We start from the raw sequence: 115,343 nt of genomic DNA, 5'->3' as shown, positions 1-115,343 counted from the left end.
AGGACCAGACCCGACTCATTTTTGAGACAAACACGCTTGGTGCCGATTCAGGACTCCAGGTGGACGACATCATCGAGACGGTAAACCATTTTCGCGGCATCGACTTTGTCATTGACCGGGCAGAACAACCCTTGAACGAAGAAATCATTAAGGAGTTGCATCGCATACTAAAACAGGGCACCACAGAATCCTCTTTGGAATGGTTCGCTGTCGGGGACTACAAAAGACGCCCCAATGTGGTGGGCGGGCGCGAGACTGCCAAACCGCAAGACGTTGCCAGCCAAATGAAACAGTTGCTGTCACGTTACGAGTCCCTGAACAGGGTCGAATTCGATGACATAGTAGAGTTTCACTACCAGTTTGAGCTCATACACCCTTTCCAGGATGGTAACGGACGAGTAGGCCGTCTCATTGCCCTGAAAGAATGCCTGCGTCACGGACTCATCCCGTTCATTATCGAGGACTCAAAGAAACTGTTTTACTATCGTGGCCTTTCGCAGTGGGAAAACGAAAAAGGCTACCTACGGGAGACTTGCCTCGATGGGCAAGACACTTTTATCAAACTTATGTCCCAGTTCGGTATGCAACCCTAAACCAACCCTATTCGGCATCTGCTATGACTTTGATTTTGTAGACCTGGCCGAGCTGAGCCAGGGAGGACATTTCGGGTTCGGTGCCGCTGATGGTGCCATCAAACCAGACCGTGACGGTTTTCCCCGTGAGGCCCGTGCCGTCTACGGTTTTCCCGTCTTTCGTGTAATCCAAGTTATCGACCGGCAAAGCAATCGGTTTGAGACTGTTCACGTCCAACTCGGGCGGGTTTTGTCCCTTCGTAAAGATCCAGGCATATTCAGGCGGCACTTGAGTTACCTGCACCATGAGCCTATCTGTATAGCTTTCCTTTACTTCAGCGCGGAAGTTGGCGACACCTTTGGGCATAAGTGTCGAATTCATGGCGATGTCTTGGAAAAGAATCCAGCGTTCGCCCCTCTTTACGCTCAGGTAGCCGGGTTCCCAAGTTTGATATTCAAATCCCGTCCCGAAGTTTGATTCATCGTTTTTGCTGGGGGTTTTCGTCACGTCGACACTGGTACGTATCGTGCCGTCAGCAGTTCCGCACGTCACCCCGCTGTTGACGTAGCCGGTGTCTTGATAAACGTCGCCCCGAACCTTGACCATCGGTGGCAAAGCGCCGGGGGTGTCTGCAGTGTTGGTAGGCGTATCTGTGGCTTTCGTGACGCCCGTGGCTGTTGTGACATCCCTACTGCCGGTGCACGCCCCCAGCAGACCCACGCTTAACAGCAAGATTACCGCGAAAATAAAGTGTTTCATGGGTGCCCCTTCCCGCCCCAAATTTTACCAAAAACTCAACCCGTACAATGCTCCAGCGCGAGTGTTCGGGGCGGCGTTGGCGTATAATCGCTGGAACGCGATTTCGGGCATTTGGAGGATTCAATGGAAAAAGCGCAGCTAGCAGCCATGGTTGATCACACTTTGTTAAAGCCGGAGGCAACCCGCGCCCAAGTCGAAGCACTGGTGGCGCAGGCTGTTGAGTTAGGGACTTATTCCGTGTGCGTTTCCCCCAGCCAGGTGCCACTCAAGGTCCCGGAATCCCTCAAACTGTGCGTAGTTTGCGGTTTCCCCTCCGGTGCTCATGCGACAGCTACCAAGGCAGTCGAGGCTCGTGAAGCCGTGGCAGCAGGTGTAGATGAAGTTGACATGGTTGTCAACCTGTCGTGGGTGAAGGACGGGCTGTGGGACCGGGTTAGCTCCGACATAGCGGCGGTAAAGAAAGAAGTTCCCGCCCCGAAACTTTTGAAAGTCATTATCGAGTCTGCGGCACTGACTGACGAGGAAATCGTGAAATGCTGCCAGGCTGCTCAGGCTGCCGGAGCTGACTTTGTGAAAACCTCCACCGGATTCCACCCCGGCGGCGGGGCATCCACCCACGCGGTAGCATTGATGCGCCAAACCGTGTCAGACACGATGGGAGTGAAAGCCTCGGGAGGAATCCACACCGGAGCAGAAGCCCTCGCGATGGTAGAGGCCGGGGCCTCACGCTTGGGACTGTCGGGAACCCGCAAAGTCCTAGAGACGCTCTAAAGCGACCATAAAACCTTTTGAAACCGCCCTTGTCGGACCCGCGAAAACGTGGCTCAGGGCGCATCAAACCCTAAAACTTCGCTCAAATCCGTTTTGATGGCCGCCAAACGTTGGCGGGCCTGGGCTTTTGCCGTCACAAGGGTCTGGGTGGTGACTTCGGGTATCACCACTTGTAGGTAGCACTTTAACTTTGGTTCGGTCCCGGAGGGGCGTACCACCACGCGCGACCCGGAAGCCGTGCCAAAGAACAGCGCGTCCGTAGGCGGCAACTCCTGCAGATGATCCCACCCTGACGGCACGGAGGTGTGCAGCTCATCAGGCATCGAATTGGTGGACAAGTCATGGCTAAACACGATGGGTTCCCCACCGAAATCCGTCAAACCGCGAGCCCGCAGACGGCGCATTCCCTCACTAATCAAGTTCACATCCGCCACCCGGAATGTCAGCGGTGTGGTGACATAATGTCCGTGAGCGAGATAAAGCTCATTGAGCTTATCGTCAATAGTTTGGCCCTGCGCCTTCAACATGGCGGCGATTTCGCACAGTTTCACCGTGGCGCTGATCCCGTCCTTGTCGCGCACGCTGTCAGGATCGCAGCAATTGCCGATGGCTTCCTCATATCCGAAAATCAGCCCCGGGGTGCGGGCAATCCACTTAAAACCTGTCAGGGACACCATCGGAGTGACTCCGGCGGCCGCGGCCACCCGGTCCAACAGTTCCCCCGAAACGAGAGAGCGAGCCACCGTGGCTGACGACCCCCGGCGGCCTTGACATTGGTAATACCCCAGCAAAACCCCCGTTTCGTCCCCGCTCAACTGGCGCCAACCCCCTGGTGAGTCCGGGTCAGGAATCGCCGCCGCGCAACGATCCGCGTCCGGATCATTGGCGACAATCAAATCCGCGTGTTTTTCGCGAGCCAACGCCATAGCCATCTCGAGGGCCCCGGCCTCTTCCGGGTTGGGGAACGAAATAGTCGGGAAATCCGGGTCGGGTTCACGCTGCGAGGCGACGGGAAACACCTCGCTAAATCCGGCTTGAGCTAACACGGCTTCGCAAACGTCAGCCCCGACCCCGTGCATCGAAGTCAGCACCAGCCGTAAATCTCGCGGGGAATCGGCGCTAACCAGGCTCGCCGTGCGCTGAATGTAGCTGGTAAACAAATCCTCGTCAATGAAACCCCACCCCGACTCGGCGCAGGGCACGTCCCGCGCCGGTGGAGCAGCCTGAATCTGGGCAAAAATCCGCGAATCCCAAGGGGGCACGAGTTGTGCCCGACAACCCGAATCGGTGACGACCCGCCCGCCCAGGTACACCTTGTAACCGTTGTCTTTCGCGGGATTGTGCGAGGCCGTCACCATCACCCCGGCGTCAGCGTGATACTGCCCCATTGCGTAGGCCAGCAGGGGGGTGGGGCAAATATGGGGCATCAGCAGGGCTTTTCCGCCGGCTGCCGTAATCACTCCCGCCGTCGTGCGGGCGAAGTCGGCGGAACGGTGCCGAGCGTCGAAACCAATCACCACCAGGAAGTAATCCCCGACGGCTGCTCGCAGGGCCGCGGCCAGCCCCCAAGTGGCGCGGCGAATCACCGCCGTGTTCATCCGGGCTGGTCCGGGACCCATTTCCCCGCGCAGACCGGCAGTGCCGAACGCGATTTCTGACTCGAAAGCCGCGGCAAGTTCAGCTTTTGCCGCGGGAGTATCCGTGTCGAGCAGGCGTTGCAGGGCTTCCCGGTCGCGGGGATCGGGGTCATTTTCCAGCCAGTCTTGATACATCTGCCGGTCCCCCTCCGAGCGAGCTTTTTCCATGTTATGTTCTGAAATCCAAGAATATCCCCGAAATGCAGAAATTAACTCGTGGTACGTGTTCGCTAAATCCGGTCGAGGAACAGAATCCCTCCCCCGAAACGCCTCCGAAAACACCGGAATCTGGGTAAATTACTAGCCGATGAATCTGGCTGGTCTGGGCAGCTGGCGCTGTTCATACTCGGTCATTGGGGGCGTGTTCAGGATAACTTGGCTGGATTCTTTGGGTCGGAATTTTGAGCCAAAGCCCCGGAAAGGGAAAATCATGGTGGAACCCTTTGACACCGTCGATGTGATTCGGACCAAACGCGATGGTCAGGAGCTGTCTACCGCCCAGATTCAGTGGGTCATCGATGCCTACACCCGCGACTGGGTCACCAGCGAACAGATGGCGGCCCTGGCGATGGCGGTGTTCCTCAAGGGCATGAACCAGCGCGAAATTTTCGACTGGACCCAAGCGATGATTGACTCCGGGCAACGCCTGGATTTTGGCTCTCTGCCGCGTCCCACCGCGGATAAACATTCCACCGGCGGGGTAGGGGACAAGATTACCTTGCCGCTAGCGCCGCTGGTGGCAAGTTTCGGGGTGGCCGTACCGCAGCTTTCCGGGCGCGGCTTGGGACACACGGGCGGCACTCTGGACAAGCTGGAGGCAATCCCTGGCTGGCAGGCCGAGCTGAGCAATGAGCGGATTACCGAGATTCTGGCAACCGGCTGCGGGGCGGTCGTGTGTGCGGCCGGGGCGGGGCTGGCTCCGGCCGACCGGAAACTTTATGCGTTGCGGGACGTGACCAGCACAGTTGATTGTGTCCCGCTGATTGCTTCCTCGATTATGTCAAAGAAGATTGCGGAAGGCTCCGCCGCCCTGGTGTTGGATGTCAAGGTCGGTTCCGGGGCTTTCATGAAAGAGCTGTCTCAAGCCCGCGAGCTGGCGCAAACCATGGTGGCTTTGGGGAAAGATGCCGGTACCCACACGGTGGCTCTGCTCACCGATATGTCCACTCCACTAGGCCGGGAAGTCGGTAACGCGGGGGAAGTCGCCGAAGCGGTGGAAGTCCTGGCAGGCGGGGGTCCCGCCGACGTGGTGGAGCTCACGGTCGCTTTGGCGCGGGAAATGTTGACGGCCGCGGGGCGGCCTGATGCCGATCCGGGCTCGGCTTTGGCTTCGGGTGCCGCGATGGACACTTGGCGGGAAATGATTCGTTCCCAGGGCGGGGACCCTGATGCGCCCCTGGCTTCGGCTCGGGAACATTGCGAAGTAAAGGCGGAGCGCAGCGGGGTGCTGAGCCGCCTGGACGCGCTGGCGGTCGGGGTTGCTTCGTGGCGTACTGGTGCCGGGCGAGCCCGTCCGGGCGAGGCGGTGTCCTTGGGAGCGGGAATAACCCTGCATGCCAAACCGGGCGACCGGGTACAGGCAGGTCAAACCCTGTTTACTTTGCACGCAGATGAGCCGCAGCGTTTTGAGCGGGCTCTGGCAGCGCTACAGGGCTGCTGGGAGATTTCCGACACCTTTGCCGGGGTGGGGCCTTTGATTATTGACCGGATTGCCTAGGGCGTTCCGTTAGTTTTAGAAAGTTCCGCCAGTTCAGAAGGCCGTCAGCGCGGCGGGTCTTTAGCACAAGGCGGCCGCGGTGGCTAGGGTCAGGGCGTTAGCGAACTTCGTTTCGCGTTGCTCCGGAGTCATGTCCTGAGAATGGTCTAGCAGACTATCCGAGACGGTCAGCACCGTTAGGGCCTCACGACCGAACTCGGCAGCAACTCCATAGAGAGCGGCGGTTTCCATCTCGAGGGCGAGGGTGCCGTAGGCACGCAAGCGTTCCAGCAAACCCGGAACCTTGAAATAGAAATGGTCTTCAGAGAACACGGTCCCGACATGAACCCGGTCGCGGTCAGCCTCGGGCAGTTCTTCAACCGCCTTCATGGCGGCCGATAGCAAGGACCACGAGGCACACGGAGCAAAGGCAATCTCGGGGAAACGCGCCACGTTGATGTGAGAGTCAGTGTGGGCGCTCATGGCCACCACCGTGTCCCCGACCCCAGCCAAGGGAGAGATAGAACCGCAGGTACCCACCCGAATAATGCGCTTCACATCAAAAAACTTGAACAGTTCTGTGGCATAGATAGTCAGAGAGGGCTGACCCATTCCCGACCCCATCACCGACAGCGGTTTGCCCTGATAAGTGCCGGTGAAGCCCAGCATGGAACGCACGTCGGTGACCAATTTGGCGTCACTCATCAGGGTGTGGGCGATTTTTTCGGCTCGTTTCGGGTCTCCTGGCATCAATACGGCGGGAGCGAAATCCCCGGGCTCGGCAGCGATATGAGGGGTAGACATGGAACCTCCTGGCTTGGAATCAAAACGCTGTCAAAATTTTATTAGCTTCGGGCTTCCCTCAGGGCGGTTTGAAACCGTTAGGGGGTACCTGCGGGGTTTCTAGCGTTTGAGTGAGCTCACTTTCGACTCGGATACTGCGATAGGGTGGAATCGTGAGTGACGCCGAAATACCCAAAAGTGAGACGAAAGATGAACCCGTAGTCTATGGTCATTGGCTACCTGAAGTTCCTCGCTGGAACTGGTGGGATCAATTTTGGACGCGATTTTGGGCGATTCCCCTGGCTCTCAGTGTCGCGGCAATAGTGGCTGGCTTGGTCATTCCCCAAATCGATAGGGTGGTGGGTCAGTCCCTACCGTTCCTGTTCGAAGGTGGTCCCGATGGGGCTCGTAGCGTGCTCACCACTATCAGTAGCGCCATGATTTCGGTCACTGGCCTGGTGTTTTCCGTCACTATGGTGATTTTGCAACTGGCGTCCAATCAGTTCACCCCGCGTATTCTGGAATCGTTCCTGGAAGAACGCATTACACAGACCACCCTCGGGGTTTTTGCCGGAACGTTCCTTTATGCGCTGACGGTGTTGCGCTGTGTGCGCAGTGAAACTGATACGGATGCCGGGTTCGTTCCCCAGATTGCCACCAGCTTGGCTTTCCTGTTGGTTATTGTCAGCGTGGGATTTTTCCTCGCTTTCATTCACCACATCACCACCTCTATCCGGGTCACAAACGTAATCCGAGATCTGTCGCGACGCACTATTGACACCATGGACTGCATGATTCCGGGAGGCTCAACGATCCAGCCTCGCCAGGGCGCTCGGGAATGGAACCCCCCGCGCGACGGTGCGGTCACCCCGATTGTGTTGGACCAGGCTGATGACCGTCTCAGCGACATCGACTACCCCTACCTGGTGAAACTGGCGGAAACGCTTGACACCACCATTGAACTAACCACGCAAGTTGGTTCCTATCTCGGAGCGGGCACCCAGGTCGGCGTGGTTTACGCCAAAGTTGATGAGGCTGCCCTGACGAAAATCCAAAAAGGCCTGATTCTCTCCCCGCAACGTTCCCTGCGCCAAGACATCGGCTTTGGTATCCGCCAGCTTGTCGACATTGCCAGCCGGGCCCTCTCTCCGGGCATCAACGACCCCCTGACCGCGGTGGAAGCCATCAACGCCCTGCACACCATCTTGATAAGGGCGGTAACCCGACAGACTCCGGTACCTTACGTGACTGACAAAGCGGGTACGATCCGTCTGGTTTACCGCCCACAAACCGCCGATGAGCTGGTAGAACTGGCGGTCACTGAGATTGCGGTGTGGGGAGCGGGAGCGGTCATCGTTCCCGAGCAGCTGCGCCGCATGCTGGAAATCCTGCACAGCGTGGCTCGTGAGGAATATCGGGACACCCTCAACCGGATGACGGAACTGGTCAATGAACTTGACGAAACCCCAGGTCATGCCCGTGCCACCAATCCGGCAGAGAAATAGATACTTTTCGACCAAAAGCTGTGGGTCGGGTAGGGTGGAACCATGACTGTGAAAATTGTTCCTAAACTGTTCCTCCTCACCGGCGCTGCGGCGCTGACCCTGAGCTTGAGCGCCTGCTCGACCCAGGCCAAAGACCAGGCCGCCAGCCAGAGCCCGGCCGCGTCCAACTCCGCCACCCCCACTCCTGAAGAACCCAAGTCCACCCCTGCTGCCGTCGTCGAGGGCGACCGCCCCCAGGTGGTCGGTTCCGGAGCCGAGACCGCGGTAGGGTTCCCCAAGGATATGCCCGCCCCGGACCAAAACACGGCGTGGGTCGTCCAAGAGGGGACGGGCGCGGTGGTCAGTGAGACCGACACCGTCACCGCTAACTACGTGGGTCAAGTGTGGGGCCAAGGGGCCATCTTCGATTCTTCTTTTGCTCGTGGGGAAGCTGCATCTTTCAGCTTGCAGCATGTGATTGCCGGCTGGACTCAGGGGTTAGCCGGGCAAAAGGTCGGGGCGAAAGTTATCCTCGGGATTCCTTCTGAGATGGCTTATGGTCAGGAAGGCCGTCCGCCGGCAATTCCGCCAAACTCGCCCTTGGCTTTTTATGTGGAAATCGTTGACGCCCAACCCGCTTCTTAGAGGCGATAGCATGGTGCCATGCTGATTTCTGACCGTGATATTCGTGCTCTGGTAGCCCAAGGCAAAGTCGTGCTGGATCCCTGGGATCCTGATGCGGTGCAGCCCGCCTCGGTGGACATTCGTCTGGACCGATACTTTCGCCTGTTCGATAACCACAAATATGGCTTGATTGATCCGTCGAAAGAGCAAACTGAGCTGACTCGCCTGGTGGATACCGGTGACAAACCGCTCATCTTGCACCCGGGCGAGTTCGTGTTGGGCTCCACTTTTGAACACGTGACCCTGCCCGATGACGTCGCGGCGCGCTTGGAAGGGAAATCCTCGCTGGGACGCTTGGGCCTGCTGACTCACTCGACCGCGGGATTCATCGACCCGGGCTTTACCGGGCATATCACCCTAGAACTGTCCAACACGGCGACCATGCCGATCGCCCTGTACCCGGGCATGAAAATCGGTCAGCTGTGTTTCTTCCAGATGTCCTCCCCGTCCGAGGCTCCCTACGGCTCTGGCGCGAAAGGCTCCCGCTACCAGGGTCAGCGCGGCCCTACCGCCTCGCGTTCTTACCTGAACTTCAGTCGGGTGGAGGTCCCGGAAGGGCGCGGGATTGTGGCTGTACCACACCCCGACACGGGGCTGTGAACCGCTTTCTCCCGTCGCGGGCGCGGTGGACAAACGCCGCGAACGCGCTTGCAACCCGCGATTTAGACGTGCCACCCCGGCAGCGCAGCCTCGGTAACGTCCCCCAGATCAGACTTAGGAAGGAAGAAAATCATGTTGTCACCGGCCAATCGCCACGATTCTCTGGATTTGCACGCCGCCGAGCCTTTTCACCTGCTGGCGGTCGCCGACGACGTGCAGCCCGAAGAAATCGACATTCTGGCCGGACAAATCTGGACCGGGTGTTCCCGCCTGGGGCCGGGGCTTTTAGAGCTTGAGAAAGAGGCGTATCTGACCGGTCCGTGGGATTTGACGCCGGAGGCGATTGTAGGATTGGGGCTGCCCAGCCGCCTGAAGTTCGCGTATTTGGCGGGGGTTCCTGCTTTGCGCGGGAAACCGGTGCCGCAGTGGCTGCAGGACCGCGACCCCTTGTGGGACGCGTTTCGAGAAGGTGGCCCAGAAGGGTTGGAACTCGAAGTTTTGCAAGGGCTGCGGCGCATGGCGCGGCGTTTGGCTGGCGCCTTGCGGTTCTCGACCGGGCCCATCATCGTGCCGGATCCGGATTCCGCGGTGAGCTTGCGGGTCTTGTCTGAAATTTGGTTGGAGCCCGCGGCCTGCCTCCAGGTGGTGCAGCGAGCCTTGCCTATCGCGACCCTGCTGATGGGAAACGAAACCGAACAGACACAGCGCAGCTCGGGACCTAAAACACCTCAACTGACCACCCCCGAGGAGCGCGCCAACTATGACCCCGACGGCTTGCGCTCCCGCATCCAATCTGGAGTCAGCCCGGACGAACGGGCTTGGCTACACGCGGAAGCGGAAGCCTACGACGAGGCTGCCATGTCCATGCCCATGATGGTCGACGCTTACGCCATCGCTGCTGACGTGACCCAAAAATCAGCTGTTCACGTGGTGGTGCAGGGGGAAACCGCTATCCCCCCGGCCTTGGGACACGCCGAAGATGGCTGCGTGAGCTACGCCATTTCCTGGATAGCCCCGGAAATCAGCATCACGGAGGAAAGTAAACTGAAACGGGCGATGCGCCTGGACCGGCTGACCGTCATTGATGCCATCGAAGCCGTAGCCAGGGAGCTGGCAGAAGCCACAAACGGGGTCATTATTGACCAGGACGATTTTGTCGTTTCCCTCTAAGCCCGAACTCGAACTGACACCCCTAGACGCGTTCGATGCCGGCTTCGCTGTGCTTGTTTATCCACCACTGACTGGCGGTACGCACGGTAAAACGCCTGATAATGGCTAACAAAACCCCGGAAAGAACCGCGAAAACGATGGCTTGAGCCAACCCGACCTCGACGTCATCCTCTTTGGGAGGATTGGCTCCGGTGGCAATCCTCCATCCCAACCTGACGATGTTGTCGCTGACCAGACCGGCCGCAGCCACAGCCGCCACATTCACAACTTTTTGTCCGATGTCCACGTTTTCTCCTTAAATCTCTGTCAGGTTTACGCCAAACAACAGTGTCCCCTCCATGTTATCGGGTCAGGCCTCGGTTCGGTCGAGAGTACCGCCGCGGGTTTCGCCGATGCGCTCGCGCGGGGCGAGCTATTCCCCCAAGGGATTTTTCGGCAGACGATATTCGTTGCCCAGCCGCAGCGAGGGCGCGATGAGGCCTTGTTCGCGTTTTTTCTCAAGCAGCGTCACCATTTCGTCACGCAGCGTCCACGGGTCGACCGAGTTGAGGTAAATCCGGGTGGAACCTTCAAAGCCCGCCAAGGTCGAGGTGCGTTGTTTTAGCAGGATGCGGAACCGCAGCGGGACATCTAGGTCAACAGGTCGGTGATACCACTCTTCGTTGGTGGGCACCGTGGGTCCTACCGCGCAGTGCAGCGCGTGCAACACGTCAGAAATCCCATCGACCTCTTCACGCGAGTATTCCCACGGTAGCAGCGCCGGTCCCAGCGGCCAGACCGCGATGGTCTGATAGCGGTGACCGAAGTCGGCGAACCCTACCGCGTAGTCGTTGCCCAGAATCATCATTTGCCGGTGACCCACATAGTGCAGGATTTGGCGGTAAATCGCCGGATTCGCTGCCACGCGCGCCGCTTCGGCTTCAATCTGGACCCCGTATTCGTCCACCGCTACCAGCTGTTTATGCAGGTGGTCGAATGACGCTCCGGCTGGTTTCAACCAATTTTGGAACGCGGTGACGTATTTCACGGCGGGATTCAAGTTGTATAAATCTTTCAGGGCGGCGATGGTGTAGCCGATATACGCACGGTGTTCCGCAACACTCAAGGTCCCGGCTGAAGCGTTTTGATCCGTCCGGGTCGCCCCGTCCACGTAGTGACGCCGTGCCACGATTACGTCATGTCCCCCCGCGAACAGGCCGTTGGCGTATTGCAGCAGGGCATCATCGGGAATAGTTTCCAGGTGGTCCTCACCGGAAGCCTCCAGGCGCATTTTTACCACGTGCAAAACGTGGTCGTACCCCGCGGCGGAGGCCAGGTAGTCGGCCATGCGCCGGTTTTGGGCCTCGGTGGGGTAGTGGTTGTGGTTTTCATGCCAGTAATCGTAGGAAACAATCTCAAAAAGATTGGGAATCCGCCGAAATTCCGCCACCATGTCGTGCATGGAGGCGGCGGGCAGGCCCTCGATTGTGTGGAACTTCGAGTCCAAGCCTTTGACCAATCGGGATTTTTCCGGCGGGGTGTCGAAGTATCGGTCCGTGCAAAAGGCGCAGGTGTTGGTGAACTCGGAAGGAAGCAGCAGTCGTGGCCGATCGAGCAGAACGCGCCGGTGGGAGTGGGGACGGTTCCCGCGGCCCGTCACCGTCCACACTTGGGTCCCGGTCAGGGGATTGCGCTGTTTGATGGTGCCATCTGCCATTCGATCCATCGGGTCAGGATTCAGCAGGAGAGGGTTTCTATCCTTCATTGTGAACAGTATTCCTTTTGGGGTTGGCGCCCGGGCTTACATATTGAGCCAGGCTTTGGCTTGGCCGGACACATCTTCGAGTACGGCTTTAGCCTCGGCCGCCAGTTTTGACGGCACAAAAATATGGGTGTGATAGATACCTGAAAAAATGTTTGCCGGAATGGAGCGGGAGGACAGTACTTGGGCAATCCCCGAGTTTAACCCCACCACGTCCAAAGATCCCGGCGCTGACAGGGTAATAATCGTGTAGGGGTCTGCAGTGCTGAGACCGGCGCGGGCGGCTTCTTCCAAAGTCACCCCGATAGTGATGCCTTCCGGTTCGCGAATCAACGCGACCGGCTCCACGTCGGGTGGTAGCTCGGTGACGCTGGCGAACACGTACTCCACCCCAATCCGGGGGTCAATCTGGGCCAGCATTTGTTCGTATGTGGCGTTCTCGCTCATAAAATCCTATTCAATCGTTTCTCGGGGGTCTTCCCCGGTGACGTGACCTTTTCATTCTAACCGTCCGGGGGTGCTCTTGCCCGAAGCCTCGGGAAATGTACGCCAGTTTCAGCGAAAAAGCGAAGTTATGCGTCCCTTAAGAATTTGTGCCAAACTGACTACTGGTTTTTAAAATATTTAACTAATCTCGGAGGTCCTGATGCTGTTTAAGCTGTGGCGAGAGCATATGCCGCGGCGTTGGATCTTCCTGGTAATAGTGATTATTGCCCAGGTCGTGCAATGTTTAGCCAGCCTGTGGTTGCCGACTTTGAACGCGGACATCATCAACGACGGCATCGTGGGCGAAAACCTCACCCTGATCTGGAAACTTGGCGGCATCATGCTGGTGGCTACCGTCATTCAGACCCTCGGGATGGTCGTCTCGGCGTATTTCAGCGGTCGAATTGCCATGTGGATTGGTCGCGATGTGCGCCAAAAGGTCTATGACCAGGTATTGACTTTCAGCTCGTCCCAAATGCACCGCTTCGGTTCCGCCTCGCTGATTACCCGTGCCACCAACGACATCAACCAGGTACAAAGCGTGATTCTGATGACTTTCATCATCATGATTCAAGCCCCCATAATGGGCGTGGGTGCGGTCATCATGGCGGTGTCTCTAGACGCCCCGCTGTCCTTGCTGTTCCTGGTGGCGGTGCCGGTGCTGCTGGTCGTGGTGGGCATCTTGATGCACTTCATGTCGCCTTTGTTCAAAGTTCAGCAGGAACGTATCGACGCGGTGGCGGCGCGTATCCGCGAGGCGCTCTCCGGGGTGCGTATCGTGCGGGCTTTTGGCCGCAAAACGTTCATGAACGAACGTTTCGATACCGCTAATCGGGATTTGCGTGATGTCGCTTTGCGCCTGGGTAACCTGTTCGCACTGATGATTCCCGCGGTGCAGCTCATCGTGATGCTCTCCTCGATAGGGGTTATCTGGTTCGGGGCGGGACGCTACTCTTCGGGCCAGATGGAAATAGGGGATATTGTCGCTTTCCTGACCTACCTGATGCAGCTGCTCGGAGCGGTCATGATGGCTTCGTTCATGTTCGTGATGGTGCCTCGTGCCGAGGTGTGTGCCAAACGTCTGACTGAAGTCATCTCGACCCCTCCCGAAATCAGCACGCCCCGCACTCCTGCGGCTTTCCCCGCAGAGCCGTTTACCTTGGCTTTCGAGGGAGTTTCGGTGGGTTTTGCGGGTGCCAGCCGGTCTTTGCTGCAGGACCTGAACTTCCGTATCGAGCCGGGCCAGAGCACCGCCATCATCGGCTCCACCGGCAGCGGCAAAACCTCCCTTTTGCGCCTGATGATGCGGTCCTTGGACCCTACCGCCGGACAGATCACGGTCAACGGAGTGGACTTGCGAGACCTCGACCTGCACCAGTGGCACCGCCACATCGCTTACGTTCCCCAAAACAGTTACCTGTTCTCGGGCACTATTGCCTCCACTGTTTCCGGTTTGGAGCCGACGCAAATCACGGATGAGGTACGTGAGAAGGTCTGGGTGGCGTTGCGTCGGGCACAAGCCGGGGACTTTGTGTCCGCTTTGGACGGCGGCCTGGACGCCGAGGTCAGTGCGGGGGGCAAGAATTTTTCCGGTGGGCAGCGTCAGCGGCTTTCGGTGGCACGAGCCCTGTTCCGGGGCTCTGCGCTGGTGTTTCTCGATGATCCGTTCTCGGCTCTGGATTTTGCTACCGAAGCGAGGCTGCGTGGCGAGCTCAAAAGTTTGGAGGGGCCGGTCAGCCTGATTTTCGTGGCGCAGCGTATAGCTTCGGTGCGTCACGCGGATCAAATCATCGTGTTGGATGAGGGTCGGATGGTGGGTCTGGGGACCCATGAGCAGCTGTTGGCTGACTGCGGAGCCTACCAAGAAATCGTGGAGTCCCAGCTGTCTTTGGAGGAGGTGCCATAATGCCTCCAAATCAGAGACGCTCTGTTCGGCGGGGCCCGCACGGGGCACCCAACCCGCACGATAAGCCCCGCAACGCCCGCGCGGCTTGGCGCCGGCTATTCGTTGAGCTCAAGCCTTTCCTGGGATTAATCGGGCTGGAATTCTTCATGATTCTGGCGGGAACCATCTCGATGAGCCTAGTTCCCGCGATTCTCGGTTTCGCCACGGATAACATTTTGGCCGGAAAAGTGGACCGGCTGGTACAAAACCTTGTGGTGGCGTTGAGCCTCAGTGTGGTCGCCGCAATGTTGGGCTACCTGGGGCAACGTATCAACCGACTGGTGGTGCAGCGTTTGGGCTATCGGCTGCGAAACGCCGCCAACGATAAGGTCAACCGGCTGTCCGTGTCTTACCTGGAGTCTCACGACCGGGGCGACCTGGTGTCTCGCGCCACTAACGATGTCGATAACATCACCCAGACCCTGCAGCAGGTTCTGGGGCGAGCCCTGGATTCGCTCATTTCCATTGTGGCGGTCACGGTGATGATGTTCGTGATTTCCCCGTGGCTGGCGCTACTGACCCTGCTGATTTTGCCCATCGTCGGGGCGGGAGCCGGGTTCATCATGAAGAAGTCCCAGCCCTACTTTAAGCAGCAATGGGACCAAACCGGGGTGGTCTCGACCCTGGTCGAGGAATCCTTCTCCGGGCAACAAATCCTCACCTTGCACGGTTTGGCACCGACCTATTCCCAACGCTTCGCGGGGGAAAATGAGGCGTTCACCCAAGCCAGTTTCAAAGCCCAGTTCATCTCCATGCTGATGCAGCCAATGCTGATATTGGTGTCTAATTTGTCCTTTGTTTTGGTTGCGGTAATCGGTGCCTGGTTTGTGCTGTCCGGCATGATGACCATCGGAGGAGTCCAGGCGTTTATCCAATACTCGCGCAACTTTTCTATGCCGCTGGCTGCGGTCATGCAGATTTTGAACCTGATGCAAAGCGCGCTGGCCAGCGCCGAGCGTCTGTTCGGATTCATTGACGAAACCGATTCCGAAATCGAAACCGATCGGGTGGCCCCGCTCATCTGCGGACCCGACCCCACTTCTGACCGTGGCGAGGGAACGGTCGACTGTGGCGCGGCGCTACAGGACGGTCGCATCGTGTTCGACAACGTGACGTTCTCTTACGTGTCCGGCAAACCCGTCATCCGAGACCTGAACCTGACCGTAGAAAAGGGTCAATCCATCGCTATCGTGGGTCCCACCGGAGCGGGCAAAACCACCCTAGTGAACCTGTTGGAACGCTACGTTGACCCTGATAGCGGCACCATCACCCTGGGCGGCCTCGACATCCGCCGAATTCCCATTGAGCGGCTGCGGGCCGAAATCGGCATGGTGGCGCAAGACCCGTGGCTCATAGACGACACGATTCGCGCCAACATTGCTTTCGGCCAGCCCACGCCCGACCCGACCGCGGTGCAGCTGGCAGCGACTCAATCCGGACTGGACTCCCTGGTGAAAGCCCTGCCGGCCGGATACGACACGTTGATTGACAACGATTCCACGGCACTGTCGGCTGGGGAAAAACAGCTCCTCACCATAGCGCGGGCGTTTTACGCCGACCGGTCCATCCTCATCCTGGACGAGGCGACTTCCGCGGTTGATACCCGCACTGAACTGCAGCTGGCCAAGGCGATGTCGCGGCTGGGCCGCGGCAAGACGACTTTCACCATCGCGCATCGGCTCTCCACGATTCGCGGCGCGGACATTATCCTGGTCATCGACGAGGGCCGCTTGGTGGAATCTGGCAATCATGAACAATTGCTGACCCAACGCGGCGCATACTACCAGCTGTATCACAGCCAGTTTAAGCACGCGTGAGTGGTGCGACCCCGCGAGGACCCACGCTTCAGAAATCGCGCAATTTTGCGAATCAGTGACCGGTATTGACCGCGGCACTGGAACTGCCCGGCGTCACGTCACGGGACTGAGCCACCAGTGATTCCGCTGGTGAGGCATAGTCCAAGCCAATCAAGGTGGCGTTATCGAAATAAAACGAGGTCACGGAGGCCAGGGCACACTCGCGTTTCCGCGGATCGTGAACTAAGGATTTTCCCTCCACAAAACGCCGCAGAGTCCAAATCGGCAACTGGTGGGAAACGACCAGCGATTCCCGGCCTGGGGGAGTCAGGGCTCTCGCGTGAGCGACCGCGCGAAACATGCGTTGGGCGATATCCCGGTAGTGTTCCCCCCAGGACGGCAGCCAGGGTGCCACATACAGCGGCCAGTATCGCGGGTGGGCCAAGGTCAGCGAGGAACGGTGAATCTTTTGCCCGCGCAGCTTGTTGCCCGCCTCGGTCAGACGCGAATCGGTGAAAACGGGCAGCTGGAAAATTTCGGCCGCGGGGGCGGCGCTTTCCCGCGCGCGCTGCAGCGGGGAGGACATAATCATGGCAATATCGCGGTTTTCCTCTGCCAGCCAGCGAGCCGTCAGCGCCGTCATTTCCCGGCCCCGCTCGGTCAGTCCAAAGCCGTCAAGCCGTTCGTACAGCACTCCTTCGGGATTATCGACTTCGCCGTGGCGCATCAGGTGGACGGTGGTCAGGGCCATGGTTCCTCACTTTTCAGGGTTGACGGTCAGCGGTTATCAGATTTTAGGCCGTTAGCGGCGCCAGGGAAACAGGAAATGCAATACCCGCCCCAAGGTGCGCAAAATCCTGCGAATCACGTATCTCCAGAGAACCCGCAGGGTCCACAGGACACCAATCGTGATGGCGGGCAGGTAGCGGCTACGCACCTTGATGGCAATATCCAGGCGGCGGTGCGCGAAATCATAAACCGGCCAGTGCCGACGTTTGGCAATCCGGCGTAACTTCGGTTCAGGATTGACCACGCGGGGGTGTCCGACCAGGTTAAAGAGTTTTTCGTCGGACATGGAGTCGGAATAGGCATAGCACTGTTTCAGGTCATAGTCGTGTTCCCAAGACAGTTCCAGTACCGCTTTGGCTTTCATGGTGCCGTGCATCAGAGACTGCGGCATCTTTCCGGTGTAGCGTCCCCACTCATCGACTTCCACTACCGTGCCCAAAGCCCCGGTCAGGCCCAAGCGGTGCGCCATAGATTGGGCGATTTCTCGGGGGGTGGCGGAAACCAGCCAGACATCGTGCCCGGCATCGAGGTGCTTTTGGATAATGTCCAAGGCTCCTGGAAAAAGCCGTTCCTGCAGGAAACGGTCGTAGAGTTCCTCGCCGACCAGTACCAAATCCGATTCCAGTTTGCCTTCGATAATCTGCAGGGACCGTTTTTTCACCTGCTCGACGCGGTGGATGTTTTCCCCGAAAATGACATAAAGTAAGGCCTGGCGAGCCGCAAACACAAAAAAATCCAGCCCGAAGTAGCCGCGGGAGTATAAGTCCCGGGCCAGGTACCAGGTCGAGGCGCCGCGAATCAAGGTGCCGTCGACATCAAAAAAAGCTGCGATTTTCGCCACGAATCAATCTTACTGAAGTGTTGATGAGACGCCCAGAAAAACGTGCGCGGGCCCGGAGTAAAATCCGAGCCCGCCGACGTCTACTTCTTGTTACGACGCTGATGACGCGTCTTACGAAGCAACTTGCGGTGCTTCTTTTTCGCCATCCGCTTGCGACGCTTCTTAATAACGGAACCCACGCCGACCTCCTAAAATAACTGCTGCCGCCTGTCGCGCAGCAAATAACCCCACAAGTTTACCTTTTTCAGACACCCTAGCCAAAACGAAAGAGCCCAGACTCGCGGTGACGTCACAAACTATTGCGCGACAGCTTCGTCCTCGTTGCCAACCATCCAGTTTTCCAGGTTTGACGCGGAAAGCTCTTCGACCGCCTTCAACGGCACCCGAAACGAACGCTTGACACGAACGGCGGGAAGGTCGCCAGCATGAACCATGCGATAAACAGTCATCTTTGAGACCCTCAACAAATCCGCAACTTCCGCTACGGTGAGGAACCGTGGTGCCTGGTTCTGAGTCATTCCCGTCATCCTAAAATTACCTAGACGCGTTACTGGAGCCACTTTAGTCCCACACTTAACACGCGTTACATACAAAAATATAGCGGCAATTTGCCTCAAAGTGTTAGTTCTCAGCTCACAATTTTCTCTAAACCCAGGAATTTCCTCGAAATTACTCATTTTTGAGGGGCTACTATTCCGGTTTTACCCTGCCAGAGGGTAACGTTGTAACCGAGTTTTCCTCACGTGGATTCCGTCAGGACTCCACCGGGGCAGCGAAAGCTCCGCCAGAAAACCAGCCGGAAAATCTCTGTCGGGAAAAAGGAACGGGCGAACTTGAAGTTTTTTGCGAACCTGCGCGAGAAAAGCGGGAAGTGGTTTGATGATCTCGCCCGCCGCGCCCCCGCTCGCCTGACTCTGGCGGTGTTCCTCTCAATCATCGCCATCCACACCGCAATCTTGTGCCTGCCGATTTCCACCCGCGATCCGAGTCACGCCCGCTTCGTCGACGCGCTGTTTACCAGTACTTCAGCAGTGTGTGTGACCGGTTTGACCGTGGTACCTTCCGACACCTACTGGTCGCCGTTTGGGCTGGTGGTCATCATGCTCGGTGTCGAAATCGGGGGACTCGGGGTCATGACCTTAGCCTCTATGCTGTCCCTGGCTGTTTCGCGCCACATTGGCTTGACCGCCCGCATCCTGGCTGCGGGGGAAAAGAAATCCTCTCTCGGGGAAGTCGGTTCGCTGGGGAAAATGGCTCTCTTGGTGTCGGTTTCGGTTGAATCGGTCATTGCCCTGATGCTTTTTCCCGAGTTCATCCGGCAAGACTACGGTGTCGGCATGTCGGCCTGGTATGCGGTATTCATGGCGGTCAGCGTGTTCAACAACGCCGGCTTCGTCATAGTGCCGGGCGGGGTGGAACAGTTCGTCTCCGACGTCGGCATCATCGGCCCGATGTGTCTGGGGGTTTTCATCGGTGCCATCGGTTTCCCGGTTTCCTTGGACCTAGCCCGCAACTGGCGGCGGCCAAAACACTTGAGTTTGCACTCGAAACTGACCATCACCACCTACCTGGCACTGTCCGTGGTTGGCGGCGGAATCACCGCGGCTATCGAGTGGAACAATCCGCGAACTATGGGAGTCCTGGACCTGCCGGGTAAATTCCTGGCGGCTTTGCTGGGCGCGTTCAACGCGAGGTCACTAGGGATTTCCACGGTTGATGTGGGTTCTATGCACGAGGCGACCTGGTTCGTTTCTTCCATCATGATGTTCATCGGTGGTGGCTCGGCTTCCACCGCCGGTGGCATCAAGGTCACGACTTTCGCGGTGATGGTTCTGGCGATTTTGGCCGAGGTGCGCGGCAATCGTGACATCGAGGCGTTCGGGAGGCGTATCGGTCCCTCAACGGTGCGTCTGGCAGTGGCGGTTGTCGCCATGAGTTCCCTGGTCATAGGCTTGTCTACCGCCATTCTGATGCTGCTGACGGACTTGCCGTTGTCGAAAGCCCTGTTCGAAGTCAACAGCGCGTTTGGTACCGTCGGTCTGTCCACCGGCATCACCGGTTCCTTGCCGGATTCAGGGAAAATTTTGCTCTCCCTGCTGATGTTTACCGGCCGGGTGGGTTCCATGACTTTCGGAGCCGCCCTCGCCATGCGTAACCGCCGTCGGGTGATACGGTTTCCCGAAGAGGCCCCCAGTATTGGATAGGGCATAGCGGGAGTTCAACGATGACGGTAACGAATTGGGCGTTCCCTAACCTGGAGGCGAAGCCGGGGGCGTGGCGCCGATACTGGGTGGTGCTGGTGGCTTTTCCCAATCTGTATCGGGAAATTTTCGCGGGTTCGACTCTGGAAGCGTTTTGCTTGGGAATGGCCGACGACCCTTTGCACCGCAAACTGCTTGACTCCTATATGCGGGCGCGGGCGCGCAAGGAAAAGCACGCCCTCAAAGCGCTGCAAAACGGCACTGATGTGCGCGACATTCCCGGTGCCGACACAGCGATTCAAGCGTTTAAAACCCGGTTCGATGAGCTCAGCCAGGAAAATGCTCAGGGTCTTTCAGAGCAAAAGCTGCCACTGCTGGTCGAACGGCTCTCCTCGGCTGTGTGTGACTACACTTTTTGCGAAGATATGCAGCCGCGGATTGCGGATCGGGTCATCGGGCCGAGCGGTCGAAACAACGCGGACGCCCTAGCCCAGCAGTGGCTGGAGTTTCCCCTGTTAAAGTACCTCAAGCAGCGTTTTCATCCGCGGGCACATCATCTGCGGTTTGATTCTTTGGACGCCGTGACGCTGCACCAGCCCTCCGACCCCAGCGCTGTGCAGCGCCCTCCCGGGCAGCTGCCGCGCTACGGGGCACCTCACGGGGGCACGAATCCCCACACTTTCCCCTTTGTGACGAGTTTCATCGGTCCGGTTCCTCCCATCCCCGATCCGACTTCTGGCTTGCACTTCCCACAAGCGCCGCTGCTCCAGTTCGCCTGTACGCGCGACCTGTTTGACCCGGTGTGGGCAGCCAGTCCAGAACAGGCGCGTGAGATTCCGTTCCACTTTGATCAGATTCCGCCCCTCAGCTTTAACCGGGTCTATCAAGTGAATACTCTGGAAAACTGGCGTGAGCTGGTCAGGCGCTATCCGCTGGAGTTCACCAACCTGGAAGTGCGCCAGGAGTTCCAACGTTTGAGCGGCAAAGACGCGGTGTTTCTGGGGGTCGATTGGGAGCGGGTTCGCCAAGACTACGACGTGGTGTTTTTCGGGTTCACGGCGGTTTTGGACTGCGCCGACGTGGGCGTAGACATCGAGGCGAGTGAGTTAGGTGAGCTGGCGCAATCGTGTTCGGGAGCGCGCCTCACCGCAGTCATGTATAGGGTGGTGCCCGGTTCGACCTATTGGCTGAACCTCTAAAGTTCCCCTAGGGGCGGTTCGCGAAATCTTCGAGCAGTTTTCCGTCGCCCGACACGATAATCAGGTCGTTGGCTGCCACTACGGTGTCCGGCCCGGCGTATTCAAAGTGCTGTCCAGGCGAGATGACACCCAGGATATTGACCCCGTAGCGGCGGCGCACATCGGATTCCAGCAGGGTGAATCCTTGGATCTCTGCCGGGGGGCGCATCTTAACAATCGAGAACCCTTCCCGATCCATCTCTACGTAGTCCAGCATCCTGCCGTCAACCAGGTGCGCGGTACGCCGTCCAGCATCGAATTCGGGGTAAATGACATGGTGGGCACCGATACGACGCAGGATTTTGCCCTGTTCGCGACTGATGGCTTTGGCCCAGATTTGTTCCATCCCCAAATCTACTAAGTTGGCCGTAATCAGCACCGACGCTTCCAAGGCGCCGACCCCCACCACGGTGGACGAAAAATCTTTGGCACCCAGCTGTTCCATCGCGTCCAGGCGGGTCGCGTCCGCTTCCACTACGGGAAAGAGTGGGGAAAACCGCTCGACTTGCGCCGGGTCGCTTTCGACCGCCAGAATTTCGCGGTCCAGTGAATTCAGCGTCATCGCCACCGCGGACCCGAAACGGCCCAAGCCGATTACTAATGTTCCCGAGGACTTTTCCTTTTCAGCCACCCTCAAAGTTTACCTGTTTCATGCCCTCCAGTTGGCTTTCTGGCGGGATTGTGGCGGTTTTCGAGGGATTTTTGACATCGCGCGGCCCAGGCGGGGAATCACCCCGAAACAATCCTTTGTCCTGACAAAGTCCCCCTTTTGAACATTGATTGCCTGCTCAAACCCCCTTTGGCTAGAAAAATCCGTAAAGAACCTAATGAAGTCCAAAACCGGCCGATAGTTACGGTTGTCACCAAGGTCATCGGCAACGGGGTCTTGGAGTCAGAGACTATGACGATCCAAGGATGGGATGAAAATGAGCGAGCAACTTAGCGGTTCAGACAAGCTGCAGACACCTCAGATGTTTGCGGTGGCTGTGGCCTCCACGGCTGGCCGCAGCGCCTACGATAACGTTCCTGTTTTTCCCAAGGTTGTCGCTCCCAGCAACGTGAATCGGGCCGATGGCGACGCGCGGGCTTTCAAGTCTGGCACGCTGGCTGACGCGGTAAACAAGCTGGTGGGTCGTCCCTCCTTCAACGTTCCCGCTTCGGGAATCGTGGGGATTCTCAGTTCCCGCACGGTGGCTAACCAGGGCTTTGCCGCCTAGTCTGCGGGGTTTGGACAACATTCTTTTTTCTTCATGATGTTCTCCTTTGGGGCAAGGCGTCCGGAGTTTTTCCGGGCGCTTTGCCCTTTCTGGATTTGAGTTCACAAGGGCGTTTCATCGTTTTTCGTTTTGGCCGGAGTTTTCCGGGAATAAAACTGCCCTTTGAGAAGTTGAGTTAAATAGACTCAAGTTTTACAGTTTCGGGTAGACAACGAAAATCACCTGAGCTAAACTTGAGTCTTTAGAACTCAAGATTCCTATTCTTGGGTTTGAAATGTAAAGAATACGAACACACACAACGAAAAAGGGGAGAAACACAATGGCAAAAGCAGTAGGCATCGACTTAGGAACCACAAACTCGGCTCTGGCGGTTTTGGAAGGTGGTGAACCCACGATTATCGCCAACGCAGAAGGGATGCGCACCACGCCTTCCGTGGTGGCGTTCTCAAAGACGGGCGAAGTCCTGGTGGGAGAGGTCGCCAAGCGTCAGGCGGTCACGAACGTAGACCGCACCATATCATCTGTGAAACGTCACATGGGCACCGACTGGAAGGTTGCCATCGACGACAAGGAATACACTCCGCAGGAAATCTCGGCTCGTATCCTGGGCAAACTCAAGCAGGACGCCGAAGCCTACCTCGGTGAGAGCGTGGATTCCGCGGTCATCACCGTTCCGGCATACTTCAATGACTCGCAGCGCACCGCGACCCAGGAAGCTGGCCAGATTGCGGGCTTAAAGGTGCTGCGTATCATCAACGAGCCGACCGCCGCGGCGCTGGCTTACGGCCTGGAAAAGGGCCGGGAGGACGAGCTAATCCTGGTATTCGACCTGGGCGGCGGTACGTTCGACGTGTCCCTGCTGGAAGTCGGCAAGGACGATGACGGGTTTTCCACCATTCAGGTGCGCGCCACCAATGGTGATAACAAACTGGGCGGTGACGACTGGGATCAGCGCATCGTAGATTGGCTGGTTGACCAGGTTAAGACTAAGGACGGCGTGGATTTGTCCAAGGATAAAATCGCGTTGCAGCGTCTGCGTGACGCCGCTGAGCAGGCCAAGAAAGAACTGTCCAGCGCGATGAGCACGAACATCAACCTGCAGTACCTGTCTATGAGCGAAAACGGCCCGATTCACCTCGACGAAAAACTCACGCGAGCCAAGTTTGAGGAAATGACGGAAGACCTGCTCAATCGCTGCAAGACTCCGTTCAACGCGGTCATCAAAGACGCCGGCATTAAGCTCAGCGAAATCGACCACGTGGTGATGGTTGGCGGTTCCACCCGGATGCCTGCCGTAACCGAGTTGGTCAAGGAGCTGACCGGGGGTCGTGAGCCGAATAAGGGCGTGAACCCCGACGAGGTCGTGGCGGTGGGAGCTGCACTCCAGGCGGGCGTGATTGAAGGCGACCGCAAGGACGTTCTGCTCATCGACGTGACCCCCTTGAGCTTGGGTATCGAAACCAAGGGCGGCATTATGACCCCGCTGATTGAGCGCAACACGGCTATTCCGACCAAGCACTCCGAGGTCTTTTCGACCGCTGAGGACAATCAGCCTTCCGTGCTGATTCAGGTCTACCAAGGGGAACGTCAGTTCGCCCGCGACAACAAGCCGCTGGGTACTTTTGAACTTACCGGGATTGCTCCCGCGCCGCGCGGACTGCCGCAAATCGAGGTCACCTTCGACATTGACGCCAACGGTATCGTGCACGTCTCGGCAAAGGATCGCGGCACCGGTCAGGAGCAGTCCATGACCATTACCGGTGGATCGTCCCTTCCGAAGGACGAAATCGACCGCATGATTAAGGAAGCCGAAGCTCACGCTGCCGAAGATAAGCAGCGCCGTGACGAGGCCGAGGTGCGCAACGGCGCTGAACAGGCCGTTTACCGCATTGAGAAACTGCTGAAGGACAACGCTGAAAAGCTGCCTGAAGACGTGGTGGCTCCGGTGAAGGAATCTTTGGAACACCTTAAGAAGGCCAACGAAGGTGAGGACATCGAGGCTATCAAGTCGGCGATGAGCGAACTGGAAGAAAAGGCCCAGGCCATCGGTCAGGCTCTCTACGCCCACGCGCAGGAAAGCGAATCGGCGCCGACGGACGGAGCCTCGGGTGACACCAACACCGCCTCCAGCGATGATGACGACGTGATTGACGCCGAAGTCATCGATGAAGACGATGAGGGTGGTAACAAGTGAGCGAAGACAAACACAGCCAAGAAGCCCGCAAGGCGTACGCCGAAGCTCAAAAAGATTTCGATAAAGCCGCTGCTCACGAGGCTGAAAAGGCCAGCGAGGCACAGAATTCTGCTGAGACTGAGGCCAAAGCCAAGTCGGGCTCCAAGAAAGGCAAGAAAGCGAAATCCGCGGCGGGTCATTCCGCACCAGGCCACGCTTCCCCCGGTGACTCTGCTGGTCACGAGGCCGGGGGGGCGGCTCAGGCGGGCGACAAACCCGCCTCGGGCGAAGCGGATGAACTGACCACCGAGTTGGCACAGGCACAAGAGGACCGTATCGCGGCTATGAACCAGGAACTGGATCAGGCCAAGGACGACTTGGCGCGGGCGCGGGCGGATCTGTATAACCTCCAACAGGAGTACAGCAACTACGCCAAACGTACCAAGGCGGAAATCCCCCAGCAGCAGGAAGCGGGGGTTGCCTCGGTGGTCGATGCCCTGATGGGTGTGTTGGACGATATCGATTTGGCTCGCCAGCACGGAGATCTGGAAGGTCCGTTCGGCGCGGTGGCGACGAAATTGGAATCCACTTTACAGACCCGGTTTAAAGTCAAGCGCTACGGAAAGGTCGGGGACACTTTCAACCCGCATCTGCACCAGGCCATTCAAATGGCTCCGGGCTCAGACGACGACGGGGAACACATCATCGACGCGGTGGCGCAGCCGGGCTACCTGATGGGAGAACGGGTCCTGCGTGCTGCCATGGTGGTGGTGGGAGTAGAGAAAAATCCCTCTACCGACCAACCTTCTGAGGCGTAAATCGTGAACAAAGAAAATGGAAAGGGGGTAAGCGATGGGCACCAATGATTGGATTGATAAGGATTATTACGCAGTCCTGGGAGTATCGAAGGGCGTGACGGATAAAGACCTGAAAAAGGCCTATCGCAAGCTCGCGCGTCAATATCACCCAGACCAGAATCCCGGCGATAAAGCTGCGGAGGAAAAGTTTAAAGAAATCGGTGAGGCTTACTCGGTTCTCTCCGATTCCGAACAGCGTCAGAAGTACGATGCCTTGCGGGCTATGGCCTCTGGCGGTCCCCGGTTTCGGGCCGGAGGTTCCCGCCACGGTTCCGCCTCAGATTTTGAGGACGTGTTTTCGGCGATGTTTTCCGGCGGATACGGCGGGGGCGGTACCACTTATGGTGGCGCAACCGGGCCGGATTTGAGCGATATCCTCAACACGTTTACCCGCTATGCGGATAGTGCTGACGGAACGGGTCCGGGTGCGTCCTATACTGGCTTTGGTCAGGGTTTTTCCGGTTATCCGGGAGGAGCCCGGCCCACGGCTGAGCCAGGTTATGGTGCCGGGGCGCCCAATGCGGGGGCACGTAAGTTCGCATTCCGCGCCCAAGACGGCGCTGACCTTACGGCTTCCACGAAGCTGACCTTTAAACAGGCATATAACGGCGCCACCATCCGGCTCAAGCTGCACGGTGATGTCATTAGCGTGCGGATCCCTCCGGGGGTCCGGGATGGACAAAAGATTCGGCTGAAAGGCAAGGGCAAGCCGGGCGTCAACGGTGGTAAACCGGGGAACCTGGTGGTGACCTGCAGCGTTTCCCCGCATCCTTTCCTGCAGTTGGACGGGACGGATTTGCTGTTTACCCTGCCGATTACCTTTGCGGAGGCCGTCAACGGGGCACTCATTGAAGTGCCGCTGCCGGACGGCACGACCGTCAAAGTTAATGTACCGAGCGGTACACAATCTGGTGAGGAAATCCGTATTCCCGGATATGGCCTGCACACGAAGAAAGGCCGGGGGAGTCTGCGCCTGACGGTGCAGGTAGCCGTCCCCCAGAAGCTCTCCAGGGCTGCCAAGAAAGCCGTTGATGATTTCGCGGCGGCGACCAGCAGCGCTGATCCGCGTGCCGAGTTGGATCGGAAGGTCGCGCTCTAGGAGGTGTCATGAGCCTAATCGATGAGATGAACGCGGCTCTGTCGCTGCTGTACTCCAACAATCGGCGACTGGTCGAAACGATTCTGGCCAAAGAATTCGGCGGGGCTCAGGGCGCTGGAGGGCTCAGCGAGGTCGAGGCTCAGCAGGTTTGGGCCAAGCCCCGATTTCGGGTATCTCAGGCCGCCGAACTGATGAGCATCCACCCCCAGACCCTGCGGCAATACGACCGAATGGGTCTGGTGGTGCCGGGGCGCACCGGCGGGGGCGGACGGCGCTATTCTCTGCGGGACTTGGCGCGGCTGCACCAGGTGCAAAGCCTGTCTCAAGGGGAGGGCGTGAACCTGGAGGGGATTCGGCGCATCATGGCTCTGCAGCGCCGCGTGGACGAACTCGAAGCGGAAAACGCGGCGCTCACTCTGGCGGCGAACCGGCAAAACCGGGTCTTTGCCGCCTCCTCCAGCGGTGAAGTCACCAAACTGAACCGCGGGCAGCGTCCCGAAAAAACCCAATCGCTGGGTTTCCCCCTGGGGATGTCTTCCCAGTCCGGTGCCCTGGTGGTGTGGGGTCAATAGGGTGTGGGGGTGCATGGTGTTGCTTGGTGGACCCACACTTTCGGTTAAATACCGCGGGGACGCTGGTATTCCCAGCGTCCCCCGGAAAAATCCGCTTAATCAGGGATTACGAAGCCATCATTCGATGTCTTACTTATCGCCCAGCTTGTCGTCAGCGGCATCTCGGGCAGCGTCAATCTTGTCCTTGAACTTGCCGCCGGTCACCTTATTGGCAGCGCCGGCAACGTCGTCCAAAACCTTGTCGGTCTTGTCCTCGGAAGTCACCGCGTCCTTGGCGGAGTCCACCGCATCTTTGGCCTTATCGCCCAAATCCTTGGCGGCATCCTTAGCCTTGTCGCCCAAATCCTCAGCAATACCCTTGGCCTTGTCTCCCAAATCCTTAGCTTTACCAGCCAAATCTTCCAAACCCATGAAAACTCCTTCGTACTCGAAAAGTGAAATTGGTAATTCCTTTCTATCAGACATCACCGGAGAGCGGCGGGGAATTTACCAAATTACGCAGAGAGTGAAAACCCAGATTTTACTTAACTATCGCGGAATGCGCCGCCCGCAAATACTGTTTATTTAAGTGCCGAAAAGGCGAAAGGGAATGATAATTATGGACCAAAAATTTACGACCAAGTCTCAGGAGGCTCTGGCAACGGCGCTGCGTACCGCGGGGGCGGCCGGCAATGCCATGCTGGAACCGATACACCTGTTGTCTGCGTTACTGGAGGACCGCGAGGGGATTGCTTTCGAGGTGCTCAGCAGTGTGGCTGATGCTGACGCTATCGGCCGGGAAGTACGCCGTGAACTTGCGTCTTTGCCGGGAGCGTCCGGCGAATCCGTGGCGGAGCCCCAGCCCTCCCAGGCCATGTTAAAGGTCATCAGTGCGGCTGGTGCGAAAGCTGAGGAACGGGGCGACGAATACGTTTCTACCGAACATTTGCTGCTGGGGTTGGCTGACAATGAGGGCAAAGCCGGCAAGATTCTGCGCGACGCGGGAGCGAGCGACAAAAAACTGCGCCAAGCCATTCAAAAGGTTCGTGGAGACACCAAAGTGACCTCCCCGAATCCTGAAGCCACGTTTAAAGCGCTGGAAAAATACGGCGACGACCTGACTCAGCGGGCGATGGACGGCAAACTTGACCCGGTCATTGGGCGCGACGCCGAAATTCGGCGCGTTATCCAGGTACTGAGCCGGCGCACTAAGAACAACCCGGTGCTCATCGGGGAACCCGGCGTGGGCAAAACCGCCGTGGTGGAGGGCTTAGCGCAGCGTATCGTGGCGGGAGACGTGCCGGATTCCTTGAAGCACAAGCACCTCATCGCTCTCGATTTGGCGGCGATGGTGGCGGGGGCGCAATACCGCGGCCAGTTTGAGGAACGCCTTAAGGCGGTGCTGGAAGAAATCAAGAACGCCGAGGGTGAAGTCGTGACTTTCATTGACGAGCTTCACACCGTGGTCGGGGCGGGAGCCAGCGGAGGGTCGATGGACGCCTCGAATATGCTCAAACCCATGTTGGCGCGCGGCGAGTTGCGCCTCGTGGGGGCCACAACTTTGGACGAATACCGCGAACACATCGAAAAGGATCCGGCTTTGGAACGCCGGTTCCAAACCGTGTTCGTGGGTGAGCCCAGCGTGGAGGACACCGTCGCGATTTTGCGCGGCATTGCCCCGAAGTATGAGGCCCATCACAAGGTGACTATCTCGGACGGGGCTTTGGTGGCGGCCGCGCAGCTCTCCAATCGCTATATTTCTGGGCGTCAGCTGCCCGATAAGGCTATCGACTTGATTGACGAGGCGGCATCGAGGTTGCGGATGGAGCTGGATTCCTCCCCGGAGGAAATCGATTCTCTGCGCCGCGAAGTCGAGCGGGTCAATATGGAGCTGTCCTATCTGAATGCCTCCGACCCGGATCGGACAGACCCGGCGACCGAGGGGCGGGTGGCTCAATTGCAGGCCAGCCTGGACGAAAAGCAGGCTCATCTGAACCGTCTGAACCGGCGGTGGGAAGCTGAAAAGGCCGGTCATAACCGGGTCGGCGAACTGCGCGTGAAGTTGGACGAACTGAATACGGCTTTGGAACAAGCCATGCGCGAGGGCCGTTGGGAGGACGCAGGACGTCTGCAAAACGGCGAAATTCCAGCGATTCAAGCCCAGATTGCGGCCGCGGAAGGCGACTCGGCGAGCGGGGGCTCGGCGGGGCAATCGTCTGCAGATTCCGCAGATTCTGGAACGGACAGTACAAAATCTGGTTCTGCGGGCGCCAGCGAGGCTGAGGACGGTCCTATGATTGCCGAGAAAGTCGATGCTGCTGAAATCGCGGAAGTGGTCTCGGCTTGGACCGGGATTCCGGTCGGCAAGCTGCTCCGGGGAGAATCCGAAAAGCTGTTGCACATGGAAGAATACTTGGGGAAGCGTCTCATCGGGCAAAAGGCCGCGGTGAGGGCGGTGGCGAACGCGGTGCGCCGGGCGCGCGCCGGAGTGTCCGACCCGAATCGCCCCACGGGCTCTTTCCTGTTCCTCGGTCCTACCGGGGTGGGCAAGACCGAGCTGGCCAAGGCTCTGGCCGATTTCCTGTTTGACGACGAAAAGGCTTTGACCCGCATTGATATGAGTGAATACGGCGAGAAGCACTCGGTTGCACGCTTGATTGGAGCCCCTCCGGGCTATGTCGGTTACGAGGAAGGCGGCCAGCTGACCGAAGCAGTGCGGCGGCGTCCCTACGGGGTGGTGCTGCTCGATGAGGTCGAAAAGGCGCACCCGGATGTTTACGACATTTTGTTGCAGGTCTTGGACGACGGCCGTTTGACTGACGGCCAGGGCCGCACGGTCGATTTCCGAAACGTAATCCTGGTGCTGACTTCGAATCTGGGGTCCCAGTTCCTGATTGACCGCACGGCTGACCCAGCCGAGGCGCGCCGTCAGGTCTTGGACTTGGTGCGTGCCGCCTTCAAGCCGGAGTTCTTAAACCGTTTGGACGAAACCATCATGTTTGAGGCTCTGTCTACCGAGGATTTGGAACAGATTGTCGACATTCAGATTCACCAGCTGACCACGCGCTTGGCGGAAACGCAGCTGACTCTCGAAGTCACCGAGGCCGCGCGTTCTTGGCTGGCGGTTACCGGCTATGACCCGACTTACGGAGCGCGCCCGCTGCGCCGCCTGATACAGCGTGAAATCGGCGACCAGCTGGCTGAAAAGCTGCTGGCGGGAGACATCACGCCCGGTTCGACGGTGGTCGTGGATATGCCCGACTTCAGTCCTACTGATCTAATAAAATCTGGGGACCTGAGCGAATTGACAGGACCAATGTCAGATCAGTATCGGTTGGAGTTGCGGGTGAAAAACCCCCAATAATTCCATAAATTACCTGTTCAAGGCGGTACGGAAGTGTTTTCGTGCCGCCTTGACGTGTTTTTTCCCAAAGAAGGCGTCTCAAAATGTGGAAGTTTACCGAGTGGTAAGTTACGATTGAGTGTGTGTTTCCTGGTGTTTTGCTGGGAATAGCTCTTTTAAGTGTTGGTTTCCAGCGGGAGAGGTTATGGTTGCGGAAAGACGGGAGCGCGGCCCCTATCAATCTGGCTTAGCGAGGCGGGAAGCAATCCTGGACGCAGCTGTTGATTTACTCGCTGAAGTCGGCTATCACGGTATGTCTCTGCGTGACGTCGCGCGTCACGTGGGAATCTCACATCCGGGGGTTATCTATCACTTCCCCTCCAAAGAAGTCCTGTTAATGAGCGTGGTACAGCGCTACGAAACACAGCTAGGTTTTGACCTGGACAACCTAGAGAGGCTGGACGCGCTGCCCGTATTGGATACCCTTTTAGAGGTCGCCTCACGACTGAACGAAAATCCCATGATTATCGAAGTGGAATGCATGATGATGGTGGAGGCCTCATCTGAGACTCACCCCGCGCACGATCACTATATGCGCCGCTCCGAACGTTTGCTCACCCTCTTAAAGCGGGTTTGGTCCCGTCTGCAGCAGGATGGCAAAGTCGCCGCCACCGAGGATCCGACGCATTTAGCTGAAATCCAGGCAGCCGTATATAACGGAATCTTGATTCACTGGCTTTATGACCGGGAATTCAACGCCGCCTCGGAACTGGCGCATTATTTCCTCTCGATGTTCCTGCCCGAGTATCGTGAGGAACTGTTGCTGCACTACCGGGAGTCCGGCTGGATTCAATAATTTGTACCGATTGGTAAAAAACTGATGAGTTTAGCATTCGGCTCCCTCGAGGCGGCGCATCTGCCCGCGCGCTGGGGCTTTAACTTTCCTTATGCCCTAGCGGTTTTGTCGCGTCAATCCAACGGTAATGTCTACGTGTGGACGACCGCTTCCGACCCCGGGGGCCTCAACCAATCTTTTCCTTGGATGTCGGTCACCAAGTTCTTGGTGGCGATTGGATTTTGGCGCCAATCTCTAGCCACGCCCGCGCTGTCTCTACATACCTCGGTCGGCTCCCCGGCGGCTCCGGGAGTCAAGCTGGTGGACTTGCTCTCGCACTGTTCCGGTCTGCCTTTCGACGCTCCGGTGACCTCACCTGACCAGTCTCGCCTGGGGGTAAAGTTCGGAATAGCTCGCCCTGATGCGCGCGCGATTGCGCCGTTTACTAAGCGAATCTACTCGAACTACAACTTTGAGTTGGCCGGGTCGATAGCGGAAAAGGTCGTGGGCAAACCGTGGACGGACTGGGTGCAGGAAACGGTCTTGGAACCCCTTGGAATGAACGGTACAGTTTTATCGCACTCCCCGGCGTGGGGCGCGGTGGGCCCGGTGAGCGACTTGGCGCGCCTGGCGGGCGAACTGCTAAGCCCCGAAACCGGGGTTCTCGGCTTTACCGAGCGCGACCTCGATGGATTCTGTGCCCCGCAGCATCCCGGGCTGCGCGGACTGCTGCCGGGATACGGGCCGCAAAAGGACAACCTCTGGGCAACCGGGGTGGAACTGCACGGCGTGAAGTCGCCCCACTATCTGCCGGCATCTTTCCCCCCGGAAGTCATCGGGCACTTCGGCCAGTCCGGGTCGTTCATCTGGGTGGATCGCGCGGCCGGGACAGCCGGGGCATTCCTGGGCGCGCAAAAGTTTGGTCCCGTCCACAAGGCACTGTGGCCCGACTTAAACGCTCAGATTCGTGAGCTGGCTCTCTTGGCGCAGCAGTGACGTGCGGGCTTTTCGGGTTGCGTCCTGGCGGGTTACGAGCTTGCGAGGCTGGCCGGGCGCGGCGGATAGGTGCGCCGCCAAGCCCAGATGCTGATGGCGGCCGCGTGGCCCACATTCAGTGACCGGGTGGAACCATACTGCGTAATCTGTACTAATCGTTCCAAAACGTTTTGCATGTCGGGGGTCAGCCCCTGCGACTCTTCGCCGAAAACCATCAGGGTGCGCGGTGGCAGCGTGACGGTTTCCAGCGGCTCGGCGTCGGGGAAATTATCCATCCCCACTATCGTGAGTTCCTGCTGGGCGGCGTATGCCACCAGGTCCCGTACCTCCGGGTGGTAGTGCAGGTGCAGGTAGCGGTCAGTAACCATAGCTCCGCGCCGATTGAAACGCCGCCTGCCCACGATATGCACGTGGCGCACTCCCAGACCGTTCGCGGTGCGGATGATGGAACCGGTATTGAAATCGTGACCGACGTTCTCAATCGCGATTTCCAGCGCGGGTTCCCCCGGTCCAGACTGTAACAATCGGTCCAAATCTTCGCTGATGGCCTCCAGTCTCCAATAGCGGTAACGGTCAGGCACATTGCGAGCATCGCCGTCCCGCAGTAACTCCGGGTCGTATTGGGGACCAACCGGCACGGGTCGATCAGCCGGCCAAGGCCCCACCCCCACCGTTCCAGGCGCTAAATCCACCGAATCTGCGGGACTATCCGCCGATATATTGCTTTCATCCACGCTTTACACTTTATGCTTAAAGCGTGAAAAAGAATGATCCGCAGCTAACAAAACTCGCTGAACTTGTTAAACAACTTTCCGTGGTCCACGGGAAAGTCACCCTGGCATCGGGCAAAGAATCTGACTTTTATGTCGATATGCGCCGCGCTACCCTGCACCACGAGGCCGCCCCGCTGATTGGTCACGTCATGCTGGATTTGCTGGAAGAAAATGGGTTCCCTGTTTCCGAAATCGACGCCGTGGGCGGGTTGACGATGGGTGCCGACCCGGTTGCCACGGCGATGCTGCACGCGGCGGCGGCCCGAGGCTTGAGCCTCGATGCTTTCGTGGTGCGTAAAGAAGCGAAAGACCACGGGATGAAACGCCAGATTGAAGGCCCGGAGGTGGCGGGTAAACGTGTCGTCGTCCTGGAGGACACCTCGACCACCGGCGGTTCCCCCCTGCAAGCTGCCCAAGCCTTGAAAGCCGCAGGCGCCGAAATCGTCGCTGTGGCGGTGGTGGTCGACCGCGCTACCGGGGCGAAAGAAAAAATCGAAGCCGCCGGTTATCCCTACTTTGCGGCCCTGGGTCTAGCGGACTTGGGACTGGCGTAACCTTCCTTAGAGCCAACCCGCCCCGCCCACCGCGGCGCCGACACTCCTTGTGCCGGGTTCAAATCACTCTTGGCACCAAGCCGTGGCTTGGCAAAACCGGGCTGGGAAATCCGCGAAAGACGCGAAAACTGCGCCCAAAAGTGAAAGAATGGGACACGTCATCAGACAAACCGACGCTATATAAAAGGAGATAATTGTGGCTCTTGCAACCCCCGAAGTTTATAAGGAAATGCTCAAGCGCGCCAAGGAGAACAAGTTCGCCTACCCGGCTATCAACGTGACTTCCTCCCAGACGCTGACCGCTGCCCTGCGTGGTTTCGCCGAAGCCGAATCTGACGGCATCATTCAGGTGTCCGTGGGCGGTGCGGAATACTGGTCTGGCTCAACGATCAAGGATCGCGTGGCGGGTTCGCTGGCTATGGCGGCTTATGTTCGTGAAGTTGCTCAGAATTACCCGGTCAACGTGGCTATCCACACCGACCACTGCACCGAGGACAAGCTGGCCTCTTGGACCGAAGCGCTCATCGACCTGGAAATCGAGGAAGTGAAGGCCGGCCGCTTGCCGTTCTATCAGTCTCACATGTTTGACGGTTCTTCCATTCCTCTGGCAAAGAACCTCGAAGTTGCCAAGCGTCTGCTGCCCAAGGCGGCCGCGGCCAAGACCATCCTGGAGGTGGAAATCGGCGTCGTCGGCGGCGAGGAAGACGGCGTGGTTGGGGAAATCAACGAAAAGCTCTACACCACCACCGAGGACGGCATTAAGACTGTCGAGGCGCTGGGCTTGGGCGAAAACGGCCAGTACCTGACCGCTTTGACTTTCGGCAACGTCCACGGCGTGTACAAGCCGGGACACGTCAAGCTGCGTCCCGAACTCTTGGGCACCATTCAGGAGGAAGTCGGGGCGCACTTCAACGCCGGCAACCGCCCGTTCGACCTGGTGATGCACGGCGGCTCCGGCTCCTCAGCCGAAGAAATCGCCACCGCGGTAGCCAACGGCGTCATCAAGATGAACGTTGACACCGACACCCAGTACGCGTTCACTCGTCCGGTCGTGGACTTCATGATGAAGAACTACGAGGGCGTGCTGAAGGTTGACGGCGAAGTCGGCATTAAGAAGCAGTACGACCCGCGTGCTTGGGGCAAGGCGGCAGAAGCCGGGATGGCCGCGCGCGTCGTCGAGGCTTGCGAACGTCTGGGTTCTGTTGGCAAAAAGATGAAGTAACCCACATCTGTCTTACGGAGGGGAGCCCGCCCGGGTTCCCCTCCGTTTTCATGCTGATGAGAATTACGAGGAGAAACTTATACTCGATTTGGATTGTAGCTTTGCCTCAGTCGATGAAAGTTGTCGGTGTTTCATCAACCGGGAAATAAGATAGGGCAATATCGGTAGGACATTGCCAAGATTCTGGGGTGCTGAGGAAGTGCAGCAAAGAATTCCAAGCCGCACCCTGCAAAGAAGAACCTTCCTTAACGATTGATTCTTGTAAGTTGATTTCCATCCACTTAGAACACAGGGCGCGGCGGGTGAGTTCATCGCGAAGTGCGTCTTCGAAATAGGGAAGTAATTTTTTCAGCACTCCGCCCAAGACAATGGTGGTGACATCAACCAGGTTGATATAGGTGGCCAGAGCGCGTCCCAGATATATCCCACAAAGCCTTACCGCTTCGGTCGCTTGGGAATTTCCCTTGTGCAAGCTCGCAAATAGTTGTTCCCACGGCGAATTTGCTGGTAAGCCGGCTCGATCCAGAAGGTTTGCTTTGTCGATATATGCGTCTAAACATCCCACTGCTCCACAATCGCAGGGTCTATCTTCATCGCTGACTGCGATATGTGCAATTTCACCGGCCCATCCATGCAAGCCAGAGGAAACTTTTCCATCGAGTACCAAAGCAGAACCGATTGCGCTTTTTTGTGAAACAAAAATGAAGTCGCTGAGCTCCTGACCTGTTTTTTGCCGAGCTATACTCTCGGCTAACGCAGAAAGATTTGCTGTATTCTGGTAGTCAACCGGCACCTGAGTATTGAGCTTCGAGCGGAAGTTTTTCTCGAGATCAATGTTTCTCCACCCCAAATGAGGTGACATGTGCAAAATGCTGGTAGAGGACGAAATAATTCCCGAAAATCCACAGGTAATCCCGCACAGAGACAAACCAGAGCGTTGTATCTGGGTAGTTAACTCGTTCACCATAGATGCAAGTTTTCCAAGTGTGCTCTGAGGTGAGTAGGCGGGCACGTCAACTTGGTCAAATTGTTCAGCTATGATGTTTCCGCGCAAATCCATCACGCAGGCACAGATGTAATCTTGACCGACTTCGGCCCCAATGCTCCCGTGAGTACGTCTGGCGGGAGTCAGCATAATGGAAGGTCTGCCAGAAGGCCCGATTCGGGTAGAGCCTTCCTTAATTATGCCGAAGTCGATGAGACGTTCAATGAGCCTGGTTACAGTTGAGCGGTTGAGTCCTGTCTCAGTTGCAAGGTCGGCTCGAGACATGACTTCAGAGCCGGTAACGATGCGATAGGCCAGCAGTTGCAGATTGTGATTACGCAAGGATTCAGCCCGCATTCCGGGGACTTCGTGATCCGCGGACTGCAGGGATGTTCGTTTCGATTTGGCTGCTCTACTCAAGTTGACTCCCTTGTCATCTGTGACAATCATAACCCAAATTAGTCTTTATCCAGCCTGATTCAAAGAGTGTTAGTTGCTGAAAGCAACTTAACGGTCCAGATGGGGAGAATTTTTTCACAGTGTTCGTAAGCGAAATCGAAGGGTTTTCATAGAATAAACCCGAAGCTCTAGGAAAGTTGGGTAAATATCGTGTTTGGAAAAAGTTAAAAAGGCTCTTGACAGGATTTGCCAGAAGGTGCTAACGTGCATAGTGCAACAAAGGTAGCTCTGGGCGGAGATGCTCAGAGTCTAGTGACACGATGAGGTGGAACGTGAGTAACCGGTTGGTAGCAGGAGTAGATTCCTCGACACAGTCATGCAAAATCATGATTCGTGACGCTGACACTGGTGTACTGGTGCGTTCTGGAATGGCTTTTCATCGTACCGGAACCACAGTCAATCCTGCGGTTTGGGTACGTGCCTTCGATGAAGCGGTACAGCAGGCTGGAGGCTTAGAAGATATCTGCGCTATTTCAGTAGCGGGTCAGCAGCATGGCCTGGTTACTTTGGATGAAAACGGCGAAGTAGTTCGTGATGCCGTGCTATGGAACGATACCAGCGCGGGAGCTGACGCCAAGGATCTAATCACAGAGTTGGGGCGAGGCGATGATACTGCAGGACGGAAAGCCTGGGTGGCAAAGACGGGTTCGGTACCGGTTTCATCGCTCACCGTCAGTAAGTTGCGTCATTTCGCGGTGAACGAACCGGAAAATCTTTCCCGAACTCGTGCTATCGCCCTTCCTCATGACTACCTGACGTGGAAAATCACCAAGAGGAACAAAATTACGGATTTGGTGACTGACAGGTCAGATGCATCTGGAACCGGCTACTTTGACCCAGTGGAAAATGTCTACTTACCTGACATTTTGGAGTTAGCTGCAGGCAAATCCGGCGCAGATTTGGTTCTTCCGAAAGTTCTCGGTCCCCATACTCCTGTCGGGGAGTTTAGTGTGCAAGGTCATGAAATGCTTGTTGGTCCCGGAGCTGGGGACAACGCCGGAGCTGCTCTTGGTCTTGACCAGAAACCTGGTCATGTCATTATTTCTCTGGGTACCTCAGGTGTCGTCTCCTTAGTCTCGAAAAAACCCACCTTTGATGAACTTGGTGAAGTTACTGGTTTCGCTGATGCAACCGGCAATTATCTTCCGTTAGTGTGTACGCTCAACGCGTCTCGAGTGCTTGATACTACGGCGGCGGCCTTAGGCGTCAATTATGAGAGGTTTTCTGAATTTGCACTGAGCGCACCTCCAGGGTCTGAAGGTTTGGTAATGGTTCCCTATCTCACCGGCGAACGTACTCCGAATGCGCCGTTAGCTACCGGCTCTCTCTTGGGTATTCGAGGGGATAACTTGACCGCATCGAATATAGCTCGAGCTGCAGTTGAAGGGATGCTGTGCCTAGTGGGATACGGCCTCGAAATCTTCAAGAGATTAGGCGTGGAAGTCAACGCAGTTTCCCTAATTGGCGGTGGGGCAAAGTCTGAGGCAGTGAGGCGTATTGCTCCGTCTGTATTAGGGGTAAAGGTCACAATACCGGAAACCGGAGAATACGTGGCCGATGGCGCCGCACGTCAGGCCGCTTGGGTTCTCAACGGAGGAACTCGTCCCCCCGTCTGGTCACCTCGGTTAACCTCCTCATATACCGCGCAACCGCAACCTTTTATTATGGAACGCTATCAAGAAGTCAATGGCCTTTTCGCCGATACGACACAGTTAGAATTGGAGTAAGCGAGATGAAAAAATTTCGTCTACCGCAGGAGCTGGGAGTTGCCGGGGTGGTCCTGGCTGTGGGCATCATCATGGGTATCATCTCCCCGGCTTTTCGCACCTTAGATAACCTTGAAGTGCTATTCCTCAATGGTTCTGTGGTGTTGTTTTTGGCCTTGGGCCAAACTTTTGTACTGCTAACAGGTGGTATCGACCTTTCTGTGGGGTCTAACATCGCCTTGACCGGGGTCATCGCAGCAATGGCGATGCAATCCGGCGTTCCTTGGTGGGTAGCGGCTCTCATCGCCATACTTGTGGGTGTTGGTGTGGGACTGTTCAACGGGGCGATGGTGTATTGGGGCAAGATGCCGCCTTTTATCGTCACCTTCGCAACTTTTGGCATTTCGGCGTCGATTCCGAAGATTCTCACCGACGCGAAATCGGTTACCGTTTCAGACCCCATGTTTGCGATTTTTGGACGCGGGCGTCTATTTGGAATCCCGATACCTGTAGTTATGGTGTTGATTGCAGCTGTCCTTTGTGCGTTGTTCCTTCGACATACCGCCACTGGCGTACATATTTATGCAGTTGGTGGCAACCCGGCAACATCTCGGTTGGCTGGTATTAACGTTGCCAAGATTACTGTCTTGGTTTACGTAATCTCAGGTGTGACCGCAGCTTGTGGCGGCATCATCACCGCTTCGCGTCTGATGGTGGGGTATCCCACGGCAGGTTCTGGAACTGAACAGTTCTATTCAATCGCATCAGCTGTGGTCGGTGGGGTTTCACTTTTTGGCGGAGTCGGCTCAATTCCCGGTGCTTTTCTGGGAGCGCTGCTCATCGCCGAGGTCTCAAATGGCATGAATGTCATAGGAGTGTCTTCTTACTGGCAACCTTTGGTTATTGGCGTAATTATCTTGATTGGTGTACTGATTGACACAAATCGCCGAGGTTTTTCGATACGCCGTTTGCTTCAGCATTTTATGAAACCGAGTGGCTCCGCAACGACTCCAGATTCTCCTGCACAAGGAGACGAAATGCTTGAACACTCAACGAGTGTAAAAGATGATCAGAAAACACAACCCTCACTGAAAGAAGGATAGAAATGAAAAAAATTCTGGCAACTTTAGGCGTGGGAGCACTTGCCGCCTTCGCTTTATCTGCCTGCAGCAATGCGCTGGATACCGGGACTTCCGCAAGTTCCGAAAAGGACAATGGGGTAGCGTCTATTCCTGCAGCCTGCAAGGGAGACAATCCCTATTTGGCAGTACTTTTGCCCAACCAGACAAATCCCTACTATGTAGCCATGAAGGAAGGCTTCGAAGACGAAGGCTCCAAGAATGGCTTCAAAGTCGAAGTCCAAATTGCAAATGACGACGATGCTAATCAGCTGGCTCAAGCCCAAGCAATGCTAGGTAAGAATCCCTGCGCCTTGGCGCTGAACCCGGTTAAATCTGAACCGGCCGCGGCTATTGTCAAGGCCGCAAATGACAAGGGTGTACCGGTGTTTACCGTTAATATCTCGGCTGATCCCGATGCTTTGAAAGCGCAAGGGGCATCCGTGGTTCAGTACTTGGGAGCCGATAACGCAGCTGGTGGAGCTCAGATGGCTGAGCAGATTATGAAAGATCTGGGTGCCGACACCGCAATGGAAATTGGCTTTGTCACCGAACCTGATGAGGTCGTAGTGGTAGAACGTGATGAAGGCTTTAAGAAAGCTATTGCAAAGAACCCCAACGCCAAGGTAGTAGCAGAAGTCGATGGCAACGTGAAGCTCACAGACTCCTTGAATGTGACCTCTGAGATGCTGCAGGGGAATCCTGGAATCAGCGTAATCTTTGCGTCCACTGGTCCCGCTGCACAAGGCGCTGTAGAAGCGGTCAAAGCCTCTGGGAAGGATATTAAGGTGTACGGATTCTGTGCGTCTGAAATGCAGACAGACGATGCCTATCCTGCCTGTGTAGCTCAGGAGCCAGAAGACTACGGTCGTCGTACCGTACAGCAGATTAAGACTTATATAGGCGGAGATGAGGTGGAAGAAAACATTCTTCGGCCCCTGAAGTTGTTCACTAAGGGCCAAACACCCGCTCCCGGTGAAGTCGGCTAATTAATAACCAATCAGTAAACCTTCATCGAGAAGGAAGGAGACGCCTGCGATGATGGAAGTATTTGAAGCAAGAAATATTGCGAAATATTATTCTTCGGTGCCTGCTCTCGCAGGCGTCTCTATCAAAATTCATCCCGGTGAGATTGTTGGCTTGGTGGGTCACAATGGCGCTGGCAAATCTACCCTGTTGAAGGTCCTTTCGGGGGCTCACGGTGCAGATAGCGGACAAGTGCTGATCGACGGGACAGAAGTTAGCTTCACTTCACCAGCAGATGCCCTGGCAAAGGGTGTAGGAACCGTCTATCAAGAGCTGTCGTTATTGCCGAATCTGACGGTAGCGCAAAATGTTTTCTTGGGAAGGGAAAAGTCTGATTGGAAAGGGCTTAAAAAGGAAGAAATTCGCAGCCAGGCAAAAGAGCTGGTACAGCGTTTCGGTATCGACGTAAACGTGGATACGCCCCTGGGTCACTATGCCGTGGCGACGCGCCAACTTTTGGAGATTGCTGTCGCCACGTCTAAAAATATCAAGTACTTGCTTTTGGACGAGCCAACGACCTCCCTGGAAGGTGAACAGGTCGATTCCCTTTTGAAATATATTAAAAACTTGGCAGAACAATCTAATATCGGAGTGCTAATCGTCAACCATAAGCTCGATGAGTTATATCGCATTTGTGACAGAATTGTTGCTTTGGTTGACGGAAAAGTTCGTATTGATGGTAATGTAAATGAAGTTTCCCACGAAGACGTGGTGGTGGCTATTGCCGGGGAAGATGCATCGAGCCTTATTGACTCGGAGTCAAAGAGAGATAGCGTGTCTGAGCCTGCTTCAGACCTATCAGGAGTGCGGGGCAGTAGTGAACCGTTAGTACAGGTCAGGGAGCTTCGTTCCGCAGTATTAAAAGGCGTTAATCTAGATATTTACCCCGGAGAAGTGCTTGGTATTTATGGCCTCATTGGTTCAGGGAGAACTGAATTCCTCCGAGCGCTGGGCACATTACATCCAATAGAGAGTGGAAGTATTTCTATTCACGGTCAATCATTTCAAGGACATAAACCTATTGATTCATTAAAAGCAGGTTTGGTTTATGTTACTGAAGAAAGAAAAATGGACGGTATAGTTCCAAAACTATCACCAATCGTAAATACGTCATTACCGGTTACGAAAAAATTTAGTAAGTTTACTTGGCTGAGTTTGAAAAAAATGGATTCTGCGATGCAGAATATCCTCGCTAAGCTCCAAATTCGCGGTAATCTTCAAGGTCCTGTGGTCAGCCTTTCGGGTGGAAACCAACAGAAAGTTCTGCTGGGACGAGCTATTGCACTGAATCCTCAGTTACTGATGCTTGATGAACCCACCAAAGGCGTGGATATCGGCGCTAAGGGGGAGATACACCGCATATTCAAGGACATGGCGCATCAAGAGAATGTAGCGGTAGTGGTAGTTTCCTCTGAGGAAGACGAAATCCTCGAAGTCTCTGACCGGGTGTGCGTCTTTGCGCAGGGACGCAATATCTGCCAGCCTGAAGATGTCGCTAACTTTAGTGTCCAACGGTTGCGCAAACTGGCTTGGTTTAAAGACTAAAGGCTCCAGAAACTGCACGCAAAGGGAGGTTCGACATCAAAGCGCCCGGGAGAATAGGCGGGAGTCGAACAGGGCGCGCATGAGCCAGCGGGGAGCTAGGCGTGCGCCCGCCATCGCGATTTTGTACCGAACGGTCGGGGTGACCAGGACGCGGCGGCGGCGAGCCGCTTCGATGGCGGCTCTGACGACTGTTTCGGGGCTGACAAAGCCGTATTCGGGCCAGACCGAAGCGTTCATCTGGGCTGATTGGTGGAACTCGGTTTTCATTAGTCCCGGTGCCACGGCGGTGACGGATACGCCAGTGCCGCGCAGCTCGGTGGAAACCGATTCGCTAAAGAACCGCACCCAGGTTTTCATCGCTGCGTAGGTGCCCATAGCGGTGTAGGCGGTGGCGGAGGAAACATTGATGATGGCCCCGCCGCCCGCGGCTTTCCCCAGCGCGGGCTGGCCGGTCAATTTCTGTAACAACCGTTCCACTTTGCCAGGTGCGCGGCGCTGCGTGCGCGACCCCATCGCTTGGGCCCCCTCAAACGTCAGCCGGCACAAGGCCCGCACCATCACCTCTAGGGCTTCGTCCTCGCGCTCCCACTTTCCGCCCACAAAAGTTTGGCCCAGACCGAAACCGGCGTTGTTGACCAGCACCGCGACCGGGCGGGAGTCGTCGCGCAGGCGGCGAATGACCGCGTACTGACCGGCCTTGGTGGACAAATCTGCGACCAAGACTTCCGTTTCAACACCTAAAGTGGTGTGAATCCGCTGCGCTAAAGCCTCCAAACGGTCTTGACGCCTAGCGACCAACACGACGTTGAGCGGTTCGGCAGCCAACTGCCAGGCAAACTCCTCACCTAAACCGCTGGAAGCCCCCGTAATCAGCGCCCATTTCGCCACAAATATCACCCAATCATTGCAATAAATTCTTCTATTGCATAACCTTATAAGTGAACGTTTGAGTTGCCAAAGCCGGCGCGTCCGGTAGTCATTGCCGGTGTGTTCCGGCGTTTGGGTTCTGTCGCCACTTCAGAATCTGGGGACCGAAGAAAATTGAGGGGAACACATTGAAAAGCCAAACAGCTGACAAACTCGAAGCGATGATGGACGCGACTTTCGGCACGAAAGAGGACCGGGAAAAGGAAATCAATCCGGTCAAGAAACCCATCAAGTACTGGCTGACCGACATGGACGGCGTGCTGGTGCACGAAACTAAGGCGATTCCAGGGGCGGCAGAGTTCCTGCAAGCCCTGCGGGACAAAGATCGGGAATACCTGGTTTTGACCAACAACTCCATCTTTACGCCTCGCGACCTGTCCGCGCGGTTGGAGGCTTCCGGCCTGGAAGTCCCCGAGGAACGCATCTGGACTTCCGCGCTGGCCACCGCGTCTTTCCTAAAGACCCAGTCCCCGAAATCCAGCGCTTACGTGGTGGGCGAAGCCGGTCTGACCACCGCCCTGTACCAGGCGGGCTATGTCATGACTTCCACAGATCCGGAATATGTGGTGTTGGGCGAGACGCGCTCCTATTCTTTCGACCAGATTGCCACGGCGGTTCAGCTCATCAACAAGGGCGCCAAGTTTATCGCCACGAATCCGGACATGACCGGCCCCACCAAGGACGGCCCCATTCCTGCCACCGGCGCTATCGCCGCCATGATTACGGCCGCCACCGGCAAGAATCCGTACTTTATCGGCAAACCCAACCCGGTCATGTTCCGCACCGGATTAAACAAGATTGGTGCCCACTCCGAGGAAACCGCCATGATTGGCGACCGGATGGATACGGATATGCTGGCGGGGGTAGAGTCCGGTCTGCATACGTTCCTGGTGTTGACCGGTTCCACGAATCGCGAGGAAATCACCAATTTCTCTTATCGGCCCAACGAGATTGTGGACTCGATTGCCGACATCATCGCCAGGGTGTGAACTGTTTAGCGCACGCTCTTGACCTTATACACCAGTGCGGCCCCAACCAACACAACGAGGGCCGCGAAGATGTATAGCGCCCTATAACCGCTGGCGTAACCCGGAAACGCTTTCACCAGCGGCGCTGCCAGCAGGGGAGCCAGGGCCTGGGGCAAAGCGGCTGCAATGTTGATAACTCCGAGGTCGCGCGCCGCGTCGTTGGTCGGTGGCAGCACCTGTGTGACCAGCGCAAAGTCTACGGAAACATAGATACCGTAGCCTATCCCGAGTAGAAACGCCCCGAGGAGCGCGCCTTCCCAGGTCTGGAAAAACGCCAGACTGAGACCCGATAGCGCCATGGTCAGGCCAGAGACCACCACCAAGGGCTTGCGACGCCCCATCCGGTCAGAGATAGTGCCACCGGCGAGGGTCGTCGCCACGGTCATCAGCGCGTACAGGCCGGAGAGCACAAAAACTCCGAAGTCGGGATGTGCGTAGCCCACCGCATCCATTAGGTAAAACAGCAGGTAAAGCGTACAGAGGGAGTTAGCCAGGTTGATGAGGAAACGACTGGCCCAGGTCCAGGCAAAGTCGGGGTAACGCCGGGGGGATACCCAAAACCGTTTCAGGAAGGCCCAAAGGTTAAAGGGCGCGGGTTTCTCGACGAGGTAACGGTCGTGGGCGGTGAACAGGTAGGGAATCACCAGGGCGATGAGGAGGGCGATGCAGGCCAGGTACCCGAAGGTCAGGCTGCCGAAAGCGGAGGCCATCCCTGTTCCCGCGACCACCCCGAGGGTTTGCCCCATTCCCAACCAGCCGCCCATTTGACCGCGATATTCCACTTTCACCTGGTCATTCACGGTAGCCGTAATGGCTGCGTACATCGCGTTTAGGCAGGCTTGCACCAGCGCCCAAGCGACCACCATGGCCCACACCGAATGGGAAAATGCCAGCCAAGCCAAGGCCAGCGCCCCTAGGATTGTCCCCCAAAACACCCAGGGCAAACGGCGTCCGAAGCGGGAAGTCGTGCGGTCAGAGAGTGCCCCAAAGATCGGGTTACCCAGGGCAGAGACGAAAGCTCCAACGCCGGTGACCAGCGAAAGTACATATTCCTTATAGTCCGGGGCGACAGCGGCCGCTTGCAACCCCAGCAGCACCTGGATAGGTCCGAACCAGGCGGTGTAGACGGCCAGGTTCGCTGCGGAAACGCTGACGCGCCACCTGAGCCGAGGTTTTTCCAGGGGGGCGTCGGCGGGAACTTGGGCGTGAAAGCGTCCCGAGCGCGCGGAGTAGGCGGGGTCGGACATGGCGTTCATTGCTGGCCTACCTACGCAATCAAGTCTCGATACCAGTAATAGGAATCTTTGGGAATCCGGGTCTTATCGGCGGTGGCAAAGTCCGTGTAGATCAGCCCGAACCGCTGGGTTTCGCCATCGGCCCATTCAAAGTTGTCCAGCAGAGACCAAACATAGTATCCGGCTACGTTTACCCCGGCTTGGCGAGCCGCCGCCACAGCTTGGAAGTGTCGGGCCAGGTAGTCGATACGCCGCGGGTCATGAACCCGCGCTTGACCGGAGTCGTCGGTGGTGACGGTTTCCGTAAACGCCGCACCGCCCTCGGTCACAATGATTGGGGGCAAGGCAGACCCGTAGCGTTCCCGGAGCTGTACCAGGATTTCGGTCAGTCCCTCAGGGTATATCGCCCAGTCGAAGCTGGTGCGGTCTTCCATCTTTAGGGATTCAATCGTGAAGGGGATACCGTCCGGCATCGTGTACAGACCGGCGTTGTCTGCGTGCAAGGGGGGTGCGGCAGGTGGCGTGGCTGTTGGCGGTGTGTCGTCGCCGGGCAGTCGTGAGACCACTACGGCCGGTTCGTAGTAGTTGATTCCATAAAAGTCCAGGGGCTCGCAGGCGCCTTTGACCTGCTCGCTCATGGCTGCAGCAGTCTCGGGGTTGACCTCCTGGGCGATGAGGTCCAGAACCGCCTGCGGGTAAGTCCCTTTCAACATGGCCGAAGCAAAGAAGTCGTTGTAAATCGCGTCATAGAGACCGGCCATCTGTACGTCCATCGGGTTTTCGGTGTCGGCTGGATAGACCGGGGTGTGGTTGGGGGCGCAACCGACCGACGAGGCACCCAAACCGTGCAGCAGCCGCACCGTTTCACCGTGGGCCAAGTTCAAGGCGTGTCCCACGCCAAGCGCCTGGTAGCCAAGTGTCAGACCGGGGGCGTGAATCCCGATAGCGTGACCGAGCAGGGTGTGGACATTCGGCTCGTTGATGGGAATCCAGTGTTTCACCCGGTCATGGAATGCCTCGTAGGCGACCTTGGCGTAGCGCAGGAACATGGCGGTGGTCTCAGGATTGAGCCAGCCTCCTTTGTCCTGCATAGCTTGGGGCAAATCCCAGTGATACAGCGTCGCCATGACTTCGATGTCTGCCTCAGCTAGGGCATCTAAGACGCGGTTATAGAAATCGATTCCGGCCTGGTTCGGTGTGCCTGCAGCGGTCAGGATACGCGGCCAAGCCAGGGAAAGGCGGTAGTGTTTCAGGCCGGCTTGCCGCATCAGTTCGACATCGCGGTTGAACAGGTGGTAGTGGTCACAAGCGGTGTCGCCGGTGGTGTTGTCAATGACTTTGCCGGGGGTGTGGACGAAAGTATCCCAGATGCTCTCTTGGCGTCCATCGGCGCTGACGGCTCCTTCAATCTGATACGAAGCCGTGGAAGTGCCGAAGGCAAAGTCTGGGGGGAATGCAAGTTCGCGTGCCAGGTCGCGGGGGTTGGTAAATTTCGTGTCCATAGACCAATTTTAGGTGTCTTTGTCCCGTCCAGCAGGGAATTCGATAGACTGGGAGCATCCATTTCCGAGGGAGGTTACGTTGCGTATAGCGACTTGGAACGTGAACTCGATTCGCACTCGCCTGAATCGAGTGACGGCGTTCCTGGCACGCGAAAACATCGACGTTTTGGCGATGCAGGAAATCAAGTGTCGCAACGATCAGTTCCCTACCGCCGCTTTTGAAACCGCCGGCTACCAGGTGTTTGTTAACGGTTTGAATCAGTGGAACGGGGTCGCGGTGGCGGTGCGGCAGGGGATTAGCGCCCACCTGTTGGGTACCGAGTTTTACGGTGCCATCGCCCAGCCGTATTTTTCTATCCCGCCCAAGCCGCCTCAGCTGGAACCACGAGTCTTGGGGGTGCGCGTGGCCGGAGTGGAGTGCTGGTCGCTCTATGTTCCCAATGGGCGCGAGGTCGGTCACCTTCACTATCAATACAAGCTGAAATGGCTCGATTCCCTGCGCTCCCACGTGATTCGCACCCTGGACACAGATCCGGAAAGTTTGGGTCTTTACCTGGGGGACTTCAACGTGGCTCCTCGTGATGAGGACGTGTGGGACATGGCGGACTTCGTCGGGGCGACCCATGTTTCCGAACCGGAACGGCAAGTTTTTGCCAAGCTCCTAGACCCCGACACGGTCGGTGACGCGGTCACCCTCCACGATGACCTCATCGCGGGTTTGCCCGGAAATCTGACCGAAATTACTCGAAAATTCGCTCCCGGCTGGACCTACTGGGACTACCAGCGGGCCCGCTGGCGGCGTAACCAAGGCATGAAAATCGACTTTGCCTTGGCTACTCCGCGCCTGGTTTCTCGCGTGACCGGTGCATTCATCGACACCGCCGAACGTGACGGGGAACAGCCCTCCGACCACGCTCCGGTGGTCGTGGATTTCGAATAAATCCTGGTCTGTCCCCTACCGGTCGAAAAGGAGCGTCTACTCAAGCTCGACAAGACCTCGGGTGTCGTCACGCCCAAAGAAAGCGCGCGTCTCGGGGTCGCAAACGGCACGGTTTCGGAAACAGTGCGTGGCGAAATCTATAGCGCCCTACGCTGACTCAGGTTTCCACGCGAAAATAGCAAAGAGCCGGTTCTGTACCAAACAGTACAAAACCGGCTCTTTGTGGTTTTTGCGTCGTCCGCGGCGTTAGGCCACGTAGTTGGCGTAAACCGGAACGGTCAGGAAGGTCGGGAACTCATCTTGCAGCGAAATGTCGCCAAAAATCTGGACCGCGCGGGTCAGGTTGGCTTGACGCTGCGGGTCATCCCCGATTTCAGCCTTGAACTTTGCGGATTCCTCATCCATGAGGGACTGGCACAGTTCGCGAGTAACCTCGCGGCCGTCGTCGAGCTTGACGCGGTTGTGAATCCACTGCCAAATCTGGGCGCGAGAAATCTCGGCGGTAGCGGCGTCCTCCATCAGGCCGAAAATGCCGACCGCGCCGTTGCCACCCAACCAAGATTCCAGGTAGCGCAAGGAAACCGAAATGTTGGTGCGCACGCCCGCTTCGCTCACCGCGCCCTCGGTAGCAGACACGTTCAACAGGTCCTCTGCCGTAACGTTCACCTCGGGACGCTGCTTCGAGATTTGGTTCGGGTTCGTGCCTAAAACCTTGTCGAACTCGTCGCGGATGTAGGGCACCATGCCGGGGTGAGCGCACCACGAACCGTCGAAACCATCGGCGGCCTCGCGGGACTTATCCGCCCGGACTTTCCGCTCAATCTCGGCATTTTCGCTCGCGTCACGCGAAGGGATAAAGGCGGACATTCCGCCAATAGCCGACGCCCCGCGCTTGTGACACGTTTTCACCAACAACTCGGTGTAGGCGCGCATCATCGGGGCAGTCATGCCGACCAAAGCACGATCCGGCAAGATGTACTTGGAGCCGGAATCACGGAACTTCTTAATGATTGAGAAAATGTAGTCCCAACGTCCCGCGTTCAGACCGGCGCTGTAATCGCGCAGCTCGTAAAGGAATTCTTCCATCTCGAAAGCGGCCATGATGGTCTCAATCAAGCAGGTGGCGCGAATCGTGCCGTGAGGAATCCCCATGTACTCTTCGGCGTAAGAAAACACGTCAGCCCACAGACGCGCCTCACGGTGAGACTCCATCTTTGGCAGGTAAAAGTACGGTCCGCGGCCCTTTTCAATCAACGTCTTGGCGTTGTGGAAAAAGTACAGACCGAAGTCCACCAAGGCGCCCACCATCGGCTCGTTACCAGCCATGATGTGCTTTTCCACCAGGTGCCAGCCGCGCGGACGCACCAGCAGGGTCGGCAGCTTGGTGATGTCGTGATCCTTTAGCTCGTAGTGCTTGCCTTGCGGGGAATCGAACGTGATGGTGCCCGCAATCGCGTCACGCAGGTTGACCTGGCCGCCAATGACGTTTTCCCAGTGGGGCGTGTTGGCATCCTCGAAGTCTGCCATCCACGCGGCAGCCCCGGAATTCAGGGCGTTAATAGTCATCTTGCGGTCGGTCGGGCCGGTCATTTCGACCCGGCGATCCTCCAGGCCGGGACCCAGCGGGGCAACTTTCCACGAGTCGTCCTCGCGCACGTCCCTGGTCTCTACCAGGAAGCGCGGCAGTCGCCCATTGACCAGCTGCTGACGGCGGTCGTGGCGGTCACGCAGCAACTCGGCGCGGCGCCCGGAAAAATTCACGTGCAGTTTTTTCAGGAAAGTCAGGGCTTCCGGGGTGAGGATTTCGTCCTCGCGCTCAACTACAACTTCTTTGCCGTCGACGACCGGATGAACCACTTTCACAGGACGGAGTTCCATGTGTGTCTCTTTTCTTTTTTCTCAATAGATGGGTGACCGGGCGGCGTCGACGGTCTCGCAATCGAGGACGCCGCCCGGTTTGGGGGTTGAATTCGCAACGATATTAGAACTGAGCTTCTTCGGTGGAACCCTTCAACGCCAAGGTGGAGGATTCGGGGTTCACGGTGGTGGACACCAAGTCGAAGTAGCCCGCACCAACCTCACGCTGGTGCTTGGTGGCGGTGTAGCCGCGGGATTCGGAGTCGAACTCGGCCTGCTGCAGCTTCACGTAGGCGCTCATGCCTTCGCGAGCGTAGCCGTAGGCCAGGTCGAACATGCCGTAGTTGATCTGGTGGAAGCCCGCCAGAGTGATGAACTGGAAAGCGTAACCCATCGCGCCCAAGTCCTTCTGGAAGGAAGCGATTTGATCGTCGGACAGGTTGGCCTTCCAGTTGAAGGACGGCGAGCAGTTGTAGGCCAGCATCTTGTCCGGGTACTTGCCCTTGACCGCTTCGGCGACCTTGCGAGCCAACTCGGGATCCGGGGTGTTGGTTTCGACCCACAGCAAGTCCGCGTAGGGGGCGAAAGCCAGCAAACGAGCGATAACGACCTCGGCACCCGGGGTGGTGTAGTAGTGGCCTTCGGGGGAGCGCTCGCCAGTCAGGAACGGCTTGTCGGTTTCGTCCACATCGGAAGTGATGAGGTTCGCGCCCAAGGAGTCGGTACGAGCCACCAGCAAGGTCGGCACGCCTTCCACGTCAGCCGCCAAACGAGCCGCCTTCAAGTTTTGGATGTGCTGCTGGGTCGGAATCAACACCTTGCCGCCCAAGTGACCGCACTTCTTTGCCGAGGACAGCTGATCCTCGTAGTGCATCCCGGAAGCACCGGCCTCGATCAGGTGCTTGGCCAGTTCGTAAGCGTTCAGCGGGCCGCCGAAACCGGCTTCCGCGTCAGCCACGATAGGCAGGAAGTAGTCCACATCGGACTTGCCTTCGGAGTAGTCCACCTGATCGGCGCGCACCAGGGCGTTGTTGATCCGCTTGACCATCTTCGGTACCGAATCGTAGGGGTAAAGGGACTGGTCGGGGTAGGTTTCAGAGGCGGAGTTGCCGTCGCCCGCGACCTGCCAGCCGGACAGGTAGATAGCCTTCAAACCGGCCTTCGCCATTTCTACGGCCTGGTTACCGGTGATGGCACCCAAAGCGTGCACGTAGTCGTTCTCGTGCAGCGCCTTCCAGAGTTTCTCAGCACCCAGCCGGGCCAGAGTGTGTTCCTGGGTGATAGAGCCCTGGAGGCGAGCGACCTGTTCACCAGTGTATTCGCGAACGACACCCTTCCAGCGAGGGTTGGTCTTCCAGTCGTTGTCGATTTCGGCGCCTACGCGGGCAATGCGCTGTTCAGCAGTTTCGGTCATTTTGCGGTTCCTAACTTGTTGGGCACTCAGGTTGTGAACTTACGGGGGTTGTAGGCTCGCCATTGAGTGAAAAGGTTTATTACTTTTATTGTGGTGCTAGGTTGCCTATTTTTTCAAGGTAATATTGTGTAAAAAAATGCAAAAGTTTACAATAAGATAAAAAAATGCTGTCCTTGACCCCGTACGCGTCAAATGGGGTTGTGAAAAAATCCTAAACTTTCACTTAAGTGAGAAAAAAGCGTCCCCTTCGCGGGGAAGAATTTAGAGGTGCGACGATGACCACTAAAAAGCCTGTCCGCGGCGAAATTCCTGCCCCGTTGCCGCCGGCTGGCGCGAGTAAACGCCATCACGATATCGATTTGGCGACCTTGGGAGCCCGGATTCGCTACGCTCGCACCAGCCAAGGCATGACCCTCACCGTCTTGGGGGAACGGGTCAACCGCGCCACCTCCCTTCTGAGCCAAATAGAGAACGGCAAACGCGAACCGAGACTGAGCCTGCTCACTGCCATCGCGGCGGCGCTGGGAGTCAGTGTCGAAACGTTGATGCAGCCCAGTCCGCCCAACGAACGAGCCGCTCTGGAGCTGGAGCTGAACGAGTGTCAGACCAGCGCGGAGGCGGTCAAGTGGGGCATTCCCCAGGTGCATATTGGCCCGCGGTTACCCCACGACGCCTTGAAAGCGCTGGTAGCGACCCATCGGAAACTGCAGCAGCTGACGGCAATCAGCCTGGATTCCCCCGAGGCGGCCCGCAAAGCCAACCAACAGCTGCATATCGAAATGCATCACAAAGACAACTACCTGGCTGACATTGAGCAACTCGCCACGGAAATCACCGATGCGACCGGTTTCACCGGCGGGCCCCTGCTGCAATCGGGAGTTGAAGAAATCGCCAACTACATGGGATTTTCCATAGTCAAGCTGCCCGACTTGCCGCGCGGGGCACGCTCCATCACCGACTTGAAACATCAGCGAATCTATCTGAACTCTCTGGAAGCCCGCGATCGGGATCAGCGCAACCTGATTCTGCGCGCCCTGGGGGACCAGGCGCTAAACCATCCCAAACCCACGTCCTACCACGAGTTCTTGCGCCAACGGGTCGAAGCCAACTATTTCGCTTCGGCCGTGCTGATGCCGGAAACTGCCACTGTCGCCCAGCTGATGGAGGATAAGCGGCGCCGGGATTTATCCATTCTGGACCTATCGGATCGGGTCGCCGTCACCTACGAGACCGCCGCCCACCGGTTCACGAATCTGGTGACTCGACACCTGGGCATTACGGCGCACTTTCTGCGGGTTGGCACGGATGGCACCATCTATAAGGCTTATGCCAACGATGGCGTGGTTTTCCCGACGCATAATGACGGTTCGATTGAAGGGCAGCTGGCGTGCCGTAAGTTCGGCGCCCGGCAACTGTTTGAACAAATCGACCCGGCAGCCCCGTACTATCAATACACCGACACCCCTAGCGGCACCTATTGGTCGGTGTCCAAGCTGGAACGCTACCGGGCGGGGGATTTTTCCATTTCGGTGGGCACGCCATTTGAACACGCCCAGTTCTTTCGCGGCCGGGACACCTCGCGACGTTTCCAATCCAGCTGTCCTGCCGCAACTTGCTGCCGGGAGCCCTCCGCGGATTTGCAGGGCAGATGGGCGCGTTACGCCTGGCCATCCGTCAAAGTTCACTCGCATTTGCTGGCGGCGACCCCGCCGGGAACTTTCCCCGGAGTAGATGATCGCGAGGTTTACGAATTCTTGGATAAACACGCCAACGACTGAGGGCAAACACGCCGCCGGCAAATTCGGCGCTCAATCTGTGCTGGCTGGCGGCGATTTAGAGTCATTGCGGGCCTCAGGATTATCGGACTGCGTCCGGATTCTCAGGCGGTTGTTCGGGAAGTAGGTTCGGGGGTGTGCGTGGAATAAAAAGTGGTATTTGGGCTGTAGCTGCCAATAATGGCAGCTACAGCCCAAATACCACCTTATAAATACAATCCGGTCTGGGTATCTCCGGAATTACGGCGGCTTCGGCCTACGGCCGCAATCGGTGGGTGGCTGTTGGTTGAGTAAAAAACTGGGCGATTCTGGAATCCAGAATCGCCCAGTTTCAACCGGCAGGTGGTTGGGTTTTGGTGGTGTTGATTACCTGCCAGTTGAGGGGGTTTATTCAAATAGCTTCACAGTTGTGATGGGGTGACATCGAAAATCGCCGACCACCAACAGAACTACCTTCAAATTTACATGTTTCACACATAAACAGCAACTACTTTTATCATTCCGGGCTGTTGCGTAAATCGTTGGAAGTTTCCGAATCAAGAGGATTTTCCCGCGAACAGGGCGCCCAAATACACGGGTGACCCCCGCCACAGGGGCGGGGGTCACCCGGATTAGTTGTCGTAAGTCACCGAGACGCACACCGGCCTTGTGCAATGACCGAGCCACCCGGCCTTGTGCAGTGACCGACCCGTCCGGCGAGTGATTAGTCGGGCAGACGCTTGCCAGTCGCGGCACTGAAGACATGCTGATGACCTGGGGTAATCCGCACGTTCATGATGCTGCCGGGTTTCGGGGCGGTGCGCGGCGGAACCCGCACCACCAGGTGATCTTCCGTCACTGAACCGGAAGTCCCTTGTGCCGCGCCATCGAGGTGACCGTACACGTAGCCGTCCGAACCGAGTTCTTCGATGATGTCCACCACAATCGGCATCACGCCATCACCAGTATCAGTGGTGATTTCCAAATCCTCAGGCCGGAACCCAATCGTGACTTCGCCGCCGTCAGCCTCAGTCAAGGCATCCCGCTGCTCCGCAGAAATCGGCAGGGAGGCTCCGTAGAGAACGGCCTTGTCGCCTTCCACCTTAAACTTGCGCAGGTTCATGGAGGGCGAGCCGATGAATCCCGCCACAAAGTCATTCTGGGGATGCTGGTAAAGTTCGTCCGGGGACCCGACCTGTTGCAAAATGCCGTCCTTGAGCACGGCAATCCGGTCGCCCATCGTCAGGGCTTCAGTCTGGTCGTGGGTCACGTAAAGGGTGGTGACCCCCAGTTTGCGCTGCAGGGAGGCGATCTGGGTGCGGGTTTGCACACGCAGTTTCGCGTCCAAGTTCGACAGCGGTTCGTCCATCAGGAACACTTGGGGTTTACGCACGATAGCTCGGCCCATCGCGACGCGCTGACGCTGCCCGCCGGACAGAGCTTTCGGTTTGCGATCGAGGTATTCGGTCAAGTCCAAAACCTTGGCGGCCTCCTCGACGCGCTTAGCGATTTCGTCCTTCGGGGTGCCCGCGATTTTCAGAGCAAAACCCATATTGTCCCGCACCGTCATATGCGGGTACAGAGCGTAGTTTTGGAACACCATCGCGATATCGCGATCTTTGGGCTGCACGTCCGTGACGTCTTTGTCGCCAATCAAGATGCGCCCGGAGTTGACTTCCTCCAAACCTGCCAGCATCCGCAGCGAGGTGGATTTGCCGCAGCCGGACGGTCCGACCAAAACCAGGAATTCGCCGTCGGCAATTTCCAAGTCGAGTTCATCCACTGAGGGGGTAGTGTTGCCCGGATAGATACGTGTTGCTTTGTCAAAAGTGACAGTTGCCATAATAATTTAATCCCTTCACCGGCAGGTACGCGCCGGACGATCCGTTGTAAAGGTTGGATATGAAATTTGTCGGCAACGATGCCGACCTGACTATTATTCCAGATTTGCACGCTTGTTTCAGGTTTTTGTGCACAAGAGTGGGTGGGCGGGCTGGCAGGTTGAGAGTGCGCTGGCCCGTCCCCGGTATTTGGCACCAGGGGACAAAGCCGGGGTTTGGCTATACTCGTTTTACATGAGCGCAAACGCCGAGTTATTGGGTGCCGAAATAGGCGGGTACGTTTTGGAGCGCCGGCTCGGAACGGGTGCCTCTGCTACCGTCTATCTGGCTCATGACGGTGGGGGTAATCCGGTTGCGTTTAAACTGTTGGCTCCCGGCGCTGACCTGGGGCAGCGAGATGGGGATGCCCGCGAGCGTCTGCGCTCGGAGGCGTTGGCTCTGCAACGGGTCCATGTTCCCGGGGTCGCGGCCGTGATGGATCTGGAAGTCGACGGGGTCGATGCCTTTATCGTTACGGAATATGTCCCCGGTCCGACCTTGGCTGAGGATGTGCGGGTTTCCGGCGCATGGCAGCGCGAGGATGCTTTGGAACTGGGGACCCTGTTGGCCGCCACCCTGCGAGCAGTGCATGAGTCCGGGATCTGCCACCGTGACATCAAACCCGCCAACGTAATTCTTGGACCGAATGGTCCAGTTTTGATTGACTTCGGGATTTCTTCCGTATTGGAAAACACCAGCGGTCTGACGCGAACCGGCTTGGTGGTGGGAACTCCAGGGTTTATCTCACCCGAGGTCATCGAGGGTCGGAAAGCGGATTTTGCTGACGACTGGTGGGCTTTAGCGGCACTGCTGCTGTTTACCCTGACCGGACGACCCCCCTTCGGAACCGGCTCGCCAACAGTGATTGTCTCGCGGGTGCTGGCCGGGAATCCGGATGTGGCCGGTCTGGAGGCACCCTTGGCTGAGGTTTTTCGCCGGGCTTTAGCTCCCCAGGCGCAGCGAAGCGCGGATTTTGCCGAACTGCTCCAGGCCGTCCAGTCCGGCGCGACCGACGAGGAAACCGCCGCGACCACCCTTTTGACCCCGAGAGGTTCGAACGAACCGGGATACACCGCGCTCATGCCCCAAGAGTTGAATGGTCGGTATAATCCGGTGGGGGTGGAGAACCCCTCCGTCGGGGTGGAATCCGCCCCGGAATGGTCCGCGGAGGAAACTGGTGGTGTGGCTGATACCTGGGGGGACACGGATTTGCCGGATCCCCAAACGACTCCCGAATCCGACATCAACGCCGGCGGCACGGAGGGGGAAACTGGCACCAAGACCGCCCCGGGGATGCTGCCTTTCCTAGGACTGGCAGGCGCACTAACCTGGGCAGCGTGGGTTCCGTGGCAGCCGGCTGTATCGGGAGTTATCGCGGTGTTTGGCTTTTGGATAGCGGCGGTGGCGGGCTGGCATTGGCGTTCCACCCGGAAAATTCTTTCCTTGCCCGGAGCGTTCATCAAAGGCCTGGTCAGCACCCTGCCAGCCGCTGTCATCGTGGCGGCCGCGCTGTTCCTGGCTGGGGAAACCCTGCGTGGCAACACGACAACGCTGCCCACCGAACTGCCCGACACGGTTACCCTTTTTGGAACAATCGTTCCAAAAAGGGTTTATATCGCACAAGCCCTGTCCGGGGCGGCGCTGCTGGTGGCGTGGTGGATCCCGCTCAGCGCTCCGCTGCGGATTGGCGCCCGGCGAGTGCTGCGGGCGGCTTTGCCCCCCCCGGTGCGTCGTCTCATCCTGGGGATGTTGCTGCTGGGGCTAGCGGCGGCGGCTTTCATCTTGGTCTGAGGTGTTATTGAGAGTTACCCCGGGGGACAGTCCAAGTGGAGCCACTTAACAGACTCGAACTGTTGACCGTCCGCTTACAAGGCGGGTGCTCTACCAACTGAGCTAAAGTGGCGGTTGTCCAATTTTCCCATAAATTTGCCCGCGCGACAAAGCCAGTTCATTCCCTTCCCCCGCCCCGGTGAAAAAGCCGGTTATAAAGGGTTCTATAATCGGAAGCAATGTTATTACGAAAGTGACTCGAATCTTCGCGAGCTGTGTCAGGCAAGCCGTCCGGGAAACTTCAGGAAGGAAAGCTAGCATCATGACTCGAAGCGCCACAGAAACTCAAGCCCTCCAGAAACGTATCCGCCAGCTGGCCCAGGAAAAAGATGCCGTGATTCTGGCGCATAACTACCAATCTGGCGAAGTTCAAGACGTGGCGGATTTCACCGGGGATTCCCTGGCTCTGTCCCGTTTGGCTGCCGAAGCTCCGCAGGGCACCATCGTGTTTGCCGGCGTACACTTCATGGCGGAAACCGCCAAAATCCTCTCCCCGCAAAAGCGGGTGTTGATTCCTGACGCCACCGCGGGATGTTCGCTGGCGGATTGCATCACTGCCGAACAGCTGCGGGAGTGGAAAGCCGCACACCCCGGTGCGGTCGTGGTCAGTTACGTGAACACCACCGCCGCGGTGAAAGCGGAAACCGATGTGTGCTGCACCTCGGCCAACGCTATTGACGTGGTGAACTCGATTCCGGCTCAAACCGAGATTCTGTTTTGCCCCGACCGTAACCTGGGAGCGCACGTGCGACGCGTGACCGGTCGGAAAAACCTGGTGACCTGGGACGGTGCCTGCCATGTTCATGCCGCGATGACCCCCGACATTTTGATGCGAGGAATCCTTGCCGCAGGGGATGCGGATGTGTATATTCACCCCGAATGCGGCGGCACTCAAGCAGCCGTGGACCTCATCGAGGCCGGCAAGCTCAGTCCGGAAAAGGTCAAGGTGCTTTCGACCGGCGGAATGCTCTCGGAGGCGAAAAAAGCCCCGAAAGGTTCGCGAGTGCTGGTCGCCACCGAGGTCGGGATGCTTCACCCGCTGCGCAAAGCCAATCCAGAGGTCACTTTTGAACCGGTCATGCCCCAGGCGGCCTGCCCGTACATGAACCAAACCACTTTGGAAAACTTGGTCAGCTGTTTGGAAAACGGTCGCGACGAAGTCTTTGTGGACGAAGATATCGCCGCGCGCGCCCGAGCCAGTGTGCAGCGCATGATTGCCATCGGCAACACCGCCTCGCCACAACAGCACTAGACGCCGGAACACACTCCCATGGACGTCAACTGGACAATGACGACCCCGGTCCTGGTAGTCGGATCCGGGGCGGCGGGCTTGAGTGCCGTAATCAACCTGGTTTTTGCCGGGGTCGATTGCGTACTGGTGACGAAAAGTGACCTGACCGCCAGCTCTACCGACTGGGCACAAGGGGGGTTGGCTGCGGTTTGGGATCGGCAAGACACTCCCGAAGCCCACTACGAAGACACCATCGTGGCGGGAGCGGGCTTGTGCAGCCAGACGGCAGTACGCACCCTGGTTCAGGAAGCCCCGCGAGCCCTGCAGTGGATGATGAGTATCGGAGCGCGCTTCGACCGCAACGCAGCCGGGGAAATCGACTTGCACCTGGAAGGGGGGCATTCCGCGCGGCGCATCCTGCACTCCAACGGGGACGCTTCGGGTCATGAAATCGAGATTACGCTGGCGAAAAATGTCGCCGCCATGGACGGCGCGACCTGGAACACCGGCGGGCAAGGTGAACTGAAAGTCCTGGAAGACTGCGAGTTGTGCGATGTCCTGGTCGATAGAGACGGCCGCGCCTGCGGTGCCACGGTAAGGGATTCCCGGCGTGGATTCGGGGTCGTTTCCGCTTTTGCGGTCATCCTCGCTACCGGCGGAATCGGCCAGCTGTGGAACGCGACCACGAACCCGGAGGTCGTCAACGGAGCCGGTTTGGCAGCAGCCCTGCGCGCCGGAGCCATCGGCCGCGACCTCGAATTTATGCAGTTCCACCCCACCATTTTTGTACCGCCCGTTAAAGTTAAGGGCGACCGGGGGGTGCTCGTGTCCGAAGCAGTGCGCGGGGAAGGCGCTTTCCTTGTGGACGGGCAGGGCAACCGGGTCATGCGCGGGGTTCACCCACAAGAGGACCTGGCGCCGCGTGACGTGGTTTCGGCGGCGGAACAGGAATATATGGTGGCTCACGGTTTGGATCACCTTTACCTGGATGCCACCAGTTTTGGGGCACAGAAATGGAAAGAAATGTTCCCCACCATCTATGAGCTGGTTTCCAGCCGCGGGGTAGACCCCATTACCGAGCCCATTCCGGTTCGCCCCGGAGCCCACTACTATTGCGGCGGAATCGCGGCCACCATGAGCGGTCAGACGAACGTGGCGGGGCTCTATGCCATTGGGGAAGTGGCGTGTACCGGGGTACAGGGCGCGAACCGCCTGGCTTCCAACTCCCTGACGGAGGCCCTGGTCATGGGTAGTTTAGTTGCCCAGCAGTTGGCGGAAGTGGACCTGCCACAGCTGCGTCGGCGTCCGGTGGCGAAACCGGCAGCGATTCCTCAGCCGGTGGTCATGGAGCCGACGGTACTGGAAAAAATCCAGGAAATCATGAGCCGTGATGTCTACGTGCTGCGCGATCGCGCCGGCTTGCAGCGGGCTCAGCGTGAACTTGAGAATCTGTCCCCCCACTCCACGCTGGTAGCCCGAGCCCTGGTGGCACCGGCCTTGGCCAGAGAAGAATCCCGCGGCACTCACCGGCGAACGGATTTCCCGCACCGTCGCGAGGAGTGGCGCAAGCATCTGGAGGTTCAGCTGGGCGCAGACGGAACCTCCCTGGAAGTCAGCGAGACCCCGGTCTGAACTCACGGCGCGAACCAGACACGATAAAGGAGAGAGAAGATGTTACCACCAGAAATCACCAGCGCTTTAGCGGCAGCGAAGTTAGATTCGCGCCAGGTCACGGATTTTATTGAAGCGACTTTGGACGAAGACTTGGCTTACGGGCCGGACGTCACCACGGATGCCATTTTTGATGACTCCCTCACGGTACAAGCCCGGATGGTAGCTCGCGAGTCAGGGTGCTTGGCGGGGGTTCCTATCGCCGCCGCGGTACCTTTCGTGCTGGCGCACCAGACCGGTGCCCCCACACCGCGGGTCACGATGCGGCGTCAGGACGGGGCACGGGTCGAGCCGGGCGATGTCATTTTAGAGATAACTGCTGGTGCCAGGACTATGCTGACCGCCGAGAGGACCCTGTTGAACTTGGCCAGTCAGCTCAGCGGCGTAGCGACCGCGGTGGCGGCTTACGTTGATGCGATTGCTGCTGCCCCCGGCGAGAGTGGAACGACAGGTACAAAAGCACGGGTGCGTGACACGCGCAAAACGATTCCCGGCATGCGCGTGCTGCAAAAGTACGCGGTGCGTTGCGGTGGTGGGGAAAATCACCGAATGGGGCTGGGGGACGCGGCACTCATTAAAGACAACCACATTGCCGCAGCCGGTTCGATGGCGGCCGCGGTGCAGGCGGTACGGGCCTATGCCCCCCAGATTCCCCTGGAAGTGGAATGCGACACTTTGGAACAGGTTCGGGAGGCGACGAATCTCGGGGTAGGGCTGATTCTGCTGGATAATATGAGCCCGGAAACCATGGCAAAAGCGGTGGCAATCGCCGCCCCACACGGAGTGAAAACTGAGGCCAGCGGGGGTTTGACGCTGCGCGACGCGGCGGCGACGGCCGCCAGCGGAGTGGACTACATCTCCGTGGGAGCCCTCACGCACAGCGCGCCGATTCTCGATTTAGCCTTGGATATGTAGGGAACAGGCGATGCAGTCAGGGGAGAATCGCGGTGGGCTGGAACGGATTATGTCCTCGGACTGGGCGCAAACTATGGCTCCGGTTGAGGACCAGATTCACGCGATGGGAGACTTTCTGCGCGCTGAACTGGCGGCGGGTCGGGGATATTTCCCAGCTGGAGAAAATGTATTTCACGCCTTTCAGTACCCTTTGGCGCAGGTGAAAGTCCTGATTGTCGGCCAAGACCCCTATCCCACCCCCGGTCACGCCATGGGACTGTCATTTTCTGTAATGCCTGGTACAGAAATTCCGCGTTCGCTGGTTAATATTTTTAAAGAACTGCACCAAGATTTAGGCCTGCCCCTGCCGACTTCGGGGGATTTGCGACCCTGGGCGAATCAGGGAGTCATGCTGCTAAACCGGGCTTTGACTGTTCAGCCAGGCAAACCCGCCTCCCACCGAGGCCGAGGCTGGGAAGCCATTACCGAGTTCGCCATTCGCCAACTCGCTAATCATCACGCCACCCAGGGGCTGCCGCTAGTCGCGATTTTGTGGGGTGCCGATGCGCGCAAAACCAAAGAGTTCATGCCCCGCGTGCCTTGCCTGGAATCGGCCCATCCCTCCCCGCTTTCAGCGTCACGAGGATTCTTTGGTTCCCGTCCCTTTTCACGAGCCAATGAACTGTTGGTTGCCCAGGGCGGCCAGCCGGTGGATTGGCGCCTGCCGTGAACGGTCGGTCAAGAACCTGTTTTTCTCACCTTTTCGTTGGATTAACGGCGTGGGAACAGCTCGGAAACCGACGCAATCCGTAAGCTAGACACGTGGATGAAGCACGATACCCCGAGGACGAATTCGACCGGATTGGGAAAAACTTGCCCCAGGGCGCTCACCGGCCTGGTCAGCCCTGGTGGCACGGTTTTCTGCCTTTTGTCATCGTGATTATTGCCGCGCCCTTGTTGGCTTGGGCCATGCTGCTCCTGATTGGGTCGCACCCCTCAACTGCCAACGATGCGGCGAATAAGCCACAGATGAGCCAAACCCCAAACACCGCGGCGACCCCGAGCCCTTCTGAAACCGGTAAAGCCAGCGAACGACCTACTGAAAGTGTCGCACCGAGCGAGGAACCGACCAAAACTACTCCGCCCGCTGCGGAAAAAACTACCGAGCCGCCTACGGCCGATAAAAGTATCAACGTGAGCGTTTTGAACGCTTCGGGAATCAACGGACTGGCTGCAAAAATCAAGGACAAAGTGGCGGCGGATGGCTTTACGAAAGTGTCTGCCGATAACTTCCAGGGCACCAAACCCGCAGTAAACACCATCTATTACCCCTCCGACCGCGAGGCGGAAGCGCGCGAGGTGCAGCGCGTTTTGAATATCGACATGATCGTGCCCAAAGACGGCTTGGAAAAAATTCAGGTTGTGCTGGTCGGCAGGCTCTAAGGCCAGCCGGGTCAGTCATTTTTGCACAGCTTCGTGGCGCGGGCTCGTACGTTTAAAACTTGCACTCTAGGGGTTAGAGTGCCAAGATTGAGTTAGCACTCTCAATGTCAGAGTGACAAGTTGGTGAATGAGGCTGCAGGTCGCGCGGAGACGTGAACCGCCACAACCCCAGCCGTCCGTCGCGGGCATTCGCCGCACATGAACCTTATAAAAGCGGAGGTTGTAATAAATGGCAAAAATGATTGCCTTTGCAGAAGAAGCCCGTCGCGGCATGGAACGCGGACTGGATTTGTTGGCTGACACCGTCAAGGTAACCTTGGGACCCAAGGGCCGCAATGTGGTGTTGGAAAAGAAGTGGGGCGCCCCGACCATTACTAATGATGGCGTGTCTATCGCTAAGGAAATTGACCTGGCTGACCCCTACGAAAAGATTGGCGCCGAGCTGGTTAAGGAAGTCGCCAAGAAGACTGACGACGTGGCTGGTGACGGTACCACTACGGCGACCGTTTTGGCTCAGGCTATCGTGAAGGAAGGTCTGCGCAACGTAGCTGCGGGCGCGAACCCGATTGCGTTGCGTCACGGTATCGAGAAGGCCGTTGACGCGGTGGTGGCTCGTTTGCTCGCCGACGCGGTGGAAGTTAAAACCAAGGAACAAATCGCTGCGACCGCCTCGATTTCGGCCGCTGACGAAACCATCGGCGAAATGATTGCCGAGGCCATGGAAAAGGTCGGCCAAGAGGGCGTCATCACTGTGGAAGAATCCAACACTTTCGGCCTGAACCTTGAGGTCACCGAGGGTATGCGTTTCGATCGTGGCTACATTTCCCCTTACTTTGTAACCGATGCGGACCGTCAGGAAGCCGCTCTGGAGGACACCTACGTCCTGCTGGTGGATACCAAGATTTCCTCTATCAAGGACTTGGTGCCGCTGCTGGAAAAGGTTATGCAGGCCGGCAAGCCGGTAGCCATTATTGCCGAGGACATCGAAGGCGAAGCGCTGGCTACCCTGGTGCTGAACCGTATCCGCGGTGCGCTGAAGGTCGTTGCGGTCAAGGCGCCCGGTTTCGGCGATCGTCGTAAGGCTATGCTCCAGGATATGGCTATCCTCACCGGCGCCCAGGTCGTCAGCGAGGACCTCGGTCTGAAGCTGGAGAACGTGGGTCTGGAAGTGCTGGGGACCGCCCGCAAGGTCGTTGTCACCAAGGACGACACCACCATCGTGGACGGCGCTGGCGACAAGGACGGTCTGGAGGCTCGTATTCGCCAGATTCGTCAGGAAATCGAAAAGACCGATTCCGACTACGACCGTGAGAAGCTCCAGGAGCGCTTGGCGAAGCTCGCTGGTGGCGTGGCCGTCATCAAGTCCGGCGCCGCTACCGAGGTGGAGCTGAAAGAACGCAAGCACCGCATCGAAGATGCTGTGCGCAACGCGAAGGCTGCCAAGGAAGAAGGCTTGGTTCCCGGCGGCGGCGTGGCTCTGATTCAGGCTGCCACGGAGGCTTTCAAGGATCTGCAGCTGGAAGGCGACGAAGCGACCGGTGCCGCCATCGTGCGGGTGGCAGTGGAATCCCCGCTGAAGCAGATCGCGGCTAACGCTGGTATGGAAGGCGGGGTTGTGGCTGAAAAGGTTCGTCACCTGCCCAAGGGTCAGGGTCTGAATGCCGCCACCGGCGAGTACGAAGATTTGTTGGAAGCCAAGGTGGCTGACCCGGTGAAGGTGACTCGTTCCGCTCTGCAGAATGCGGCCTCTATCGCGGGTCTGTTCCTGACCACCGAAGCGGTGGTGGCTGACAAGCCTGAGCCTCCGGCTCCGGCACCGGCTCCGGCTGGCGACGACATGGGCGGCATGTACTAAGCCAGTAGGCAACCGCTAGAGTTTTCATAACTTTCATCGGGGCGATTCCCTGTTTTCAGGGGGTCGCCTCGATGGTTTTTACTGTTCCCCTGAACCTGTATCGGTCGCGGGCGTGTCAGCTCGGCGGCGCAGCTGAGCAGGCAAAGATGAGAATGTTGTTACAAAGGATTGGAAAACTACCGGAAAAAACCTTGGGATTTACCCAAAAAAGCCGAAAAAAGTCCTAATGAAACCTGGGGGGTTACCGATAAATGTTTTAGACGTTACAATGTTAACTAACAACCGCAAGGATTTCTAGGTTTGGAACCTGGGAAAATCGTGTGGTGAGGAACTGGGAAAACCCTGGACATAGCAATTCGAAACTGAGGCAGGACGCGATGAAAAAGTTTTTGATTACAGCAGCGGCGCTGGTGCTGGGATTGGCTTTCGCCCCGGCAGCGTACGCAGAAAATTTGCCTTCCCCGAACGCATCCGAAGACTCCGCCGGCACAGTGATGGAGCACGTGAACCTCGATTCAATGCCCTCTGGCGCCTCCGACGTAGTGGTCAACCCGGCATCTCCTGCACCCACGGCTCCTTCTACCGCGGAACTGAACGCGGGCGGCAATGACGTCGAGGTCCCGGCTGGACCTGAAGTCATGTATCCCCAGGCTCCGGCTTCCGTAGCTAACGCGGAACCTCAGATTCACGCCAATGTGGCTCCCCAGGCTCCCGCAAATGCCACCGGGAAAACTAAGACCTCCATCTCGGCAATCAACGCGAACGCGCCACAAGCCTTCGTGTCCTCCCCGATTGACTCGATTCCCGGCGTGATTTCTTTCATCTTTATCATGCTGCTGTGCGTGGGCGCCGGGGTTGCGGCTGCAGTCGTGATTTCCATCGTGACCGGAAAGAAAATCAACCTGGGCCTGAACCGCTAAACCGCGGCAACACCCTTTTGCAAAATCCATACATCGTTAAGAACTGAGAGACTTCCAAGGAGTCTCTCAGTTCTTACATTTTGGGATCTGCGATGTACCGAATTCTTTTACGCTCCGGCAAACAGCGCGGTGGCGTTCGATTCCGTTTCGGCGTAGTTCGCGGAAGCGGTATCCAGCTGCAAACCAATCTGGCGGAGGTTATCCTCCACAGTAGCCTGAGTGGCGCGCCATTGAGCTGCGAGAGCCGCAAAAGCTGCCGAGGCGGCACCCGTCCAAGATTCCTGCAGGGTGGTCAGATTCGCCATCATCGCGGAAACCTGGGTGCTGACTTCCTCAGCACAGGCACGAGTTTGGGCGCCGGCAGCTGCTACGGCATCGCTATCAACTTGAAATTGCATGGTGGTTCCTTTCGTTTGAAACACTTAAGCGCGGGAAAACCAAACTTTGGTTTTCACACTCTCAAACTAAGGCAATGCGCGTAGGGTGCCCAGTCACAAAAACTCTACCTGTGGAAAACCCCGAAATCGTGCACCTTGTGGAAAACCTTATTCCTGCACGTCAGAGAGGGGTTTGAGGCCAACTTCAGACGGTTTAAGCGCTTTCATGACCATCGTATCCATGGCTTCGGCGACGTTTTCGAGGGTCGAGCCCAAATCCGCTTCATCCGGAGGGGCATAAGGGTTGATCTCGTCGGGTTCGTCGATATCCTCCGCGTCTGCAGCCCTCGGGGCGGTTTCAGACAGGTCCCCGGTTTCCGGTTTGGTGCCAGGAACTGTCGCAACGCCTTCCCCGGGGGTGGGGGACTGCTCCGTTGCCGGTGCCGCGGCGGGAATTATGCCGGTCTGGATGGCAGGGTCAGTCTCTGCCCCGGCAATCTCTAACCCGGCGGTGCCGGTTTTTTCCAAGCGTTCCAGTTCTGCCCTCAAGTTTTCGCGGGCTTGTTCTTCCCAACCCGCTGCCCCGTGCGTCCAAAACAGCTGCGGACGGTTCAGCAGACTACCGATGACTTTGGAACGGGCAGAAATAAAACGAGCTTCGTCGTAGGCAGCGTACTCGCGGCGAATAGCCCGCAAATACTCGAGATACTCTTGCGGATCCGCAGCCAATATGGACAAATCCGCGTCGGAAAGCACCTGGGCGTCAATATCGTCAACCGCCTGATGGCGATGTAAACCGCGGATAAGATCCGTGATTTTTTCAATCTGTGCCTCAGGAACGCCCAGCTCAGCCAAAGAATCAGCAGCATAGTCAGCGGAACTCAACACATTCAGTCCCGCTTCCCCACGCTCCACCGCCGCTTCGGAAACGTCAAAAATCGCACCGTGATACCACACAGCCAGGCGGATAGCGTCCACGTCACGAGCTTGTTCACTGAGAATATCAACGTTTTCCAGGGTGGCTTTCAGATATTCCAGGTTATGAAAACGGCGCTGCGGATCCATCCACCGCTGGGCCAACTCGGTGCCTACGGATTGGGCTACGTCTCGCGGGGCCGTACCGCCTTCAGCGGCAACAGAACGGGCAAAACCCGCCAATAACCAAGCCGGTATCATCTCGGCCATACACATCATCCTCTGCCAGCTGGGGGAAACCCAAAGCAACCTACCAAGTATATCTGTTTATCCCGGTAGTAACGACTTTCGCCTAAAACCGAAGCTCTGGACGGTACACACCACGGCCTAAAGCCCTCACGCAGGTGCCGAAAAAATGCCCGAACCTAGGCAGAACGCGGCGGAGGCGGAGGCGGGGGAATCACCTTCGGTTTGGGAACCGGCTTGGCAGGAGGTCGAGGGGAAGGCACCCCGTTAGGAGTCGGCTGTACCGTCGGGATGGGTACGGCAGGTCGCGCTATGGGGGGCACCGGCCTGACGACAGGCATACGCGGCGGCTTCGGGGCGCTGGTCGGCACTGTGCGAGCGGGGGCGGGAGTCTGCCGGGAACTTTCCTTGACGCTGGAAGCTTTGTTAATCGCGGCAGAAGCCGCAGCGAACTTTGCGGCCGGATTTTTGTTCTCGCCCTCAGAATCCACGTGCGAAGCCTGGCACGGCAGCTTGATTCGTACCGTGGCACCACCGCCGGGAGTCTGGAGCATTGCCACCGTACCGTTGTGAGCCGAAACGATACCGGAAACAATAGCCAAACCCAGTCCGGTACCGCCCGTGGTCCGCACTCGTGACGTGTCGGAACGGTAGAAACGTTCAAAAACCTTTTTGGCGTCTTCTGGAGCTACCCCCGGACCGTGGTCACGAATCTCTATAACCGCACAACGCTGGAAAGCGGGAATCTTTGAAGCCACGGCATTCTTAAGGGGAACCCCGGTTTCATCAGGCCACATATGGTAACCCACCACCACCTCGACGGGGGTGTTCGCCGGAGTGTGCTGACGCACATTTGTCAGCAAATTGGTAATGACCTGGGAAATTTTTTCCGCATCCACGGTTGCATAGACACTGTAAACTTCCTCCAGCGTCTCATCTTCCATGTTCAGCAGCTGCATGTCGCGTTCCGGATCCAACACGGCCATATCCGACAGAGAGTTCCGCGCCAAAGCGGTAATATCGGTGCGTTCAAAGGTCATCGGACGGTGCTCGTCCAATCGCGCCAACGTCAGCAAGTCTTGCACCATGTTGCCCATGCGGGTGGCCTCAGACTCGATGCGTGCCATAACCTCCGCCTGACGCTCCGGGCCTACTCCGCCCATGCGCGACAGTTCCGCATAACCGCGAATCGCGGCGGTGGGGGTGCGCAGCTCGTGGGAGGCATCAGAGATGAAACGCCGCATCTTGCGTTCGGACAGCTCCACCGCTGAGAACGCCTGTTCCAAGTTGGAAAGCATCACGTTCATAGAGTTCGCCAGGGAACCCACTTCGGTGGTGGTAGGGGCTTTCTTAACACGTTGGGTCAAATCCCCGGCCGCAATCTTGTTCGCGACCCCCTCAATCTCATGCAGAGGCCGGAAAGCGCGCCCTACCAGGTAGTTTGTCATCAGAGTGCCGATGATGGCGATAATCAAAGTCGAGATTGAGATGGTGAAAATGATGGCCTGGAGCATATTGCGCTGCGGTGTCATCGACAGACCAACAGTCGCGGCTCCGGCGACTTTGCCCTGTGAAGTCAACAAAATCGACAGAACCCGCCACTTTTGACCGGCCTTGGTGGAAGGGACCGTAGTTCCGGGCATGACCAGCGAAGAAGTGTTGTTTATCGTGGGGATGTCAGCTTTTTTTGGCAGGTATTGCCGTTGGGGAATGCCCGAGTCGTTCTTAGTTGCCGGGGTGATAAATTCGCGATCCGTGCGGTGCATAGAGCCCACAAACTGCACGTAGATGTAGTAATCACTGGGCATATTGTTGGAAAATACCGTGGTGTCCGAGAGGTTCGCGGCGTTGGGGCCCATAACCCTGGCGGCCGCGGAAAGCTGGGCGTCCTGCTGGCTGGTCAGGTACGACGAAAGCGAAAGTACCGTTACGGTGCCAGCCAAAGACAGCGCCGTAACCAAAGCGACGGCAAAAATGATGGTCAGCCGCGTGGCCAAAGCCAGGGAGGTCCACAGTTTCCCTATTCCACGCACTCGCCACTCCTCATCTGACTTGGGTACTATTCGACAGCCCGTTCCGCTTCACCAGGCGGCAAAGAAATGGCTCACCTCCGCCGCGGGCTTGTGCCGTTCGCAGCAGCGGTAAACCGCCAAAAACTACTCGTTGGGATCCCGCAATAGGTAACCGACTCCGCGACGCGTCTGGATGAGCGAAGGCGGAATCTTGCCGTTTTCGTCCGGGGCGTCGAGCTTGCGACGCAGGTAGGAAATGTAAGATTCAACGATGGCGGCATCGCCTTCCCAATCGTATTCCCACACGTGATCGAGGATTTGCGTCTTTGAAACCACACGGCCTTCGTTAACCATGAGGTAACGCAACAGTTTGAACTCGGTGGGAGACAGGTCGATGAGACGACCGCCACGATGCACTTCGTAGAGGTTGTCGTCTAGCTCCAGGTCAGCCACGCGCAGCAGCGGTTGTTCCACCGCGGAGCGCTTCGTGCGACGCAAGATAGCGTTGATACGCGCTACGACTTCCTCCAGGCCGAAAGGCTTGGTGACGTAATCATCACCGCCAGCCTGCAGGCCCTCGACCTTATCGCGCATATCGTCCTTGGCGGTCAGGAACAGAATAGGCATATCAACTCCGGAAGCCCGCAGCTTACGGGTCACGGTAAAGCCGTCCATGTCCGGCAACATGACATCCAGAATGACCAAATCGGGTTTCTCCGTTGTGGCTAGGCGCAAGGCCTCGGTGCCATCCCCGGCGCTTAAGACGTCGTATCCCGCGAAACGCAGGGAAGACGCTAAAAGGTCGCGAATATTGGGTTCGTCATCCACGACCAAAAGTCGTGCTTCGCTCACTGCAGGTTCCATAACCATCCTCGTTAACCAACGTGTTCAACTTGTCGTGCCAGTTAGGAGACACAACACTCCATACATACATCTTAACGGCAAAAGGTAGTGCTGGGGGCAGCTTGGAGCGGATTTCCCGTCGAATAGTCCGGAGATTCTCTGAATTCACCAGTCCCTGGCAACTCGCTGGGTTGGGAAAGTCTGGTCTGGACGCTACGGGTTTGCGCCGGGTTACCCGTGGTGGAGGTGGTTTACGATAGTGTCATGTCTGAAATTGGTGGGAGTCCCAGCCCGGCTCTGCGAGTAGGCGTTATCGGCATGGGTGCGGTCGGCCCCATCCTGGCCGCCGCGTTCACACAGGCAGGCCACATTTTAGTGGGAGTTTCGGCACGTTCGCAGACTTCCCAAGAGCGGGTGGACGCTATCCTCCCCGGTGTTGCGGTGGTGCCGCCGGCACAGCTGGTGCCCGATTGCGACCTCGTGCTGTTTACCGTGCGGGATCAAGAAATCGCCCCTCTGGTTACGCATTTAGCCGAGTCACAAGCGTTTCGAGCGGGTCAGCTGGTCGCTCACGTTTCCGGGGCTCACGGATTGGATGTTTTACAGCCTGCCGCCCCAGCGGGAGCTATTCCCTTAGCGCTGCACCCGGCGCAAACGTTTTCCGGTACGTCCTTAGATTTGCAGCGTTTGCCAGGAACCCATTGGGCAGTGAATGCCCCACGGGCATTGCTGGCCGTGGCGCAAGCTTTAGTTTTGGACCTCGGCGGAGTACCGCACGTGTTGCCTGACTCGGCACGTCCCCTGTACCACGCGGCTTTAGCGCACGGGGCGAATCACTTAGTAATCTTGTTGTCCCAAGCCCTGCGAGCGCTGCGAATGGCGGGTCTTGACGACCCGGCAGCCTTTGCGGAGCCTTTGTTTAAGGCCGCTTTTGAAAGAGCTTTGCGGGAGGGGGAAGCGGGGTTGTCCGGACCGGTGGTGCGGGGGGACTCTCAAACCGTGGCTCTGCACCTAAAGGCGTTGCAGGACGGACCCGTCCTTGACAAAGATGACTTGGATCCGGCAGTGCCTTTTGACGATTTGGCTGACCTGCCCGATTCCTATCGTGCTCTGGCACGAGCCGCGGCGCAGCGACTGCGGCAACGCGGAGGTTTGAGCCCCACCCAGTTCGACCAACTTCAAAAAGTTTTAGGCTGAATGCAGATTCTGCCTCGATTAATCCCTGTGTGCCCGGATAAGATGTCCCTATGAGTGGTGAATTATTCAATCCTGAGGGTGTGACGTTTAAGCCGATTTCCATGAAGCTCATCACGGTGCGGATTTTGGGGCTGCTGGTGTGGATTGTGGTTTTCGCACTGGCTCTCGGGGTATTCGCGGGGGCAATGATGTTCACCCAGGAGCTGCCGTGGTTTTGGCTCCTGGAGATTGTACCGATTGGTCTGCTGGTGTGGCAGCTGTGGTTGATTCCGCGTCAGGTCAAGGCGTGGGGTTACGCCGAGTCCGAGCGGGATCTGTTCTTACGTCGCGGCATCATGTTTAAGAAAATGTGGGCGATTCCTTACGGGCGGATGCAGTTCGTTGATGTGCAACAGGGGCCTATCGACAGGATTTTCGGCATCGCCCAGGTCAGCATGAAGACCGCTTCGATGGAATCTGCGGCGAGCATTCCCGGATTGGACCATGCCGAGGCAGATCGCTTACGTCAAATCCTCACCGCACGCGGTGAATCCTTGCGAGCGGGATTGTGAACACGGCGAGGAACGACAGATGACACAACCAATTGATCCGGGCTGGGAACCCTCGGAAGGAAAGCCCAAAGAATCTTCGGGGACTTTCCCTTCGCAGGGCTTGTCGGAGGGGATTCCGGCCAGTTCTGACATCTCTAGCGTTACTGCACAGCCTCCGGTTTGGCGCAAAGTTCATCCCCTGACACCACTAGCCCAGATTTGGGGGGCTCTGGTGGTGCTGGTAGCGGTCATTTTTTCGCAGCTTGACTCGATACGCGACGTTTCCCAGGCGATGTCGGCGATAAGAGCAGGAGGAAAGGTCTTGCCGGTGCTGCTTTTTTCCCTGCTGGGAATCGTGGTGCTTCTGCTGTTGCTGGTTCTTTTTGCCTATTTGAGCTGGAGGTTTACCGCTTACGCGGTGACTGATGAAGCGGTCTTGTTTCGCCACGGCATCATTTTCAAAAAAGAACGTCACATGCGGTTGAATCGAATTCAGGCGGTAGACGTTATCGCCCCGTTGGTGCCGCGTCTGCTCGGTTTGGCGAAGCTGCACGTGGATTCCGCAGGAGCCAGCGGTTCTCAGATTGACATTATGTATCTGAAAGCCTCCCAGGCTCAGGCGTTGCGGGCTGAAGTCTTATCGAAGGCATCCGGGCAAAAGACTGCAACAAGCCCCGCCACAGACGCCGCTAATTCTTTAACGAACGATACAAAAATTATCGGGATTGGTGAGGCCGGACTGGTCGGGGACCTGCCTGCCGCCAGTGGGGAAGCCCCGGAGACAAAACTATACGAAATCCCCACCGAGATGCTGGTGGGTTCCATTCTGCGTTCCATCTCTACCTGGTTTGCGGTGCTGTTGATTCCCCTGCTGTTGGTGCTGGGGTTGATTCCCGCGATAGCCATCTTCATGAGCGGTGACGCGGATAGTTTCTGGGCCGCGATGTTATTGGCACCCCAAGCACTGCTCGGTGTGCTGGCCGGTGTTTTCGCTACTATCACGGCGATAGGGCAAAAAGTTAACGAAGGGTGGAACTTTACCGCGGCGGCCTCTGCTGACGGAATCCGTCTGCGCCACGGACTGACCACCCATGATTCCCAAACCATTCCTCCCGGACGAGTCCACGCCGTCGTCTTGAAACAACCCCTGTTGTGGCGAGGCAAGGACTGGTGGCGGGTCGAGTTAACTATGGCCGGCTACCAGGGCGCCGCCGAAGGGAACGGCAACAATAAGAACAAGACCAGCTCTCACGTGATGCTGCCGGTAGGAACGCGAACCCAGGCGTTGCAGGCATTGTGGATGATGGAACATGACCTCGGCGCGGTCACCGACCTCAATGGCGCCGAAATTGGAACAGCCGGTACAAACCTCTTGGAAGTTATGATGTACGGCTCCGGGCCAGCGCCTGGTATTTTTACCGCTTCGCCGAAAGCCCGCTGGTTTGACTGGATTACGTGGAACCGGAAGGCTGCCGTGCTGACCACGACGATGGTGATGATTCGCGACGGTAGAATCACCCGCCGCGTATCGTTCGTGCCGCATTGCCGGATGCAATCCGTAGCCTTGCGGCAAGGACCGTTGCAACGGGCTTTGGGAATGGCGAACGTCAAACTGCACTTGGTGCCGGGGGTGGTGCCGACCACGGTGTACCATCTGCCCAATGAGTCCGCGCAAAGACTCTGGGAACTGCAAGTTTCCCACGCGGACATGGCGCGTCAGAAAGAACCTCCCGCCGCCTGGCTGGAGCGCGTGATCTCTAACACACAGCCTTGTGCCCACCCTAACGAGGGACAAACAGACAGCCTCAGAGAGGAATAAAATCATGGAATTGTTGAAAACCCGGGTAGAATTGGCGACCTGGCGCAAAGGTGTCAGTGGCAAGCTTGGCCTGGTCATGACGATGGGAGCCCTGCATGAGGGCCATTTAGATTTAGTTCGGGCCGCGAAAGCCCAGGCGGATACCGTGCTGGTGACGGTGTTCGTCAACCCGACCCAGTTCGCCCCTGGTGAAGATTATGACACCTATCCGCGCGACCTGGCGGGGGATGCGGCCAAGCTCCAGGCGGTCGGGGCTGACGCGCTGTTTGCGCCTACCCCCGAGGTGATGTATCCGACTGGCGAGGCTTTGGTACGATTCGACCCCGGTCGCGCCGCCACAATTCTGGAGGGCAAAACTCGGCCCACACACTTTGCCGGAGTGTTGCTGGTGGTGGGCAAGATGTTCCATCTGACCCGTCCCGATGTAGCGGCTTTCGGCAAGAAAGACGCGCAGCAGCTCGCCATTGTGTCCCAGATGGTTACCGACCTGGACTTCCCCCTGACCATTTTGCCGGTGGAAATCCGCCGGGAACCTGATGGTCTGGCCTTGAGCTCACGCAACCGTTACCTGTCCCCCAACGAACGCGATACTGCCCTCAACCTTTCCCAGGCTCTGAAGTGGGGTCAAGAAAACGCTTCCCGCCTCGGTGCGGGCGATTTGGCAGCCAAAGTGCGTCAGCGCCTCGAGGCGGTGCCGGGTATAGACGTGGATTACGTTGCCTTGGTGAATCCGGTGGGGTTCGTGCCGATTACCGGCGATTTTCGTGGCCGCGCCATCTTGGCGCTGGCGGCGAAAGTCGGTTCCACTCGGCTGATTGACAATATGGACGTACAACTTTAGAGGTCACGAGGGTCCTGCCGCGCCTTTCGGGGTGAGCCTGGGGGCGTGAAAAATGTTGCGCCCCCATCGTATTTCGGATTACCCTGTGAAAGACCCCTGGGGCGTCACTACCTGAGTAACAAACCGGGAAACCTATTGAGGGGGAAATATGCGGATGCGAACCATGATGAGCGGCAAGATTCATCGCGCTACCGTGACCGATGCGGACATTAACTATGTCGGCTCCATCACTGTTGACGCGGATTTGCTGGAGCGTGCCGACATCCTGCCGGGGGAACAAGTTGATGTGGTCGATGTCAATAACGGTTCGCGCTTGACCACCTACACCATTGCCGGTACCCGCGGTTCCGGCACGATTCAGATGAACGGACCCGCTGCTCGCCTGGTGGTTCCCGGGGACCTGGTCATTATCATCGCTTACGCCACTGTTGATGAAGAAACAGCTCGAAACTTGACGCCTCGCGTGGTGCACGTAGACGCGAACAACCATCCGGTTAACTAACTCCGGGTGTTGCCACTTACTCGATGTGCAAGAACAGCTGCTCGAGGTGCTTGATGTTTGCCTCGCGTTCCGGTTCGCTGGCCTCGACGGTGCCCTGCAAACTGGAGACCATCAGCGCGAAAGAGACTCGGTCTAAGCGTCTCGATGATTCGTTCAACTTAGAAATCAACGCGCTTGCGTCCGCGTCGGTATCCATGAGTTCAATAACCTCATCTAAGGACTGTTTGGCTTCGCTCAGCCGGGCGGAAACAGTCATTTTGTCAGCGGCGGAAAGTTGCATCGAATCCCCTAAACATCGTGATTGACTTCTTGGGGCAATTTTACCCGGCTCGCTCCCGTGGGGGACCCGGTTGACGGGGGCAAAACCCTTGCGGAACAACACTCCCTGGTAATGGTCTAAACTAAGACGGTGGCTCAAAACAAAAACAAAACTGAGAACGTAAACACAGCGCCTGCGGCGGGCGACGATGAGACGTACGCGGCTGAGGCTCCTGAACAGATTCGAATCCGTGCGGAAAAACGCGCCAAGATGCTGGCCGAAGGCAGGACCCCCTACCCGGTACACGTGGATATTTCCGCCACCATTTCCGAAGTTCGTGAGAAGTATTCGGATTTGCAGACGGGGGAAGAAACCGAAGATTACGTCGGCTTGGCCGGGCGGGTTCGGCTGATGCGTTCCAGCGGCAAGCTGGCTTTCGCTACTTTACAAGAGGGTAACGGCTCCACCATTCAGATAATGGTCAGTGAACGGGAGGTCGGCCCAGAATCGATGTCCGCCTATAAGGCAGAGGTCGACCTGGGCGATCACCTGTTTGTCCACGGTCGGGTGATCAGTTCTAAACGCGGAGAGCTGTCCATTTTCGTGGACTCTTGGCAGCTGACCTGTAAAGCGCTGCGCCCCTTGCCGAAGTCATACATTAATGAAGCCGGCGAAGAAGTCTCTTTGAGTGAAGATATGCGGGTTCGCCGGCGTGACCTGGATATGATTATGCGCCCCGCTGCCCGCGACATGGTGCGCAACCGCTCTCGTGTGGTGCAGACATTGCGCCGCTACCTGGACGAGCACGACTACCTCGAGGTAGAAACCCCCATGCTGCAAAACTTGCACGGCGGGGCAGCTGCCCGTCCTTTTGTGACCCACATGAACGCCTACGACACAGAGCTCTACCTGCGTATCGCCCCGGAGCTGTTTTTGAAACGCTGTCTGATTGGCGGAATAGACAAGGTTTTTGAAATCAACCGGAACTTCCGTAACGAAGGCGCGGATTCTTCGCATTCCCCGGAATTCACCATGATAGAGGTGTATTGCGCTTACGGGGACTACCATCAGATTGCGGACCTGACCCGAGAGATGATTCAGCGCTGTGCCCGGGACGTGTTTGGTTCCGAAGTCGTGACCTTGAACGATGGTACCCAGTTCGATCTATCCGGGGAATGGAAGTGGATTGACCTCTATGGTTCCCTGTCTGAGGCGCTGGGTCAGGAAGTCACGGTGCGCACCCCGAAGGACGCCTTGGTAACTTTGGCGGATCGGCTCGGCATCGAGCTGGAACCCTACTATACCTCCGGGAAAATCGTGGAAGTCCTGTGGGAAGAACTCGTTGGCGACAAATTGTGGGAACCCACTTTTGTCTGCGATTTCCCCGAGGACACCTCCCCTCTGGTTAAGACCCACCCTGACAAGCCCGGCCAGGTGCAAAAGTGGGATTTGATGATTCGCGGCTTTGAAGTTGCCACCGGATATTCCGAGTTGAACGACCCGGTGGTACAGCGGGCGCGTTTTGAACAGCAGGCTTTGGACGCCGCCAACGGAGATCCGGAAGCTATGGAAGTGGATGAGGACTTCCTCATTTCGATGGAGCAGGGGATGCCTCCCGCCGGCGGGATGGGGATGGGCCTCGACCGTTTGCTGATGACTTTGACCGGGGCAGGAATCCGTGAAACTATCACGTTCCCGCTGGTCAAGCGGGTGTAGTGTGAGCCAAAGTGGCTTCGGCCGGTTTGCTCCCAGCCCGTCGGGAGTCATGCATTTCGGGAATCTGCGCACCGCGGTGGCAGCCTACCTGTTTGCTAAATCCAGCGGACGCAAGTTCTTGGTGCGAATAGAAGACATCGACACCGGACGTTCCCGTCCTGCTTTTGCCGCCCAAGCCCTGGAGGACTTGACGGCGTTGGGCCTGCAGAGCGATGGGGAGGTTGTTTACCAGTCGCAACGTGGGGGATTGTATCAAGCCGCTTTGGAACAGTTGGTACAAAAGGGTTTGGTTTACGAATGTTACTGTTCGCGGGCAGACATCGCGGCCGCTGCCAGCGCCCCGCACGGGAAACCCGGGATTTATCCGGGAATCTGCCGGGATTTAAGTGATTCTGAGCGAGCGGAAAAACGGGCCGCCCTGGCAGCACTAGGCCGCAAACCGGCCTTGCGGCTGCGAGCCCCGCAAGGAGTGGAATATACGGTACACGATTCCCTGTTGGGGCCACTGACCGGTCTGCTCCACGATTTCGTGCTGCGGCGTACCGATGGGGATTGGGCTTATCAGCTGGTCGTGGTGGTGGACGACATTAATCAAGGCGTGGACCAGATTGTGCGTGGATCTGATTTGGCTTCCAGCGCTCCGGTGCAGGCCTGGCTTACTGAAACTTTGGGCGGCCGCCCCGCCACCTACGCTCATGTGCCGCTGGTCATGAATGCGCAGGGGCTGCGCCTGGCCAAGCGAGATAAATCGGTGACCCGTCCCGAGCTGAACGCCCGGGGGTGGTCTGACCAACAGATTCTTTTGCGTGCCTTGGAAACGCTGGGGTGGCAGACCGCGAAAACTGACGCGACACAACTGTTGACCCGCCCCACGAAAGAAATCCTCAAGCAAGCCGCGGCGAGCTGGGGACCTGAAAATTTGCCTGCTAGTCCGCTAATCTTTCACCCCTAGGCGTCGCGATAGACCATCAGCTCTAGCCAGCGTGCTGAGGGAACGCGATTAGATGAAAATAATTTGGGCGCCTTCCGATTTTTTGATGAATTCGGGGGCCGTGATGATTCCCGAAACCCCTTTAAACATCATGTTCTGGCGCAGCTCCATGAGGTCCACGGTCATCTTGCACCCCCAGAGATGACCGCCCATTTCAACAATCTGCTCCAACAAATCACGTACGGGGGGAATACCGTTCTTTTCCATCATTTTATTCATGTACCAGGTGGCGAGGTGAGTGGCTCCCGGAAGATTTCCCAGGCTAGGAGGCATATAGCGCTTGCCCCAACCAGGGCGGAGTTTTTCCAGGAAGGGAAGATGCAGAGCCGCGTTCCCCTGCATGGTGAATTTTAGGGAGTCCATGGTGCGTTTCGTGACGATGTCTAGACCCCAGAAAGTAAAGAAAATATTGACGTCGATTTTGTCCGTGAGAGCGGCGATCGACATAATCAGTGCCGGGTAAGCCATGTCAAGGTTACCTTTGGAACAGATAAAGGCCATCTTGCGCTGATCCACGTGCAACAAGGGCTCCGAAACGTGCCAGAAATCCTTGTCAAAGAAATCAGTTGGGGATTTGTCCATCACTTCACTCTCCTACGGAACCTAGATACAGCCTACCGGTTTGGGAATTCCGGACACGTAGGCGATGAGTTTACCCGGTTTAAAGGGGAAAAGCTCGAACAGTTCGGAAATCGGGAAGTCTCCCGCCATTTCGAAACGTCTCAACGAGGGACTGACTTGATATTTTGCGAAACTTTCTCGGGCGAATTCGATGACTTCCCAGTGCCGGGGCGTCATCTCTAATTTAATAGCCCTAGCCAGGTCGGCACCGATTTCGTGAGTCCACTCATTCGGATTGGTCATGAAACCTTCCGAGTCCACGTCGATGTGAACTCCGCCGGCTTCGTGGAGAACCGGGATTTCCAAAACTTTCGTGGAAAATGCCGCCGCGAGACAGGCATTGGGACGACGTTTCCAAGTGGGAGCGATGAAACTTGTAGAGTCTTGAGAAAGATCCGGGGTATTGAGTGGGGTGGTGCCATCCGGCCGTAGACCCCACCGACTAAATTCCTTACCTAAAAGCTGTATATGAGAAAATCTATCGAAAATCTGCAGGCCCACCATGAGCACACTATAGAACACAAACATGAACCGCTTTATGAGGTGGTTCATCCGGGTCTGTTTCAGCAGGGACATAGGCCCCAGATAGGGGAAAATCCATTTGCCCGTTACTGCTGGTACTGTGTAGGAACGGTCTATCACGGTGGACTTGTTGTAGCCTGTGTCAACGATGCACATGGCGTGGCCGTCGTAATGGCGAATCATCGGCCTACCGCTCATGTAATCAAGCAAGTTAGAAACTAATACCCTAGATTGGTATACACTTGCGGAACCAGCTTTGGAAGTCGGTAAATCGGCAGTGTCACCAATGACAAAAATATCCGGATATTCACGATGCTGCAAGGTTTCCAGATCAGGATGAACGAATCCCATTTCATCGCCCAGTTCGGAATCCACGATGAACTGCTGACCACGCATGGGGGGAATGGTCACCAGCATGTCGTAATCAACGACCTTCCCGTCATAGGCATACATCCGTTTTTCTTCCGCATCGATATGTCGCACCACGAAATCAGGCTGAACCTCGATGTCGCGCAGGCGCAAGAGGTTAGAAAGATTCCGGGCAGCCACGGGCTGCTCAAAAACCTGGGATTGCGGGGTAACAATTTTAATATCGATATCATCGCGAACTCGGTGTTCAAAGAAATAGTGGTCGGCTTTAAGGGCAAACTCAATCGGAGCGACCGGGCAGCGGATAGGGAATTCAGAGATATGCACGACCAAACGGCCGTGGTCGAAAGTCTGCAGTGCCCGGCGCAAGCGACGTGCCCAAGCCAAAGTATAAAAGGAATAAATCCCGGTGTTCAGGACGGTTCCCTGTGCCATTCCTTCGACCAGCTCGGGACGGCACTCGCAACCTGTCGCCAAAATCAGGTAATCGTAGGAAATTTGCTTGGTCTGAGTGGAGACTGTTTTCGCCACCGGATCGACCGCGGTGACTTTATCCTGCAGGAACCGGATACCGGGGAGGAAGGTTTGCCGACGCCACCGCCACAGTAGCGGGTTGGGAACTTTCCCTAAGGTCAGTGAGACAAAACCGGGCTGGTAATAATGCCGGGCGGAATAGTCGATGACGGTGATTCGGAACTCTTTACTGTCCAGGCGGCGCACCAGCGAGTTTGCCGTGACTGTACCGCCGGTTCCTCCGCCTATAATCACCACGTTTTTCATGCCAAGTCTCACCGCCTTAGGATTTCACCTTCGAATTCGTTAAGAATTCTAATGAGATTTGTGCCGTGGTGTGTACTGTTGAGGGTCTCACTCCTGGCTCAACCTATTTTTAAAGTGGTTGACCAGCTTCGCGAGTCCCCACGAACGGCCGGTGTCGACAGGGTTCCAGTCTGAGTTCCAACTGCTTTGTTGCTGGGCCGCGAAAATATCCGCGGGGTAGGCGGGCAGTGCCGCCGAGACCAGAATCTTACGAATATCCACTTCGCCACTAATCGCTTCGTCCACGGCGCGCAGCAAAGGCAGCTCGTCCAATAGCTGCGGGCAGCGCTGTTCAATGAGTTTTACCGCCAAGGGTGTGGAGTACACCCCTTCGACCGTATGCCCCGCGGCCTTCATCTGGGCTTCGGCTTCGGCCGGATGCTCGCCGCGTCCCAGCCGCATTCCAAAGAACTTATTGCGCCCCGAAATGCCGGTTACTTCCAGGTCGCCCACACCAGCCAGACCAATGGCAGATTCCTGGCGTCCTCCCAAAGCCTCGCAAACCAGGGACATTTCGCGAATTGCCTGGGCGAACACCGCGGCACGCAAGTTAGATTGCGGAGATCCGGTTGACTCCTGAATGCCCTCGGTAACTCCCAAAGCAATGGCGTAGCTGTTTTTCAAAGGAGCCAGGACTTCAACCCCGGTCGTGTCCTCAGTAGGAAAGGCACGGTAGTAATCAGTGCGTACCGCGCGGGCATAGTGAACCGCGGCTCCTAACTCCTGACAGGCATACACCGTTGCAGTGGGTTCGCTCAGCGCGCATTGGCGGGCAATAACCGGCCCCCCTATGGACACCAAGGTTGGCAGCTCGGCTCCGTTTTCGGCGGCTATCTTTGCCATCGCCTCAGCCAGCAAATAAACCTCGCCCGCCTCGTCCTTGATAAAGCCTTTCGTCAGCACCCAGACCGCCCGCACGCGACTAAAGTAGAGCGCCAAGCGTCTGGTGATGTCAGGTAAACCTACGGCAGCAACACAAATGGCCAGGACTTCCGCGCTTTTTACCGCCGCGTCGAGGTGCTTAGCGCGATAGGTCTTAACCTGGGGGGCCAGAGGCACGTGAATCGCCGGGTGGGTTTGCCCCAGAGCGTAAGCATCCAGAACGGCATCGTCGTATTCGGTTCCCCACATGGCTACGTCCCAGCCCGTGTCCACGAGCGGCCGGCAGAGCGCCGTGCCCATCGCCGACGCTCCTATTACGCATATCTTTGGCATAGCCCACCTCTCAGAACAAAGGGTACCAAGCCACTTTACCGCACTGGTGACGGGGGAGCCTATCCGGGAAGGCGAAACTTAAATGAAGATAATCTGCGACCCTTCAGACAGTTCGATGAAGGTACCGGCATCAACTATCCCCCTGACGGACTTGTGCAGATGACGAGGAGTCAGCTTCATCATGTCCGCCGAAAGTTTACAGGCCCACAGATCCGCCCCCAACTGAGCAATCTGTTCAATCATGTCACGCACTGGTGGAATTTCGTTTTTTTGCAGTTCATTTTTCAGGTACCAAGTGGAAAGTTTCGTCATGCCCGGAAGTGTTCCTAATGAAGGAGAAAAATGCATATCCCCCAATCCGGGATAATATTTTTCTAACGCGGGAATGTGCATGGCGGTGTTGCCTTGCACGGTGAACTTGAGCCGATCCATCGTACGTTTATTGATTAAGTCCAACCCCCAGAATGTAAAGAATATATCCACGTGGACACCTGCATTGAGAGCGGAGTGAGCCATAATCAAGGCGGGATAGGCCATATCGAGGTTGCCTTTGGAGCAGATAAACGCCATCTTGCGGTTTACGTAAGTGATTTCGTCTGCGTCTTGCGCCGCGTCGGCATTTGTGGGTGTTTCATGTGCTTGAGTCATAATCCTTGTTCCTGATTTTCTGTTTCGTCGCTCAGAAGGTTCGTGGGTTAGATTTGCTAGTTTGGTTCGTTTTTACACGCACCCCACCGGTTTCGGAGCCCCAGCGATGAAAGCTAGCTTTTTCGCAGGCTTGGCTCCGAAAATATCAAACACGGTTCTAACCTCGAACCCACCAACTTTGGCAATCCGTCCCAAGGTAGGAGAAACACCGTGCTGCTCGAATTCGTGGCGGACAAAACGCACCACTTCCCAAGCCGTATCGTCGAGCTCTAAGTGCAAAGCCGCCGCCAACCCCTTGGCTACTTCGTCATTCCACTGTTCAGGACGAATCATGAAACCCTCATCGGTCACGTCAATAGGTATGCCATTGACTTGATGCAGTACGGGAAGTTGGCCTCTTGGGGCGAAAACTGGTGGTTCTGGATTCAACGTGGAGGGTTCAGACGCTAGTGGAACTGGAGGAGCCACCTTGACTCGAGGAATCCGAACCTGTGGAAAAGAGGGCGCTTTTCGACGCGGTTTCGGGGGAAGGGCAGTGACCCCATCGTCCCGCAAGCCCCATCGTGCAAAATCCTTGCCGGCTTTAGGCATATCACGAGGTAGCAGTAACGGAAGACCGCGTATTAAGAGACCCCAATATGCGAGGTAGAACCCCATTTTAGCCATGTGATTGAGACGTGATTCTTTCAACAGGCGCAAAGGACCCACATAGGGGATAGGGAACTTGCCCGTTACAGGTTGAACGTCATAGTTAAAGTCGAGCAACAGCGCCTTGTGAAATCCTGATTCAATAAAGCAGTTGGTGTGTCCGTCGAAAGATTCCGTCATGGGCTTGCCACGCAGGTAGTTGATGAAATTTGGCACGAAAGTCTTGGCCTGGAAATGAATCGCTGCTCCCGCTTTGGAAGTTGGCAAATTCCCCGCATCTCCCAGTACGAAAATATCGGGGTAGGCGGTGGATTGCAGAGTGTGCTTATCCACGGAAACATAGTTGGATTGATCGCCTAAGCCAGAATCAGCAATGTATTGCTGACCCATAATCGGAGGGGTTGTCACCAGCAAATCAAAAGGGATTTCCCGCCCATCGTAGCCCATTAGAACTTTGTTTTTCGGGTCGATGTACTCGACGTTAAAGTCGGTTTCCACCTCGATATCACGATGGCGTAACAAGTCCCCAAGTTGTGCTTTAGCTACCGGTTTGGTGAAAGCGCCGTCCAGGGGGGTGACGAAAGTAATATCGATGTCTAAGCGACGGCGACGCATAAAAAAGAACCAATCAGCCAAAAGCGCGAATTCCAACGGAGCCACGGGACACTTGATGGGCATCTCTGAGATGTGAACGACCAGATGGCCATGTTTGAACTGTTGCATGGCCTGGTGTAAGCGAACGGCACCGCCAAAGCTATAAAAATCATAGACGGATTTACGCCAAACCCTAGGATCGTTCATTCCCGGCACTTGGTCAGGACGGGTGGTGCAGCCCGTGGCAATGATGAGGTAATGGTAAGAGATGGTCTGACTTCCCAGCTCCACTGTTTTAGTGACTGGATCGACCCGTTTGATGGTATCCATAAGAAAACGCACGCCTTTCGGCAGGAAACGCGAACGTGGCTTCACTATGCTGCGGGGCTTATACATACCAAAAGGAAGGAATAAGTATCCCGGCTGGTAGTGATGTCTATTGTCGCGGTCCACCACCGTGATTCTGTATTCGTCGGGCGGGAGTTCCCTGTGCAAGCGATTAGCGATGGTTGAACCGGCAGTGCCGCCGCCGAGTATGACGATTTGCTGCATGACATTCTCCTTCGACATCTTCGCCCAGAGCATTGCGTAAAAAGTTATTACATAACATAGAATTTGCTGTTATATCAATAAATTTCCATGTTAACATTAGACAATATGCAGAATTGCATGAGGTTGTTTTTCATTATTGCCCTTAGAATTGTTTTGTGAGTTCATCCGTTTCTTCCTCAGACGTAGACAGTCTATCGGTCTTATCTTGGAAAGGCCGACTAAATTTTCGTGATTCTGTGGCATTAGGGGCGGGCAGATGCGCAGCGTGGCTGTCCCGAGTTACTGGACGCGGCAGCGGGGGCATGATTGGGGGTCGGGTGGCGCTGCGGCTGCAGCCCCAGATTCTGGAGCATTTGGCGGAACACCGACTTATCGCCCTCGTAACGGGCACTAACGGAAAAACCACGACCACGCGAATGCTGAGCGAAGCGGTTCAGGCGGGAGGTGCATCAGTAGCCTCAAACCGCGGCGGGGACAATATGCCTCCCGGCGTCGTCACGGCGTTGATGTCGAATCTGCGCGCTAGAGTAGCGATTCTAGAAATCGATGAAATGCACTTGGAACTTGTCGCAAAAGCGACCTGTCCGCGGGTCATAGTGTTGTTGAATCTCTCGCGTGACCAACTGGATCGAGTTGGGGAAATTGCGGTTATTGAAAAGCGCATTCGCGCCGCAGTTGATGAAAATCCGCAGGCCTACGTGGTAGCCAATGTGGACGACCCCCTGATGACCTCGGCAGCCTGGGATAGTGCGCACCCGGTATGGGTTGCGGCGGGAAAAGGCTGGAGTGGGGACTCGCTGACGGCACCCCGAACCGGCGGAGCGATAATTTATTCCCCTGACAAACCGGATACGCCGACTGACGAACCTCGTGAATTGGCTTCCGGTCTCGATCGGGAAGTATTGTGGCGCTCGGTTCCGGTTGAGGAATTGTTGGCCCATGAGGTGCCTTGGGATAGGCCTCCGACTCAGCCCGATTTTGCCCGGCCCGACCCGAAGTGGATTTGGAAAGCCGAGAGTTTCCAAGCTGGTGCCCCTGTGCGGATGGTAGATACCGGCAGCGGGCAGGAAACGACTGCAACGGTGCGGCTCCCTGGCAGAGCCAACCGCGGCAACGCCTTGCAGGCTTTCGTTGCGGCGAGGCTGCTGGGAGTGGAGGCGCAAGATGCTGCCGCAGGTATCGCCAGAGTGAGAGATGTCGCGGGGCGCTACGCGAGTTTTAGCTTGCAGGGACGCCACATTCGGATGTTGTTGGCAAAGAACCCGGCCGGATGGATGGAATCCTTGACGATGCTCAATCCGCAGGCGGGAATCATTGTGGGAGTCAATGGCCAAATCGCCGATGGGACCGACCTGAGTTGGCTGTGGGATGTGAACTTCGAGGCGCTGAGCGGGAAAACTGTGGTGGCCACCGGCGAACGCGGCGCAGACTTGCAGGTACGTTTGAACTATGCGGGCATCGATACGCGCTGGGCTCCGACGGTTTTGGAAGCTATCGAGATGGCTGACCCCGGCGAGGTCGATATGTTGTTGAACTACACATGTTTCCGTGACGCACGGGCCGAATTTGTAGCACAGGGGTGGTTGCGGTGAGTGAATCAACGTTACGTATCGGGGTGCTGATGCCTGAGGTCTTGGGCACCTACGGGGACGGTGGTAACGCGGTGGTGCTGGCGCAGCGAGCGAAATTATTGGGTTACCAATCTGAAATTATTCATGTGAGCTGCACTGACGCAATCCCGGAGACTTTAGATATTTACACTTTGGGCGGCGGGGAAGATATCGCTCAAACCATAGCCTCGCGCCGCCTACTGACGGACCGCGGATTGGAACGCGCGGTACAAAATGGGAAGCCTGTGCTGGCCATATGTGCCGCTTTCCAGGTCTTGGGAACCTGGTATACGGACGCGGAAGGTAAACGCACCGAAGGGGCAGGGCTGCTCGACGTGGTGACCTTGCCGCAAGGGGCTCGGGCTATTGGAGAATTGGTCAGTTCCGCGAGTGGTTTACAGTTATCGCGTGAGCTGACCGAGCCCCTGACCGGTTTTGAGAACCATGGGGGCGCAACCATCTTAGGTGGGGACGCGTTGCCGTTGGGATTCGTGACTTATGGCACCGGCAACGGTCAGCCCGGGGTGGCTCCGGGCTTGGCTGACGGTGCGAGCGCACAAGCCGGGGTACAGGCGGGACGCGAAGTCAGCCGCGAGATTCCTGATGGCTACCGGGACACAGAGGACGGAAGAGCGGTGGAAGGCTGCGTGCAGGGTTCTATCATTGCGACCTATATGCACGGACCGTGTTTAGCGCGTAACCCGCAGCTGGCGGACTTGTTGTTAGCACGTGCTTTGGGGGCGACCCTTCCGTTGGCAGTACCGGAAATTCCCGGGTTGCAGCGTTTACGCCGAGAGCGATTAGCGGCGATTAAATAAAATCTTCCGGGGTGAATTCGCTCAGTTCGATGGCTCCAATGCGGGGCAACGGTGCGTTGAAAGCGTGAATTTCGCGCTCCAAATCGACGATTTTTAGACCGTTTTCCTCAAGAGTACGCAGCTCGCCAGAGAGGAATTCTTCAAATCCCACCACCGTAACGTCGTGGTCGTTGCGCAGCAAACTACGCAGTTGAGGCTCAAAATCCCCATCGTGAGAAACTAATACCACATTTCCATATTCTTGTTTGTCGATGGCCTCTAAGGTGCGTTGAATCCCTACGTCAACAACCTTTTCATCCCCTTCGGAAGTGAGGGGAATCGGCTGATAATCCATCGCTAGCAAGGCTTGGACAAACGTCATGGGCATATGGGCAGACGCGTTCAAAAAGAACAGCCCCTTGGTTTGGCCGGGAAAGGTCTCCGAGACGTAGTCGCGAACCCGATCCCAGCGGGGACGTTCGTCAGGGTCGGGGCGGCGTCCCAAGACGCTCAACCCCAGGGTGGCGTCGATGTTCTCTCCATCGACCAGAAGGTAAGTTGTTTCTTCTTCAGGAATTTGCAGTTTCATTGAATTTTTTCTTTGCTTATGGTGTTTTCTTTAAATTTTCATAATTTGAACAGCCGAGACTTTCGAAAGCTATCCCGGAATTTTCAAAACGTCTCAGTAGTTTACAACTTTTTTAGCCGTGCCGTCAGTCGGATAACTTTTTCTAAAAAACAGTTTTGACCCGAGAACCGGGTCAAAACTGCTATCGAACTACTTAGCCGGCGTAGGGAAGGCTACCGGAATCCCACTGCCTAACTGAACCAGCATCTCTGCGCTGGTAGAGAGCATTGTCATCCCGACGAGCGGTTCTTGCGGGAGCTTCTCTCGCGCCTGGGCGATGAGCTGCTCGCAACGAGACAATTCCACCTCTATCTGCGGATCGATGCTCTTGCGGCGCAACATGATATTCGTGCGCAGCAGCTCCAGATGCTGTTGCTCCCACGCCAGACGCAGCGGGAACTGAGCCTGCAACTGTGCCAATTCTTGCGCCAGAACCGAAGTGCCATAGACATTAAACAGATTTGCTTGTAGACCGCAGAGTTTGCTCAAGGCCACGATGGGGTCGCCCTCTCCGTCCAGCGCCTTGCGGGCTTTTTCCATAGTCCGTAGCGTAATGGCAATTTCCTGCCCATTCGCCTCGGGGTCATAAGTCCGAATCGTTTGCACGTCCGCATTCAGCCTTTCCAGCATCGTAGAAAGGTATTCTCTGGTTTCAGACAAGAAGGCGCCGAGTTTCGTGATGTGTTCCAGGGCGAATTCGGTCTGGGTAACAGCCCGTTCTGAACCGCGCGCGTAACGGATTGCAGTCTTGGCATCGCCCTCCTGCAGGCACTTTTGTCCGGACAAGATGCCTTTGTAGGCTGCCTTTAACAAGCGCTTCGATTGACTGAGGTTCGCGCTGGCATGACCCAAATTCGCTTGCGGATAGTCGACTTCCAGCTGTTTTTCCACAGTCTCGACTTGGGACAGAGACTTCCGTGCCCGATTCCAGGAAGCTGCCAACCGATCGAGGGAAGCCTTAACTTGAGCGGGATTATGGCGGCGTTTCGTGAATTCCAGTACTTCAGCTGACAGGGCCTGCTTAACTTGGCGAGCCGAATCCTCAAGTTGCCCAGCTTCCTCACGGTTGACCACATCGGCTCCCGCCAGCCAGTTCATCAAAGCGTTGGCATGGTCGCGGGAGGATTCCAGGGTAGCGGCGAAGTTGCTGGTTTCCGCTTCTTCGAAGGCTTGTACGGAGGCGTGCAAGTCCTCGGTAGCTGCAAAAATGGAATTGTTCAAGTCGCTCAAGGCGTTGAGCCCGCGTTCAAAGTTGGCTTCGTTTTCCGCTGCAGCCGCTTCGTCAAAGAGCATTTCTGGCTCTGGATAGGCCGGTGATTCGGGCTGGTTGGCTTCCGGCGGTGCCCCCGCAGCATGGATATCTGCCGGAACTGCCTCGGGGGCAGCAGCCATAACATCCGGGGTGCCGATGGGAGTAATGGGTTGCGTGGCGTTAGCTTGCAGTTGGGTTTCTACTGGCTCCCCAGAAGCAAACGCTTCGCTACCTTCGAATTCGCTGTCATGGTCGGCGCTCTCGACCGCGTCAAAGTCGACGGTGTCGTGAGGCTTGGCTGCGGTGTTGTAGGAATTCCGCCGATAAATTGCGATGGCCAAAGCCACCGCCACCAGCATCGCCAAAATGAGCATAAGGATGAACCAATTACTGGTGGAACGTCCTGATACATCGGTATCACCCGCAGGAGCCGCGGAGCCTGAGCCTGCTGACATAGCCAGATCCATTAACTGCTGAACGAAAGAACTCACGCCCGAAGCATATTCACCGTTGCTCAACTGGTAAGGCAAAACCTGCATAGCCCGGTCTCCGGCCTGGGCACTATTGATAGCCGAACCGGCGGTGGAAGAGGCCGCAATCTCTCCCGAACCGTTCTCATCAGGATTGTAGGCGATAGAGAGCAGGTAGGAATTGGCCTCCAAGTGCGACAACTGCATCGTTTTCTCGTTCCATTCACGAGGAGAGAGCTCACCGAAATCGGGAACGATAGCGATATAGACCGACATATTAAAATTCTTGGCTGCCTCGATGGAACTTTTTACCTGATAGATGCCGTCATCACCCAGTTTGTTATCGGGGTCGTAAATCTGGTTGCTGGAAATATCCAGGGGATCGGCTGCGGGCTGGATAGCGGGAAAAGCTTGAGCTTGGTTCGCTGGAACGAACCCCGCCATCAGCAGAACGAAACCTGCCGCTATAAAACGAACTCTTGAAAACACAGTAACTTTGCTACTTTCTTTCGAACACAACAAACGTTACCTATAACTTTATCTCAGCTGGGGCTTGCAGTTAGACTGGTTGGGTTGAAAATTTTGCCACAATCGTTAGATTTGAGCGGTAAGTGAACCAAGATTCTAGAGGAGGACAAGTGCCGAGCGGGAAAGTGAAATGGTACGACGCTGTCAAAGGCTTCGGGTTTGTGGCCGGAGCCGACGGTGATGAGGTGTTCCTACACGCCTCGGCTCTGCCTGAGGACGTGGTGGATTTGCATCCCGGCACCAAGGTCGAATACTCGGTCGTTGACGGCAAACGCGGCCGCCAAGCCATGAATGTGACCGTGGTGGAAAAACTCCCTTCCGTAGCCAAAGCGCAACGCAAGAAAGCTGCCGATATGGTTCCTATCGTGGAGGATCTCATTCGGATTCTCGACGACGCCTCGGGAAGCCTGCGGCGGGGGAAGTATCCTGAAAACGGCAAGCAGATTGCCAAGATGCTGAAAATCGTGGCGCAGTCTTTTGAAGCTTAAACGCCTGCCGAAAGAATGAAACCAGACTAAGAAGTGACACGAAGGAGCTGTTGATGGCTCGAAAACAAACACAAACGACTAAGTCAGCCGGAGCCCCGGAGCCCGATTCAGTGCTGGCCAAACAGTCCGACCTGGCTCGCAAGGCTCTGAAACCTATCACGAAGGATGAACAGGTCGGGGAACATTTGCGGGTGGAAGCCACCGGCGAACGTCTGGTGACGCACTTTTTCGAGTGCCTGAAACCGGGGTACAAGGGCTGGGTATGGGCTGTCAGCCTGACCCGAGTTCCGCATGCACGGATTGGGACAGTGTGTGAAACCGACCTGCTGCCCGCTGAGGGAGCCTTGCTGGCACCCCCGTGGATACCGTGGTCACAGCGGTTGGAGCCCGGCGACTTGGGACGCAAAGACCGGACTCCCTACGATCCGGACGACCCGAACCTCGACCAGGGATATGAAGCTACCGGCGAGGACGCTGACCAGCTGGCCTTGTGGGAACTGGGACTGGGGCGCAAACGGGTGTTGAATCGGGAAGGTCGCAATGCGGCGGTAAAACGTTGGCTGCGCGATGTGCATTCGCGTACCGAACTGGACCGTCACGGTAATCCACCGGATAATCCCTGCTCTACCTGCGGTTACCTGTGGAAAATTAGTGGTTCGCTGCGGTTGGAGTTTGGTTTGTGTACCAACGCGTGGAGCCCTGACGACGGACACGTGGTGGCGATGGACCACACTTGTGGAGCCCACTCCGAAACCGATGCAGACCTGACACCGAGCACACTACCGGTGGGCCGGACCTTCTTGGACGACAAATCCTTGCAGGAACTTGACCCGGATGAGATTACTCTTTCGGGAAAAGCTGCGGATGCATAAGCCCGTGACGTTGCGTTTTGGCTTATTGTCGGGGAAACGGCTAGCGTTAAGCGGTGAGCAATAATACAACGAAATCTGCAAACAAATCTGATAAGAAAACCACTCCTGGTTCCGCCCGCACCAGCGGAGGACTTGATGGTTTTTTTGAACTCTCCAAACGTAAATCTTCCGTAAGGCAAGAAATCCGCGGCGGCCTGGTGACCTTCTTTGCGATGGCTTACATCCTGGTCGTCAATCCCTCCATCCTGATTGCGGCCGCCAGCGCCGGTGGAGCTGAAAATGTCACCCCTGCCTCTATCGCGGCGGGAACTGCCTTGGTCGGCGGCTTGATGACGATCTTGATGGGGCTGGTGGCAAACTTCCCCTTGGCTCTGGCGGCTGGTATGGGGCTGAACGCGATGGTGTCTTTCACCCTGGTGCTCGGTCCCTTCGGGCTATCCTACGGCGAAGCGATGGGACTCATCTTTTGGGAGGGCGTCGTCATTACGCTGCTGGTGGTCACCGGTTTCCGGGAGGCTGTCTTTAACGCCGTCCCCAGCCAACTGAAAGTCGCTATCTCGGTCGGTATTGGTTTATTCATCGCGTTGGTCGGCCTCATCAACGCAGGAGTTGTCCGTCCGGGAGGCACTCCGGTTCAGCTCGGTATCGGGGGGTCTTTCGCGGGCTGGCCGATGGTCGTGTTCCTCATCGGTTTTGTGGTCATTTTGGTCCTCTACATTCGCAAGGTACAGGCCGCCATCCTCATCGGGATTGTAGTGTCTTCCGTTTTCGCAGTCATTATCCAAGCGATTGTCAAGATTCCGCTGATGACTGATGAGACCGGCAAGGTCGTCAACGAAACCGGCTGGACTAAGAACGTTCCTGCTTTGCAGGGCTCGCCTGTGCAGCTTCCTGATTTTGCCACCTTCGGTCAGATTGACTTCTTTGGGGCGTTCACGAAGCTCCCGGTGATTTCTGTGCTGCTGCTGATTTTCTCCCTAATGCTGGCGGACTTCTTTGACACGATGGGCACGATGGTCGGCGTCGGTGCTGCCGGTGGTTTGCTCGATGAGAAAGGTAATCCGCCCCGTACCCTGCAGATTCTGCTCGTTGACTCCCTCGCTGCCATGGCTGGCGGTTTGGGCGGCGTTTCCTCGAACACGTCCTACGTGGAGTCCACCTCCGGCGTAGGCGCAGGAGCCCGTACCGGTTTATCCTCGGTTGTGGTCGGGGTGTGTTTCCTGCTGTCCATGTTCTTTGCCCCTTTGGTAGAGCTGGTGCCGGCAGAAGCCGCGTCAACCGCCCTGGTCTTTGTGGGGTTCCTGATGATGACACAGGTGGCGGATATTGATTGGAAGAATGCTGAAAACGCGATTCCAGCCTTCCTGGCTATCGCCATGATGCCGTTCTCTTACTCGATTACCGCCGGTATCGGGTTTGGCTGCATCGCTTTCATCATCATGAAATTGTCGCGCGGTAAGTTCAAAGAGATTCACCCGTTGATGTGGGTGGTGGGCATTTTGTTCGTCATCTACTTTGCCTTAGGACCCATTCAGGCGCTGATTGCCTAATTGAGTTCTGAAGCAAAAGACCCGACCAAGACCTTGGTCGGGTCTTTTACGATTTATTTTCGTTACAGGCGTTCGATAACGTAGTCGAGACAAGCCAGCAGCGCTGTCGTGTCGGCGGGATCAGTAGAGGGGAAAGTTCCGATACGCAACTGGTTGCGGCCTACCGCGCGGTAAGGACTGAGGTCAACGATGCCGTTGTCGCGCAGGATCTGGAGCAGAGCGGCGGTGTCAACGGAGGCATCAAACTCTACGGTAGAAACAACCGGGGAGCGCTTTGCGGGGTCTGCGACAAAGGGAGATGCGAAAGACTGAGCTTGCGCCCACGCATAAATCGCCTCCGAGCTGGCGCGAACCCGCTGTTGCGCCGCCTGGAGTCCGCCGAGGCTATCCAACCATTGCAACTGGGAGTGCAGCAGTTCCAACGTGGCGATAGCCGGTGTATTCAAAGTCTGGTTCTTTACGGAATTTGCCACCGCAGTTTGCAAGTTCAAGATTGCGGGAATCCAGCGACCTGCGGAAGGGTTTTCGGTAATCTCGGCGGCTCGTTCCACCGCTTGGGGAGAGAGGAAAGCGAACCACAGTCCGCCGTCTGACCCCAGAGCCTTCTGCAGGGAAAAATAGTATGCGTCGGTCTGGGCTAAATCGACCGGCACGGAACCGGCAATGGAAGTTGCGTCAATCAACACCAGTTGATCGGCGTGACCCAGGCGTTTCACCGGCGCTATCGCCCCGGTAGAGGTTTCCTGTTGCGGCCAAGCGTAAACATCGACCTGCTCACTGAGCTGCGGAAGGGTAGAGTCGCCCAACTCGGCCTTGGTGATGAGTGACTCCTCAAGGAAGGGCGCCCCCGAAGTCTCTTTGGCGAACTTTTCACCGAAAGAACCAAAGACGGCGTGGGCGGCTTGGTGGAGAACCAAAGACGCCGTGGCGGCGGCCCAGAAAGTGGTGGCTCCGCCGTTGCCGAGGGCCACCGTGTAGTCGGCGGGAACCTCGAAAAGGGCACGCATCCGCGAGATACAGTCCGCCACCAGATTCTTCACCGGAGGCTGACGGTGAGACGTGCCCATGAGGGTCGAATGACCCAAATGCTCCAGCTGCTCACGACGAATCAGGGTGGGGCCACAGCCAAAACGGCCGTCTTTGGGTAAAAGTTCGGCGGGAATCTTTAGGTTCGCATATTCACTCACGTTTCGATTATGCCACCACCCCTATCAGGCCGAACAATCCGCGGGAACCAGACCCAAGACTCTTGTGAAGAATAGGGAAGGAGACCGGGAAAACTGACCGGAGAAAGGAAATTGACTGGAGAGGTGCCCGCTAGTTAAGAATTTTGATAGGTTAGAGGGTGTTCTTGGCGGTGTAAAAACTGATTGTTGCTGAGAAGTCACGATGCAGAAAGAATCACGCGAATGAGTGAACTGGTCGATACCACGGAAATGTATCTGAAAGTCATCTACGAGATGATGGAAGACGGAGTGGCTCCGTTGCGAGCCCGAATCGTGGAGAGATTGGGCCATTCGGGGCCAACGGTCAGCCAGACCATATCCCGTATGGAGCGTGACGGTCTGCTGAGTCTGGAAGACGATAGAAAAATTACGTTGACCGAACAGGGACTGCGCGAGGCCACCGAGGTCATTCGCAAGCACCGGCTGGCAGAACGGCTGTTGACCGATGTCATCGGCTTGCCTTGGGACGAAGCCCACGATGAAGCCTGTCGCTGGGAGCACGTCATGAGTGAGAAAGTCGAGTCTCTACTGCTGGCGCTGCTGCAAATGCCGGACCATGATCCCTATGGCAATCCGATCCCCCGCCGAGTTAAGAACTATAAGAACTTTAATCCCACAGTCGAGGGAGCTACCCTAGATTCTTTCTGGCGTCGTCACCCTGACGGCGGAGCGGTGCAAATCGGGAGAATCGGAGAGCCGGTGCAGGCTTTTGAGGGAATTCTTAAGAAATTAAGTGAAGCCAAAATGTTACCTGGCTCTAAGGTTACGCTCAGGTTTGACGACGGCGCCGAGGTTGCGACACTTTTCCTTGAGAACACAGGGAAAAGCGGCGAAAAAGACCTGCCGGCGGTGGCGATTCCCCGCGATCTCTTCAAGCATTTTTTCATAAAGCTATAGGCAAAAATTGCCCAACTCTTGTCAAAATCGCCGGGAATTGTTATCCAAATGTGACATTTGAAATTCAATGGTGTAGTGTTAGAAACACGTTCTTAGGACGGGTCGAACCGTCCGGAACCTGAACTTGAAATCAGGCCTTCAAGGAAAGGGACAAGGTTGGCTAACACCACTTCTCGGGCTCGGCACCGCGCCGCAACTAAGCCCGTTACACCTTTAGATTCTTTGAAAAACATCGATGGAAAGAAAGGGTTTGTAGCCGCAGCCTCCGCCGGTTTGGCGCTAGGCACCGTTTGGGCTGGTTCGGCCATTGCCGCTCCAGAAGGCGCAGATACCCCTTCCCAGGCCAAGGTGCCGGTCTCCACTCAGGTAGGCGACGCCGTTGCGCAGGCGCACCTGGCGGTTGCCGCTAACCCGGTGGTCACTGCCCCGGAGAACGTAGCGTGGACTGAGGGTCAGGTCGAAGTACCGGCTCAGCAACAGCAGGCGCAGGCTCAGAGTGCTAACAATCACGGCACCGCTAATCGCAGTGCCGGGCGTGCCGCGGTTTCGGCCGCTCCGATTTCTATTCCGGCTAATATCGCTGGCGGTTCCATCGCGGACATTGCCCTGCGTTACCAGGGTGTGCCCTATGTCTATGGTGGTACCACACCCAATGGCTTTGATTGCTCCGGTTTCGTTGGTTATGTATACAATCAGGCCGGGATTTCCCTGCCCCGCACTTCGTGGGCTCAAGGCGCTTCCGGGCGGCACGTTTCCGCTGGGGAAGCCCAAGCAGGCGACATCGTTTACTACGGCGGCCACGTTGGCGTCTATCTCGGCGAAGGCAAGATGGTACACTCACCGCGCCCTGGTGAATCCGTGAAGGTTCAACAGGTCTACGGTAATCCTGAATACGTGCGTATCGGTCAGTAACTTTATAACTTAGTTGAGTGGAGTCGGTATTCCGGCTCCACTCTCGCTTTTTATCGCGGTCGGTTTTTCTGTCAGTCAGGTTTAAAATCGTGCTGAAAAGACAGTAGACTTGGTAACGTTGCCCTCGTAGCTCAGTGGATAGAGCAACCGCCTCCTAAGCGGTAGGTCGGCCGTTCGAATCGGCTCGGGGGCGCTTTCGTCTAGTCGTGCCGGGCATGGTCGGCATCCCCAGCAGCGCCGGTTCGTCCGGGTCGGAGCAACATCCATACGTGGCGGATTCAGCCGCTGATAATTCGGGTAAATCCGGGCTCAACTTACTAAAGTCCAAATCGCGCCCCTCGTTGATCTTCGCAGTCGAAATCATGAGCTTAATCCGATTCAGCTGGTTCACTGCCGAAGCCCCGGGGTCATAATCAATCCCGACAATATTTGCCTGGGGATAGCGGTTACGCAGAGGTCGGAACATGCCTTTGCCAACGATGTGGTTAGGCAGGCAGGCGAAAGGCTGGACACAAATGATATTCGGACAGCCACCTTCAATCATGTCCACCATCTCAGAAACCAAATACCAGCCTTCTCCCGCCTGGTTACCCATGGACGCAATATCTTTGGAACGCTCATACATATCCATAATGTTGCGACCGGGCAGGAACTTGCCGTTGGTGGCCGACATCGCCCTGTTTACCGTCGCGGTGTAGCGGCGCAAAACCCACAATGCCAGCGGTTTCGTAAACCGGGCTTGTGGATTCATGCCCAGGTTTTCCCAGTCCCATTTTCCGTCCGCGAGCGAGTACTCAAAGAACTGCAGCAGGCCGGGAAGCACCGCTTCGCAGCCTTCATCCTCGATGGTTTGTACCGCGTGGTTGTTTGCGTAGGGGTGGAACTTCACCAGAATCTCTCCCACAATTCCGACCCGCGGTTTACGGGGGATATTCCTTAGCGGGAGGGCATCGAACTCGCGCACGCATATCTTGGTGAGCTTGGAATAGCTGACACGTCCGAAACCACCGACCCGTTTCCCGCCCGAAGCGAACCACTCGCGCCACAACTCGTTCCAACGCTCATAGAGGGCCATCGCGGAACCGGGAGCCGCCTCGTAAGGCCGCACCCGCAGCAGCATCTTTTGAATGGCGTCGCCGATAACCAAGGCTTGAATAATTCGATGATAAATCGGAATCGTGAACGTAAATCCGGGATTTTCTTCCAGCCCCTGCAGGGACATGGCAATGACTGGGACCTGCGGATATCCAGCATCTCGCAGTCCTTTGCGCAACAGCGAAGCATAGTTCGTCGCCCGGCACATACCGCCGGTCTGGCTCATAGCTACGGCAGTTTTATCCGGGTCGGCACGTCCGGAAACGAATTCGTCGATGAGCTGACCCAGTACCACCAGCGAGGGGTAGCAGGCATCGTTATTGATGTACTTCAGACCGGTTTCCATAGTTTGAGCATCGACATTCTCCAGCAGTCGAATGTTGTATCCCTTGCGTTTCAGGACCGGCTCAGCCAGACGGAATTGGATAGTCGCCATCTGCGGCACGAGAATGGTGTAGCCCGCGTCTCGCATCTCTTTCGTGAAGGGGTGTGCCTCATAGACATGACCCGCAAGGTTCTTGCCGACACTAGAGGCCGCGGACAGGGGACTGGGCACCCCCTCCGGGCGGGTGGCGGAGGCCGGGAAAGTAGCCACAGTCGCTGACGTGAGAGCCGCACCAGCGGCCTTGTGATTGTCCGGAATAGTGTCGGTCGAGGTGTTGGGCAGGAAGCTCACGTTGACACTGCCCGTGTTGTCTACGTGAGCGCTACCGGTCAGACCGGCGACGTTGATGGCGTTTTCCTGACGTTTGGTACGTTCCTCACGCTCAATGGCGGCCGCGGCCAGGGAACGCAGCCGAATGGTTGCCGCTCCCAAGTTTGAGACCTCGTCAATCTTGAGTTGGGTAAAGATGTCGTTTTGACCTTCCAGGATTTCTTGCACCTGCTCTGCGGTGACAGCATCGAGACCACAGCCAAAGGAAGTCAGCTGCACCAGCTCCAAGTCGGGTTCCGCGGCGACACGGGCGGCTGCTTCATACAATCGAGAGTGGTAAGTCCACTGGTCACGCACCCGCAGCGGGCGTTCCAGACGTCCATCGGCGATAGAGTCCTCCGTCAGTACCGCCATGCCCATGCTGATAATCGCCTCTGGAATTCCGTGATTGATTTCCGGATCCAAGTGGTAGGGACGACCCGCCAAAACCACACCGCGCTTGCCGTTGGCGCGCATCCATTCCAGAGCCAGACGACCCTGCTCGCGAATCTCGTTTTTGACCCGCGCATCCTCGGCATAACCGGCGTGAACCGCAGCGGTAGCTTCCTCGATAGTGACGTTCCAGTCAGTAAACACTTCAGTTAGACGTTTCGCCACAAAATCAGGGTCTGCCATGTTTAAGAACGGCGAGATGAAGCGCACTCCGGGGGTATCAAGGCCTTCCATGTTGTGACGCAGCGCCTCGGGATAGGTGGCGACGACCGGACAGTTGTAGTTATTGTCAGCTTTGGGATTGCGGGGCATATTGTAGTTCACGCAGGGGTAGAAAATTGTTTTCACCCCTTTTTCCAGCAGCTGCTCGATATGCCCATGAGCCAGTTTCGCCGGGTAGCAAATATTTTCCGAGGGGATTGATTCCATTCCCTGTTCAAACACTTCATGGGAGGACCGCCCTGAAATCATGACGCGAAAACCGAGCTGGCTCAAAATTGTGAACCACAGCGGGTAATCCTCATACATCCCCAAGACGCGAGGAATGCCGATATCCCCGCGAGTGGCTTTGTCTTCAGTCAGACGACGGTAAGCGAACAGTCGGCGATATTTCCAGTCATAGAGGTTTGGAATCTGGGACTTTTGAGGTCGTTTTTCCAAACTGGCGCCGCGTTCGCAACGGTTGCCGGTGACGTGGCGCGAGCCATTAGCGAAGGTAGAAATCGTCACCTGGCAGTGGTTTTGGCAAAAGTTGCAGGTTTTGTGGGTAGTTTCGACATCGAAGGCATCCAAATCCGACAAGCTGGCTAACGTGGACTGCGTGGTGGGGTCGTCGTGCATTTTGGCGCTCAAGGCCGCTCCGTAGGCTCCCATCAGCCCGGCAATGTTAGGTCGAATCACCTCTCGTTTCGTCAGTAACTCGAAAGCCCGCAAGACGGCATCGTTCAGGAAAGTACCTCCCTGCACCACGACCTTGTCGCCCAAATCTGAAGGGTCTTTTAGTTTGATGACTTTATACAGAGCATTGCGCACCACCGAATAGGACAGACCCGCGGCGATAGCCCCGGTATCGGCGCCTTCCTTCTGGGCTTGCTTGACCGAGGAGTTCATGAACACGGTACACCGGGTACCCAGGTCTATCGGATCTGGACTCTGCACCGCGGCGGCGGCAAATTCCTGCACTGTGGTGCTCATTGTGGCGGCAAACGTTTGCAGGAACGAACCGCAGCCAGAAGAACACGCTTCGTTGACTGAAATCGAGTCGACGCTGCCGTCCTTAATCTTGATGAATTTCATGTCCTGGCCGCCGATGTCCACCACCGAAGTCACCCCCGGAGCGATATGGTTGGCCGCCCGGTAGTGAGCCATGGTTTCCACGACCCCTTCGTCCAGGGTCAGCCCGGCCTTAATCAGGCCTTCGCCGTAGCCGGTAGAACAAGCCCGCCCGATAGTAGCGCCCGCCGGAAGCTCCTGGCGAATCCGGCGGACAATGTCGATGGCTGCCCGGAGAGGATTGCCTTCATTCGTGGCGTAATGAGAGAAAACAATGCGGTCGGACTCGTCGATGACCACGGCTTTGATAGTGGTGGAGCCAGCGTCAATCCCTAGCCAACAGCGTCCCTTTGCTTCCGTCGGGTCCAGAGACGGGATGCAATCGCGCTGGTGACGCTGACGAAACTCCTTGAGTTCCGCGTCGTTGTTAAACAGCGGCCGCATCCGGGTCGATTCGTGGACGACTTCGGCCTGTTTCAGGCGTTCAATCAGGACTTCCAGGCTCTCCGGGGTGGCAGCTTTACCGCCCGCGCGCCCTCCGTCAGCCAGCAGGGCGCTGCCTAGAGCCACAAAGAGCTGTGCATCTGGGGGGGTGTAAAAGTTTTCCACTTTGGGCAGCAGTTTTTCATAAGCCTGGCGCAGTTCCGGCAGGAAGTGCAGCGGGCCGCCAAGGAACATGACGTTGCCGCGGAGAGGACGGCCATTGGCAAGGCCCGCAATGGTTTGCGTGGCTACCGCCATGAATACAGAGGCGGCAATGTCCGCGTGGGCGGCACCTTGGTTCAACAACGGTTGAATGTCGGATTTGGCAAAAACCCCGCAGCGTGAAGCGATGGGGTAAATCGTTTGCGCTTGCGCCGCGAGGGTGTTCATTCCCTCGGCATCAGTGTCCAGCAGGGTCGCCATCTGATCGATGAAGGCTCCGGTTCCCCCCGCACAAGACCCGTTCATTCGCTGTTCGGGAGTCGGATGCAGGTAGGTCAGTTTCGCGTCTTCCCCGCCCAGCTCGATGATGACGTCAGTGTGGGGACTATGTTTACGGACAGCCTCGGTTTCAGCAATGACTTCTTGGACGAAAGGGACCCGCATAGAGTTAGCGACTTGCAGACCGCCCGAGCCGGTGACCGCGGTTTGGACAGTAACGTCGCCCAAATCGGTGAGGACATCTTCCAAAAGCCGGGTTAGTTCGCGCCGAACATCGGCCTTGTGACGGCGATAGTCGGCAAAGACCTTTTGCCCTTGCGCGTTGAGGGCCACTGCTTTGACAGTGGTGGAGCCCACATCAACTCCGAGGCGGATGATGTTCGCAGCACTAACAGTCATACGATGGGCCTCAATTCATTTCCTTGCCGTGTTTTCTAGGAACATACCCAGAAAACTGAGAAATTTTAACGTGTTGAAATTAGAATAATATAGAACGCAGAATCATTGGGTTTACCGGGAAAGTAACCGGAGAGCCTAGTGAATTAATATTGAAACTCGAAAAAATAATTACGTAACTTAAGGCTTGCTAAAATGAGGAAGAGCGCCAATTTGTCTCGAAGAGGACCCACGGGACCGCGAGGGGAAACCCGAGAAAGAATCCTCGCCGCAGCTAACGCGGCATTTACCGAACTGGACTATAAACACGCTACCTATCGCGAAATTGCCCGCCGGGCCGCAGTCGACCCGGCCCTCATCGCGTATTACTTCCGTTCCAAGGCTCAGCTGCTGCGGGAATCATTGGCTCTGCCGGGAGACCCTCAACAGTTGATGACAGCGGCGCTGGTGGATGGTCCCCCAGAAGAAACCGGACACCGTTTAGCTGCCACCATTCTGAACACTTGGGAACAAGCTGCTACCGCGGGAACCTTGGAGACGCTGTTTAACCTGCTGCTGCAAGATTCGGCGACTCAGCAGACCTTTGCGAACTATGTGGAAAACCAGATTATGGCCAGTATTAGGGAACAGATTGGGACGGATTTGGATTTACCCGTAGAGCTGATGATGAGCGCGATGTTGGGGGTTTTGCTGTCCCGTTACGTAGTAAAGCTGGAGCCTTTGGCCTCCATGAGTCGCGAGGATCTGATTGCAGTGCTGGGAACGGTGATTCAGCGTCTGTTGGGGCAGCTGGAAACGGTGAGGTAATCCTGACTACAGGTTCTGTATTTCCTCCTCTAGATTCGCCCACTTTTGGCGTGCCATCGCGGAATTGTGCCATATTTCACATATCGTGGATATGTGGAAGAAGATTTGGAACAGCCGGTACAAAGCCCCGGGGAAAGCGCGGAAAATCCCGCCTCCGCTTCCTCTGATCAGAGTGACGCTGCCACCGAGGTTTTGCAGTCTGTAGCAGTCGATCCGGTTCAGGAGCGTCTGGCGCTGTGGGCTGAGGAAGCTTCGGCCTCACCAGGAGCCCGGGGGATACGCGACATCGATGCGCTCGAGAACCTTCTGGAATTGACCGGGGCGCATCCCGCGGGAATAGCCCAGCTGTATGGCGGTAGGCTGACGAAATTATCTTCGTTGCTGCGCGACAGCACTACTTTGGGTGCCGCCCGAACGGTGATGAGGAAAATTGACGCCGAAAAGAAATCCTCAGTGGCTCGCTGCGGGCTGTACCCTACCAATCTGGTGATTGGGGTCGCGAACTGGACGCAACTGCCGCCTTTTAAAGAATCCGAACGGGGAACGCGCCCCGAACTGAGCCATTTCAAATTGGAGAGATTCAACCTGCCGGTGCTGATGCGTCCGCTGGAACTGGAAGCGGTTGACGGGGACTACACCTTGAAAATGGGCGGATCGGTAGTGATGAACCCGGTCTTGGTGAAAGTTTTTCGAGATCGTCAGATCGATTGCAATCCTGAAGCCATAATTGCTTCGAGCTTAGAGGACGGCCGCTTGAACGTGACCTCAGCTCTCGAGGCGATTCGTCGGGCAGGACAGGACTTTATACCGGGTTTTGACCTCAAAGAAAACCTGCTGGTTGCTAATCTGGGGGTATCCAGCGCGGTACTCAGTTCGGATTGGGACACCATCCTCCCGGTGGCTGGTGAAAATCTGCTGGTCAAAGCCTTTGCGGGAGACAAATCGGCAGCTGCCGAGCTCTTGGAGCCGCTGCCTGAAACCAGTCCGGCGGACCGGGACCCGGATTTGGAACGCGGTATTGGCGACTTGGATGTGAGCCAAGCACGAGTTATAGAACTGGTCGCCAGTGGACGTTCCATTTTTGTTGAGGTTCCTCCGGGGGCTCCCGGTTCATCCACTGTTCAAGCCATTTTGGCCGATTGTGGCGCCAGCGGAAAACACGTTTGCTACGTACCGGGAGTGCGCCGAATTGGTAAGGCCACGGTGGAAGGTTTGCAAAAGGCCGGATTGGGCCGTTTCGTGTTGGATCTGACCGGGGCTGGTGAGTGGCGCAGTGCTCTACGAGACCAACTTTTGAGCGGGGACACCGCGTATCCGCAGCCGCCCGTGCCGGTTACGGAGTTGAGCGAAGCTCACGAGAGGCTGCGCCAAACTCGAGACAAACTCAGTGCCTATACACAGCGTTTGCACGTGGTGCGTGAGCCGTGGGGAGTTTCCGCCTATGCTGCACTGCAGGCTCTCGCGGACCTAACCAGCGCAAAGCCGGGACCGCGCACCAAGGTGAAACTGGAACTTGCCGATGACGAACACTCCAGCAAAGAAGGACGCGAACGGGCTCGTGAGCTGCTGACCCGAGCCCAAGATGCCGGCCTGCTAGGGCCGGAACTGCAAGAATCCCCCTGGAAAGGCGTGGTTCTTTCCACCGAAGCGGATGCCCAGGATGTCATCGAGAAAATTCATGCCCTGGCGGACGGTCGCCTAGAAACTCTGCATCAGGAACTGGAGCGGGTCAGCGAAGAAACTGGATTGGTTCTCGCCCCCACGTTGAACGCCTGGAAAGAACAGCTGGGAATGTTAAAGGGAGTGGCACAATCTCTAGATATTTTCCAACCCGGAATTTTTGAGCATTCGGCCGCGGATATGGTCATCGCTACCGCCAGCCGCAAATGGCGTCAAGAACGCTCCTTACCGATGAAAGGAAGGGATAAGCGCAGTCTGGTGAAGCAAGCCAAGGATGCGCTGCGTCCGGGAGTGGTGCCCCGGGATTTGCACGATGAACTGGTGCGGGTCCAAAGTTTCCGTGACCTGTGGCGCCGCCATGCGCTGCCGGGGGCATGGCCGCGAATTCCGCAAGATTTTGAGGCGGTACAGGAACTTTCGGCGCAAGTTTTTGCCGAGGTTGCGGAACTTGCCCCCATTCTCGGCCAAGTCACCACCCCGGAAGGGGCGAAACCAGAGGAAGTGCCTCTATCCGACCTTCTGAATTTAGTTAAATCCCTAGATGAAACTACGGACCAGGCCTTACGTCTGCCCGGGCAGGTGCAGCTACTAAAGGAACTGAAAGATTCTGGGTTAGGGCCGCTTCTCGATGATTTACGGACCCGGCGAGTACCTGCTGATTTAGCTCTGGCAGAACTGGACTTGGCTTGGTGGTCAGCTATCTTGCTAAAGATTATGCAAAGCGACCCGGTCTTGGCCGGTATAGACGGGGCAGCCATGCATGAGCTGGCGGATACCTTGCGTTCGTTGGATTTGGCACAAATCGAATCATTGCCTTTCCCTGTGGCGCGAGCCATGCACGAACTGGCGGATCAAGCGCGCCAAGCCCAAGCTCCGACCGCTGAGGCTTTGCAATCTGTGTTAGAGACTGGGGACACGGCGGAGTTGTCTGACTTCCAAAGTTTTGCCCCTCTCGTTCGCCATCTGCGTCCCGTCTGGGCGCTTTCGCCTTACCTGCTGGCTCAGATTTATGGAAGTTCCACAATCGAAGTTCTGGTTTTGGACCATCTGGATTTTATGAGCTTGTCTCAGGTGATTCCGCTCATTGCGCGGGCGAAGCAGTTGGTGGTGCTCGGTGATTCCCGGCGAGGGTGGACTGGATTTACTCAGGTTGCAGCGAAAGTCCTGCCAGTAGTGTCCCTGCGTTCGGATTTGGGTGAGCTTTCTGAGCAGGTGGCGTTGTTCCTGGCGAGTCACGGTTACGGTGAATCCGTGGCGCCCGTGCCGTCTCCCCGCCCGGCCTCACTGGTGAAACTCCACGTGGTGACCGGTTCGGAAGCGCCTCTGGCGCGGGATGGATCGCCCGTAATCTCTCGGGTCGAAATTTCGCGCGTGGTGGAGTTGGTCTTGGATCACGCCCTGAACCGAGCCTCCCAGTCCCTGGCGGTGGTCTGTCTGAATCCCGGGGGGGTGGCGAGGATCCGTTCCGCCCTGAGCGATGCTTTGGTAAAAGTGCCGCAGGCTCAGGCTTTCTTTCAAAGTGGAAACGCGCGGGAGCCCTTCGTTGTGGTTGATTCCGCTGCGGCTGGCGGGCTGCGACGTGACGTGGTGATTATGAGTTTGGGGATGTCCAAGACCCCGCGCGGGCGGGTGCAGTTGAACTTTGGCCCAGTTTCCGGCCCCTCCGGGGTCGCTCACGTGGTGGGTTGTCTGGAAGTCGTGCGCCAACGGCTCGAAATTGTTAGCGCGTTTAGAGCCAATGAGGTCGATGCGTCCAAGATTAGTGAGCCGGGGGCTCGAATGCTGGTGGATTTGCTGGACTCCTCCGACAACCCCGAAGGTATGGAACGGGCTTTAACTACCCCGGAATCTTTCGAATCGGAACCGGATCGCCTGCTGGTGGATTTGGCGGAGCGTCTGTGGCGAGCAGGGCTGACGGTGGTACCTCGCTTCGGATTAAACGACGGTATTCAGATTCCCTTAGCCATCGGGTCTGCCGAGCTACCCAGTGAACTGCTGGTGGCGGTGCTGACCGATGACGACACTTACGTGAGAGAACCTTCCTTGCGCAGACGGGAGAGACTGTGGCCCGCCCGCCTAGAAGCGGCCGGTTGGAAAGTCATTACCTGCTACACCATGGAAGTTTTTGCGAACCCGGCGGCACAGGCGGCAAAGGTTCGCCATGCGGTGGAAACGGCTTTAGTCAGCCGTCAAGATGCCCTTTCGGTTCCGCTCATCGCGGCTCCCCAAATCGAACTTCCCGACGAACCAGATAGTCCAAATTCTGTACTGAACGGTACAGATACATCTTCATTGACCTCCGCCGCGCCGCAGGACCCTGAGGAAACCCCTGCTGAAGACGTTGTCAAGACAGCCTCCGAAAAGGAGACTTCTGCGGAAAGTCCCGCCGTCCCGAACCTTCGCGTGGTCGGCACCGCTCGCGGCCCACGTCCCCCGGTTGCCAAAGGGTTGCCCTTGGCAGCCTATGGAGACGACCAGTTGGACGAGCTGCTGGAGTGGATTCAATCCGACGGGGTGGCACGAAACGAGGACCAGCAGGTGAACGAACTGCGGGAAACCTTAGAGTTATCGCGTCGCGGCGCCCAAGTCGACGCTGTGCTGCGCCACGTGGTACGTCGGCGCAACGCTGCCTTGTGAGGAAAACGATGGAACAGAACAAACCTACCCCGCTCGACATTTTTGCCGCTCAAAAGGCTCAGCCTGAACCGAAAAGGCAACGCCGGCGAATTCGCAGCCACCGTCGCGCCACCTATATCTCCCAGCAGGACGAAGGCAAAGCCAACCCTTTCGCGATTCCCGGCCCAGGTAACCTTGAGGCGACTCCGGAAACACCAGAAGAAATCGACGAATCCAATGACAAACGGCTGAAAGCAGACATTCCCCCGCATTTCGGAAAGCTGTAGTCTGGTATCAGCTATCGGCGAACCACGAAACTGAGGTCGTAGTCGGCTTTGGCGGCGATGACTCGGCGAGCTTCGTCCTCGGGAGCCGCCAAGTAAGCGATAGAGGCGGAGTTTCCGGTGCCCAAAAAACTTTCTGAAACGGCTTTTACCCCGACAACTCGGGCATTGGAAGCTAACAGTTCCCCATCCACGTTCCCTCCGGAACACCAAATTTCTACCCGCTGCCCGGTCTTGGAGAACCCCGCCACCGCAGGGTCGCTGACTTCGACAGCGAAGGCGACCTCTCCTGTCCGCAGATCCTCCACCGCGTTTTCCACCAACAATGCAGGCTGCAGCACGGTTCCGGAAGACAAATTAACCGCGGCGGTTTTCCCGATGACACGGTCAGCTTTTTGATAGTGGTCTCGGGGAACACCGGAAGGAGCCAAAGCGGAAAGCCCCACGTCTTTCGCGGTAATTTCACAGCCGGCACACACTTCGTGTTTGACCACCACTACGGTGGCGGCGGCCTTCTCAGGTAAAAAGAGCGTTACCACAACGAACACGGCCAAGATAGCCAAACCCGCGGCGAGAGGGTAACGCCAATTCCAAAAACGATTTATGTTCATGAGTCCACGCTAGGAAGATGACGGACCACACGCCACCACCGTGGTTGTCTACCTGTGGAAAACCCGATTTTTACCGCCCTTGTGGAAAACCTCCTGTGATCGAGTAAAACAGCAGTATAAAAGGCCTATGGGAGAGAATTAAGCGGGCAAAATTCCCGACTTTTGAAACTCGGAGCCTGCCAACTTGAAACTGCATGAGGGCGTCAACACGCCAGTCACCGGAATGTCGTACTGGTCGGTGGGAAGGATTAGTTCCCGCTGCAGCTCATGGGTGTAGCACAGCGCATAGATAGGGGTCTGTTTCTTAACGTAGGGCAGAGCGCGGTCATACCAGCCTCCACCTTGGCCGAGGCGATTTCCGTGTCGATCTACCGCCAGAGCGGGGGTGATTACCAGGTCCACGGCCGCTAAGGCGGAGGAGTCTAAAGCGTCTCCGCTGGGCTCCATCGGCCTGTTCGGGGAGCGGTTGGCTAAATCATCGCGACCCGCATAATAAGCCCAGTCACGGTTTAGCTTGGAACCCAGCTTTGGCACCAATAGCCGCTTGCCCTGTTGGTAAAGTGCCTCGATTAAATCTAGGGTGGGAGGCTCTTTCTTAACTGAGACGTAGCAGGCAATGGTGTGAAAGTCGGTAGCGAACTCCAGCACTCGATCCCTAATTTCCTGACCGGCCTGGGAAACCTGGCTATCACTGAGCCGTTCCCTAAATCCGCGAATGAGTTGTCTCAACTGCTGCTTAGCATCTTCGGGCTCCTGCCCACGCAAATCAGGTAAGTTTAGCTCCATCTCATGCACCTTAACATTGTGCCTGATTTACGTTCATTTATCTTGTTATTGCATCGGGATAGATTAGGCTTGATTCATGAGTTTAGAAGTTAGGTGCTCCGTTATCCCCGCCGCTGGGAAGGGAACCCGGATGTATCCTCTGACCAAATCCGTGCCAAAAGAGCTGTTTCCCCTGGTGAATCGACCGGTAATCATGACGGTAATTGAGGAAGCCGTCCGCTGTGGTATTGAGCAGTTTCACGTGGTGGCCAGCCCTCAAAAGCCGGCTCTGAAAGATTTTTTTACCCACGAAGACTGCGAGTTAAGTCAGCAAGACTTGCCGTTGCCCCAAGTTGATTTGGTGATGCAGGAACAGGCCCGGGGATTGGGACACGCCGTCCTGCAGGCTCGTGATTCCGTGGGGGAACAGCCTTTTGTCGTGCAGCTTCCGGATGATTTGTATCACCCCGAAGATCCTCTGTTGCAAACTATGTTGGACGTGCACGCGGTGACTGGGGGGTGCGTGGTGGCCCTGATGGAAGTCAGCGTGGCGGAAGCGAAACTTTACAGTTCCGCACGGGTCGAGCCAGTTGACTTGGGTGCGGCAGCCGCGGGGCACGCAGTGTTCAAGCTTGCTGACATCATTGAGAAACCGGATGCGGATCAGGTTCGTTCGCCCTATGCCCTGATGGGACGCTACGTGCTGAGCCCACGTATTTTTGACATTTTGGCCCAAACCCCACCGGGACGCAACAATGAAATCCAACTGACCGACGCTCTGGCTGCCTTTGCTGAAATTCCTGTCACGGAAGGAGGCGGCGTTTGGGGGGTCGTTTCGCGTGGGCGTCACTTCGATACCGGCAATTTGACCGGATACTTGCAAGCGCAGATGGAACTTTCCTTGGAAAATCCTGATTTCGGTGCGCATCTTCGAGAATATATGCGAGGTCTAGTCGGTTCGCTTGACGAACCGGCCGCAGTCCAAACTTGCACCGAAAGTACCGAGGGTCGGGGCGGAAAGGCAGGCGCTTGCTAATGCGTTCCGTTGGAGAACATCTGAATCTGTGCCTGCTGGCCGCTGAACCGCTGCCGGAACTGGCAGTGCCCCTGGAAGACGCCGTGGGCTGCGTGTTATCGGCAGATATTATTGCCGAATCCAGCCTGCCCGCAACTGACTTGGCTGGTGGGGACGGCTATGCGGTTCGGGCGCAGGACGTGGCTAGCGCTCCCGTAACCCTGCCCGTTACCGCAGATATTCAAGCGGGTGATACCGTGTGGACTCGATTGGTGCCGGGCAGCGCCATCCGGATTGCTTCGGGGGCTCCGCTGCCTCCCGGAGCAGATGCGGTGGCGCCGGTAGAGTCAACAGATATGGGCATTTCCCAGGTCACAGTCAACCAGCCGGTTTCTCCAGGAGCCTCCGCAATGGTCATTCCCAGCGGTATTGATGTCCCCGGCGGGACAACGGTACTGCGTGCCGGCCAACGTCTGGATGCGCAAAAAATCGCTTTATTAGCGGCTTTGGGTAAGGGACGGGTGCGGGTGCATCCCCGAGTCCGGGTCGTGATTTTGAGCATTGGTGATGAACTTGTAGAGCCGGGAGCTCATCGTGAACCGGGTCAGGTTAATGATGCGAATGGTCATAGCCTGGCCGCCGCTGCCGAGGAAGTTGACGCGAAAACTTTTCGGGTTATGGTCACCGATGAGCGCTCGCGGTTGCGGGAAACTATTGAAGACCAGCTGGTGCGTGCTGATGTGATTGTTACCACGGGAGGTTTATCCTACGGTTCGGCAGATACTGTGAAGGACGTGCTCACGCCTTTAGGTTCCCTACGCTTTGACAATGTGGCCATTGCTCCGGGTCGTCAGTTAGGGGTCGGCAAGTTGGGCGAGGTCCCGATTTACTGTCTGCCGGGTAACCCAGTGGCTGCCCAAGTCGCTTTTGAAACTTTTGTGCGCCCGGCTTTGCGAAAGATGGCGGGCTGGTCGAACCTGTACCGTGCTTCCGTGCCGGCGAAAATGTCACGAGGTTGGATTTCTCCAGCGGAACGTCGCGAGTTTGTTCCCGTGGTTCTGACCGGAAAACCGGGAGAATACCGCGCAGAAGTATTGGGTTCGCATCCGCAGGCTAGACTGGCGGCTCTGGCTCAGGCCAATGCCTTCGCGGTGGTTCCCGAGGACGTTACAGAAGTCCAGCCGCAGCAAACCTTACACTGTATGGTTTTGGAATGAGCGGTACAAAATGCGTAATTTGCGAGGTGAGACGGTTTACCCGGGGGCATTCCGGCGGGTCATCATCCGGCAAGAAAACCTGAAACAACGGGGTCTGCAGACGGACGTAGATTGGCTGGAAGTGCGCCAGCTAAAAGGGCGCGACTTTTTCGCCATCGAAAAGTTACGAATGGGGGATCGGGCTTGGTTGGCTCCTTGGGAAGCCGGAGCGCCCCCGGGATTGGGACGCCCGGTCAGCATAGATGAGTTTGTGAAAGACGCCGCTCGCACCGCACGCTTAGGTCAGGGAATGTATTTCGGCATCGTTGCAGAAGGGCGTCTGGCTGGTCAGATTTCACTCAGCTCCGTGCATCGTGGGGCAGAGATGAGCGCTGCCCTGGGCTATTGGATTAACTCCCGTTTCGCCGGTCGGGGTCTGACTCCGCTGGCCCTAGCTATGGTCATTGATTGGGGTTTTGCCTCCTACGGTCTGCACCGTTTAGAAGTGAATATTCGGCCTGAGAATAACCCCTCTCTGCGGGTCATGGAAAAGCTCGGTCTGCGCTATGAGGGATTGCGGCAGCGTTTCCTTTACATTGATGCGGCGTGGCGTGATCATGATTCCTTCGCGATTACTACAGAAGAATGGCACCCTGGCGACATGGTGGCCAGGTTGGAGACGGCGCGTCAACGTGGCTAGCCGCCGCTCCAAAATAGTTAGCGCGTCAGTGTGAATATTGTTAGCGATGTGGTAGTTGTTAACTGGTGAGGATTCCGCAGCTGGTCAAACTGCGGTATTCCGAGGGGAGTACGGAGTGGCGTGACCCTTTTGTACCGCCCGGTCGTTATTTTGGGTTTGTGGGTATCTCTGCATGGATTCTTTTAGGCCTGACACTGGTGGTCATCGGGGTGCTTTTACCGCAGGTGGCCAAATCGCGGCGTCTAATGGGCCAAGCCCGAAACGATGACCGGTTCTCGGACGGAGTGCGCCTTTTGGAACTAGACCAACAGGTGCAACAACCCCATTCCGTAGAGGTCGCTCTGCATAAAAACCAAGGTCAACTCGGACGAACGGTGACTCGACCCATTAAGATGGCTCAGGATTTGAGAACCTACACAGAAGCGAAAGCCAGCCGTGCGGCGGCAGCTTCCAACCGGGTCACTTCGGCTCGTCGTCGCGCTGGCCTGTTAGGTGGCATGGTGTTTGCTTTGGCAGCAGTCAGCGCCTTTGTCGCCACGGGTTTCCTGGCGTGGTGGGTGCTGGCGGCTCCCGTGACGGGCATCGCCGCAACTATCTCGTGGGGGGCAGTAGCGGCGAAGCGCGGTCGCGAGCAAGACCGTCAATTCCAGCAGTCCATTCGGGTTCTCGAAAAGCGTTTGGCGCAAAGTCCCGCAGGGCGAGCGGCGTTGCAGTCGGCAGGGATGCGCGGAGCTAAGCAGTGGGCCAAGGTCGCTGCGGCATCGCTAGCGGGAGGAAAACCGGTGCCCGGTACTTTGGCTCAAGCGGTGCAGATAGCTAATGAAGCCGCGCCCGCTACTGCAGTAAGTCTGGCTAAGGACGCGGAGTGCCTGACTAATTCGGAACGTCCGGTACAAAACGATAGCGAGGCTGAAGCTCAAACAAAGCCGGTAACAGCAGACTCGAGCCCTGATAAAAAGGCAAAATCTGAAACGGAGCCCGGTGCTGAGACCGTGGAGAATCCCGTTGAGACTGCACAGGAAACTACCTCAAAGTGGAATCCCGCTGATTTACCGACCCCGTCCTACACGCTTAAGACTGGTGCCATACGCCAAGTGGTTGTGGAGCAAGATTTTCGTGCCGATTGGCAATACGCCCCGGTACCCATGCGGCCCCAGACCGCTCAGATTCTGCCTGCCGGTGAGGCTCTGGCTGCAGAAGACGTCAGTGCAGCTCCGGTGGATTTGGAAAGTATCCTGGAACGGCGTCGCGCCAGCGGGGACTGAATTTCGGTTCAATCGCCGGTGCACTTTTGCCGACAGCCGAAGGGGTCGGGAAAATTGGAAGTTAGCTCCTGCAACCGCTACAATCTATACGAACCGGGGCATTGGCGCAGTTGGTAGCGCGCAACGTTCGCAATGTTGAGGTCAGGGGTTCGAATCCCCTATGCTCCACAGGTTGGAAGTCGGAATCGGATGAATCCGGTTCCGACTTTTCGGTATCGCAAGCAACAGTCGAACATAAGGAAATGGCCGCAGCACCTCAATCGTCTCGTTTCTGGAATAATCTGTGGCATCTATGCAAGCAGATTATTGGCTTCGGGATTGTCGGATTACTGGCTTTCTTTATCGACTACACGCTTTTTGCCTTCCTTTACAAAATCATAGGAATTCACTACCTCATCGCGGCGGTGATTTCTTTCTGCGTTTCCCTAGCCTTCAACTACGCGGCATCGATGCGCTATGTTTTCAGCCACAAGAGCGACATGACTCGCCGACGTGAAGTCATCCTATTCTTCGTTGGTGCCGTCATTGGCTTAGGTATCAACGAAATCATGCTCTACGTCGGCGATGTCGTGTTCCGCATCGACCCTCTCATCACAAAAATCCTCGCCACCGTGGTTGTCGCGGTGTGGAACTTTGTGACGCGGAAAATTTTTTTGGATTCGCGTGAATCAGAAAGTTGACGTGTCAATCACGTAGCGGTAGCGCACCTTGGAATTCACCACGTTATCCCAGGCTTCATTGATTTTATCTCCGCTGATGATTTCAATCTGGGGGGCGATGTCATGCTCGGCACAAAAGTCCAGGACTTCTTGAGTCTTGGCGATGCCTCCGATGCTGGAACCAGCGATAATCTTTTGGTCGTTGACGACATTGCGCATTAAAAATTCCTGCCTGTGTTCGGGCAGTCCGACTACAGCCACCACACCCTCAGGCTTCACGCAAGCAACCAGGTCGTCAAGTTCCACCCCGTCGCTCAGCGTAGAAACCAGCAGGTCAAACTGTCCTGCCATCGATTCCCAGGTGCCTGGCTCAGAAGTGGGATGAAGTTCTACGGCTCCAAACCGGCGTGCGTCAGCTTCTTTGGAGCGCGTGCGCGAGATGACGTGAGTCTCGGCACCCAAAGCGGAGGAAATCTGGACCCCCATGTGACCCAGACCGCCCATCCCCACGATAGCAACCTTCTTGCCTGGTCCCGCGCCCCAGCGAGTCAGAGGGGAGTACAAGGTGATGCCCGCACACATAATCGGAGCGGCTTTATCCAGCGGAATGGAATCCGGGATGCGGCAGAGATAGTCTTGTTCGACCGTGATGCCTTGTGAGTAGCCCCCCGCTGTGGGCAGCCCATCGCGCCCCACACAGTTGTAAGTCCAGATGGTGCCGCCGTCGTTGCGGCAGAACTGTTCGCTACCGGCTTCGCAAGCCTCGCAGTGACCGCAGGAATCCACGAAGCAGCCCACGCCGACACGATCACCGACTTTAAACTTTGTAACGTTCGTTCCAATCTTGGTAATAATACCCGCAATCTCATGGCCTGGCGTCAGTGGGTAGATAACTGACCCCCATTCACCGCGGCCGGTGTGAATATCGGAGTGACAGACCCCGGCAAATTTCACCTCGAAATACACCTCGGTAGGGCCGGGCTCGCGGCGTTCCAAGATTGTCGGGTGAAAGGACTGATCGGGTCCATCCATCGCATAGGCTTTTACTTGCGTCATTGCACTCCTCCTCAGATTTTGGCAAAGCCGTGGTATCGCGTGATTGCGAGGCGTTGCCTTAATGTGTCGCTGTTCCAGCTTAGTTCAACTTTATATTTTCCGAGCAGTATTCATCCGAGGAGAGCCAATAGCCATTGGAAAAATAGAATACAAAATTCAGGTATAAATTATTTTGGTTGATTGCTAAATGGTCTTTGCTACGTCCTGAACGACTGAGATAACACCGGTGATCATCAGCTCCACAGCGATGGCTGCGAGCAGCATACCCGCCAGTCGAGTCATCACCGCGACACCGGAATTTCCTAGAAAACGGATGATAGGCGTAGCAAAATGCATAGCGAGCCACGAGGTAAACATGACCGCGATAGTTCCACTGGTCACCGCTATGACGGCGAGGGGATGATGCCCCGCGTGTCCCATGGCTACCATCAGAGCCACTATCGCCCCCGGTCCCGCTAACAGAGGTGTACCCAATGGAACGGCGGCGATATTCAAAGAGCCCCCCTCCTCGCCGACAGTTCCTTCTGCACCGGTCAACAGCTGCAGAGCCACAATCAGCAGCAGCAATCCTCCGGAAATCTGTAGAGCAGCGGGGCTGATTCCCAGCAGGCCGAAGAGCTGAAAGCCAAAAAACCCGAATACGAACAGAATGGCAATCGCCAACAGGTTAGCCTGCCAAGCAACTGTTTGACGCTGTTTCTTGGGGAGGTCCTTAGTCAGAGACATGAATACGGGGAGGTTCCCAAAGGGGTCGATGATTACAAACAAGGTGGTGAATGTAGAAATAAACAACCCAAGCTCAGCGTTCATGGATTCCACGATACCCGAAATCAGTTTGCTGGAATAATGCCAGCAATCAGCAGCACCGCGATGAGTCCGCCAATGCACAGGCGATAGATGATGAAGGAGTTAAAACTGTGTTTTGAAACAAATTTCAGTAACCAGGCAATAGATGCGTACCCGATGATAAATGACATAGCCAGCCCCAAAATGGTGGGTGCCCAGCCTACTGTTTCCCCGATAGTGTCGAAGTTGCTCACGCCTTCGAGAGTGCCCGCAGCAACCAAAGCCGGAATCCCCAGGAAGAAAGACAGGCGGGTCGCCAAGACCCGGTCAAAGCCCAGGAACAGGCCCGCGGAAATCGTGGCTCCGGATCGTGAAACCCCGGGAATGAGCGATACGCATTGCATCAAACCAATGAGGAGCGCCTGAATCACTGTGGTTTCATTGTCTGTTTTAGTCGCTTTGGGCGAACCGGGAGTTGGTGTTTTCGCCGCCTGTCGCGCCGCATAGTGGTCGGCAGCGAACAGCACGGCTGACCACACCACTAATCCGGCCGCTACGAACCACATGGAACGCAAGCCAGTCTCGATAAAGTCCTTAAACAACAATCCCACCACAGCAATCGGCACCGACCCAATGACGATGGCCCAGCCGAAGCGATAATCGGGATTGCGCCGGACGGACTTGTGAAACAGACCCGTCACCCAAGCCTTTATGATGCGCCAAATATCACTCCAAAAGTACAGTACTGCCGCCGCGATGGCTCCGATTTGAATGACCGCTGTGAAAGCGACCATCCCCACGTCATCAATCTGTTTACCCATCAGGTATTCAGTAATCGTGAGGTGTCCCGTTGAAGAGACAGGTAAGTATTCAGTTATGCCCTCGACGATACCGAGGATTAGCGCTTCCCACCATGACATGGGTTTTATCCTATACGCCCCACCGGTAAACTTGGACAAACGGAACCGGACGCTCGGGGGTTGGTTGTATCCTGATTTTGCGCGGAAGTTTTGGTGTGAGGAGAAATTATGGGACAAAACAGTAGAGCTTTGCGTATAGAGGGCTTGTACAAATCTTTTGGGACTCGCGAAGTTTTGCGAGGTGTTTCCATGAACGTGGAACCTGGCCAGGTCATGGGTTTTGTGGGCGCGAACGGATCTGGGAAAACCACAACCATGCGTATCGTGATGGGCATCATCGACGCGAATCGGGGACGGGTGACTTTCGGGGGCGAACCTATTGACGCCCCGGTCCGGGCCTCCATCGGCTATATGCCAGAAGAACGCGGCCTGTATCCAAAGATGAAAGTCGGGGAGCAACTGGAATACTTCGCCAGATTGCACGGTCAGAATCGAAGCACCGCACGCGAATCAACCCAGCGCTGGGTACAACGTCTGGGAGTGTCAGAGCGATTAAAAGACAGCGTGGAAAAGCTTTCCCTCGGCAACCAGCAGCGCGTGCAGCTAGCGGCGGCGCTGGTTCACAATCCGGTGATGCTGATTCTCGACGAACCATTTTCCGGATTGGATCCGTTGGCCGTAGATGTCATGAGTGGGGTTTTGCAGGAGTACGCGGCACAAGGGGTGCCGGTCATTTTTTCGTCTCATCAGCTGTCCCTGGTGGAGTCGCTGTGTACGCACGTGTCGATTCTTTCGGGAGGGTCCATAGTTGCTTCGGGCGAGGTTGAAAAGCTGCGGCGTGAGGCCGGGACACCGGTGGTCAGGTTGTGTGGCGACGAAGCTGCCGTGGTGGCGGGGACGGAAGCCGCCCGCAAATTAAACCAATCGGTACAGTTTTTTCCCGGCGGTTTGCTGGTGCCGGTTCTCTCAGACAGCCCTACAGCTCACGCCATACTGCAAGCCGCGGTTGAGACGGGAAATGTCACAGAATTCGTCCCGGTAATCCCCACGCTTGCGGAAATCTTCCGCAGCGCCGTAGAGGAAAACGAACCAAAAACCGGGGCCACCGCGATGGTCTGTACCGAGACCGCGGATGTGAAAGGTGGTCAGCAATGAAACAAATTATGATTATTGCCGGGCGCGAGTTCTCGGTGCGGATGAAATCCAAATCCGCCATTATCTCTACCATTGTGGTGGTGCTGGTGGTGCTAATAGCAGGGGGATTGGCAAATTTCTTTCACCTCTCCGAAGCGGACACCGAGAAAATCGGCGTAACCACCCAAACCCAAAGTTACGCACCGGCCTTTGAACCTGAGGCGAATCCCTTTCTGAATACGGCTTCCCCGATGGGGCCGATGTACAAGGTCAAGGGATATGCCGACGACCAGGAATTGGAACAGGCGGTACAAAAAGAGGAGATTAGCCTCGGGATTGGTGGCACTGCTGACAAGCCGGTGGTGTTTAGTAATGGACCGGCTTCTCCCACGGCGATGTTGATGATTAATGCCACCGCGCAAAGCGTCATGTTGAGCTCATATATCGGTAATCTGGGCGGCAGTTTCCAGGAAATCGGCCAGAAAATGCAGCAAATGCAGGTCGAGGTGAGAGACATCTCAGAGTCCGGGGATAGCGGGGATGACTTTAACTTCGCGGCTTACCTGGTGGTAATGGTGCTGATTACCTTGCTATTTATTGTCGTCATGGCGTCGGGACAGCTGGTTGCTTACGGCGTTGTTGAAGAAAAATCCTCGCGAATAGTGGAAATTCTGGTTTCTACGGTGACCCCAAAGCAGCTCCTCATCGGCAAGATTCTGGGCATCACATTATTGGGAGCCCTGCAAATCTTAATCATGGGCTCAGCGGGACTGGTAGCCTTGTTAATTTCGGGTCTGACCAGCGGAATCCGAATCGACCTGGCCAGTTTCTCCGGCTGGTACATAGTGTGGTTTATCTTGGGCTTAGCGACCTATATGGTGCTATTCGCCGGGGCGGGAGCGCTGGCATCGCGTCAAGAAGATGTTGGACAGTCCACGCTTCCGCTCATTTTGCTGCAGTTGGGCGGGTTTTACTCCGCCATTTTCTCGGTACTCACTCCCGGAAGCGTGTTCATCAAAGTGGTCTCTCTGATTCCGTTCCTTAACTGCTACGCGATGCCGGCACGTCAGCTTGCCTCCTCGACTGTGGAGTGGTGGGAGCCCCTACTTTCGGTAGGGATTAACCTGGCTATCCTGCCGGTTTTAGTCTGGTTGGGAGCCAAACTGTACCGCAGGGGAATCCTCGCCACCGGAGAGCGCCTGAAACTCAAGGATGCCCTGCGCCGAGAAGCAGTGTCGTAAACGGTTGAAAACTGAGGGAAAACGCGGACGATTAACTTCGATTTGACACTGCGTAGGAAACCTACTAAGTTATATATCCGTTGCTCTTGCGACTGACTAAGTCGGTAGGGCAGCAAATCGGGCCTGATGGCAAAGCTACGGAATGAACCGCTGAGGGAGTTCTGTGCTCTAAAATCGGGTCCCCCGGTGCGAGGGAAACCTCGCGCGAGTGGGTTTGTTGGTTTTGATCTCGATAGCGTTTTGTTTTTTGTTTACGCGTTTTTTGGTGCCCTTTTTTTGGGGTGCTTTTTTGTTAGTGTTTTTGCGGTTTTCTGATTTGATGAGGACCGTGTTT

At 56.8% G+C, this 115,343-nt stretch carries 100 protein-coding genes and 3 tRNA genes (1 of these 103 running past the window's edge); 63 read left to right on the top strand and 40 right to left on the bottom strand.

Annotation, left to right across the window (positions count from 1 at the left end; translation table 11 throughout):
- A protein-coding gene (locus RDL66_RS01365; protein ID WP_299293644.1) for a Fic family protein crosses the window boundary here: on the top strand, positions 1-593 show its 3' portion. It extends 319 nt beyond the left edge of the window; the window shows 593 of its 912 coding nt (coding positions 320-912); its start codon lies off the left edge, out of view; the stop codon is at positions 591-593.
- Positions 594-600: 7 nt separating this feature from the next.
- On the opposite strand, the gene RDL66_RS01360 is transcribed toward RDL66_RS01365, so the two are convergent.
- Complete coding sequence (locus RDL66_RS01360) at positions 601-1,332, bottom strand: hypothetical protein (RefSeq protein ID WP_299293641.1); 732 nt, start codon at positions 1,330-1,332, stop codon at positions 601-603.
- Positions 1,333-1,455: 123 nt separating this feature from the next.
- Between RDL66_RS01360 and deoC the strand changes: the two genes are divergently transcribed.
- Positions 1,456-2,103: a deoxyribose-phosphate aldolase gene (deoC, locus tag RDL66_RS01355; protein WP_299293638.1), complete on the top strand. Its 648-nt coding sequence runs from the start codon at positions 1,456-1,458 to the stop codon at positions 2,101-2,103.
- Positions 2,104-2,156: 53 nt separating this feature from the next.
- On the opposite strand, the gene RDL66_RS01350 is transcribed toward deoC, so the two are convergent.
- The gene (locus tag RDL66_RS01350; RefSeq protein WP_374042889.1) at positions 2,157-3,875 is read right to left on the bottom strand and encodes a phospho-sugar mutase; all 1,719 of its coding nucleotides are present in this window, start codon (positions 3,873-3,875) and stop codon (positions 2,157-2,159) included.
- A 295-nt stretch (positions 3,876-4,170) separates the two neighbouring features.
- On the opposite strand from RDL66_RS01350, the gene RDL66_RS01345 reads away from it, so the two are divergent.
- Entirely contained in the window at positions 4,171-5,457 is a 1,287-nt protein-coding gene (locus RDL66_RS01345) for a thymidine phosphorylase (RefSeq protein WP_299293632.1), read from the top strand.
- A gap of 60 nt (positions 5,458-5,517) precedes the next feature.
- Here the strand turns inward: RDL66_RS01345 and deoD are convergent, their stop codons facing one another.
- Positions 5,518-6,240 carry a purine-nucleoside phosphorylase gene (gene deoD, locus RDL66_RS01340; protein ID WP_308534672.1) on the bottom strand — a complete coding sequence of 241 codons (723 nt, stop codon included), beginning with the start codon at positions 6,238-6,240 and terminating at the stop codon, positions 5,518-5,520.
- A 152-nt stretch (positions 6,241-6,392) separates the two neighbouring features.
- On the opposite strand from deoD, the gene RDL66_RS01335 reads away from it, so the two are divergent.
- From RDL66_RS01335 to RDL66_RS01320, 4 genes are all read left to right on the top strand, one after another.
- Entirely contained in the window at positions 6,393-7,724 is a 1,332-nt protein-coding gene (locus RDL66_RS01335; RefSeq protein WP_308534670.1) for a DUF2254 domain-containing protein, read from the top strand.
- A 42-nt stretch (positions 7,725-7,766) separates the two neighbouring features.
- A complete protein-coding gene (locus tag RDL66_RS01330) occupies positions 7,767-8,348 on the top strand; it encodes an FKBP-type peptidyl-prolyl cis-trans isomerase (RefSeq protein WP_308534668.1) in 582 nt (193 codons plus the stop codon).
- Positions 8,349-8,366: 18 nt separating this feature from the next.
- Positions 8,367-8,987 (top strand): dCTP deaminase, encoded by a 621-nt coding sequence (gene dcd / locus RDL66_RS01325; protein ID WP_308534667.1) that lies wholly within the window; start codon positions 8,367-8,369, stop codon positions 8,985-8,987.
- Positions 8,988-9,119: 132 nt separating this feature from the next.
- Positions 9,120-10,157: a hypothetical protein gene (locus RDL66_RS01320; protein WP_308534665.1), complete on the top strand. Its 1,038-nt coding sequence runs from the start codon at positions 9,120-9,122 to the stop codon at positions 10,155-10,157.
- 22 nt (positions 10,158-10,179) lie between these two features.
- Here the strand turns inward: RDL66_RS01320 and RDL66_RS01315 are convergent, their stop codons facing one another.
- The 3 genes from RDL66_RS01315 to RDL66_RS01305 all read right to left on the bottom strand — a co-directional run bounded on the left by RDL66_RS01315 (position 10,180) and on the right by RDL66_RS01305 (position 12,345).
- Positions 10,180-10,443: a DUF4235 domain-containing protein gene (locus RDL66_RS01315; RefSeq protein WP_308534663.1), complete on the bottom strand. Its 264-nt coding sequence runs from the start codon at positions 10,441-10,443 to the stop codon at positions 10,180-10,182.
- A 126-nt stretch (positions 10,444-10,569) separates the two neighbouring features.
- Entirely contained in the window at positions 10,570-11,901 is a 1,332-nt protein-coding gene (locus tag RDL66_RS01310; RefSeq protein ID WP_308534662.1) for a DUF4921 family protein, read from the bottom strand.
- A gap of 36 nt (positions 11,902-11,937) precedes the next feature.
- Positions 11,938-12,345, bottom strand: coding sequence for an ACT domain-containing protein (locus RDL66_RS01305; protein WP_297723058.1), 408 nt, complete (start codon positions 12,343-12,345; stop codon positions 11,938-11,940).
- Between the two features lie 199 nt (positions 12,346-12,544).
- On the opposite strand from RDL66_RS01305, the gene RDL66_RS01300 reads away from it, so the two are divergent.
- On the top strand, positions 12,545-14,290 hold the full coding sequence (locus tag RDL66_RS01300) for an ABC transporter ATP-binding protein (protein ID WP_308534661.1): 1,746 nt from the start codon (positions 12,545-12,547) through the stop codon (positions 14,288-14,290).
- The gene (locus RDL66_RS01295; RefSeq protein ID WP_308534660.1) at positions 14,290-16,146 is read left to right on the top strand and encodes an ABC transporter ATP-binding protein; all 1,857 of its coding nucleotides are present in this window, start codon (positions 14,290-14,292) and stop codon (positions 16,144-16,146) included. Before RDL66_RS01300 ends, RDL66_RS01295 begins: the two co-directional genes overlap by 1 nt.
- A 52-nt stretch (positions 16,147-16,198) precedes the next feature.
- Here RDL66_RS01295 and RDL66_RS01290 read toward each other — a convergent pair whose 3' ends face one another.
- From RDL66_RS01290 to RDL66_RS01275, 4 genes are all read right to left on the bottom strand, one after another.
- Positions 16,199-16,876, bottom strand: a complete 678-nt coding sequence (locus RDL66_RS01290) for a histidine phosphatase family protein (protein ID WP_308534659.1) — start codon at positions 16,874-16,876, stop codon at positions 16,199-16,201.
- Positions 16,877-16,927: 51 nt separating this feature from the next.
- Positions 16,928-17,755: an HAD-IB family hydrolase gene (locus RDL66_RS01285; protein WP_308534658.1), complete on the bottom strand. Its 828-nt coding sequence runs from the start codon at positions 17,753-17,755 to the stop codon at positions 16,928-16,930.
- Positions 17,756-17,835: 80 nt separating this feature from the next.
- Positions 17,836-17,934 (bottom strand): 30S ribosomal protein bS22, encoded by a 99-nt coding sequence (locus RDL66_RS01280; protein WP_003792170.1) that lies wholly within the window; start codon positions 17,932-17,934, stop codon positions 17,836-17,838.
- A 117-nt stretch (positions 17,935-18,051) separates the two neighbouring features.
- A complete protein-coding gene (locus RDL66_RS01275) occupies positions 18,052-18,273 on the bottom strand; it encodes a helix-turn-helix domain-containing protein (RefSeq protein ID WP_297723067.1) in 222 nt (73 codons plus the stop codon).
- 315 nt (positions 18,274-18,588) lie between these two features.
- On the opposite strand from RDL66_RS01275, the gene RDL66_RS01270 reads away from it, so the two are divergent.
- Positions 18,589-19,959, top strand: coding sequence for a potassium transporter TrkG (locus tag RDL66_RS01270; protein WP_308534656.1), 1,371 nt, complete (start codon positions 18,589-18,591; stop codon positions 19,957-19,959).
- 20 nt (positions 19,960-19,979) lie between these two features.
- Positions 19,980-21,155: a DNA mismatch repair protein MutL gene (locus RDL66_RS01265; protein ID WP_308534655.1), complete on the top strand. Its 1,176-nt coding sequence runs from the start codon at positions 19,980-19,982 to the stop codon at positions 21,153-21,155.
- 7 nt (positions 21,156-21,162) lie between these two features.
- Here the strand turns inward: RDL66_RS01265 and RDL66_RS01260 are convergent, their stop codons facing one another.
- Positions 21,163-21,825: a TrkA family potassium uptake protein gene (locus tag RDL66_RS01260; RefSeq protein WP_282922304.1), complete on the bottom strand. Its 663-nt coding sequence runs from the start codon at positions 21,823-21,825 to the stop codon at positions 21,163-21,165.
- Positions 21,826-21,993: 168 nt separating this feature from the next.
- Between RDL66_RS01260 and RDL66_RS01255 the strand changes: the two genes are divergently transcribed.
- The 6 genes from RDL66_RS01255 to RDL66_RS01230 all read left to right on the top strand — a co-directional run bounded on the left by RDL66_RS01255 (position 21,994) and on the right by RDL66_RS01230 (position 27,112).
- Positions 21,994-22,137, top strand: a complete 144-nt coding sequence (locus tag RDL66_RS01255) for a hypothetical protein (RefSeq protein WP_308534654.1) — start codon at positions 21,994-21,996, stop codon at positions 22,135-22,137.
- Positions 22,121-22,411 carry a hypothetical protein gene (locus RDL66_RS01250; protein WP_299295571.1) on the top strand — a complete coding sequence of 97 codons (291 nt, stop codon included), beginning with the start codon at positions 22,121-22,123 and terminating at the stop codon, positions 22,409-22,411. Before RDL66_RS01255 ends, RDL66_RS01250 begins: the two co-directional genes overlap by 17 nt.
- A 319-nt stretch (positions 22,412-22,730) precedes the next feature.
- Positions 22,731-24,605 (top strand): molecular chaperone DnaK, encoded by a 1,875-nt coding sequence (dnaK, locus tag RDL66_RS01245; RefSeq protein ID WP_308534651.1) that lies wholly within the window; start codon positions 22,731-22,733, stop codon positions 24,603-24,605.
- On the top strand, positions 24,602-25,402 hold the full coding sequence (locus tag RDL66_RS01240) for a nucleotide exchange factor GrpE (protein ID WP_308534649.1): 801 nt from the start codon (positions 24,602-24,604) through the stop codon (positions 25,400-25,402). Before dnaK ends, RDL66_RS01240 begins: the two co-directional genes overlap by 4 nt.
- Before the next feature lie 34 nt (positions 25,403-25,436).
- Positions 25,437-26,540 carry a J domain-containing protein gene (locus tag RDL66_RS01235; RefSeq protein WP_308534647.1) on the top strand — a complete coding sequence of 368 codons (1,104 nt, stop codon included), beginning with the start codon at positions 25,437-25,439 and terminating at the stop codon, positions 26,538-26,540.
- Positions 26,541-26,548: 8 nt separating this feature from the next.
- Complete coding sequence (locus RDL66_RS01230) at positions 26,549-27,112, top strand: heat shock protein transcriptional repressor HspR (RefSeq protein WP_308534645.1); 564 nt, start codon at positions 26,549-26,551, stop codon at positions 27,110-27,112.
- 129 nt (positions 27,113-27,241) lie between these two features.
- Here RDL66_RS01230 and RDL66_RS01225 read toward each other — a convergent pair whose 3' ends face one another.
- A complete protein-coding gene (locus RDL66_RS01225) occupies positions 27,242-27,523 on the bottom strand; it encodes an Rv0909 family putative TA system antitoxin (protein WP_308534643.1) in 282 nt (93 codons plus the stop codon).
- Positions 27,524-27,710: 187 nt separating this feature from the next.
- On the opposite strand from RDL66_RS01225, the gene RDL66_RS01220 reads away from it, so the two are divergent.
- The 3 genes from RDL66_RS01220 (at position 27,711) to RDL66_RS01210 (ending at position 32,265) form a co-directional block, all read left to right on the top strand.
- Positions 27,711-30,455 carry an AAA family ATPase gene (locus tag RDL66_RS01220; protein WP_308534641.1) on the top strand — a complete coding sequence of 915 codons (2,745 nt, stop codon included), beginning with the start codon at positions 27,711-27,713 and terminating at the stop codon, positions 30,453-30,455.
- 184 nt (positions 30,456-30,639) lie between these two features.
- Entirely contained in the window at positions 30,640-31,290 is a 651-nt protein-coding gene (locus tag RDL66_RS01215; RefSeq protein WP_308534639.1) for a TetR/AcrR family transcriptional regulator, read from the top strand.
- Positions 31,291-31,314: 24 nt separating this feature from the next.
- Entirely contained in the window at positions 31,315-32,265 is a 951-nt protein-coding gene (locus RDL66_RS01210; protein ID WP_308534637.1) for a serine hydrolase domain-containing protein, read from the top strand.
- 32 nt (positions 32,266-32,297) lie between these two features.
- Here RDL66_RS01210 and RDL66_RS01205 read toward each other — a convergent pair whose 3' ends face one another.
- Positions 32,298-32,999 (bottom strand): RNA methyltransferase, encoded by a 702-nt coding sequence (locus RDL66_RS01205; protein ID WP_308534635.1) that lies wholly within the window; start codon positions 32,997-32,999, stop codon positions 32,298-32,300.
- A gap of 23 nt (positions 33,000-33,022) precedes the next feature.
- Between RDL66_RS01205 and pyrE the strand changes: the two genes are divergently transcribed.
- Both pyrE and fbaA read left to right on the top strand, forming a co-directional pair.
- Entirely contained in the window at positions 33,023-33,592 is a 570-nt protein-coding gene (gene pyrE, locus RDL66_RS01200; protein ID WP_299295548.1) for an orotate phosphoribosyltransferase, read from the top strand.
- 196 nt (positions 33,593-33,788) lie between these two features.
- Positions 33,789-34,814 carry a class II fructose-bisphosphate aldolase gene (gene fbaA, locus RDL66_RS01195; protein WP_296180849.1) on the top strand — a complete coding sequence of 342 codons (1,026 nt, stop codon included), beginning with the start codon at positions 33,789-33,791 and terminating at the stop codon, positions 34,812-34,814.
- Positions 34,815-34,920: 106 nt separating this feature from the next.
- Here fbaA and RDL66_RS01190 read toward each other — a convergent pair whose 3' ends face one another.
- The gene (locus RDL66_RS01190) at positions 34,921-36,249 is read right to left on the bottom strand and encodes an ROK family protein (protein WP_308534633.1); all 1,329 of its coding nucleotides are present in this window, start codon (positions 36,247-36,249) and stop codon (positions 34,921-34,923) included.
- Between the two features lie 335 nt (positions 36,250-36,584).
- Between RDL66_RS01190 and RDL66_RS01185 the strand changes: the two genes are divergently transcribed.
- The 4 genes from RDL66_RS01185 to RDL66_RS01170 are packed head-to-tail and all read left to right on the top strand — an operon-like array spanning position 36,585 to position 41,653.
- Complete coding sequence (locus tag RDL66_RS01185; protein WP_374042888.1) at positions 36,585-37,985, top strand: xylulokinase; 1,401 nt, start codon at positions 36,585-36,587, stop codon at positions 37,983-37,985.
- Between the two features lie 5 nt (positions 37,986-37,990).
- Positions 37,991-39,067 carry an ABC transporter permease gene (locus RDL66_RS01180; protein ID WP_299295539.1) on the top strand — a complete coding sequence of 359 codons (1,077 nt, stop codon included), beginning with the start codon at positions 37,991-37,993 and terminating at the stop codon, positions 39,065-39,067.
- A 2-nt stretch (positions 39,068-39,069) separates the two neighbouring features.
- Positions 39,070-40,071 (top strand): substrate-binding domain-containing protein, encoded by a 1,002-nt coding sequence (locus RDL66_RS01175; protein WP_308534631.1) that lies wholly within the window; start codon positions 39,070-39,072, stop codon positions 40,069-40,071.
- A gap of 49 nt (positions 40,072-40,120) precedes the next feature.
- Positions 40,121-41,653 carry a sugar ABC transporter ATP-binding protein gene (locus RDL66_RS01170; RefSeq protein WP_308534630.1) on the top strand — a complete coding sequence of 511 codons (1,533 nt, stop codon included), beginning with the start codon at positions 40,121-40,123 and terminating at the stop codon, positions 41,651-41,653.
- Positions 41,654-41,689: 36 nt separating this feature from the next.
- Here RDL66_RS01170 and RDL66_RS01165 read toward each other — a convergent pair whose 3' ends face one another.
- Complete coding sequence (locus tag RDL66_RS01165; protein ID WP_299295534.1) at positions 41,690-42,541, bottom strand: SDR family oxidoreductase; 852 nt, start codon at positions 42,539-42,541, stop codon at positions 41,690-41,692.
- A 203-nt stretch (positions 42,542-42,744) separates the two neighbouring features.
- On the opposite strand from RDL66_RS01165, the gene RDL66_RS01160 reads away from it, so the two are divergent.
- A complete protein-coding gene (locus RDL66_RS01160; RefSeq protein ID WP_299295613.1) occupies positions 42,745-43,569 on the top strand; it encodes an HAD-IIA family hydrolase in 825 nt (274 codons plus the stop codon).
- A 5-nt stretch (positions 43,570-43,574) separates the two neighbouring features.
- Here the strand turns inward: RDL66_RS01160 and RDL66_RS01155 are convergent, their stop codons facing one another.
- Both RDL66_RS01155 and RDL66_RS01150 read right to left on the bottom strand, forming a co-directional pair.
- Positions 43,575-44,864 (bottom strand): MFS transporter, encoded by a 1,290-nt coding sequence (locus RDL66_RS01155; protein ID WP_308534629.1) that lies wholly within the window; start codon positions 44,862-44,864, stop codon positions 43,575-43,577.
- 11 nt (positions 44,865-44,875) lie between these two features.
- The gene (locus RDL66_RS01150) at positions 44,876-46,345 is read right to left on the bottom strand and encodes a family 1 glycosylhydrolase (protein WP_308534628.1); all 1,470 of its coding nucleotides are present in this window, start codon (positions 46,343-46,345) and stop codon (positions 44,876-44,878) included.
- Positions 46,346-46,424: 79 nt separating this feature from the next.
- On the opposite strand from RDL66_RS01150, the gene RDL66_RS01145 reads away from it, so the two are divergent.
- Positions 46,425-47,285 (top strand): exodeoxyribonuclease III, encoded by an 861-nt coding sequence (locus RDL66_RS01145; protein WP_308534627.1) that lies wholly within the window; start codon positions 46,425-46,427, stop codon positions 47,283-47,285.
- 246 nt (positions 47,286-47,531) lie between these two features.
- On the opposite strand, the gene aceB is transcribed toward RDL66_RS01145, so the two are convergent.
- Together aceB and aceA are read right to left on the bottom strand one after the other, a co-directional pair.
- Positions 47,532-49,163, bottom strand: coding sequence for a malate synthase A (gene aceB, locus RDL66_RS01140; protein WP_308534626.1), 1,632 nt, complete (start codon positions 49,161-49,163; stop codon positions 47,532-47,534).
- 103 nt (positions 49,164-49,266) lie between these two features.
- Positions 49,267-50,556: an isocitrate lyase gene (gene aceA, locus RDL66_RS01135; protein ID WP_299295524.1), complete on the bottom strand. Its 1,290-nt coding sequence runs from the start codon at positions 50,554-50,556 to the stop codon at positions 49,267-49,269.
- A 275-nt stretch (positions 50,557-50,831) separates the two neighbouring features.
- Between aceA and RDL66_RS01130 the strand changes: the two genes are divergently transcribed.
- Positions 50,832-52,334 carry a helix-turn-helix domain-containing protein gene (locus RDL66_RS01130; protein WP_308534625.1) on the top strand — a complete coding sequence of 501 codons (1,503 nt, stop codon included), beginning with the start codon at positions 50,832-50,834 and terminating at the stop codon, positions 52,332-52,334.
- Between the two features lie 700 nt (positions 52,335-53,034).
- Here RDL66_RS01130 and RDL66_RS01125 read toward each other — a convergent pair.
- Entirely contained in the window at positions 53,035-54,153 is a 1,119-nt protein-coding gene (locus RDL66_RS01125; RefSeq protein WP_299295520.1) for an ABC transporter ATP-binding protein, read from the bottom strand.
- 232 nt (positions 54,154-54,385) lie between these two features.
- Here RDL66_RS01125 and RDL66_RS01120 point away from each other — a divergent pair, with 232 nt between their 5' ends.
- Positions 54,386-55,981, top strand: a complete 1,596-nt coding sequence (locus RDL66_RS01120) for a serine/threonine-protein kinase (protein ID WP_308534624.1) — start codon at positions 54,386-54,388, stop codon at positions 55,979-55,981.
- Between the two features lie 36 nt (positions 55,982-56,017).
- Here the strand turns inward: RDL66_RS01120 and RDL66_RS01115 are convergent.
- Positions 56,018-56,093, bottom strand: a tRNA-Thr gene (locus tag RDL66_RS01115).
- Between the two features lie 189 nt (positions 56,094-56,282).
- Here RDL66_RS01115 and nadA point away from each other — a divergent pair.
- The 7 genes from nadA to RDL66_RS01080 all read left to right on the top strand — a co-directional run bounded on the left by nadA (position 56,283) and on the right by RDL66_RS01080 (position 64,034).
- Positions 56,283-57,272: a quinolinate synthase NadA gene (gene nadA, locus RDL66_RS01110; RefSeq protein WP_308534623.1), complete on the top strand. Its 990-nt coding sequence runs from the start codon at positions 56,283-56,285 to the stop codon at positions 57,270-57,272.
- 18 nt (positions 57,273-57,290) lie between these two features.
- Positions 57,291-58,883 carry an L-aspartate oxidase gene (gene nadB, locus RDL66_RS01105; protein ID WP_308534622.1) on the top strand — a complete coding sequence of 531 codons (1,593 nt, stop codon included), beginning with the start codon at positions 57,291-57,293 and terminating at the stop codon, positions 58,881-58,883.
- Between the two features lie 39 nt (positions 58,884-58,922).
- On the top strand, positions 58,923-59,837 hold the full coding sequence (gene nadC / locus RDL66_RS01100; RefSeq protein WP_308534621.1) for a carboxylating nicotinate-nucleotide diphosphorylase: 915 nt from the start codon (positions 58,923-58,925) through the stop codon (positions 59,835-59,837).
- Positions 59,838-59,847: 10 nt separating this feature from the next.
- A complete protein-coding gene (locus RDL66_RS01095) occupies positions 59,848-60,546 on the top strand; it encodes a uracil-DNA glycosylase (RefSeq protein WP_308534620.1) in 699 nt (232 codons plus the stop codon).
- A gap of 92 nt (positions 60,547-60,638) precedes the next feature.
- Entirely contained in the window at positions 60,639-61,259 is a 621-nt protein-coding gene (locus RDL66_RS01090) for a LytR C-terminal domain-containing protein (RefSeq protein WP_308534619.1), read from the top strand.
- A gap of 229 nt (positions 61,260-61,488) precedes the next feature.
- The gene (groL, locus tag RDL66_RS01085) at positions 61,489-63,114 is read left to right on the top strand and encodes a chaperonin GroEL (protein WP_308534618.1); all 1,626 of its coding nucleotides are present in this window, start codon (positions 61,489-61,491) and stop codon (positions 63,112-63,114) included.
- A 377-nt stretch (positions 63,115-63,491) separates the two neighbouring features.
- A complete protein-coding gene (locus RDL66_RS01080; RefSeq protein WP_308534617.1) occupies positions 63,492-64,034 on the top strand; it encodes a fibronectin-binding protein in 543 nt (180 codons plus the stop codon).
- A 107-nt stretch (positions 64,035-64,141) separates the two neighbouring features.
- On the opposite strand, the gene RDL66_RS01075 is transcribed toward RDL66_RS01080, so the two are convergent.
- The 4 genes from RDL66_RS01075 to RDL66_RS01060 form a co-directional block, all read right to left on the bottom strand.
- A complete protein-coding gene (locus RDL66_RS01075; protein WP_297724788.1) occupies positions 64,142-64,432 on the bottom strand; it encodes a WXG100 family type VII secretion target in 291 nt (96 codons plus the stop codon).
- A gap of 147 nt (positions 64,433-64,579) precedes the next feature.
- Positions 64,580-65,596 carry a hypothetical protein gene (locus RDL66_RS01070; RefSeq protein WP_308534616.1) on the bottom strand — a complete coding sequence of 339 codons (1,017 nt, stop codon included), beginning with the start codon at positions 65,594-65,596 and terminating at the stop codon, positions 64,580-64,582.
- A gap of 155 nt (positions 65,597-65,751) precedes the next feature.
- Positions 65,752-67,605 (bottom strand): ATP-binding protein, encoded by a 1,854-nt coding sequence (locus tag RDL66_RS01065; RefSeq protein ID WP_308534615.1) that lies wholly within the window; start codon positions 67,603-67,605, stop codon positions 65,752-65,754.
- Between the two features lie 123 nt (positions 67,606-67,728).
- Positions 67,729-68,454 carry a response regulator transcription factor gene (locus RDL66_RS01060; protein ID WP_296180798.1) on the bottom strand — a complete coding sequence of 242 codons (726 nt, stop codon included), beginning with the start codon at positions 68,452-68,454 and terminating at the stop codon, positions 67,729-67,731.
- 237 nt (positions 68,455-68,691) lie between these two features.
- Between RDL66_RS01060 and RDL66_RS01055 the strand changes: the two genes are divergently transcribed.
- The 5 genes from RDL66_RS01055 to panD all read left to right on the top strand — a co-directional run bounded on the left by RDL66_RS01055 (position 68,692) and on the right by panD (position 73,316).
- Complete coding sequence (locus tag RDL66_RS01055) at positions 68,692-69,624, top strand: DUF2520 domain-containing protein (RefSeq protein WP_308534614.1); 933 nt, start codon at positions 68,692-68,694, stop codon at positions 69,622-69,624.
- 50 nt (positions 69,625-69,674) lie between these two features.
- Positions 69,675-70,175, top strand: coding sequence for a PH domain-containing protein (locus RDL66_RS01050; protein ID WP_299295502.1), 501 nt, complete (start codon positions 69,675-69,677; stop codon positions 70,173-70,175).
- A 19-nt stretch (positions 70,176-70,194) separates the two neighbouring features.
- On the top strand, positions 70,195-71,973 hold the full coding sequence (locus RDL66_RS01045; RefSeq protein ID WP_308534613.1) for a PH domain-containing protein: 1,779 nt from the start codon (positions 70,195-70,197) through the stop codon (positions 71,971-71,973).
- A gap of 4 nt (positions 71,974-71,977) precedes the next feature.
- Positions 71,978-72,814 (top strand): pantoate--beta-alanine ligase, encoded by an 837-nt coding sequence (gene panC, locus RDL66_RS01040; protein WP_308534612.1) that lies wholly within the window; start codon positions 71,978-71,980, stop codon positions 72,812-72,814.
- Positions 72,815-72,962: 148 nt separating this feature from the next.
- The gene (gene panD / locus RDL66_RS01035) at positions 72,963-73,316 is read left to right on the top strand and encodes an aspartate 1-decarboxylase (RefSeq protein ID WP_299295496.1); all 354 of its coding nucleotides are present in this window, start codon (positions 72,963-72,965) and stop codon (positions 73,314-73,316) included.
- 16 nt (positions 73,317-73,332) lie between these two features.
- On the opposite strand, the gene RDL66_RS01030 is transcribed toward panD, so the two are convergent.
- A complete protein-coding gene (locus tag RDL66_RS01030; protein ID WP_299295494.1) occupies positions 73,333-73,596 on the bottom strand; it encodes a hypothetical protein in 264 nt (87 codons plus the stop codon).
- Positions 73,597-73,725: 129 nt separating this feature from the next.
- On the opposite strand from RDL66_RS01030, the gene lysS reads away from it, so the two are divergent.
- Together lysS and gluQRS are read left to right on the top strand one after the other, a co-directional pair.
- Positions 73,726-75,291 (top strand): lysine--tRNA ligase, encoded by a 1,566-nt coding sequence (gene lysS / locus RDL66_RS01025; protein WP_308534611.1) that lies wholly within the window; start codon positions 73,726-73,728, stop codon positions 75,289-75,291.
- Between the two features lies 1 nt (position 75,292).
- The gene (gene gluQRS / locus RDL66_RS01020) at positions 75,293-76,243 is read left to right on the top strand and encodes a tRNA glutamyl-Q(34) synthetase GluQRS (protein ID WP_308534610.1); all 951 of its coding nucleotides are present in this window, start codon (positions 75,293-75,295) and stop codon (positions 76,241-76,243) included.
- 48 nt (positions 76,244-76,291) lie between these two features.
- Here gluQRS and RDL66_RS01015 read toward each other — a convergent pair whose 3' ends face one another.
- The 5 genes from RDL66_RS01015 to RDL66_RS00995 form a co-directional block, all read right to left on the bottom strand.
- Entirely contained in the window at positions 76,292-76,864 is a 573-nt protein-coding gene (locus RDL66_RS01015) for a DsrE/DsrF/DrsH-like family protein (protein ID WP_308534751.1), read from the bottom strand.
- A 21-nt stretch (positions 76,865-76,885) separates the two neighbouring features.
- Positions 76,886-78,574, bottom strand: a complete 1,689-nt coding sequence (locus RDL66_RS01010; RefSeq protein WP_308534609.1) for a TusE/DsrC/DsvC family sulfur relay protein — start codon at positions 78,572-78,574, stop codon at positions 76,886-76,888.
- An 87-nt stretch (positions 78,575-78,661) separates the two neighbouring features.
- Positions 78,662-79,828 (bottom strand): NAD(P)H-dependent glycerol-3-phosphate dehydrogenase, encoded by a 1,167-nt coding sequence (locus RDL66_RS01005; protein WP_308534608.1) that lies wholly within the window; start codon positions 79,826-79,828, stop codon positions 78,662-78,664.
- Between the two features lie 78 nt (positions 79,829-79,906).
- Positions 79,907-80,476: a DsrE/DsrF/DrsH-like family protein gene (locus RDL66_RS01000; protein ID WP_308534607.1), complete on the bottom strand. Its 570-nt coding sequence runs from the start codon at positions 80,474-80,476 to the stop codon at positions 79,907-79,909.
- A 72-nt stretch (positions 80,477-80,548) separates the two neighbouring features.
- On the bottom strand, positions 80,549-82,270 hold the full coding sequence (locus tag RDL66_RS00995; RefSeq protein WP_308534606.1) for a TusE/DsrC/DsvC family sulfur relay protein: 1,722 nt from the start codon (positions 82,268-82,270) through the stop codon (positions 80,549-80,551).
- Between the two features lie 155 nt (positions 82,271-82,425).
- Here RDL66_RS00995 and RDL66_RS00990 point away from each other — a divergent pair, with 155 nt between their 5' ends.
- A complete protein-coding gene (locus RDL66_RS00990) occupies positions 82,426-83,862 on the top strand; it encodes a MurT ligase domain-containing protein (RefSeq protein WP_374042887.1) in 1,437 nt (478 codons plus the stop codon).
- Complete coding sequence (locus RDL66_RS00985; RefSeq protein ID WP_308534605.1) at positions 83,859-84,698, top strand: glutamine amidotransferase; 840 nt, start codon at positions 83,859-83,861, stop codon at positions 84,696-84,698. The genes RDL66_RS00990 and RDL66_RS00985 overlap by 4 nt, the downstream gene beginning before the upstream one ends.
- Here the strand turns inward: RDL66_RS00985 and RDL66_RS00980 are convergent.
- Together RDL66_RS00980 and RDL66_RS00975 are read right to left on the bottom strand one after the other, a co-directional pair.
- Positions 84,691-85,266: an NYN domain-containing protein gene (locus tag RDL66_RS00980; RefSeq protein ID WP_308534604.1), complete on the bottom strand. Its 576-nt coding sequence runs from the start codon at positions 85,264-85,266 to the stop codon at positions 84,691-84,693. The two genes, RDL66_RS00985 and RDL66_RS00980, sit on opposite strands and share 8 nt — an antisense overlap.
- A 189-nt stretch (positions 85,267-85,455) precedes the next feature.
- Positions 85,456-87,516, bottom strand: coding sequence for a TPM domain-containing protein (locus RDL66_RS00975; RefSeq protein ID WP_308534603.1), 2,061 nt, complete (start codon positions 87,514-87,516; stop codon positions 85,456-85,458).
- 149 nt (positions 87,517-87,665) lie between these two features.
- Between RDL66_RS00975 and RDL66_RS00970 the strand changes: the two genes are divergently transcribed.
- From RDL66_RS00970 to RDL66_RS00960, 3 genes are read left to right on the top strand one after another with little or no spacing between them, the layout of a single operon-like run.
- Positions 87,666-88,043, top strand: coding sequence for a cold-shock protein (locus RDL66_RS00970; protein WP_299295470.1), 378 nt, complete (start codon positions 87,666-87,668; stop codon positions 88,041-88,043).
- Between the two features lie 53 nt (positions 88,044-88,096).
- Entirely contained in the window at positions 88,097-88,915 is an 819-nt protein-coding gene (locus RDL66_RS00965; RefSeq protein ID WP_299295467.1) for a DUF3027 domain-containing protein, read from the top strand.
- 53 nt (positions 88,916-88,968) lie between these two features.
- Entirely contained in the window at positions 88,969-90,465 is a 1,497-nt protein-coding gene (locus RDL66_RS00960) for an NCS2 family permease (protein ID WP_299295465.1), read from the top strand.
- Between the two features lie 62 nt (positions 90,466-90,527).
- On the opposite strand, the gene serC is transcribed toward RDL66_RS00960, so the two are convergent.
- Positions 90,528-91,652, bottom strand: coding sequence for a phosphoserine transaminase (serC, locus tag RDL66_RS00955; protein ID WP_299295463.1), 1,125 nt, complete (start codon positions 91,650-91,652; stop codon positions 90,528-90,530).
- A 222-nt stretch (positions 91,653-91,874) separates the two neighbouring features.
- Here serC and RDL66_RS00950 point away from each other — a divergent pair, with 222 nt between their 5' ends.
- The 3 genes from RDL66_RS00950 to RDL66_RS00940 all read left to right on the top strand — a co-directional run bounded on the left by RDL66_RS00950 (position 91,875) and on the right by RDL66_RS00940 (position 93,693).
- Positions 91,875-92,588 carry a metal-dependent transcriptional regulator gene (locus RDL66_RS00950; RefSeq protein ID WP_299295461.1) on the top strand — a complete coding sequence of 238 codons (714 nt, stop codon included), beginning with the start codon at positions 91,875-91,877 and terminating at the stop codon, positions 92,586-92,588.
- A 156-nt stretch (positions 92,589-92,744) separates the two neighbouring features.
- Positions 92,745-93,500: a C40 family peptidase gene (locus RDL66_RS00945; protein ID WP_299295459.1), complete on the top strand. Its 756-nt coding sequence runs from the start codon at positions 92,745-92,747 to the stop codon at positions 93,498-93,500.
- A 120-nt stretch (positions 93,501-93,620) separates the two neighbouring features.
- Positions 93,621-93,693: transfer RNA gene (locus tag RDL66_RS00940), tRNA-Arg, on the top strand.
- Here RDL66_RS00940 and RDL66_RS00935 read toward each other — a convergent pair.
- Positions 93,655-98,337 carry an acyl-CoA dehydratase activase-related protein gene (locus RDL66_RS00935; protein ID WP_308534747.1) on the bottom strand — a complete coding sequence of 1,561 codons (4,683 nt, stop codon included), beginning with the start codon at positions 98,335-98,337 and terminating at the stop codon, positions 93,655-93,657. The two genes, RDL66_RS00940 and RDL66_RS00935, sit on opposite strands and share 39 nt — an antisense overlap.
- Positions 98,338-98,547: 210 nt before the next feature.
- Here RDL66_RS00935 and RDL66_RS00930 point away from each other — a divergent pair, with 210 nt between their 5' ends.
- The 3 genes from RDL66_RS00930 to RDL66_RS00920 all read left to right on the top strand — a co-directional run bounded on the left by RDL66_RS00930 (position 98,548) and on the right by RDL66_RS00920 (position 103,724).
- Positions 98,548-99,141 (top strand): TetR family transcriptional regulator, encoded by a 594-nt coding sequence (locus RDL66_RS00930; protein WP_308534602.1) that lies wholly within the window; start codon positions 98,548-98,550, stop codon positions 99,139-99,141.
- A gap of 93 nt (positions 99,142-99,234) precedes the next feature.
- The gene (locus tag RDL66_RS00925) at positions 99,235-103,458 is read left to right on the top strand and encodes a DNA helicase (protein WP_308534601.1); all 4,224 of its coding nucleotides are present in this window, start codon (positions 99,235-99,237) and stop codon (positions 103,456-103,458) included.
- A gap of 8 nt (positions 103,459-103,466) precedes the next feature.
- Positions 103,467-103,724: a hypothetical protein gene (locus RDL66_RS00920; RefSeq protein WP_308534600.1), complete on the top strand. Its 258-nt coding sequence runs from the start codon at positions 103,467-103,469 to the stop codon at positions 103,722-103,724.
- A gap of 11 nt (positions 103,725-103,735) precedes the next feature.
- On the opposite strand, the gene RDL66_RS00915 is transcribed toward RDL66_RS00920, so the two are convergent.
- Together RDL66_RS00915 and RDL66_RS00910 are read right to left on the bottom strand one after the other, a co-directional pair.
- Entirely contained in the window at positions 103,736-104,332 is a 597-nt protein-coding gene (locus RDL66_RS00915) for an SAF domain-containing protein (protein WP_308534599.1), read from the bottom strand.
- A 138-nt stretch (positions 104,333-104,470) separates the two neighbouring features.
- Positions 104,471-105,118: a 5-formyltetrahydrofolate cyclo-ligase gene (locus tag RDL66_RS00910; RefSeq protein WP_308534598.1), complete on the bottom strand. Its 648-nt coding sequence runs from the start codon at positions 105,116-105,118 to the stop codon at positions 104,471-104,473.
- A 76-nt stretch (positions 105,119-105,194) separates the two neighbouring features.
- Here RDL66_RS00910 and RDL66_RS00905 point away from each other — a divergent pair, with 76 nt between their 5' ends.
- The 6 genes from RDL66_RS00905 to RDL66_RS00880 all read left to right on the top strand — a co-directional run bounded on the left by RDL66_RS00905 (position 105,195) and on the right by RDL66_RS00880 (position 109,953).
- Positions 105,195-106,133, top strand: coding sequence for a UTP--glucose-1-phosphate uridylyltransferase (locus RDL66_RS00905; protein ID WP_308534597.1), 939 nt, complete (start codon positions 105,195-105,197; stop codon positions 106,131-106,133).
- On the top strand, positions 106,133-107,329 hold the full coding sequence (glp, locus tag RDL66_RS00900; protein ID WP_308534596.1) for a gephyrin-like molybdotransferase Glp: 1,197 nt from the start codon (positions 106,133-106,135) through the stop codon (positions 107,327-107,329). The genes RDL66_RS00905 and glp overlap by 1 nt, the downstream gene beginning before the upstream one ends.
- 10 nt (positions 107,330-107,339) lie before the next feature.
- Complete coding sequence (locus RDL66_RS00895; RefSeq protein ID WP_308534595.1) at positions 107,340-108,008, top strand: GNAT family protein; 669 nt, start codon at positions 107,340-107,342, stop codon at positions 108,006-108,008.
- Positions 108,009-108,166: 158 nt separating this feature from the next.
- The gene (locus RDL66_RS00890) at positions 108,167-109,273 is read left to right on the top strand and encodes a hypothetical protein (protein WP_307741463.1); all 1,107 of its coding nucleotides are present in this window, start codon (positions 108,167-108,169) and stop codon (positions 109,271-109,273) included.
- 95 nt (positions 109,274-109,368) lie between these two features.
- Positions 109,369-109,441: transfer RNA gene (locus RDL66_RS00885), tRNA-Ala, on the top strand.
- Positions 109,442-109,515: 74 nt separating this feature from the next.
- Entirely contained in the window at positions 109,516-109,953 is a 438-nt protein-coding gene (locus tag RDL66_RS00880) for a GtrA family protein (protein ID WP_307741462.1), read from the top strand.
- Here the strand turns inward: RDL66_RS00880 and RDL66_RS00875 are convergent.
- The 3 genes from RDL66_RS00875 to RDL66_RS00865 form a co-directional block, all read right to left on the bottom strand.
- Positions 109,942-110,988 (bottom strand): alcohol dehydrogenase catalytic domain-containing protein, encoded by a 1,047-nt coding sequence (locus tag RDL66_RS00875; protein WP_307741461.1) that lies wholly within the window; start codon positions 110,986-110,988, stop codon positions 109,942-109,944. The two genes, RDL66_RS00880 and RDL66_RS00875, sit on opposite strands and share 12 nt — an antisense overlap.
- A 183-nt stretch (positions 110,989-111,171) precedes the next feature.
- Complete coding sequence (locus RDL66_RS00870; RefSeq protein WP_374042886.1) at positions 111,172-111,798, bottom strand: MarC family protein; 627 nt, start codon at positions 111,796-111,798, stop codon at positions 111,172-111,174.
- A gap of 20 nt (positions 111,799-111,818) precedes the next feature.
- On the bottom strand, positions 111,819-112,694 hold the full coding sequence (locus tag RDL66_RS00865) for an undecaprenyl-diphosphate phosphatase (RefSeq protein WP_307741460.1): 876 nt from the start codon (positions 112,692-112,694) through the stop codon (positions 111,819-111,821).
- Between the two features lie 108 nt (positions 112,695-112,802).
- Here RDL66_RS00865 and RDL66_RS00860 point away from each other — a divergent pair, with 108 nt between their 5' ends.
- Complete coding sequence (locus RDL66_RS00860; protein WP_307741459.1) at positions 112,803-113,789, top strand: ATP-binding cassette domain-containing protein; 987 nt, start codon at positions 112,803-112,805, stop codon at positions 113,787-113,789.
- Positions 113,786-115,009: an ABC transporter permease gene (locus tag RDL66_RS00855; RefSeq protein ID WP_307741458.1), complete on the top strand. Its 1,224-nt coding sequence runs from the start codon at positions 113,786-113,788 to the stop codon at positions 115,007-115,009. Before RDL66_RS00860 ends, RDL66_RS00855 begins: the two co-directional genes overlap by 4 nt.
- Positions 115,010-115,343 lie beyond the last annotated feature (334 nt).

Source organism: uncultured Mobiluncus sp. (genome assembly GCF_902488535.1).
In the GTDB taxonomy this organism is placed as follows: domain Bacteria; phylum Actinomycetota; class Actinomycetes; order Actinomycetales; family Actinomycetaceae; genus Mobiluncus.
The sequence above is the reverse complement of the archived record's forward strand: the minus strand, read 5'-3'. Positions and strand labels throughout refer to the sequence as shown.

Excerpts from the sequence above, each read along its gene's own strand:
- RDL66_RS00870 (WP_374042886.1), bottom strand. The coding sequence starts at position 111,798 with ATGAACGCTGAGCTTGGGTTGTTTATTTCTACATTCACCACCTTGTTT.
- deoD (WP_308534672.1), bottom strand. The coding sequence starts at position 6,240 with ATGTCTACCCCTCATATCGCTGCCGAGCCCGGGGATTTCGCTCCCGCC.
- RDL66_RS01175 (WP_308534631.1), top strand. The coding sequence starts at position 39,070 with ATGAAAAAAATTCTGGCAACTTTAGGCGTGGGAGCACTTGCCGCCTTC.
- RDL66_RS00865 (WP_307741460.1), bottom strand. The coding sequence starts at position 112,694 with ATGTCATGGTGGGAAGCGCTAATCCTCGGTATCGTCGAGGGCATAACT.
- RDL66_RS01330 (WP_308534668.1), top strand. The coding sequence starts at position 7,767 with ATGACTGTGAAAATTGTTCCTAAACTGTTCCTCCTCACCGGCGCTGCG.
- RDL66_RS01265 (WP_308534655.1), top strand. The coding sequence starts at position 19,980 with ATGACGGTAACGAATTGGGCGTTCCCTAACCTGGAGGCGAAGCCGGGG.
- RDL66_RS01225 (WP_308534643.1), bottom strand. The coding sequence starts at position 27,523 with ATGGGTTTGGAAGATTTGGCTGGTAAAGCTAAGGATTTGGGAGACAAG.
- RDL66_RS01060 (WP_296180798.1), bottom strand. The coding sequence starts at position 68,454 with ATGGTTATGGAACCTGCAGTGAGCGAAGCACGACTTTTGGTCGTGGAT.
- RDL66_RS00920 (WP_308534600.1), top strand. The coding sequence starts at position 103,467 with ATGGAACAGAACAAACCTACCCCGCTCGACATTTTTGCCGCTCAAAAG.
- RDL66_RS01300 (WP_308534661.1), top strand. The coding sequence starts at position 12,545 with ATGCTGTTTAAGCTGTGGCGAGAGCATATGCCGCGGCGTTGGATCTTC.
- RDL66_RS01350 (WP_374042889.1), bottom strand. The coding sequence starts at position 3,875 with ATGTATCAAGACTGGCTGGAAAATGACCCCGATCCCCGCGACCGGGAA.
- panD (WP_299295496.1), top strand. The coding sequence starts at position 72,963 with ATGCGGATGCGAACCATGATGAGCGGCAAGATTCATCGCGCTACCGTG.
- RDL66_RS00860 (WP_307741459.1), top strand. The coding sequence starts at position 112,803 with ATGGGACAAAACAGTAGAGCTTTGCGTATAGAGGGCTTGTACAAATCT.
- RDL66_RS01250 (WP_299295571.1), top strand. The coding sequence starts at position 22,121 with ATGAGCGAGCAACTTAGCGGTTCAGACAAGCTGCAGACACCTCAGATG.
- RDL66_RS01005 (WP_308534608.1), bottom strand. The coding sequence starts at position 79,828 with ATGCCAAAGATATGCGTAATAGGAGCGTCGGCGATGGGCACGGCGCTC.
- RDL66_RS01050 (WP_299295502.1), top strand. The coding sequence starts at position 69,675 with ATGAGTGGTGAATTATTCAATCCTGAGGGTGTGACGTTTAAGCCGATT.
- RDL66_RS00980 (WP_308534604.1), bottom strand. The coding sequence starts at position 85,266 with ATGAAACTGCAAATTCCTGAAGAAGAAACAACTTACCTTCTGGTCGAT.
- panC (WP_308534612.1), top strand. The coding sequence starts at position 71,978 with ATGGAATTGTTGAAAACCCGGGTAGAATTGGCGACCTGGCGCAAAGGT.
- RDL66_RS01055 (WP_308534614.1), top strand. The coding sequence starts at position 68,692 with ATGTCTGAAATTGGTGGGAGTCCCAGCCCGGCTCTGCGAGTAGGCGTT.
- RDL66_RS01150 (WP_308534628.1), bottom strand. The coding sequence starts at position 46,345 with ATGGACACGAAATTTACCAACCCCCGCGACCTGGCACGCGAACTTGCA.
- RDL66_RS01295 (WP_308534660.1), top strand. The coding sequence starts at position 14,290 with ATGCCTCCAAATCAGAGACGCTCTGTTCGGCGGGGCCCGCACGGGGCA.
- RDL66_RS01000 (WP_308534607.1), bottom strand. The coding sequence starts at position 80,476 with ATGACTCAAGCACATGAAACACCCACAAATGCCGACGCGGCGCAAGAC.
- RDL66_RS01345 (WP_299293632.1), top strand. The coding sequence starts at position 4,171 with ATGGTGGAACCCTTTGACACCGTCGATGTGATTCGGACCAAACGCGAT.
- RDL66_RS01290 (WP_308534659.1), bottom strand. The coding sequence starts at position 16,876 with ATGGCCCTGACCACCGTCCACCTGATGCGCCACGGCGAAGTCGATAAT.
- groL (WP_308534618.1), top strand. The coding sequence starts at position 61,489 with ATGGCAAAAATGATTGCCTTTGCAGAAGAAGCCCGTCGCGGCATGGAA.
- RDL66_RS00910 (WP_308534598.1), bottom strand. The coding sequence starts at position 105,118 with ATGGAGCTAAACTTACCTGATTTGCGTGGGCAGGAGCCCGAAGATGCT.
- RDL66_RS01320 (WP_308534665.1), top strand. The coding sequence starts at position 9,120 with ATGTTGTCACCGGCCAATCGCCACGATTCTCTGGATTTGCACGCCGCC.
- RDL66_RS01220 (WP_308534641.1), top strand. The coding sequence starts at position 27,711 with ATGGACCAAAAATTTACGACCAAGTCTCAGGAGGCTCTGGCAACGGCG.
- dcd (WP_308534667.1), top strand. The coding sequence starts at position 8,367 with ATGCTGATTTCTGACCGTGATATTCGTGCTCTGGTAGCCCAAGGCAAA.
- nadA (WP_308534623.1), top strand. The coding sequence starts at position 56,283 with ATGACTCGAAGCGCCACAGAAACTCAAGCCCTCCAGAAACGTATCCGC.
- RDL66_RS00880 (WP_307741462.1), top strand. The coding sequence starts at position 109,516 with ATGGCCGCAGCACCTCAATCGTCTCGTTTCTGGAATAATCTGTGGCAT.
- RDL66_RS00895 (WP_308534595.1), top strand. The coding sequence starts at position 107,340 with ATGCGTAATTTGCGAGGTGAGACGGTTTACCCGGGGGCATTCCGGCGG.
- RDL66_RS01095 (WP_308534620.1), top strand. The coding sequence starts at position 59,848 with ATGCAGTCAGGGGAGAATCGCGGTGGGCTGGAACGGATTATGTCCTCG.
- RDL66_RS01120 (WP_308534624.1), top strand. The coding sequence starts at position 54,386 with ATGAGCGCAAACGCCGAGTTATTGGGTGCCGAAATAGGCGGGTACGTT.
- RDL66_RS01160 (WP_299295613.1), top strand. The coding sequence starts at position 42,745 with ATGGACGCGACTTTCGGCACGAAAGAGGACCGGGAAAAGGAAATCAAT.
- RDL66_RS00915 (WP_308534599.1), bottom strand. The coding sequence starts at position 104,332 with ATGAACATAAATCGTTTTTGGAATTGGCGTTACCCTCTCGCCGCGGGT.
- deoC (WP_299293638.1), top strand. The coding sequence starts at position 1,456 with ATGGAAAAAGCGCAGCTAGCAGCCATGGTTGATCACACTTTGTTAAAG.
- RDL66_RS01230 (WP_308534645.1), top strand. The coding sequence starts at position 26,549 with ATGAGCCTAATCGATGAGATGAACGCGGCTCTGTCGCTGCTGTACTCC.
- RDL66_RS01155 (WP_308534629.1), bottom strand. The coding sequence starts at position 44,864 with ATGAACGCCATGTCCGACCCCGCCTACTCCGCGCGCTCGGGACGCTTT.
- RDL66_RS01305 (WP_297723058.1), bottom strand. The coding sequence starts at position 12,345 with ATGAGCGAGAACGCCACATACGAACAAATGCTGGCCCAGATTGACCCC.
- nadC (WP_308534621.1), top strand. The coding sequence starts at position 58,923 with ATGTTACCACCAGAAATCACCAGCGCTTTAGCGGCAGCGAAGTTAGAT.
- dnaK (WP_308534651.1), top strand. The coding sequence starts at position 22,731 with ATGGCAAAAGCAGTAGGCATCGACTTAGGAACCACAAACTCGGCTCTG.
- nadB (WP_308534622.1), top strand. The coding sequence starts at position 57,291 with ATGGACGTCAACTGGACAATGACGACCCCGGTCCTGGTAGTCGGATCC.
- glp (WP_308534596.1), top strand. The coding sequence starts at position 106,133 with ATGCGTTCCGTTGGAGAACATCTGAATCTGTGCCTGCTGGCCGCTGAA.
- RDL66_RS01215 (WP_308534639.1), top strand. The coding sequence starts at position 30,640 with ATGGTTGCGGAAAGACGGGAGCGCGGCCCCTATCAATCTGGCTTAGCG.
- RDL66_RS01130 (WP_308534625.1), top strand. The coding sequence starts at position 50,832 with ATGACCACTAAAAAGCCTGTCCGCGGCGAAATTCCTGCCCCGTTGCCG.
- RDL66_RS01045 (WP_308534613.1), top strand. The coding sequence starts at position 70,195 with ATGACACAACCAATTGATCCGGGCTGGGAACCCTCGGAAGGAAAGCCC.
- RDL66_RS00950 (WP_299295461.1), top strand. The coding sequence starts at position 91,875 with ATGAGTGAACTGGTCGATACCACGGAAATGTATCTGAAAGTCATCTAC.
- RDL66_RS00905 (WP_308534597.1), top strand. The coding sequence starts at position 105,195 with ATGAGTTTAGAAGTTAGGTGCTCCGTTATCCCCGCCGCTGGGAAGGGA.
- RDL66_RS01180 (WP_299295539.1), top strand. The coding sequence starts at position 37,991 with ATGAAAAAATTTCGTCTACCGCAGGAGCTGGGAGTTGCCGGGGTGGTC.
- RDL66_RS01275 (WP_297723067.1), bottom strand. The coding sequence starts at position 18,273 with ATGACTCAGAACCAGGCACCACGGTTCCTCACCGTAGCGGAAGTTGCG.
- RDL66_RS01125 (WP_299295520.1), bottom strand. The coding sequence starts at position 54,153 with ATGGCAACTGTCACTTTTGACAAAGCAACACGTATCTATCCGGGCAAC.
- RDL66_RS00935 (WP_308534747.1), bottom strand. The coding sequence starts at position 98,337 with ATGACTGTTAGTGCTGCGAACATCATCCGCCTCGGAGTTGATGTGGGC.
- RDL66_RS00855 (WP_307741458.1), top strand. The coding sequence starts at position 113,786 with ATGAAACAAATTATGATTATTGCCGGGCGCGAGTTCTCGGTGCGGATG.
- RDL66_RS01210 (WP_308534637.1), top strand. The coding sequence starts at position 31,315 with ATGAGTTTAGCATTCGGCTCCCTCGAGGCGGCGCATCTGCCCGCGCGC.
- RDL66_RS01010 (WP_308534609.1), bottom strand. The coding sequence starts at position 78,574 with ATGAAAAACGTGGTGATTATAGGCGGAGGAACCGGCGGTACAGTCACG.
- aceA (WP_299295524.1), bottom strand. The coding sequence starts at position 50,556 with ATGACCGAAACTGCTGAACAGCGCATTGCCCGCGTAGGCGCCGAAATC.
- RDL66_RS00965 (WP_299295467.1), top strand. The coding sequence starts at position 88,097 with ATGGCTCGAAAACAAACACAAACGACTAAGTCAGCCGGAGCCCCGGAG.
- RDL66_RS01015 (WP_308534751.1), bottom strand. The coding sequence starts at position 76,864 with ATGGACAAATCCCCAACTGATTTCTTTGACAAGGATTTCTGGCACGTT.
- RDL66_RS01190 (WP_308534633.1), bottom strand. The coding sequence starts at position 36,249 with ATGATTGTCACAGATGACAAGGGAGTCAACTTGAGTAGAGCAGCCAAA.
- RDL66_RS01185 (WP_374042888.1), top strand. The coding sequence starts at position 36,585 with ATGATTCGTGACGCTGACACTGGTGTACTGGTGCGTTCTGGAATGGCT.
- RDL66_RS01070 (WP_308534616.1), bottom strand. The coding sequence starts at position 65,596 with ATGGCCGAGATGATACCGGCTTGGTTATTGGCGGGTTTTGCCCGTTCT.
- RDL66_RS01075 (WP_297724788.1), bottom strand. The coding sequence starts at position 64,432 with ATGCAATTTCAAGTTGATAGCGATGCCGTAGCAGCTGCCGGCGCCCAA.
- RDL66_RS01080 (WP_308534617.1), top strand. The coding sequence starts at position 63,492 with ATGAAAAAGTTTTTGATTACAGCAGCGGCGCTGGTGCTGGGATTGGCT.
- RDL66_RS01310 (WP_308534662.1), bottom strand. The coding sequence starts at position 11,901 with ATGAAGGATAGAAACCCTCTCCTGCTGAATCCTGACCCGATGGATCGA.
- RDL66_RS00875 (WP_307741461.1), bottom strand. The coding sequence starts at position 110,988 with ATGACGCAAGTAAAAGCCTATGCGATGGATGGACCCGATCAGTCCTTT.
- RDL66_RS01170 (WP_308534630.1), top strand. The coding sequence starts at position 40,121 with ATGATGGAAGTATTTGAAGCAAGAAATATTGCGAAATATTATTCTTCG.
- RDL66_RS01235 (WP_308534647.1), top strand. The coding sequence starts at position 25,437 with ATGGGCACCAATGATTGGATTGATAAGGATTATTACGCAGTCCTGGGA.
- RDL66_RS01360 (WP_299293641.1), bottom strand. The coding sequence starts at position 1,332 with ATGAAACACTTTATTTTCGCGGTAATCTTGCTGTTAAGCGTGGGTCTG.
- RDL66_RS01030 (WP_299295494.1), bottom strand. The coding sequence starts at position 73,596 with ATGCAACTTTCCGCCGCTGACAAAATGACTGTTTCCGCCCGGCTGAGC.
- aceB (WP_308534626.1), bottom strand. The coding sequence starts at position 49,163 with ATGGAACTCCGTCCTGTGAAAGTGGTTCATCCGGTCGTCGACGGCAAA.
- RDL66_RS00995 (WP_308534606.1), bottom strand. The coding sequence starts at position 82,270 with ATGCAGCAAATCGTCATACTCGGCGGCGGCACTGCCGGTTCAACCATC.